98 protein-coding genes and 1 pseudogene (2 of these 99 cut by a window edge) are annotated in these 112,991 nt (G+C 70.6%); 46 read left to right on the forward strand and 53 right to left on the reverse strand.

Annotation, left to right across the window (positions count from 1 at the left end; translation table 11 throughout):
• Together BUB97_RS10075 and BUB97_RS10080 are read left to right on the forward strand one after the other, a co-directional pair.
• Positions 1 to 766 carry the 3' portion of a class II aldolase/adducin family protein gene (locus BUB97_RS10075; protein ID WP_245818264.1) on the forward strand. It extends 14 nt beyond the left edge of the window, so 766 of the gene's 780 nt are visible here — the last part of the coding sequence; its start codon lies off the left edge, out of view; it ends in the stop codon at positions 764 to 766.
• A 61-nt stretch (positions 767 to 827) separates the two neighbouring features.
• Positions 828 to 1,799 (forward strand): Bug family tripartite tricarboxylate transporter substrate binding protein, encoded by a 972-nt coding sequence (locus BUB97_RS10080; RefSeq protein WP_073134247.1) that lies wholly within the window; start codon positions 828 to 830, stop codon positions 1,797 to 1,799.
• A 1-nt stretch (position 1,800) separates the two neighbouring features.
• On the opposite strand, the gene BUB97_RS10085 is transcribed toward BUB97_RS10080, so the two are convergent.
• A complete protein-coding gene (locus tag BUB97_RS10085) occupies positions 1,801 to 2,742 on the reverse strand; it encodes a LysR family transcriptional regulator (RefSeq protein ID WP_073134249.1) in 942 nt (313 codons plus the stop codon).
• Positions 2,743 to 2,870: 128 nt separating this feature from the next.
• Here BUB97_RS10085 and BUB97_RS10090 point away from each other — a divergent pair, with 128 nt between their 5' ends.
• From BUB97_RS10090 to BUB97_RS10100, 3 genes are read left to right on the forward strand one after another with little or no spacing between them, the layout of a single operon-like run.
• Entirely contained in the window at positions 2,871 to 4,637 is a 1,767-nt protein-coding gene (locus tag BUB97_RS10090) for a thiamine pyrophosphate-binding protein (RefSeq protein WP_073134252.1), read from the forward strand.
• A gap of 2 nt (positions 4,638 to 4,639) precedes the next feature.
• Positions 4,640 to 6,109 carry an aldehyde dehydrogenase family protein gene (locus BUB97_RS10095; RefSeq protein WP_073134256.1) on the forward strand — a complete coding sequence of 490 codons (1,470 nt, stop codon included), beginning with the start codon at positions 4,640 to 4,642 and terminating at the stop codon, positions 6,107 to 6,109.
• Between the two features lie 4 nt (positions 6,110 to 6,113).
• Complete coding sequence (locus tag BUB97_RS10100; protein WP_073134258.1) at positions 6,114 to 7,085, forward strand: Bug family tripartite tricarboxylate transporter substrate binding protein; 972 nt, start codon at positions 6,114 to 6,116, stop codon at positions 7,083 to 7,085.
• A 123-nt stretch (positions 7,086 to 7,208) separates the two neighbouring features.
• Here the strand turns inward: BUB97_RS10100 and BUB97_RS10105 are convergent, their stop codons facing one another.
• The 3 genes from BUB97_RS10105 to BUB97_RS10115 form a co-directional block, all read right to left on the reverse strand.
• A complete protein-coding gene (locus tag BUB97_RS10105) occupies positions 7,209 to 9,164 on the reverse strand; it encodes an FAD-binding monooxygenase (RefSeq protein ID WP_073134260.1) in 1,956 nt (651 codons plus the stop codon).
• Between the two features lie 684 nt (positions 9,165 to 9,848).
• On the reverse strand, positions 9,849 to 10,310 hold the full coding sequence (locus BUB97_RS10110; protein WP_073134262.1) for a MarR family winged helix-turn-helix transcriptional regulator: 462 nt from the start codon (positions 10,308 to 10,310) through the stop codon (positions 9,849 to 9,851).
• 43 nt (positions 10,311 to 10,353) lie between these two features.
• Complete coding sequence (locus tag BUB97_RS10115; protein ID WP_073134264.1) at positions 10,354 to 11,694, reverse strand: Rieske 2Fe-2S domain-containing protein; 1,341 nt, start codon at positions 11,692 to 11,694, stop codon at positions 10,354 to 10,356.
• 263 nt (positions 11,695 to 11,957) lie between these two features.
• Between BUB97_RS10115 and BUB97_RS10120 the strand changes: the two genes are divergently transcribed.
• The 8 genes and pseudogenes from BUB97_RS10120 to BUB97_RS27445 all read left to right on the forward strand — a co-directional run.
• Positions 11,958 to 12,920 carry a PDR/VanB family oxidoreductase gene (locus tag BUB97_RS10120; RefSeq protein WP_086062079.1) on the forward strand — a complete coding sequence of 321 codons (963 nt, stop codon included), beginning with the start codon at positions 11,958 to 11,960 and terminating at the stop codon, positions 12,918 to 12,920.
• 2 nt (positions 12,921 to 12,922) lie between these two features.
• Complete coding sequence (locus tag BUB97_RS10125; protein ID WP_073134267.1) at positions 12,923 to 14,116, forward strand: Gfo/Idh/MocA family oxidoreductase; 1,194 nt, start codon at positions 12,923 to 12,925, stop codon at positions 14,114 to 14,116.
• 20 nt (positions 14,117 to 14,136) lie between these two features.
• Entirely contained in the window at positions 14,137 to 15,117 is a 981-nt protein-coding gene (locus tag BUB97_RS10130; protein ID WP_073134270.1) for a Bug family tripartite tricarboxylate transporter substrate binding protein, read from the forward strand.
• Between the two features lie 10 nt (positions 15,118 to 15,127).
• Positions 15,128 to 15,310, forward strand: coding sequence for a hypothetical protein (locus BUB97_RS10135; RefSeq protein WP_073134272.1), 183 nt, complete (start codon positions 15,128 to 15,130; stop codon positions 15,308 to 15,310).
• A gap of 9 nt (positions 15,311 to 15,319) precedes the next feature.
• Positions 15,320 to 16,309 carry an ABC transporter substrate-binding protein gene (locus BUB97_RS10140; RefSeq protein WP_073134275.1) on the forward strand — a complete coding sequence of 330 codons (990 nt, stop codon included), beginning with the start codon at positions 15,320 to 15,322 and terminating at the stop codon, positions 16,307 to 16,309.
• Positions 16,310 to 16,329: 20 nt separating this feature from the next.
• On the forward strand, positions 16,330 to 17,517 hold the full coding sequence (locus BUB97_RS10145; RefSeq protein ID WP_086062081.1) for a hypothetical protein: 1,188 nt from the start codon (positions 16,330 to 16,332) through the stop codon (positions 17,515 to 17,517).
• Positions 17,518 to 17,543: 26 nt separating this feature from the next.
• Positions 17,544 to 18,530: a Bug family tripartite tricarboxylate transporter substrate binding protein gene (locus BUB97_RS10150; RefSeq protein ID WP_086062082.1), complete on the forward strand. Its 987-nt coding sequence runs from the start codon at positions 17,544 to 17,546 to the stop codon at positions 18,528 to 18,530.
• Positions 18,531 to 18,768: 238 nt separating this feature from the next.
• Positions 18,769 to 18,912, forward strand: a pseudogene (locus BUB97_RS27445) (DUF3489 domain-containing protein); the annotation flags it as partial.
• On the opposite strand, the gene BUB97_RS10160 reads toward BUB97_RS27445, so the two are convergent.
• From BUB97_RS10160 to BUB97_RS10170, 3 genes are all read right to left on the reverse strand, one after another.
• Positions 18,887 to 19,282, reverse strand: a complete 396-nt coding sequence (locus BUB97_RS10160; RefSeq protein ID WP_073134277.1) for a response regulator — start codon at positions 19,280 to 19,282, stop codon at positions 18,887 to 18,889. The pseudogene BUB97_RS27445 and the gene BUB97_RS10160 overlap by 26 nt on opposite strands.
• Before the next feature lie 76 nt (positions 19,283 to 19,358).
• Positions 19,359 to 19,622: a DUF3126 family protein gene (locus BUB97_RS10165; protein ID WP_408906129.1), complete on the reverse strand. Its 264-nt coding sequence runs from the start codon at positions 19,620 to 19,622 to the stop codon at positions 19,359 to 19,361.
• A gap of 512 nt (positions 19,623 to 20,134) precedes the next feature.
• Entirely contained in the window at positions 20,135 to 20,761 is a 627-nt protein-coding gene (locus BUB97_RS10170) for a calcium-binding protein (protein WP_073134281.1), read from the reverse strand.
• A 198-nt stretch (positions 20,762 to 20,959) separates the two neighbouring features.
• Here BUB97_RS10170 and BUB97_RS10175 point away from each other — a divergent pair, with 198 nt between their 5' ends.
• The 4 genes from BUB97_RS10175 to BUB97_RS10190 all read left to right on the forward strand — a co-directional run bounded on the left by BUB97_RS10175 (position 20,960) and on the right by BUB97_RS10190 (position 28,220).
• The gene (locus BUB97_RS10175; protein ID WP_073134283.1) at positions 20,960 to 22,249 is read left to right on the forward strand and encodes an NHLP bacteriocin system secretion protein; all 1,290 of its coding nucleotides are present in this window, start codon (positions 20,960 to 20,962) and stop codon (positions 22,247 to 22,249) included.
• Positions 22,249 to 24,399 (forward strand): NHLP family bacteriocin export ABC transporter peptidase/permease/ATPase subunit, encoded by a 2,151-nt coding sequence (locus BUB97_RS10180; RefSeq protein WP_073134286.1) that lies wholly within the window; start codon positions 22,249 to 22,251, stop codon positions 24,397 to 24,399. Before BUB97_RS10175 ends, BUB97_RS10180 begins: the two co-directional genes overlap by 1 nt.
• A gap of 26 nt (positions 24,400 to 24,425) precedes the next feature.
• Positions 24,426 to 27,365, forward strand: coding sequence for an ATP-binding cassette domain-containing protein (locus BUB97_RS10185; protein ID WP_073134288.1), 2,940 nt, complete (start codon positions 24,426 to 24,428; stop codon positions 27,363 to 27,365).
• A 342-nt stretch (positions 27,366 to 27,707) separates the two neighbouring features.
• Positions 27,708 to 28,220 carry a hypothetical protein gene (locus BUB97_RS10190; RefSeq protein WP_139281325.1) on the forward strand — a complete coding sequence of 171 codons (513 nt, stop codon included), beginning with the start codon at positions 27,708 to 27,710 and terminating at the stop codon, positions 28,218 to 28,220.
• A gap of 687 nt (positions 28,221 to 28,907) precedes the next feature.
• Here BUB97_RS10190 and BUB97_RS25815 read toward each other — a convergent pair.
• The 8 genes from BUB97_RS25815 to BUB97_RS10225 all read right to left on the reverse strand — a co-directional run bounded on the left by BUB97_RS25815 (position 28,908) and on the right by BUB97_RS10225 (position 35,854).
• Positions 28,908 to 29,180 carry a hypothetical protein gene (locus BUB97_RS25815; RefSeq protein WP_073134293.1) on the reverse strand — a complete coding sequence of 91 codons (273 nt, stop codon included), beginning with the start codon at positions 29,178 to 29,180 and terminating at the stop codon, positions 28,908 to 28,910.
• 672 nt (positions 29,181 to 29,852) lie between these two features.
• Positions 29,853 to 30,122, reverse strand: coding sequence for a winged helix-turn-helix domain-containing protein (locus tag BUB97_RS27385; RefSeq protein WP_338141777.1), 270 nt, complete (start codon positions 30,120 to 30,122; stop codon positions 29,853 to 29,855).
• Positions 30,123 to 30,146: 24 nt separating this feature from the next.
• Positions 30,147 to 30,569, reverse strand: coding sequence for a response regulator (locus BUB97_RS27390; RefSeq protein ID WP_338141778.1), 423 nt, complete (start codon positions 30,567 to 30,569; stop codon positions 30,147 to 30,149).
• Between the two features lie 121 nt (positions 30,570 to 30,690).
• Complete coding sequence (locus BUB97_RS10205) at positions 30,691 to 31,500, reverse strand: NAD-dependent protein deacetylase (RefSeq protein WP_217659616.1); 810 nt, start codon at positions 31,498 to 31,500, stop codon at positions 30,691 to 30,693.
• A gap of 105 nt (positions 31,501 to 31,605) precedes the next feature.
• A complete protein-coding gene (locus BUB97_RS10210) occupies positions 31,606 to 32,334 on the reverse strand; it encodes a DUF2270 domain-containing protein (RefSeq protein WP_086062096.1) in 729 nt (242 codons plus the stop codon).
• A 369-nt stretch (positions 32,335 to 32,703) separates the two neighbouring features.
• The gene (locus tag BUB97_RS10215; RefSeq protein WP_073134298.1) at positions 32,704 to 33,684 is read right to left on the reverse strand and encodes a Bug family tripartite tricarboxylate transporter substrate binding protein; all 981 of its coding nucleotides are present in this window, start codon (positions 33,682 to 33,684) and stop codon (positions 32,704 to 32,706) included.
• 24 nt (positions 33,685 to 33,708) lie between these two features.
• Positions 33,709 to 35,265 carry a rhodanese-like domain-containing protein gene (locus BUB97_RS10220; RefSeq protein ID WP_073134300.1) on the reverse strand — a complete coding sequence of 519 codons (1,557 nt, stop codon included), beginning with the start codon at positions 35,263 to 35,265 and terminating at the stop codon, positions 33,709 to 33,711.
• A gap of 1 nt (position 35,266) precedes the next feature.
• Positions 35,267 to 35,854 (reverse strand): cysteine dioxygenase family protein, encoded by a 588-nt coding sequence (locus BUB97_RS10225; RefSeq protein ID WP_073134303.1) that lies wholly within the window; start codon positions 35,852 to 35,854, stop codon positions 35,267 to 35,269.
• A 302-nt stretch (positions 35,855 to 36,156) separates the two neighbouring features.
• Between BUB97_RS10225 and BUB97_RS10230 the strand changes: the two genes are divergently transcribed.
• Positions 36,157 to 37,143: a Bug family tripartite tricarboxylate transporter substrate binding protein gene (locus BUB97_RS10230; RefSeq protein ID WP_073134306.1), complete on the forward strand. Its 987-nt coding sequence runs from the start codon at positions 36,157 to 36,159 to the stop codon at positions 37,141 to 37,143.
• A gap of 13 nt (positions 37,144 to 37,156) precedes the next feature.
• Here BUB97_RS10230 and BUB97_RS10235 read toward each other — a convergent pair whose 3' ends face one another.
• Positions 37,157 to 38,002: a LysR substrate-binding domain-containing protein gene (locus BUB97_RS10235; protein ID WP_073134308.1), complete on the reverse strand. Its 846-nt coding sequence runs from the start codon at positions 38,000 to 38,002 to the stop codon at positions 37,157 to 37,159.
• A 178-nt stretch (positions 38,003 to 38,180) separates the two neighbouring features.
• On the opposite strand from BUB97_RS10235, the gene BUB97_RS10240 reads away from it, so the two are divergent.
• The 5 genes from BUB97_RS10240 (at position 38,181) to BUB97_RS10260 (ending at position 43,303) form a co-directional block, all read left to right on the forward strand.
• The gene (locus BUB97_RS10240; protein ID WP_073134311.1) at positions 38,181 to 39,194 is read left to right on the forward strand and encodes a M14 family metallopeptidase; all 1,014 of its coding nucleotides are present in this window, start codon (positions 38,181 to 38,183) and stop codon (positions 39,192 to 39,194) included.
• A 107-nt stretch (positions 39,195 to 39,301) separates the two neighbouring features.
• On the forward strand, positions 39,302 to 40,288 hold the full coding sequence (locus BUB97_RS10245) for a Bug family tripartite tricarboxylate transporter substrate binding protein (protein WP_073134313.1): 987 nt from the start codon (positions 39,302 to 39,304) through the stop codon (positions 40,286 to 40,288).
• Positions 40,289 to 40,683: 395 nt separating this feature from the next.
• The gene (locus BUB97_RS10250) at positions 40,684 to 41,595 is read left to right on the forward strand and encodes a cupin domain-containing protein (RefSeq protein WP_073134316.1); all 912 of its coding nucleotides are present in this window, start codon (positions 40,684 to 40,686) and stop codon (positions 41,593 to 41,595) included.
• Positions 41,596 to 41,609: 14 nt separating this feature from the next.
• On the forward strand, positions 41,610 to 42,536 hold the full coding sequence (locus BUB97_RS10255) for a DUF6282 family protein (protein ID WP_073134318.1): 927 nt from the start codon (positions 41,610 to 41,612) through the stop codon (positions 42,534 to 42,536).
• 11 nt (positions 42,537 to 42,547) lie between these two features.
• Positions 42,548 to 43,303, forward strand: a complete 756-nt coding sequence (locus BUB97_RS10260; RefSeq protein ID WP_073134320.1) for an HpcH/HpaI aldolase family protein — start codon at positions 42,548 to 42,550, stop codon at positions 43,301 to 43,303.
• Between the two features lie 29 nt (positions 43,304 to 43,332).
• Here the strand turns inward: BUB97_RS10260 and BUB97_RS10265 are convergent, their stop codons facing one another.
• The 3 genes from BUB97_RS10265 to BUB97_RS10275 all read right to left on the reverse strand — a co-directional run bounded on the left by BUB97_RS10265 (position 43,333) and on the right by BUB97_RS10275 (position 46,243).
• Complete coding sequence (locus BUB97_RS10265; protein ID WP_073134323.1) at positions 43,333 to 44,121, reverse strand: IclR family transcriptional regulator domain-containing protein; 789 nt, start codon at positions 44,119 to 44,121, stop codon at positions 43,333 to 43,335.
• Positions 44,118 to 45,134, reverse strand: a complete 1,017-nt coding sequence (locus BUB97_RS10270) for an NAD(P)H-quinone oxidoreductase (protein WP_073134326.1) — start codon at positions 45,132 to 45,134, stop codon at positions 44,118 to 44,120. Before BUB97_RS10270 ends, BUB97_RS10265 begins: the two co-directional genes overlap by 4 nt.
• A 131-nt stretch (positions 45,135 to 45,265) precedes the next feature.
• Positions 45,266 to 46,243 (reverse strand): Bug family tripartite tricarboxylate transporter substrate binding protein, encoded by a 978-nt coding sequence (locus tag BUB97_RS10275; RefSeq protein ID WP_073134328.1) that lies wholly within the window; start codon positions 46,241 to 46,243, stop codon positions 45,266 to 45,268.
• 191 nt (positions 46,244 to 46,434) lie between these two features.
• On the opposite strand from BUB97_RS10275, the gene BUB97_RS10280 reads away from it, so the two are divergent.
• The 3 genes from BUB97_RS10280 to BUB97_RS10290 are packed head-to-tail and all read left to right on the forward strand — an operon-like array spanning position 46,435 to position 49,592.
• Positions 46,435 to 47,223: an SDR family NAD(P)-dependent oxidoreductase gene (locus tag BUB97_RS10280; protein ID WP_217659618.1), complete on the forward strand. Its 789-nt coding sequence runs from the start codon at positions 46,435 to 46,437 to the stop codon at positions 47,221 to 47,223.
• Positions 47,224 to 47,235: 12 nt separating this feature from the next.
• Complete coding sequence (locus BUB97_RS10285) at positions 47,236 to 48,660, forward strand: aldehyde dehydrogenase family protein (RefSeq protein ID WP_073134331.1); 1,425 nt, start codon at positions 47,236 to 47,238, stop codon at positions 48,658 to 48,660.
• Positions 48,661 to 48,713: 53 nt separating this feature from the next.
• Entirely contained in the window at positions 48,714 to 49,592 is an 879-nt protein-coding gene (locus tag BUB97_RS10290) for a beta-keto acid cleavage family enzyme (RefSeq protein ID WP_073134333.1), read from the forward strand.
• A gap of 77 nt (positions 49,593 to 49,669) precedes the next feature.
• Here BUB97_RS10290 and kdpC read toward each other — a convergent pair whose 3' ends face one another.
• The 4 genes from kdpC to kdpF all read right to left on the reverse strand — a co-directional run bounded on the left by kdpC (position 49,670) and on the right by kdpF (position 54,125).
• Positions 49,670 to 50,260, reverse strand: a complete 591-nt coding sequence (gene kdpC / locus BUB97_RS10295) for a potassium-transporting ATPase subunit KdpC (RefSeq protein ID WP_338141780.1) — start codon at positions 50,258 to 50,260, stop codon at positions 49,670 to 49,672.
• A gap of 3 nt (positions 50,261 to 50,263) precedes the next feature.
• The gene (kdpB, locus tag BUB97_RS10300; protein ID WP_073134522.1) at positions 50,264 to 52,273 is read right to left on the reverse strand and encodes a potassium-transporting ATPase subunit KdpB; all 2,010 of its coding nucleotides are present in this window, start codon (positions 52,271 to 52,273) and stop codon (positions 50,264 to 50,266) included.
• A 63-nt stretch (positions 52,274 to 52,336) separates the two neighbouring features.
• Positions 52,337 to 54,034 (reverse strand): potassium-transporting ATPase subunit KdpA, encoded by a 1,698-nt coding sequence (kdpA, locus tag BUB97_RS10305; protein WP_073134339.1) that lies wholly within the window; start codon positions 54,032 to 54,034, stop codon positions 52,337 to 52,339.
• Between the two features lie 4 nt (positions 54,035 to 54,038).
• On the reverse strand, positions 54,039 to 54,125 hold the full coding sequence (kdpF, locus tag BUB97_RS27450; RefSeq protein ID WP_073134341.1) for a K(+)-transporting ATPase subunit F: 87 nt from the start codon (positions 54,123 to 54,125) through the stop codon (positions 54,039 to 54,041).
• Between the two features lie 390 nt (positions 54,126 to 54,515).
• Between kdpF and BUB97_RS10315 the strand changes: the two genes are divergently transcribed.
• A complete protein-coding gene (locus BUB97_RS10315) occupies positions 54,516 to 57,233 on the forward strand; it encodes a sensor histidine kinase (protein WP_245818265.1) in 2,718 nt (905 codons plus the stop codon).
• Complete coding sequence (locus tag BUB97_RS10320; protein ID WP_073134344.1) at positions 57,230 to 57,943, forward strand: response regulator; 714 nt, start codon at positions 57,230 to 57,232, stop codon at positions 57,941 to 57,943. The genes BUB97_RS10315 and BUB97_RS10320 overlap by 4 nt, the downstream gene beginning before the upstream one ends.
• Before the next feature lie 126 nt (positions 57,944 to 58,069).
• Here BUB97_RS10320 and BUB97_RS10325 read toward each other — a convergent pair whose 3' ends face one another.
• Complete coding sequence (locus BUB97_RS10325) at positions 58,070 to 58,315, reverse strand: ATP-binding protein (protein WP_086062097.1); 246 nt, start codon at positions 58,313 to 58,315, stop codon at positions 58,070 to 58,072.
• A gap of 123 nt (positions 58,316 to 58,438) precedes the next feature.
• Between BUB97_RS10325 and creD the strand changes: the two genes are divergently transcribed.
• A complete protein-coding gene (gene creD, locus BUB97_RS10330) occupies positions 58,439 to 59,797 on the forward strand; it encodes a cell envelope integrity protein CreD (RefSeq protein ID WP_073134349.1) in 1,359 nt (452 codons plus the stop codon).
• 99 nt (positions 59,798 to 59,896) lie between these two features.
• On the opposite strand, the gene BUB97_RS10335 is transcribed toward creD, so the two are convergent.
• From BUB97_RS10335 to BUB97_RS10350, 4 genes are all read right to left on the reverse strand, one after another.
• Positions 59,897 to 61,402 (reverse strand): DASS family sodium-coupled anion symporter, encoded by a 1,506-nt coding sequence (locus tag BUB97_RS10335; protein WP_073134352.1) that lies wholly within the window; start codon positions 61,400 to 61,402, stop codon positions 59,897 to 59,899.
• 116 nt (positions 61,403 to 61,518) lie between these two features.
• A complete protein-coding gene (locus tag BUB97_RS10340) occupies positions 61,519 to 62,763 on the reverse strand; it encodes an NADH-ubiquinone oxidoreductase-F iron-sulfur binding region domain-containing protein (RefSeq protein WP_073134354.1) in 1,245 nt (414 codons plus the stop codon).
• Positions 62,760 to 64,388, reverse strand: coding sequence for an FAD-binding protein (locus BUB97_RS10345; RefSeq protein ID WP_217659619.1), 1,629 nt, complete (start codon positions 64,386 to 64,388; stop codon positions 62,760 to 62,762). The genes BUB97_RS10340 and BUB97_RS10345 overlap by 4 nt, the downstream gene beginning before the upstream one ends.
• Entirely contained in the window at positions 64,385 to 65,056 is a 672-nt protein-coding gene (locus BUB97_RS10350) for a 4Fe-4S dicluster domain-containing protein (protein ID WP_073134358.1), read from the reverse strand. The genes BUB97_RS10345 and BUB97_RS10350 overlap by 4 nt, the downstream gene beginning before the upstream one ends.
• Positions 65,057 to 65,229: 173 nt before the next feature.
• On the opposite strand from BUB97_RS10350, the gene BUB97_RS10355 reads away from it, so the two are divergent.
• Positions 65,230 to 66,726 carry an acetyl-CoA hydrolase/transferase family protein gene (locus BUB97_RS10355; protein ID WP_073134361.1) on the forward strand — a complete coding sequence of 499 codons (1,497 nt, stop codon included), beginning with the start codon at positions 65,230 to 65,232 and terminating at the stop codon, positions 66,724 to 66,726.
• A 181-nt stretch (positions 66,727 to 66,907) separates the two neighbouring features.
• Entirely contained in the window at positions 66,908 to 68,395 is a 1,488-nt protein-coding gene (locus tag BUB97_RS10360; RefSeq protein WP_073134527.1) for a pyruvate kinase, read from the forward strand.
• A 116-nt stretch (positions 68,396 to 68,511) separates the two neighbouring features.
• Here the strand turns inward: BUB97_RS10360 and BUB97_RS10365 are convergent, their stop codons facing one another.
• Positions 68,512 to 69,243: a GntR family transcriptional regulator gene (locus BUB97_RS10365; protein ID WP_086062088.1), complete on the reverse strand. Its 732-nt coding sequence runs from the start codon at positions 69,241 to 69,243 to the stop codon at positions 68,512 to 68,514.
• A 174-nt stretch (positions 69,244 to 69,417) separates the two neighbouring features.
• Between BUB97_RS10365 and BUB97_RS10370 the strand changes: the two genes are divergently transcribed.
• Both BUB97_RS10370 and BUB97_RS10375 read left to right on the forward strand, forming a co-directional pair.
• The gene (locus BUB97_RS10370) at positions 69,418 to 70,320 is read left to right on the forward strand and encodes a dihydrodipicolinate synthase family protein (protein WP_073134365.1); all 903 of its coding nucleotides are present in this window, start codon (positions 69,418 to 69,420) and stop codon (positions 70,318 to 70,320) included.
• A 112-nt stretch (positions 70,321 to 70,432) separates the two neighbouring features.
• A complete protein-coding gene (locus BUB97_RS10375) occupies positions 70,433 to 71,413 on the forward strand; it encodes a Bug family tripartite tricarboxylate transporter substrate binding protein (RefSeq protein ID WP_073134369.1) in 981 nt (326 codons plus the stop codon).
• A 52-nt stretch (positions 71,414 to 71,465) separates the two neighbouring features.
• On the opposite strand, the gene BUB97_RS10380 is transcribed toward BUB97_RS10375, so the two are convergent.
• From BUB97_RS10380 to BUB97_RS10405, 6 genes are all read right to left on the reverse strand, one after another.
• Entirely contained in the window at positions 71,466 to 72,230 is a 765-nt protein-coding gene (locus BUB97_RS10380; protein WP_245818266.1) for an ABC transporter ATP-binding protein, read from the reverse strand.
• Positions 72,227 to 73,288 (reverse strand): dihydrodipicolinate synthase family protein, encoded by a 1,062-nt coding sequence (locus BUB97_RS10385; protein ID WP_086062089.1) that lies wholly within the window; start codon positions 73,286 to 73,288, stop codon positions 72,227 to 72,229. Before BUB97_RS10385 ends, BUB97_RS10380 begins: the two co-directional genes overlap by 4 nt.
• Before the next feature lie 13 nt (positions 73,289 to 73,301).
• Positions 73,302 to 74,141 (reverse strand): GNAT family N-acetyltransferase, encoded by an 840-nt coding sequence (locus tag BUB97_RS10390; protein WP_073134377.1) that lies wholly within the window; start codon positions 74,139 to 74,141, stop codon positions 73,302 to 73,304.
• Positions 74,128 to 75,198 (reverse strand): NAD-dependent epimerase/dehydratase family protein, encoded by a 1,071-nt coding sequence (locus BUB97_RS10395; RefSeq protein WP_073134381.1) that lies wholly within the window; start codon positions 75,196 to 75,198, stop codon positions 74,128 to 74,130. Before BUB97_RS10395 ends, BUB97_RS10390 begins: the two co-directional genes overlap by 14 nt.
• Before the next feature lie 4 nt (positions 75,199 to 75,202).
• Complete coding sequence (locus BUB97_RS10400; RefSeq protein ID WP_245818267.1) at positions 75,203 to 76,027, reverse strand: ABC transporter permease; 825 nt, start codon at positions 76,025 to 76,027, stop codon at positions 75,203 to 75,205.
• Positions 76,028 to 76,128: 101 nt separating this feature from the next.
• Positions 76,129 to 76,791, reverse strand: a complete 663-nt coding sequence (locus BUB97_RS10405) for a TetR/AcrR family transcriptional regulator (RefSeq protein ID WP_073134383.1) — start codon at positions 76,789 to 76,791, stop codon at positions 76,129 to 76,131.
• 125 nt (positions 76,792 to 76,916) lie between these two features.
• Between BUB97_RS10405 and BUB97_RS10410 the strand changes: the two genes are divergently transcribed.
• Positions 76,917 to 77,933 carry an ABC transporter substrate-binding protein gene (locus BUB97_RS10410; RefSeq protein WP_073134385.1) on the forward strand — a complete coding sequence of 339 codons (1,017 nt, stop codon included), beginning with the start codon at positions 76,917 to 76,919 and terminating at the stop codon, positions 77,931 to 77,933.
• A gap of 17 nt (positions 77,934 to 77,950) precedes the next feature.
• Here the strand turns inward: BUB97_RS10410 and BUB97_RS10415 are convergent, their stop codons facing one another.
• The 13 genes from BUB97_RS10415 to BUB97_RS10475 form a co-directional block, all read right to left on the reverse strand.
• On the reverse strand, positions 77,951 to 78,964 hold the full coding sequence (locus BUB97_RS10415; RefSeq protein ID WP_086062090.1) for an alpha/beta hydrolase fold domain-containing protein: 1,014 nt from the start codon (positions 78,962 to 78,964) through the stop codon (positions 77,951 to 77,953).
• A 6-nt stretch (positions 78,965 to 78,970) separates the two neighbouring features.
• A complete protein-coding gene (locus BUB97_RS10420) occupies positions 78,971 to 79,726 on the reverse strand; it encodes a sulfite exporter TauE/SafE family protein (RefSeq protein ID WP_175562606.1) in 756 nt (251 codons plus the stop codon).
• Between the two features lie 27 nt (positions 79,727 to 79,753).
• On the reverse strand, positions 79,754 to 80,758 hold the full coding sequence (locus tag BUB97_RS10425) for a Bug family tripartite tricarboxylate transporter substrate binding protein (RefSeq protein WP_073134390.1): 1,005 nt from the start codon (positions 80,756 to 80,758) through the stop codon (positions 79,754 to 79,756).
• The gene (locus BUB97_RS10430; protein WP_073134392.1) at positions 80,755 to 82,596 is read right to left on the reverse strand and encodes a CocE/NonD family hydrolase; all 1,842 of its coding nucleotides are present in this window, start codon (positions 82,594 to 82,596) and stop codon (positions 80,755 to 80,757) included. The genes BUB97_RS10425 and BUB97_RS10430 overlap by 4 nt, the downstream gene beginning before the upstream one ends.
• Positions 82,597 to 82,730: 134 nt before the next feature.
• Positions 82,731 to 83,711 (reverse strand): CobW family GTP-binding protein, encoded by a 981-nt coding sequence (locus BUB97_RS10435; protein WP_073134394.1) that lies wholly within the window; start codon positions 83,709 to 83,711, stop codon positions 82,731 to 82,733.
• Entirely contained in the window at positions 83,708 to 85,324 is a 1,617-nt protein-coding gene (locus tag BUB97_RS10440) for an amidohydrolase family protein (RefSeq protein WP_073134397.1), read from the reverse strand. Before BUB97_RS10440 ends, BUB97_RS10435 begins: the two co-directional genes overlap by 4 nt.
• On the reverse strand, positions 85,321 to 86,169 hold the full coding sequence (locus BUB97_RS10445; protein WP_073134399.1) for an ABC transporter permease: 849 nt from the start codon (positions 86,167 to 86,169) through the stop codon (positions 85,321 to 85,323). The genes BUB97_RS10440 and BUB97_RS10445 overlap by 4 nt, the downstream gene beginning before the upstream one ends.
• A 3-nt stretch (positions 86,170 to 86,172) precedes the next feature.
• On the reverse strand, positions 86,173 to 87,210 hold the full coding sequence (locus BUB97_RS10450; RefSeq protein ID WP_073134402.1) for an ABC transporter substrate-binding protein: 1,038 nt from the start codon (positions 87,208 to 87,210) through the stop codon (positions 86,173 to 86,175).
• 4 nt (positions 87,211 to 87,214) lie between these two features.
• Complete coding sequence (locus tag BUB97_RS10455) at positions 87,215 to 88,285, reverse strand: ABC transporter ATP-binding protein (protein WP_073134405.1); 1,071 nt, start codon at positions 88,283 to 88,285, stop codon at positions 87,215 to 87,217.
• A gap of 28 nt (positions 88,286 to 88,313) precedes the next feature.
• The gene (locus BUB97_RS10460) at positions 88,314 to 89,123 is read right to left on the reverse strand and encodes an ABC transporter permease (protein ID WP_245818268.1); all 810 of its coding nucleotides are present in this window, start codon (positions 89,121 to 89,123) and stop codon (positions 88,314 to 88,316) included.
• Positions 89,124 to 89,227: 104 nt separating this feature from the next.
• Positions 89,228 to 89,845 (reverse strand): helix-turn-helix domain-containing protein, encoded by a 618-nt coding sequence (locus tag BUB97_RS10465; protein ID WP_086062091.1) that lies wholly within the window; start codon positions 89,843 to 89,845, stop codon positions 89,228 to 89,230.
• Positions 89,842 to 90,780, reverse strand: a complete 939-nt coding sequence (locus BUB97_RS10470) for a PDR/VanB family oxidoreductase (RefSeq protein ID WP_073134410.1) — start codon at positions 90,778 to 90,780, stop codon at positions 89,842 to 89,844. Before BUB97_RS10470 ends, BUB97_RS10465 begins: the two co-directional genes overlap by 4 nt.
• Positions 90,781 to 90,787: 7 nt before the next feature.
• Entirely contained in the window at positions 90,788 to 91,273 is a 486-nt protein-coding gene (locus tag BUB97_RS10475) for an MOSC domain-containing protein (protein ID WP_086062092.1), read from the reverse strand.
• A 165-nt stretch (positions 91,274 to 91,438) separates the two neighbouring features.
• On the opposite strand from BUB97_RS10475, the gene BUB97_RS10480 reads away from it, so the two are divergent.
• A complete protein-coding gene (locus tag BUB97_RS10480) occupies positions 91,439 to 92,536 on the forward strand; it encodes a TRAP transporter substrate-binding protein (protein ID WP_073134413.1) in 1,098 nt (365 codons plus the stop codon).
• Positions 92,533 to 93,501, forward strand: a complete 969-nt coding sequence (locus BUB97_RS10485) for a Bug family tripartite tricarboxylate transporter substrate binding protein (protein ID WP_073134416.1) — start codon at positions 92,533 to 92,535, stop codon at positions 93,499 to 93,501. The genes BUB97_RS10480 and BUB97_RS10485 overlap by 4 nt, the downstream gene beginning before the upstream one ends.
• A 10-nt stretch (positions 93,502 to 93,511) precedes the next feature.
• Here BUB97_RS10485 and BUB97_RS10490 read toward each other — a convergent pair whose 3' ends face one another.
• On the reverse strand, positions 93,512 to 94,873 hold the full coding sequence (locus BUB97_RS10490) for an MmgE/PrpD family protein (protein WP_073134418.1): 1,362 nt from the start codon (positions 94,871 to 94,873) through the stop codon (positions 93,512 to 93,514).
• Between the two features lie 247 nt (positions 94,874 to 95,120).
• On the opposite strand from BUB97_RS10490, the gene BUB97_RS10495 reads away from it, so the two are divergent.
• Positions 95,121 to 95,318 carry a hypothetical protein gene (locus tag BUB97_RS10495; RefSeq protein ID WP_073134420.1) on the forward strand — a complete coding sequence of 66 codons (198 nt, stop codon included), beginning with the start codon at positions 95,121 to 95,123 and terminating at the stop codon, positions 95,316 to 95,318.
• 87 nt (positions 95,319 to 95,405) lie between these two features.
• Here BUB97_RS10495 and BUB97_RS10500 read toward each other — a convergent pair whose 3' ends face one another.
• The 3 genes from BUB97_RS10500 to BUB97_RS10510 all read right to left on the reverse strand — a co-directional run bounded on the left by BUB97_RS10500 (position 95,406) and on the right by BUB97_RS10510 (position 100,751).
• Positions 95,406 to 96,311, reverse strand: coding sequence for a LysR family transcriptional regulator (locus BUB97_RS10500; RefSeq protein WP_073134422.1), 906 nt, complete (start codon positions 96,309 to 96,311; stop codon positions 95,406 to 95,408).
• An 81-nt stretch (positions 96,312 to 96,392) separates the two neighbouring features.
• The gene (locus BUB97_RS10505; RefSeq protein ID WP_073134424.1) at positions 96,393 to 99,587 is read right to left on the reverse strand and encodes an efflux RND transporter permease subunit; all 3,195 of its coding nucleotides are present in this window, start codon (positions 99,585 to 99,587) and stop codon (positions 96,393 to 96,395) included.
• A gap of 12 nt (positions 99,588 to 99,599) precedes the next feature.
• Entirely contained in the window at positions 99,600 to 100,751 is a 1,152-nt protein-coding gene (locus tag BUB97_RS10510) for an efflux RND transporter periplasmic adaptor subunit (RefSeq protein ID WP_073134427.1), read from the reverse strand.
• A gap of 119 nt (positions 100,752 to 100,870) precedes the next feature.
• Between BUB97_RS10510 and BUB97_RS10515 the strand changes: the two genes are divergently transcribed.
• The 4 genes from BUB97_RS10515 (at position 100,871) to BUB97_RS10530 (ending at position 105,256) form a co-directional block, all read left to right on the forward strand.
• Positions 100,871 to 101,470, forward strand: a complete 600-nt coding sequence (locus tag BUB97_RS10515) for a TetR/AcrR family transcriptional regulator (protein WP_073134430.1) — start codon at positions 100,871 to 100,873, stop codon at positions 101,468 to 101,470.
• Positions 101,471 to 101,537: 67 nt separating this feature from the next.
• Positions 101,538 to 102,695: a 2-methylaconitate cis-trans isomerase PrpF family protein gene (locus BUB97_RS10520; protein WP_073134432.1), complete on the forward strand. Its 1,158-nt coding sequence runs from the start codon at positions 101,538 to 101,540 to the stop codon at positions 102,693 to 102,695.
• A gap of 37 nt (positions 102,696 to 102,732) precedes the next feature.
• Positions 102,733 to 104,799, forward strand: a complete 2,067-nt coding sequence (locus BUB97_RS10525) for a M3 family metallopeptidase (protein ID WP_175562607.1) — start codon at positions 102,733 to 102,735, stop codon at positions 104,797 to 104,799.
• A gap of 46 nt (positions 104,800 to 104,845) precedes the next feature.
• Entirely contained in the window at positions 104,846 to 105,256 is a 411-nt protein-coding gene (locus BUB97_RS10530; RefSeq protein WP_217659620.1) for a VOC family protein, read from the forward strand.
• A 198-nt stretch (positions 105,257 to 105,454) separates the two neighbouring features.
• Here the strand turns inward: BUB97_RS10530 and BUB97_RS10535 are convergent, their stop codons facing one another.
• Positions 105,455 to 106,783: an omega-aminotransferase AptA gene (locus BUB97_RS10535; protein WP_073134438.1), complete on the reverse strand. Its 1,329-nt coding sequence runs from the start codon at positions 106,781 to 106,783 to the stop codon at positions 105,455 to 105,457.
• Between the two features lie 330 nt (positions 106,784 to 107,113).
• On the opposite strand from BUB97_RS10535, the gene BUB97_RS10540 reads away from it, so the two are divergent.
• The 5 genes in view from BUB97_RS10540 to BUB97_RS10560 are tightly spaced (at most 24 nt apart) and all read left to right on the forward strand, a layout consistent with a single transcriptional unit that may run on beyond the window.
• A complete protein-coding gene (locus BUB97_RS10540) occupies positions 107,114 to 108,235 on the forward strand; it encodes a C45 family autoproteolytic acyltransferase/hydrolase (RefSeq protein ID WP_086062094.1) in 1,122 nt (373 codons plus the stop codon).
• A complete protein-coding gene (locus BUB97_RS10545) occupies positions 108,232 to 109,782 on the forward strand; it encodes an ABC transporter substrate-binding protein (RefSeq protein WP_073134443.1) in 1,551 nt (516 codons plus the stop codon). Before BUB97_RS10540 ends, BUB97_RS10545 begins: the two co-directional genes overlap by 4 nt.
• A 24-nt stretch (positions 109,783 to 109,806) precedes the next feature.
• Positions 109,807 to 110,754 carry an ABC transporter permease gene (locus BUB97_RS10550; protein ID WP_073134445.1) on the forward strand — a complete coding sequence of 316 codons (948 nt, stop codon included), beginning with the start codon at positions 109,807 to 109,809 and terminating at the stop codon, positions 110,752 to 110,754.
• Between the two features lie 8 nt (positions 110,755 to 110,762).
• Positions 110,763 to 111,575: an ABC transporter permease gene (locus BUB97_RS10555; RefSeq protein WP_073134447.1), complete on the forward strand. Its 813-nt coding sequence runs from the start codon at positions 110,763 to 110,765 to the stop codon at positions 111,573 to 111,575.
• Positions 111,572 to 112,991, forward strand: partial view of an ABC transporter ATP-binding protein gene (locus BUB97_RS10560; RefSeq protein ID WP_073134450.1) — the 5' portion only. It continues 206 nt past the right edge of the window; the window shows 1,420 of its 1,626 coding nt (coding positions 1-1,420); it begins with the start codon at positions 111,572 to 111,574; its stop codon lies beyond the right edge, outside the window. Before BUB97_RS10555 ends, BUB97_RS10560 begins: the two co-directional genes overlap by 4 nt.

Consider the following 112,991-nt stretch of genomic DNA (forward strand, 5'->3'; position numbering starts at 1 on the left):
AGTCGGCTGGACCTGCTACAACAAGAATGGGGAGGCGGCGATCGGCATGAGCCAGGACCTGCACGCATTGCTGGGCGACCTCGTCGTCGCCAACCGCATCCTCGCGCATGAGGGCGTCCTCGACGACTTCGGGCACGTCGCCGTCCGGCATCCCGGCCGCCCCGATCGCTTCTTCATCTCCCGATCCCGCTCGCCGGAGCTCGTCACGCGCGACGACCTGCTGGAATTCACGCTGGACGGCACCCCCGTCGACCCTAAGGGGCTGCGCCCCTATCTGGAGAGCGTGCTGCACGCCCGAATCTTCGCGGCGCGCCCGGATGTGAACGCCACCGTCCACCACCACGCCCCGGCGGTGATGCCCTACACGATCGTGGACGTGCCCCTGCGCCCGATCATGCACATGGCCTCCGTCCTCGGCGGCGCGGTGCCGGTCTGGGACAGTCGCGACGAGTTCGGCGACACGAACATGCTGATCGACGACGCCCCGCGCGCCGACAGCCTCGCCAAGGCTCTCGGCGCGGGCACCTGCGTGCTTCTGAAGAACCACGGCGCCGCCGTCGCCGCGCATTCCCTCCCTGCGGCCGTCTTCGTCAGCGTCCGCATGAAGGACAATGCGGAGCTCCAGGCCCGTGCCACCGCCATGGGCACCCCGCGCTTCCTCACGGAAGGCGAGATCCGGCTCACCGCCGAGATGCTGATGGGCGAGCGCCCGCTGGACCGCGCCTGGTCCTACTACCGCGCCCGGGCGGGCTTCGGCGGGATCTGAACGCGTCGGCGCGAGAGGCCGGAAAGGCTCCGCACCCACACTCCATCACGGAGAACGTCCTATGCGCATTCCCCGCCGCACCCTTGCCGGTGCCGCCCTGCTCCCCTTTCTGCCGGGCATCGCGCGCGCCCAGCGCCGCACCGTGCGCCTCGTCGTTCCCGCCGCCCCTGGCGGCGCCATCGACGTGATCGGCCGGATCTATGCCACCCGCCTCGGCGAGGCGCTGGACCAGACCTGGGTGGTGGAGAACCGCTCCGGCGCCAACAACACACTCGGCGCCGCGGAGGTCGCCCGCTCCGCGCCCGACGGCACCACCTTCCTCGTCAATGCCGACATCCATCTCATGGCCCGCCGCGTCATGCGCGCCGTGCCCTATGATCCGGTCGCGGACTTCACGCCCATCGCCCGGCTGGCCACGGCCCCCATGGTGCTCGTCGGCAATCCGCGCGCCACGCCGGACGGCGGCCTCGCCGCCCTAGTCGCCCTAGTCGCCGCCATGAAGGCGAAGCCGGAGGCCTTCCCCTTCGCCAACTCCGCCCTGGGCGCCATGGGCCACCTCGCGACCGAGAGCTTCAAGCGGCAGGCCGGTGCCGATGCCCTCGTCGTCTCCTACCGCGGCACCGCGCCGGCGTTGACGGACGTGCTCTCCGGCAACGCCGCCCTCATGGTCGCGCCGCTCGGTTCCGCTCTGCCCCATATCGAGGCTGGCCGCCTGCGCGCCTTCGCGATCATGGGGCCCCGCCGTTCGGACCGCGCGCCGTCCATCCCCACGGTCGGCGAGGGCGGCATGCCCGGCCTGGACTTCACCCTCTGGTACGCCCTCTGGGGCCCCAAGGGTCTCGCCGCGGCCGAGGCGGACCGCCTCAACGCCGCCGTCCGGATCCTCTCTGGCGACCCGGATATCCGAGCCCGCATGGCCGACCAGGGCGCAGAACCCGTGGCCGAGGATCGCGCGGGCTTCACGCGCTTCATCGAGATGGAATCCGAGCGCACGGCGCGCATCGCGCAGGTGGCAGGCATTCAGCCCGAGTAGCCTAGAGGGCTTCCCGACCGGGCGGCGCCTGCCAGCCATCGCCGTCCGGTGCCGCGATGAGCTGCAGGAGGGCGCTGCGCAGGGCCAGTTCCGCGCGGTTCAGCGGGCGCCGGTCCGAGTGGACGAGGCACAGGCGCCGTTCCACGACCGGCCTCACCAGCCGCGCCGCCACGAGCCGTCCCGCGTGGATGTCGTCGATCAGCGCGCCATAGGGCAGGATGGCGCCCAGGCCGGGGTCGGAGAGCAGGGCGCGGGTCAGCCCCATCGACTGCACCTCATGCGCGACGATCACGTCCAGCCCCGCCGCGCGCGCGGACTCCTCGATCTTCCGCCGCAGCACCTCGTTGCCCAGGGCGGACATCACGAGCGGGACCGCCGCCGCCTCGGCGAAGGGGATCTCCGCCCGGCCGGCGATGCGGCCCGCCTCGCGGGCTTCCACGAAGACCAGCCAGTCCTGGGCGAGGGTCTCGCCACGCACGCCGCGCCGGTCGGACGGCATGTCGTAGCAGACGGCCAGATCGACTGTCCCTTCCGCGACGCGGTCGATCAGCGCGGTGGAGAGGGCCTCGACGAAGGAGAGCGTCACGCCCGGCAGGTCCCGCGTGGTGGCGCGTAGCAGCGGGGCGGCCAGCAAATTTCCGGTGGAGGGCGTGACCCCCACCACCACCCGCCCGCGCGGCGCGTTGCCGAGGTCCCGGATGCGGGCGGCCAGGGCGTCCAGCCCTTCCAGCAGCGGCTGGGCCCCGTCCCGCAGCGCGCGCCCCGCTTCCGTGGGCGTGATGCCGCGGGAGTGGCGGTGGAAGAGGGGAACGCCCAGTTCTTCCTCCAGGTGCCTGAGCTGGGCGCCGAGGGCGGGCTGGGCGACGCCGAGCCGCTCCGCCGCCCGGCTGAGCGAGCCGTGCTCCATGACCGCCAGCACGGTGCGCAGACGCCTGAGATCCAACTGTTTCCTCCGCGGCCAGGATGCGGGCGGGCGCGGCGCGGAGTCCAGCCGGCTATAGCGGCGCGCTTCAGCAGCCGAAGCGATCTGCTTCTGGCTGCTACCCGGCCGGGCTGGCTACCAGCCATGGGATGGACAGCACCGCTCCGCACCTTCCCGAGACGCCGGTCGGCCTCTCCAACGCCCCGGCCGGCTACGGCTCCGACGTGGTCGCGGAGACGATCCGCTCGCTCGGCCTGCCATACCTCGCGCTGAACCCCGGGGCCTCCTTCCGTGGCCTGCATGACAGCCTGGTGAACCACACGGGCAATCGCGACCCGCGCATGCTGCTCTGCCTGCACGAGGAACACGCGGTTGCGATCGCCCATGGCTGGGCGAAGGTGACGGGCACGCCGATGGGGGCCGTAGTGCATTCCAATGTCGGGCTGATGCACGCGACCATGGCGGTGTTCAACGCCTGGTGCGACCGCGTGCCGCTGGTGCTGCTGGGGGCGACCGGCCCGGTGGACGCGGCGAAGCGCCGCCCCTGGATCGACTGGATCCACACCTCGCGGGACCAGGGCGCGCTGATCCGCAACTACGTGAAATGGGACGACCAGCCCGCCTCGGTCGCCGCGGCGCAGGAGGCGCTGGTGCGCGCGCGGCAGGTGGCCTGCACCATGCCCTGCGGCCCTGTCTACGTGAACCTCGACGCCGCCATGCAGGAGGAGGCGTTGTCCGCGCCCTTGCCGGCCCTGCCCGTGGCCCGCTACCCCGCGCCGGAGGTGCCCTGGCCCGCCCCCGCCGCCCTGGCCGCCGCCGCACAGGCCCTGCGCGGCGCGAAGCGGGGCGTGATGATGGTCGGCCGCGTCTCGCGCGATCCGGTGGACTGGGCGGCGCGCGTGGCGCTGGCCGAGACGCTGTCGCTGCGCGTCATCTCCGACATGCGCGTGGGCGCGGGCTTTCCCACCGACCACCCGCTGCACGCGGGCGCCCCGGGCATCTTTCCCGGTGCGGAGGCCCTGGCGGCGCTGCGCGAGGCGGATCTGGTGCTGGACCTGGACGGGGTGGACCCGGCCGGCGCCTTCAAGGCGGCGGGCGTGGTGCCGCCCCTCGTCATCCGTGCCTCTATGGACCACGCGATGCATAATGGCTGGTCGCACGACCACCAGGCCCTGGCGCCCGCCGACCATTTGCTGGTCACGGCGCCGGACGTGGCCGTGCGGGCCATGCTCGAGGCGCTGAGCGTGCCCGCCAGGCCCGCCCCGCAGCCCGCGCCGGCCGCGCCGGTGGTGCCCGAGGGGCCGCTGACCACGGACGGGCTCTCGGCCGTGCTGCGGCAGGAGACCGCGGGGCGCGAGGTGACGCTGATCCGCCTGCCCCTGGGCTGGAACGGGGGCAGCTGGCCGCTGCGGCACCCGTTGGACTATCTCGGCTACGATGGCGGCGGCGGCATCGGCTCCGGACCCGGCATGGCGGTGGGGGCGGCGCTGGCCCTGCGCGACAGCGGTTCCGCGCGCCTGCCGGTGGCCGTGCTCGGCGATGGCGACACGCTGATGGGGCTGACCGCGCTGTGGACCGCCGCGCGCTACCGCATCCCGGTGCTCGTCATCATCTCCAACAACCAGTCCTTCTTCAACGACGAGGTTCACCAGGAGAAGGTGGCCCGCCAGCGCGGCCGCCCCGTGGAGAACAAGTGGATCGGCCAGGCGATCCGCGATCCCGACCCGGACTTCCCCACCCTTGCCCGCGGCCTCGGCCTGGCCGGCTTCGGGCCCGCCTCCGATCCCGCCTCCCTCGCGGCGGCGCTGCGCGAGGCGATCGCGGTGGTGGAATCCGGCCTGCCCGCCGTCGTCGAGGCGCGTGTGGTCGCGGGCTACACCCCGGCCATGGCCTCCGCCCTCACTCGGGAGTCCTGATCATGGACCTGCATGTTTCCGCCCCCGTGCTGCCGGTCGAGCGGGGCCTGTTCTACGGCGGCGCCTTCCACGCGGCCCGCTCCGGCCGCCGCATGGCGGTCCTGGCGCCCGCGACCGGAGAGGCGCTGGGCGAGGTGGATGTGGCGGGGCCCGAGGACGTGGACGCGGCCGTGGCTGCCGCCCGCGCGGCCTTTCCCGCCTGGGCCGCGCTGCGCCCGGCGGAGCGGGCCGACCTGCTGCGCGGCTTCGCGGCGCTGCTGCGCCGGCACGCGCAGGAGCTGGCGATGGTGGACGCCGTGGATGGCGGCAACCCCGTCTCCGAGCTGATCAAGGACGTCGGCATCGCCGCGGGCGGCTTCGACTTCTTCGCGGGGCTGGCGACCGAGGCCAAGGGCGAAACGATCCCCATGGGCGAGCGGCGGTTGAACTACACGCTGCGCCAGCCCTGGGGCGTGGTGGCGAAGATCATTGCCTACAACCACCCCCTGATGTTCGCGACCTGGCGCGCCGCCGCGCCGCTGGCCGCCGGCAACTGCGTGGTGGTGAAGACGCCGGACCAGGCGCCGCTCTCGGCCCTTCGCCTGATGGAGCTGGCCGGCACGCATTTCCCGCCCGGCGTCTTCAGCATCCTCTCCGGCGACCGCGAGACGGGCGCGGCGCTCGTCGCCCATCCCGGCGTGGACAAGATCGGGCTGGTGGGCTCCGTGCCGGCCGGCAAGGCGGTGCTGCGCGCGGCCGCGGACCGCGTGGTGCCCTGCCTGCTGGAGCTGGGCGGCAAGAACGCGCTGATCGCCTATCCCGATGCCGATCCGGCCCGGGTTGCGGCGGGGATGGTGAAGGGGATGAACTTCGCCTGGTGCGGGCAGTCCTGCGGCTCCACCTCCCGCGCCTTCCTGCACGCCTCCATCCACGATGCGGTGCTGGAGGAGGTGCGGCGCCTGCTGGCCCCCATCCGCCCGGGACTGCCGACGGACCCCGCCACGCGCATGGGCAGCCTCGTCAGCGCGGCGCAGCTGGACAAGGTGCTGGGCTACATCGAATCCGCGAAGAGCGAGGGCGCGCGGCTGGTCTCCGGCGGCGGTCGCCCGCAGGAGCCGGAGCTGGCACACGGCTTCTACGTGGAGCCGACCGTCTTCGCCGACGTCACCCCCTCTATGCGCATCGCGCGGGAGGAGATCTTCGGCCCCGTCCTCTCCGTGCTGAAGTGGGAGGAGGAGGCGGAGATGATGCAGGCGGTGAACGCGGTGGAGTACGGGCTCACCGCCTCCGTCTTCACGCGGAACGTCGTCACCGCGCATCGCGCCGCGGCGCGGCTGCAGGCCGGCTTCATCTGGGTGAACGACACCTCCGAGCACTTCCTCGGCGCGCCCTTCGGGGGCTTCAAGCAGTCCGGGCTGGGCCGGGAGGAGAGCCTGGACGAGCTGCTCGCCTATACGCAGGTCAAGAACGTCAACATCCTGCTGGAGGAATAGGCCCATGATCGCCCGCCGCGCCCTGCTCGCGAGCGCGCTCGCCGCACCCCGCATCGCCAGCGCGCAGGGCGCCTCATGGCCGGGCGATCGGCAGGTGAAGGTCATCGTGCCCCTCGCCCCCGGCGGCACGGCCGACGTCTTCGCGCGCCTGATCTCCTCCCGCATGTCGGAGCGGAGCGGCGGGCGCGGCTCGATGGTGGTGGAGAACCGCACCGGCGGTGGCAATGCGGTCGGGTGGCAGGCCGCGGCCCGCGCGGCGCCGGACGGCAACACGCTGCTGATGACGGACAACTCCCTGGCCATGTCCGCGCCGCTGCGACGCGACCTCGGCTTCGATCCGCAGGCGGACCTCGTGCCCGTCTGCCGCGTCGCGGACCTGGCGCCGGTCATCTGCGTGCCGGACCGGTCGCCGATCCGGACGGTGCAGGACCTTGTTGCCGCCGCGCAGCGCCGGCCGGGGGAGATGTTCTACGGCTCTGGCGGCAATGGCAGCGCGCCGCATCTGGCCTCGGAGCTGCTGCAGGACGTCGCGGGCATCCGCATGAACCATGTCAGCTATCGCGGCATGGCCCAGGCCAGCCAGGACCTGGCGGCAGGGCGGCTGGACATGGCCATCGCCGCCCTGCCGACGGTGGCCGGGCTGCTGCGCGATGGCGGGCAGATCCGGGTGATCGCGGTGGGGGCAGGGGAGCGGGCGCCCGCCTTGCCGGATGTCCCGACGGTGCGCGAGTCCGGCCTGGACTACGCGCTGGCCTTCTGGTTCGGCCTCTTCGCGCCGAAGGGGACGAGTGCCGAAGCCGCCGCGGCCATGAGCCAGGCCATGGTGCAGGTCATCCGGGAGCCCTATGTCACCGGGCGGCTGGAGGAGCTGGGCGCCGTGGTCGTGGCGAGCGATCCGGACAGCTTCCGCGCTGCCATACGGTCGGAGGTGGCGCTCTGGGAGCGCATCGTCCGCGAACGGAAGATCGTGCTCTGACGCGGGGGCCGGCGCCGCATCTCGGGGGATGTGGCGCGGGCATGGCGAAGCTGGAGCGAAGCCACGGGCTTGATGCTGGCGGCCATCGTGGCGCCCGCATCCCGCAAACGGAGCGCCGCCGTGCTAGACGGAGCCCGGCTGGCCCTGATCCAGCATGAAGCGCCCGAAGAATGCCGCGATTTCCGCATGGGCGTTGAGCGGCAGGATCTGCGCGACGTACTGGTCGGGCCGCACGAGGACGGCGCATCCCTCCGGGCTGATCGCCCTGGCCGTGAAGATGTCATCCCCGCTCGGGAGGGGTGCGCAGAACGCCTTCTCGTAGTCGATCAGGTTGTAGCGTCCCTTCCGGGGCAGCAGGAAGGCGGGCAGGTCGGCCGGGCCGGCTTCCCGATGTCCCTGTTGCAGGATGGCGCGGACGTCGATGACCGCATCGATGTCCTCGCCTGCTGGCGTGAAGCGCCGGACCGGGGAGGACGGTGATTCCGCGAGGAACTGGCAGAGCAGGCGCAGGGCCGAGGACGGGCTGGAAGGATCCGCCCGATCCGAGAAGATGAACATGCGCCAGCGGCCATCCGCCCGGAGCACGTGGCCCAGATGCACGGGCTTGGCATCCGCCAGCCGGATGACCGGCGCCGAGTGGAAGCGCATGCCGACCGGCAGGCCCTCCGCGAGGTGCTGGTGCGCCGGAGGCGCCGAGATCAGCGAGGGCTGGTACCGGGTGGCGGTTCCCGCCGTGAACCGGCCCTGCTTCACGAAGTACCGCTGGAACTCGGCCGGGTCGACACCCTCGCTTTCCGGGTTGCTCGGGTCCTTGGGCGGGGCGCTGAACATTGCCGCGAAGGCGCGGTCGAATTCGATCAGCTCCTGCGCGACCGCGCGGCGCTCGTCCGAGTAGGTCCGCAGCATCTCCGGCTTGGCCTGGCCCCTGATGACGGAGGCAAGCTTCCAGCCGAGATTGAAGCTGTCCTGCATGGACACGTTCATGCCCTGGCCGGCCTTGGGGCTGTGCGTATGGCAGGCATCCCCGGCGATGAAGACGTTCGGGATCGCGCGGGCCGTGCCTTCTGCTCCGTTGTCGAAGCGGTCGCAGAGGCGTTGCCCGATCTCGTAGACCGACCACCAGGCAACCTCCTTCACCTCCAGCGTGTAGGGGTGCAGGATTCGCTGCGCGGCAGCGATGAGCGCCTCCACGGTGGTGTTGCGGCTGGAGACCCGCTCGTCCTTCCCCAGCTTGTCCAACTCGATGTAGAAGCGGACGAGATAGCCACCCTCCCGCGGGATGATCAGGATGCTCCCGCTCTCCGCCGAGTGGATCGTGGCCTTCAGGCGGATGTCCGGGAAATCCGTCACGGCGAGCACGTCCATGACGCCCCAGGCCTGATTCGCCGAATCCCCGTGCAGGGCGAGGCCCAGCGCCCGTCGCACGCTGCTCCTCGCGCCGTCGCAGCCGACGACGAAGCGCGCCTTCACGGTCTCGGACCGCTCGGCGCCGTCGGGGGACCGGTGGGTGAGGGTGACAGTGACCGGATGGTCCGAGCCCGGGCCGGCGCGATCCTCCCCGGCGACGTGCAACGCCGTCAGGCGCCGGGAGTAATCGGGCCTGAGACGCCGCGCCGACTTCGCCATGACGTCCAGGTAGAAGTCGTGGACGCGCGCCTGATTGAGGATGACATGCGGGAACTCGGAAAGCCCGTCCTCGGTGTCCTGGATCCGCCCGTGTCGTGCGATCCTGTTCCTCTGCTGGTCATCCGGCTTCCAGAAGGTGGTTTCGTTGACCCAGTAGGCCTCCTTCAGGACCTTTTCGCTGAAGCCGAACGCCTCGAACATCTCGATGGTCCGGCAGGCGATGCCATCGGCCTGCCCGAGGGTGAGAGGCCCCGCCTTCTCCTCGACGATCCGCGTCCTGATGTCGGGAAAGGCGGCAAGCTGAGCCGCCAGCGTCAGGCCAGCCGGGCCGCACCCCACGATCAGCACGTCGACTTGGTCGGGGAGTGGGTCGGATCCGGCCGGCATCTCGCCGGCCACGGCCTCGGCGATGCTGGGATCTCCGGTCCTGAAGCCGTTCAGGTGGAATTGCACGCCGATCCTCCTCCCCATCAACAGCTTCTGCGCACACCGGCATGACGGTTCAGCCAGGCAGGGCCGCCCTGTCGTGGCGCTCCGGGCGCCATGCGCCTCTTGGTCTGGCTAGGTCTGGGTGATTGGCACAGTACTGATAGTATGTATACGGTCTTTGGAGGGCGGTGGATGCCTTTGCGGCTGTTGGGCCAGCGCTGGTGCCGAAGCTCCTCCATCGGCCAGGAGGCTGCTGGAGCTGCCTGGGGTGGGCATGTCGGCCGGCGGAGGTATCCAGGGGTCTTGCAGAGGACAACTGCTGGAGGCGGCAGTTGAGGCAGTGGCGGGTGGTCTTGCCGCAGGAGACCGGAATGCGACAGACACCACAGGGATCAGCCAAGGCCGCCTCGGAGTGGATGCCCTCGGGGTGTTGCCGACGAGTACCAGCTTGGACGCGCGCGGCGCTTAGCGGGCCGGATCAGCAGTGCGATTTGCGCCGATCGAGGGGCTGTCAGATCACTGGGTCAGCGCAGGCCCTGCCGATCAGGCGCGACGGTGTTCCGGCTTCCACATGCAGCACCTTGAGATCCAGGCGCCAACTATCGAGTCGAAACCAAATCCTTCGATTCAAGATCTTTCCGGAAGGGCTGCAACCGGCGGTCAGCCGAATATGGCTGCCACCACACACCAGGGTCGCGGCCGCCCACCTCAATCAGCCGGCGGGAACCCCCGCCGGGCACGCCGCAGAAGAGCGCGGAACATCTGCACCTCGTCCGGTGAAAGCTGCCGAGCCGCCATGTCGTTCACGGCATGGGCCTCGGGCAGCAGCGTCTGCCGCAAGGCCCTGCCCTCCGGTGTCAGGAAGATATGCACCTTCCGCCGGTCGGTCCCGGAACGCTCGCGGTGGATCCAGCCCTGCGCCTCGATGCCACGCAGCGCGATCACGGCGGTCGGCTCCATCATGCCTACGCGCCGCGCCAGGTCGCTCTGGGTGATCCCGTCCTCCTCCCACAGCACGCGCAGGAAGTACCAGGCACCCGGCGCCACGCCATGGGCCTGCAACCGCGCCTGAAGGTGGCGCTGGATGGCCCGGTTCAGATCCCGGACGAGAAAGCCGATGCTCTCGTCGAACGGAAGCGGCTCGGCGCGGGCTTCGGCTTCGGTCGTCATGCCCCGAGCCTAGCCGGAAAGGCCCCGCGCCGGAATCCGCCCCTCAGGCCAGGGCCGCCTGCGACATGGCGCGCTCGTCCTCCTCCTCCTCGATCCCGCCGAGGGCCGCCGCCTCCTCCTCCGAAGCGCCGAGGACCCGCCAGTTCGCCGTCTTCGGCACCACCCCCTGGTAGGACCGCAGCTTCGCCATCGGCAAATGCGGCGCCGCCAGCCCGATTGGCTCCGCCCCCGCCTCATGCCGCGCCACCGCGTCCAGCATGATGCGGCGGAACTGGATCACGGCGATGTCGCTCGCCCCCAGCCGCTCGCTGGTGCGGTCGGCGATCGGCCCCATGCTCTCCCACATCGCGATATCCTGGTTCGGGATGCCGGGAATCCCCGTGAAGCTGTCGCCGGACTTCATCCATTCGCGGTCCTGCAGGTAGTCGTTCCAGGCATGGCGCTTCATGGGGCGGAAATCCGCATCCACGTCCACGCCAACCTCGGCCACGCAGAACTTCCGCCAGGCCTCGGTCGTGATCGCCTCCCGGCTCTCATGCCAGGCGATGAAGTGGAAGTAGCTGTTCGTGTCGTCCTTGGGCACGATCACGCTCGCCACGTTGTAGGTGGCATTGGGCGGAATCAGCGCGATGAAGGGCGCGACCAGGGTAGTGATCCGCACGTAGTCCTGCGTCGCCGCGTTCATGATCGGGCGGCGGATCGCGGCGTAGCGCATGCCGTAATTCGTCACCTGCACCTGGATGCGCGGGTTCTTGTCGGTGGAGGGCCGCACCCAGTGCGTATCCTTCGCCGCCGCCTCCCCACGCGCGGGTCGCATGTCGGAGGAGTGGAGCGAGGAGGAATGGGCGCTGTCGATCTGGCCTTCCATGATCTGCGCCCAGTTGCAGGGCAGGTCGATGCGCACGATGGCCGCGTGCGCCTCCGGCGTCGGCGCCCAGGGCGGCGGCTCGAACTCCGGCATCCGCGCGGGCTCGCCCATATAGATCCAGACGAAGCCGCCCGCCTCCCGCGCCGGATACGCCTTGTGCTGGATGCGCTCGGCGAAGCCGCTCTCCTTCGGCTCCGACGGCATGTCCACCACGCGCCCTTCGACGTCGATCTTCCAGCCGTGATAAAGGCAGCGCAGCCCGCAATTCTCGTTGCGCCCGAAGGCGAGGGACGCCTTGCGGTGCGGGCACATCTCGCCCAGCACCCCCACGCGCCCTTCCGTATCGCGATAGGCGACCAGCTTCTCGCCGAGGATCGTGATCCGCACGGGCTTGCCATCCCGCTCTGCCACCTGCTCGGAGAGCAGTACGGGGATCCAGTGGCGGCGCATCAGGCGCCCCATCGGCGCCTCGCCCTCCACGCGGCAGAGGGTTTCGTTCTCCTGGGCGGTGAGCATGATGCGTGTCCTCCCGGCGGCCGGACGCATGGCACCCGGGCGCTGAATACTTAGCTCTCTAACTGTATGCCGGCCGCGCATTCCGTCAAGCGCCGTCTCCACCACCCGCGGCCTCGCATTACCCCGTTGCGAATTCTCGCATTTGCGTGAACGCGCCACCGCATCTCTCGGCAGTCTTGCTAAGCCAAGGTTAGAAGCCTAACCATAATTCCGGCCGGTAGATCCCCCGCAAGAGGGAACACCCGGAGGAGTGGCCAAGAACGATGCTGGACATGCCCGCCCCGGATGCGGAGCTGATGACCCTACGTGTCGCGCGCGCGGAACCCGCGGCGGACGGCATTCAGCTTTTCGAGCTGCGCCACCCCGATGGCGCCCCGCTGCCGCGCTTCACGCCGGGCTCCCACCTCGCCCTGCGCGTGCCATCCGGCGCCATGCGGAACTACTCCCTCTGCAACGACCCGCGTGAGCGCGACCGATACGTCATCGCCGTGAAGCGGGAGGAGAAAGGGCGCGGCGGCAGCGTGGGCCTCATCGACGCCACGCGCCCGGGGGCCATGCTCGAGGTCTCCGCCCCGCGCAACCTCTTCGAGCTGGATACGCGCGCGCCGGAATACATCTTCGTCGCCGGCGGCATCGGCATCACGCCGATCCTCGCGATGATCCGCGCCGTGCAGGCCGAAGGAAAACCCTTCCGCCTCTTTTACCTGACGCGCAGCGTCGCCGGCACCGCCTTCCACGCCGAAATCGCGGCGCTCGGGGACCATGTCATCATCCACCATGACGAAGGCGTGCCGGACAACGCCTATGATCTCTGGCCCGTCTTCGAGGAACCCAGCAAGGCCCAGATCTACTGCTGCGGTCCCCGCCCGCTGATGGACGCGGTGCGCGACATGACCGGCCACTGGCCGGAGAACGCCGTCCATTTCGAGGATTTCGGCTCCGACCTCGTCCGCCCGCGCGCGGACGACCAGCCCTTCACCGTCCAGCCCGGCCCGGACGGCGCCCCGCTCGAAGTCCCCGTCGGCACCACCATCCTCGAAGTCCTCCGCGCCCATGGCCGCCCCCAGCCCTCCTCCTGCGAGAGCGGCACCTGCGGCACCTGCCGCACCCGCTACCTCACCGGCGAGGTGGACCACCGCGACATGGTGTTGACGGAGGCGGAGCGTCGGGACGCGGTGATGATCTGCGTCTCCCGCGCCAAGGGCACGCTGGTGCTGGACCTGTAGCCGTGGCGGCAGACCCCATCCGCCTGGGCGTCGCGGGCCTCGGCCGAGCCTTCATGCTGATGCTGCCCACCCTGGCGCGAGACCCGCGCCTGGCCGTCCTCGCCTGCGCCGACCCGCGTGCCGAGGCCCGCGCCCACTTCACCGAGGACTTTCCCGGCGCCCGGGCGCACGGAACCGTCGAAGCCCTCTGCGCCGATCCGGCGGTCGAGGCGATCTACATCGCCACCCCCCACGAGCTCCATGTCGCCCATGTCCGCGCCGCCGCAGCAGCCGGGAAGCACGTGCTGGTGGAAAAGCCCATGGCCCTGGCCCTGGCAGACTGCCAGGCCATGGTGGATGCCGCAGGGGAAGCCGGCATCCACCTGATCGTCGGCCACAGCCACTCCTTCGACGCGCCCTATCTCCGCGCGCGGGACATGATCCGGGGCGGCGAGCACGGCGCAGTCCGCATGATCACCGCCGTGAACTTCACGGACTACCTCTACCGCCCGCGCCGCCCGGAGGAGCTGGACACGTCGCAAGGCGGTGGCGCCATCTTCTCCCAGGCGCCGCATCAGATCGAAGTGGTCCGCCTCCTCGCCGGCCGCCCCGCCCGCAGCATCCGCGCCACCGCCTCCGTCTGGGATCGCGCCCGCGGCACGGAGGGCGCCTACAATGCCCTGATCGACTTCGGTGACGGCCTCTCCGCGACCCTCACCTATAACGGCCACGGCCATTTCGACACGGACGAGTTCCAGGACTGGACCGGCGAGATGGGGACCCCGCGCGACGCCGCCGCCTACGGCACCGCCCGCGCCGCCCTGCGCCACGTCACAACGCCCGAGGAGGAGGCCGCGCTGAAGGAGCGCCGCGCCTATGGCCGCGGCCCCGGCGCCATGGAGGCGCGCGCCGCCCCGCCCCCGCCCGCCTACAACCATTTCGGCCTCGTCCTCGCCTCCTGCGAACACGCCGACCTCCGCCCCACCCCGCGCGGCGTGATGGTCTATGCCGATGACGAACGCCGCTTCGACCCCCTGCCCGCGCCCATCATCCCACGAGCCGAGGTGATCGACGAGTTGCAAGCCGCCCTGCGCGACGGCACGCCCCCGCTGCACTCCGGCGAATGGGGCATGGCCACCACCGAAATCTGCCTCGCCCTGCTCGAATCCGCCCGCAGCGGCCGCGAAATCCAACTGCACCATCAAGGCGCCGCATGACGCGCCACGGGAGAGAAGCGATGACCACCCCTGCCCCGACGCGCCGCGCCGCGCTTCGCCTCGCGCTTCTCGGCGCCACCATGCCCGCCGTGGCGCGTGCCCAGCCCGGCCGCGGTCCCGTTCGGCTCATCGTTCCCTACGCCCCCGGCGGCACCAACGACGTCACCGCCCGCCTCCTCTCCGCCCGGCTTGGCGAGGGCCTGGGCGCCACCTGCGTGATCGAGAACCGCTCCGGCGCCAGCGGCGCCATCGGCGCGCAGGAGGTCGCGCGCTCCGCCCCCGATGGCCTCACCCTCCTCTACTCCAACGAGGTTCACCCCATCCTGAAGCTCGTCCAGCGCGGCGTCCCCTTCGACGCGCTGGCGGATTTCGCCCCGGTCATCCGCACCGTCAGCATCCCCTATGTCCTCGTCGGCGGCGCCCGCTCCGACCGGCCCACGGACCCGCGCGCCCTGATCGACGACGTGAAGCGAACGCCGTCGCGCTACACCTTCGCCTGCTCCTCCCTCGGCTCCGTCGGCCATCTCGGCGCCGCGGCGCTCGGCCAGAAGCTCGGGGTGGAGGCGACCACCGTCATATATCGCGGCACGGGCCCCGCGGTGAACGACGTCATCTCCGGGGCCGTGCCGCTGATGTTCGCCCCCCTGGGCGCCGTGCTGCCGATGATCCAGGGCGGCCAGCTGCGCGCCTATGCCGTCACCGCTCCGCAACGCCTCGCCAGCATGCCCGATACCCCCGCCATGCCGGAGATCGGCCAGCCCGAAATGCTCTTCGAGGGCTGGTGCGGCATCTGGGGCCCGCGCGGCCTGCCCGTGGAGCGCGTCTCGGCCATCCACGCCGCCGCCCTCGGCGCGCTGAGGGACGCGGAGGTCATCGCCCGCCTCGCCGCCATCGGCTGCGCGCCCATTGAGGAGAGCACGGCGGATTTCGCCACGCTCCTCGTGGCCGAGCAGGCGCGCGGCGCCGCCATCATCAAGGCCGCCGGCGTCACCCCGGAGTGAGGAGGCCACCATGGCCCTGATCCGCATCGAACCCGTGCGCGACGAGCGCAGCGGCCGCTACTTCCTCGAGATCTACAACCCGCACGACGCACCCGCGCCCTTCGTCACCACGCAGCCGCGCTATGCCTCCGCCTCGGCAGCCGAGAACGACCTCGTCGCCATCCTCGCCGCCGCCGCCAGCAGCGCACGCTAGGAGAATCGCTTGAACCCCCTTCGCCTCTCCCTGGCCATCGGCGACTACGACCGTATCCGCCCCATCGCCGACGGCACGGTGCGCATCGATGGCGTCGATCCCGTCATGTCCATCCTCGACCCCGAGGAGATCTTCTTCCGCGCCTTCAAATACGCGGATTTCGACATTTGCGAGCTGTCGCTGTCCTCCTACACCGTGAAGACCGCGAAGGGCGAAAGTCCCTATATCGCCGTGCCCGTCTTCCCCTCCCGCGCCTTCCGCCACACCTCCGTCTACATCCGCACCGATCGCGGCATCACCAAGCCGGAAGACCTCAGGGGCCGCCGCATCGGCGTGCCGGAATACCAGCTCACGGCGAATGTCTGGGTGCGCGTCATCCTCGAGGAATACGGCGTCCGCCCCTCCGACATCACCTGGGTCCGCGGCGGCTACGAGCATCCCGGGCGCGAGGAGAAGATCGCGCTCCAGCTTCCGCCCGATGTGCGGCTGGAAAGCCTGTCCCCCGGCGCCACCATCTCCTCCGCCCTCGCGGATGGCACCATCGACGCCGTGATCGGCCCTCGCGCCCCCTCCTGCTTCGAGCGCGGCGCCCCGAACATCGGCCGCCTCTGGTCCGACCCCGTCGCCGCCGCCTCCGAATGGTACGGGAAGCACCGGATCTTCCCGATCATGCATGTCCTCGGCATCCGCAAGGACATCGCGGAACAGCACCGCTATCTCCCCGGCGCGCTGGTGAAAGCCTTTGAGGAGGCGAAGTCCCTCGCCCTGGCCAAGCTCACCAACACCGCCGCCACCAAGGTCACGCTGCCCTTCGTGGAGGAGCGCCTGCAGCACGCCCGCGCCCTGATGGGCGAGGATTTCTGGTCCTATGGCCTCGAGCCGAACCGGCACGGCCTGGACGTGTTCCTGCAAGCCCACCACGCCCAGGGACTCTCTTCCCGCCGCCTGAAGCCGGAGGAGCTGTTCCACCCCGCCTCCCTCGAAGCCTTCCGCCTGTAACCCGCCAGAGAGGAACCGCCATGACCGCCTTCCAGAACCGGGTCGAGGACATCATGGCCTCCTCCACCCGGCGCGGCCTGCCCCGCAAGATCGAGCTCAAGCCCGCCAGCATCGCCGACACCATGCGCGGCTACGACAACTTCTGCCGCGTCATGGCCATCCGCCCCGGCGACCATGTGGTGATGCTGACCGATCCGCTGCTCGACCCGCGCGTGGTGCAGGCCGTGCAGGGCCTCGCCCGTGGCCGCGGCGCCACCTTCATCTCCTACATGGGCGAATCCACCCGCTACGTGACCGTGCCGGAGGAAGCCAAGGCGCTGCTGGAGCGCGCCACCTTCGTCGTCTCCACCTGGTTCGCCTCCGTGCTGGACCCCTATTGCATCGGCCTCCGCCGCAACAAGGGCCAGCGCTGGGTCAAGATCACCTTCTTCCGCGACCTGGACCTGCTGCACACGCCCCAGGCCCAGTTCCCCGTGGACCTGCTCGGCGAGATCGTCCGCGCCACCGGCCGCATGTTCCCGGAGGCCGGCGACTTCACCCTTCGCGTCACCGACCCGCGCGGCACCGATTTCCGCATCCCCTTCACCGAAGCGATGCTGAGGAAGATGCGCGCCCACAACCGCTGGCGCGGCCAGAACGTGGCGGACCAGGACGGCTGCTACGTCCACTACATCCCCACCCACGGCCCCAACCTCTTCGAGCCGAGCATGGTCGGCCTCCAGCCCGAGGACAGGATCGGCATCTCCGGCACCATCTGGCCGCAATGGGCCGTTGGCTTCGACGAACCCTTCCGCGAACCGCTCGGCGTCGAGTTCCGGAACGACGTGGTCACCGCCGTCCATGGCGAGAGCTGGGAGGCGCAGGTGATGCGGGACTACCTCATCGGCGGCACGCTGGAGGAGTTGGGCTGCGGCCACAACCCGAAGGCGCCGCGCTTCGACATCTACCCCGCCGGCCCCAACTCCCCCGGTGCGCTCCATTTCGGCATCAATGCCCTTAAGCCCTCCGAATACCTGCGCCGCGTCATGCCGAACTGGGAGGAGCCGCATATCCACATGGACCTCGTCACCTATGACAGCACGGTCATGGCGGGGAACCGCTGCATGGTGGAGGACGGCTACCTCCTCTCCCTGCGCGATCCGCAGGTCCGCGCCCTCGCCGAAACCTACGGCGATCCGGTCGAACTCCTCGAAGCCTACCCTGTGTAGCGCGCCCAGGCGGAGGAAACGTCCCGATGAAAAGCCAGAACGACATCGCCCGCCGCACGCTCCTCGGCGCCGGCGCCGGCGCCGCCCTCCTCGCCGCTCCGGCCCTCGCGCAGTCCTATCCGGACCGCCCGGTGCGCCTCATCGTCCCCTTCGCCCCCGGTGGCGGAGGGGACACGCTCGCTCGCCTCTCCGCCTCCGCCGCGCAGCCCCTCCTCGGCCAGCCCCTGGTAATCGAGAACCGCGCCGGCGCCGGCGGCAACATCGGCGCCGAACTCGCCGCCCGCGGCCCGGCCGATGGCTACACCCTGTTCTACGGCACCAACGGCACGCACGCGATCAACGAGGCCCTCTACCCCCGCCTGCCATTCCGCCCGGATGCCGACTTCACCCCTGTCGCCGCCCTCACCCGCATCGCGCTCGTCATCGTCGTCCGCAAGGACCTGCCGGTGGAAACCGGCCCCGAGCTCGTCGCCTGGCTGAAGGACCGGCCCGGCAAGGTCGCCTATGCCTCGGCCGGCAACGGCACCACCGGCCACATCGCCTCCGAGATGTTCCGCGTCGCCGCCGGGGTGGAGATCACCCACATCCCGTATCGCGGCAACGGCGCCGCCATGACGGACCTGGCGGCCGGCCGCGTGGACATGGCCATCGACCTCATCCCGGCCGCCGCCCCGCTGCTGGAAGCAGGCTCGGTCCGGGCACTGGCCGTGACCAGCGCCCAGCCCCTCCCCAGCCATCCCGGCCTGCCCACGGTCGCTTCCTTCCTGCCGGGCTTCGAGGTCGGGGCCTGGGACGGCATCTTCGCCCCGGCCGGCACGCCGCCCGCCGCCGTTCAGGCCCTCAACGCCGCCTTTCGCCGCGCCCTGCGCGACCCCGACACGCTTGCCCGCCTCAGCCGTCGCGGCGCCGATGTCGCACCCCTGGAAACCCCCGCCGACTTCGCCGCCTATGTCTCGGCGGAGCGTCCGAAATGGGCCAGTGCCGTGCGCGCAAGCGGGGCCAGGATGGACTGAGCGGCGCCAACGCGGCGGACCTCCCACGCGGTCCTCGGTGCTTGGCGTGGAGGCAGCAATCGGTGCTGACAAGGCGGTGCGCGGTGCCTCAGTCGCTGAGGCACAGGGCAACTCAGAAGGTCTGCAATCCACCGGGCCGGTACGACCTATGCTTCTGGCCATGCTCCTTTTGCACCCGGGCGGCCGTGCTGGCCCCTGATCACCTCCCGACGCCGCTGCTCCGCATCGTCGACGCCAAGGCACAAAGAACCAAGCCGAGCTCCCCCTCCTTCAATCGGAGGAGGGCGGCACAATCGCTCAGATCAGGGACGTAACCGGCAGGGCCCAGCACACGGTCCGGGGCTCCATGGCCGGGCTTAATCCGCCAAACGCCTCCGCATGATCCCGGCGAGGCAGGACACGACCTCCGCGGGGCCGTAAGGCTTTGTGATAACCAGAGCGTCCGTGTGCTGCCCCTTGTTCACCGCCGACGCTTCGTAACCGGTCGCGAACACGAACGGCACGCCCAGTGCGGCAAGGCGGTCAGCGACCGGGAGTGCCGACTGGCCATCGGCAAGGCTGTAGTCGATGACGGCAGCATCAATCCCACCCTCGGACATGGCCGTCGTGATGGCTGACAGCGCCTCCGCGACCCTCGCCGCCTGAACGACGGTCTGCGCGCCCGCGATCATCAACGCGTCTTCCAGCAAAAAGGTGATCAGCGGCTCGTCCTCCACCACGAGGATGCGCCGCCCCTGAAAATCCGAAGTCATGGTGAACTCCCTGGCCGAGAACGGCCGTATGGCTGGACCCTATATCGAAAGGCGCATCTCAGCGAAGCTGGGACCGTCAACGCTTTCGCTTCGCGGCGGCCGGCGTCGGCGCCAGCATCCGTTGGGCAGCCGGGGGCAGATCCTCTTCCAGGATGGTGAGGTGCAAAGCGTAGGACACCTCGCCATCCTCGGCATCGCGGTGGAGCGTGCCGATCACCTCGCCTCCCGCCTCGATCTCAACGCTCATCCCTGCTTGCTTCGGGGGTATGACGCTGATGCGCTCCGTCCCCAACAGGCGCCGCAGGTAGGCCTGCACGCGCTCGATCTCCGATTTAGTCACTCTCAACAAACTCCCACTGGGTCTGGCGGCGTCAAGGAATCCTCCGTCCGAAATGATCCACTCCGCGACGGAGCAGGCTGGGGGCTGTACGGGGAGCCGATGCACTCCCCTGTGATCCATGGGAGCGGAGGGATGTAGCGGAACGGGCAAGCGCACTGAAATGACATGCGCTGGACATGGAGCATTCCCACCCTGTCGCGCAAGGGCACCTACCCGCTAAACCAATCTGCTGGAGCCCTAAGGTAGGGGACTCATTCAGGCCATTCGCTGACGGTGGCCACGCGCTACGACCGGCTCGCCCGGAACTACCTCGCCAGCCTCGCTCTCGTCGCCACCGTCAGCGAGTGGCCTGAATGAGTCCCCTACCTAGAGCAGTTCTTGCGGTCTGGCGCCGCCGAGAGTCGCTCCGCTGTGGGCAGCGATCGGCGAGCGGATGAGAAGAGCCGCCAGGGATGCCTGGCGGCTCTTCCTTGCGCGCTTCGGCCCGGGGTCCGAGATGAACCGGCCTCGCCTCAGCCCAGCCGGATTTGCTCGACCTGGGAGAAGCGCATGCTCTCGCCGCCGTGGTTGATGACCCCGCCGAAGGTGGCCGGGTTGCCGGCTGCATCCGTAAAGGTGACCACGTTGTTGTTGACGTGCATCTGGAGACCGCTGGTCTCGCCCTCCAGCGTCAGCGAGCCCTGCAGATCCTGCAGGCTCATCCCCTGGATGTTCAGCGTGTCGTTCCCGGCGCCACCCTGGAACTGATCGTTGCCGTCGCCCGGCGCCCAGATGAAGCTGTCGTTGCCCGCGCCGCCGAAGGCCAGGTCGGCCGCCCCGTCGGCCGCGCCGCCGTCAAGGAAGTCGTTGCCATTCTCGCCGTGCAGCTGGTCCTGGCCGGAGCCGCCGTTCAGGGTGTCGCTGCCCTGCCCGCCATAGGCCAGGTCATTGCCCGAGCCGGTACTGATGAAGTCGTTCCCGCTCTCGCCAAAGGCCTGGTCGTTACCCGCTCCGGTGTTGACGTTGTCGTTGCCGCTGCCACTGAAGATGACGTCCGCCTGGGCGGTGCCGTGCATCGTGTCGCTGCCGGCCGAGCCTTGCTGGAAGGCGCCACCCGTTACCTTGTTCAGATCTTCGGTGCGCAGGGATTTCGGAGACATTCGAGAGCAACCTCTTCGTGTTCGGTTTCGGACGCGTATCATGTGCCCCGGGGCACGGCTACGGAGATCTGTCTATCGCGGCGATAGGGCGCGGCATGCGGGGAGGGGATGGTGCGGGTATTCCTTCCGGATCAGGGCCGATGCATAGTCGCAAGAAGCCGGCGCTGCCGGGTGTCCCCGCAAGGCTTCCGCCCCGGCATGTCGTCGCCTCCCCTCTTCCGCAGCCAGGCCGTCGCTGAGGCCTCGGCGCCTGACCGCTATGACGAGCCCTTGCGCGTCATGCGCCCCTGGACCTGGGTCGTGGGAGGAATGCTGCTGGCGCTGACGGTGATCGGCGTGGTCTGGTCGGCCTTCGTGGAGGTGCCGATCAAGGTGGCCGGCCGCGGAATCCTTCTTCCCTCCGGCGGCATCGTGGACATCGTGGCCGATACGGATGGCAGGATCGACCACCTTCTCGCGCGTCCGGGCGACCGGGTGCGGGCTGGCCAGGCCGTGGCCGTGGTGGATCAGTCCGAGATCCGCCTGCAGCTGGCCCTGGCTGAGGGCCAGGCCGCGGATGCGCTGCGCCACCGGCGCGAACTGGCTGCGTTTCATCAGCGCGAGGCGGCGGCGGGAGACGCCTTCCGTGCTGCGAGGGATACCTCCCTGGCGGGCAACTTACGGATGCTCGACGAGCGCCTGGGCATGATGACGCAGCGCGAGGATGTACTCCGAGGGCTGATGCAGCAGAACCTCATCAACCGTGATCGCGCGCTCTACGCCCGGGTCGAGGTCCTTCAGCTTCGCGAGCAGATGGCGGCCGCCCGGAACGAGCGGGAACAGCTCTCCCTGGACCAGGCGCTGAAGCGGACCCAGCAGGAGCGCGAGGCGCTGGAGGCCGAGCGGCGCGTGGACGAAACGAGCCGGCAGGTCGAGGCGCTCCGCACGCGGCTGGACCGGCTGGGCGAGGTGCTGTCCCCCTATTCCGGCACGGTGGTGGAGCAGAAGGCGAATGCGGGCCAGGTCGTCGCCCGTGGCGCGGCGCTGCTCACCATCGAACGTGACCCCGAGGGTGGGCGGGAGGCGCCGGTGGCCGTGATCTATGTCACCGCCCAGGACGGCAAGCGGCTTTTCCCGGGCCTTGCCGTCGAGGTTTCGCCCTCCTCCACGCGGCGGGAGGAGGATGGCTTCGTGCATGGGCGCGTCACCCGCGTCTCCCATGTCCCGGCCTCCTCCGCCGGGCTTTTGCGGACGCTGCAGAACGACCAGCTCGTGCGCAACTTCACCACGGAGCTGGGCGCCCCCTTCGAGGTGGAGGTGGCGCTCGACGCCGACCGCACGACCCGCAGCGGCCTGCGCTGGTCCACGGGCCGGGGCCCCGACTTCCCGGTTGAATCCGGCACGCTGGCCGAGGCGGAGGTGACCGTGCGTTCGGTCCGTCTGCTCGGCCTCGGCTTTCCCGCGCTCCGCGGCCTGCTCACGCGCCCCGCCGAGGCCGCCCGCTCCTGATGCCTGGCTGGACGAAGCGCCGGGCTCGCACGCCAACGGTTCTGCAGATGGAGGCGGCCGAGTGCGGGGCCGCCGCGCTGGGCATCGTTCTCGGCCATCACGGCCGCTGGGTCACGCTGGAGGAGTTGCGCACCGCCTGCGGCGTCTCCCGCGACGGCAGCCGCGCGAGCCACATCGCCGAGGCCGCTCGCGGCTACGGGCTGGCCGTCGAGGCCTTCCGCATCGAGCCGGCGGACCTCGCCGGCCTGCCCATGCCGCTCGTCGCCCATTGGGGCATGAACCACTTCGTCGTGGTGGAGGGGAGCGGGCACAGCGGCACCTGGATCAACGACCCCGCCAGCGGCCCCCGCCGCGTGTCGATGGAGGAGCTGGACCGGAACCTGAGCGGCGTGGTGCTGACGATGCGCCCCGGCGAGGCGTTCCGCCGCGGCGGCGAGCGCCCCCGGGTGCTGCGCGGGCTGCTGCACCGCCTGAAGGGCAGCGGCGCCGCCTTCGGTTTCCTCCTGGGCCTCAGTCTGCTGCTGACGGTCCCCGCCCTGCTGGTGCCGGCCTTCTCGCAGGTCTTCGTGGACGACATCCTGGTGGGCCAGTTCGATTCCTGGCTGCCGCCCCTGCTCTGGGGCATGGGGGGCACCGCGCTCGCGATGGGGCTCATCACCTGGCTCCAGCTCGACCTCCTGCTGCGGCTCGAGACGCGCCTCTCCATAGACGGTTCCGCTGCCTTCCTGCGGCGCCTGGTCCAGCTTCCCGTCTCGTTCTTCGCCCAGCGCCACCCCGGCGACATCGCCGGACGCGTGATGCTGAACGATCGCGTGGCGCGTCTTGTCTCGGGCGATGCGGGGCGCGGCCTGCTCGGGCTTGTCACCGCGCTGGCCTATGCCGCCGCCATGGCGGCCTATGCGCCGGGGCTTGCCGCCGTGGTGGTGGGGGCCGCGGCCGCGAACATCCTCGCCCTCATGCTGCTCGGCCGTTCCATGGCCGACGACAACCAGCGTCTGCTCTCGCGCACCCTTCGTTCGGAGGGGCTCGCGCGCGGCGGGTTGCGGATGATGGAAACCTATCGCGCGGCCGGTGCGGAGGACCAGCTCCTCGCCCAGGTGGCGGGAACCCGGGCGGGAGCGGCCAATATCGCCCAGCGCCTCGCCGTACGCCGCGCCCTGCTGGAGGGGCTGCCGGCCTTCTCCGCCGTACTGGCCGCCGCCGCCGTGCTGGTGCTTGGCGGGGGGCGCATCATGGATGGCACGATGAGCGTCGGGCAGCTCGTCGCCTTCCAGGCGCTCGCCATGGGGTTCATGGGGCCGGTGGCCCAGCTGGTCGGCGTGGCGGCCCAGATGCAGGACGCCCGCGCCAACCTCACCCTGCTGGAGGACACGCTGCTCCACCCCCGCGCGCCGGAGTTCGCGGCGGCGGCGGCGGTCCGCCTCGCGCCCCTTCCGGGCCATGTGGAGCTGCGTGACGTGACCTTCGGCCACAGCCGCCTCGCTCCGCCGCTGCTCGACGGGGTCTCGCTCCGCATCGAGCCAGGGCGGCGCCTCGGGATTGTCGGCGGCTCCGGCTCGGGCAAGTCCACCCTCGCCCTCCTGATCGCCGGCCTTTACCGCCCCTGGGCGGGCGAGGTCCGGATCGACGGCCTTGCCATATCGGATATCCCGCGCTCCACCCTGCGGCAGGAGGTTGCGGTGGTGGACCAGGCCGGCTTCCTCTTCGACGGCACGGTGCGCGACAACATCGCCCTTTGGGACCCCACCCTCGCGGACGAGCGCCTGGTGGAAAGCGCGCGCGATGCCGCGATCCATGACGAGATCCTCGCGCGCCGGGGTGGCTATGCCGGCGCCGTTGCGGAGGAGGGGCGGAACTGGTCGGGCGGGCAGCGGGCCCGGATGGAACTGGCCCGCGCCCTCGCGACTGAGCCGTCGATCCTGGTGCTGGACGAGGCCACCGCCGCGCTCGACAACCGTGCCGAGGCGCAGGTCATGGCCAATCTCCGGCGCCGCGGCTGTACCATGGTGGTGATCGCCCACCGCCTGGCCCTGGTGCGCGACTGCGACGAGGTGATCGTCATGGAGGCCGGCCGCATCGTTCAGCGCGGCCAGCCGGAGGCGCTGGCGGCCGAGGACGGGCCGTTCCGCGCCATGCTGGCGAGCGCCTAGCGGTGGCCGGAATTTCCGCGTCAGCAGTGCCGCCTGGGCCGGCGGGGAGGGATTCCAGCCCGCCCGAGCCCCGCACGACCGCCCCTGGGGACGGGTCCTTCGACCTGCCCGTCCACGCGCCGCTGCGGCTGGACGATCCCGGGGCGCGGTGGATCGTGGAGGCCGGGAGCGTCGCCCTCTTCGTCCTGCGGGCGGCCTCTGGCCCGGCGCAGGAGGGTGCGCGGCGCTATCTGGGCGCCATCCCGCAGGGGGGGCTGGTCTGCGGCCTGGGCGAGGACCTGGCGGGCAACACCGTGATAGCCGTCGGAAGCGCCGGCACGCGGATGCGCCCGCTTCTCCTCTCGTCTGGGCCGGCCGGGCCGGCCGCGGATGAGGTGGCGGTGCTGGGGGCCGCGATCGATATCTGGGCGCGGGCGCTGGCTGATGGGATCGGCCGCCCCCTTCAGCCTCGGCCGCGGGCGGATGTCGCTGCCCTTCCCGATGGCCGGCGTCTGCGCCTTTCCGCCGGCATGGTGGTGACGGCGGGTGCCGGTCCGCTCTGGCTGCGCCTCAATGCCGGCGAGTGGCTGCTTCTCGGGCTGGAGCGGCTGGACGGGCTCGTTCCTCTTCCGATGGGTGCCTGGCTCACCTGCGGCGGAGGCGTTTGCCGCCCCATGTCGGCCGCCGAGGCCGTCCGCGCCTCCGACTGGGAGGAGGGGCTGAGTGCGTTCAACGCCGCCCTGCTGGAGGCGCTTCCCGCCGTCCTCGCGCTGGAAGCGGCCGATGCGCTGAACCGGCGCCGGCTGCGGGAGGCCCGCGAGGCCGAGGCCTTGTCCCGCCAGGGCGATGCCTTCGGCGCCGTACTCGGCAATGCCCCGGCCCGGGCCGGCATCTCGGACGCTGACCCGCTCATGCCGGTGTTCGGCGCCGTCGCCGCTCATCTGGGGGTCGAGGCGCGCCGCCCCGTGCGTGTCCGCGCCATCGATGTCGACGCCACCTCCACGCTGGAGGAGCTCGCCCGCGCCTCCGGCCTGCGCCTGCGCCCCGTGCGGCTGGAGCCAGGCTGGTGGCGCGCGGATCATGGCCCGCTCTTCGTCCGGCGAGGGGACGGTGCCGTGGTCGGCCTCCTGCCCGAGCGGGGCGGCTACCGCCTCTGCTCCCCCGAGCATCCCTCCGGCGCGCGGCTGGATCCGGCGGCCGCCGCCTCCCTGAGCCCCACGGCCTGGGCACCCCTCGTCCCGCTGCCCCGCAAGAAGCTCGGCCTGTCCGACCTGCTCGGTGCCGGCATGCGCCATGCGGCGGGCGACGCGTCGGCCATCCTGGCCACGTTGCTGATCGGCGCCGCGCTGGGCCAGGCCGTGCCCATGGCGACGGGTCTTGCCTTCACCCTGCTCATCCCGGGCGGCCATCTCTCCGAACTCGCCCAGCTCGGCCTTGCCCTCGTGCTGGTCGCGGCTGTTTCCTGGGCAGTGGGCCTGGGCGGGGAGGTCGCGCGCCAGCGGATCGAGGCCCGCGCCGGCCCGGCTCTCCACGCCGCCATCTGGGACCGCGTGATCCGCCTTCCGCTCGCCGTGCTCAATCGCCAGACGGTGGGCGAGACCGCGGCGCGCGCCGGCGCGGCCATCTCGCTCGCCACGCAGATCCGGGCGCTTGGCTTCGCCGCTGTTTCCTCGGTGGCGGTGGTCCTTTCCTCGGCTGTCGTGATGCTCCTGTTCCAGCCGCTTGCGGCCTCGGTCGGCCTTGGCCTGCTGGTTCTGCAGATGGCGGCCGCCAACCTCGCCGGCTGGCTCCAGGGGCGCGCCTATGCTTCGGGCGAGGCCCTTTCCGGCCTGGCCGACGCCATGGTGCTGCAGATCATCTCCGGCCTCGTGAAGCTGCGCCTCGCTGGCGCCGAGGCCCGTGTGGAGGCGATCTGGGCCGAGCGCTTCGCCGGGATGCGCCGTCGTCTCGTCGCCGCGCGCCGCATCGGCAATGGCTACGACGCCTTCGCGACCGCCTATGGCGTCCTCTCCACCGCCGGCGCCTTCCTCATCATCGCTCTCCTGCAGCGCGTGGAGCCGGGCCGGGCGGCGCCCTCCCTGGCCTCGGTCATGACCTTCCTTTCCGCCTATGGCCTGATGATGGGTGCGGGAACGCAGCTTGCGAAAGCCGTCTTCTCCCTGTGGTTCCTCCTCCCGACGCGCCGCTTCGCGCAGCCCCTGCTCGACACGCTGCCGGAGCCCGAGACCGGGCGCGTCGATCCCGGCCGGCTCAGCGGGGCGCTCGCGCTATCCGGCATCACCTTCCGCTACGGCCCGTCGGAGCCCTGGATCTTCCAGGGCCTGGATCTGAAGGTGGAAGCCGGGGAGTTCGTCGCCATCACGGGCCGCTCCGGTGCGGGCAAGTCCACCCTGGTGCGGCTCCTTCTCGGCCTGGAGGAGCCTGTGGCCGGTGCCATCTACCTCGACGGCCATGACCTGAGGGGGTTGGAGACGGGGGCGGTGCGGCGCCAGGTCGGCACGGTGGTCCAGGCCGGCAGGCTCCCTCCGGGCAGCTTGCGCGACGCCGTGCGCGGGACCACCGGCACCGACGATGCCGCCGTCTGGGCCGCGCTTGAGCGCGCCGCGCTGGCCGGCGAGGTGCGGGCCATGCCGATGGGGCTGGAGACGATGCTGACCGACGCGGCCCGTGTCCTCTCCGGCGGCCAGGCGCAGCGCCTTCTCCTCGCCCGCGCTTTCCTTCAGAAGCCCGCTCTCCTGATCCTGGATGAGGCGACGAGCGCGCTCGACAACATCACGCAGGAGGCGACGATGCGGGCGATCAGGACCATGCCGGCGACGCGCCTGGTCATTGCCCACCGTCTTTCCACCATCCGCCATGCTGACCGCATCGTCGTGCTCGATAACGGGCGGATCGTGGAGAGCGGCCGCTTCCAGGACCTGATCGGGCGGCGGAACGGACTCTTCGCGCAGCAGTTCGCCGAGGAGGCGCGCTGGCGGCAGCCATGACGGACCCACTGCAGGGTTGGTCGACGGTTCGGGCTACCAAATTAGGGCGTTGTAACCGCAAGCCTTCTCCGGCCACCTCTCGCCCAGAGCTGGCGTTCCCGTCGCCCACCCGGTCCGGCCTTCAAGCGTCTCCTCGGCTCCGGGCTTCGCGTTTGGGCACGTGCCGCTTCGATGAGGAAGGGTAGGGCTACCCCGTGCCGCACGCTCTGAACTGTCGCGGCGGAACACGAAACGCGAGGGACAATCCCGTCCGCCTATCCAAACGGATGGGGCGGCGATCGTTCTCCTGTGGCTAATCCGGCTCGGACACGGCTCAGACCGTGCCGCCGAAGGACCCGCTCGATGCCCCGTCGCAGCCGCACGGCCGTCGCTCCCTCTGCTGCCAGGGCGGGCGCCACCCCGCCCCGCCTCCGACATGGGTGGCTGCGGAAGGTGCAGGGCCGCCTGCTCGCCACTTGGCGCCTCTGGTCCTACCGGCCTGAGCAGCACTATCTGCGCGGCCCATCGCGACGTGATCTCATGGTGCTGGTGCTTCTCGCGGGAGCGACGCAGGCCGTCCCGGCTCCTGCAGCCGCGGATGCAGCGTTGTGGCTTTCCGCCGTGACCGGGCGGCCGAGCCTGTCCCTGGTGCGGCGCGACGGGCCGAGCGCCCTGTCGGTACGGCCAGCCTTTGCCGACGCCTGTGACTTGGCTCTGGAACGTGGCGCCAGCCGGCGCGTGTTCCTGACCTCGGATCCTTCCGGGAATCCGATGCCGCACACGGCGACGATGGCCTGCCACGAGAGCCGCGGCGTCGGCCCTCGGCTGCTGCTCCACGAACCGCTCCAGCTACGCGGCCCGGTGTGGTTCCTGTGAGCCCCGGCCCCGTAAACCGCGGCGATGCCACGCGTGGCTCTCAGGACGAAGGGCTTTGGACCTCGCCACCGGCCACGATGGTGTGGCTTCCCACCCTCCCGCCCGGTATCCTCGTCCGGCATGGCGAAACACCGCCGGAGACGGATGACGCTGGAGAGGAATGAGAAGCTGCAGCATCGGCCGGCCGCCAGCGGAGGGTCATCGCGTTAGAGGAGCGGCAGCACCGTCCTCGATCGCGGCTCCCTCGGCGCCGAGCCCTGGTCGTAGAGATCAGGTGCGTGGAATGGCTCCTACCTTGCCGGCATCCGCCGGGGCTTCCCGGCCTCGCTAGCCTGGCGGCCGCCGACGCTAGGCATGTACAGCCTGGCCGAGACGGTCGGCGGCCTCCTTCAACGCCGGGAGGGCATGCCCGGAATGGCCGAGCACGAAGCCGTCCGGCCCTCCTGGCACGATCCGTGTTTCCGAGAGGAGTCGCCCCTCCACCCCGGCGGCGCCTCGTATCCTTTTCTGCTGCGTCCGGAGGCAGTTCCCGAGGCAGTGTGGCGACCAGATGCAGGCCCTGGTCGGGTACCCTTACTCCAAGCATCCCGGCGGATGCCCGCATGAGGCTCGCAGCCAGGAGGTCGCGGGCGGCGCGGTAGCGTGAGCGCATCCGGCGGACATGCTCGGCGAAGTCACCGCCTGTGATCAGCTGCGCCAGTGGCCCTTCCAGCACGCCCGGCGGGAATCGGTCGGCCATGGTCCGGGCGGCGACAGCCCGGGCGACGAGGGCAGGAGGCAGGAGGCAGGAGGCAGGAGGCAGGAGGCAGGAGGCAGGACCACGTAGCCGATCCGCAGGCCCGGGAAGAGCGTCCTGGAGAAGGCGCCGAAGTAGATCACGCGCCCCCGGCCATCGATGCCGGCGAGCGCCGTGAGCGGCGCTCCGGCGAGGCGGAACTCGCTGTTGTGGTCGTCCTCCAACACCCAGGATCCGGTCTCGTGCGCGGTGCCTGCGGTCGGTCCTGAAGCGGCGCGCGGCCGCGGCCAGGCGCTCTATCGGAAGGGCCAGGTTGCGCGCCGTGACCATGGCGAGCGCCAGGACGGAGGCGAATGCGAAGCAAAGCTCCAGCGCGCCGCGCACGCCGGAGTTGAGGCCCCAGGTCCATTCCGGGACGGTGAAGATCAGCCAGGAACGGTCGAGGAGCTGGATTCCCATGAAGTAGGTTTCCGCGTTGCGGCCCGGTTCGAAGCGGAAGCGGGCCTCGTCCATCTCCGGGCTGTCTGAGGCGAAGAAGATCACCGTGCGCGAGGGGCTGCCGAGAAGTGGCTGCAGGATCGAAAGCGCCTCGTCGAAATTTCCGCGCAGCCGCTCCGTGACCCGGAGCGGTGTCTCGCCCGGGTACCAGGTCAGCCGGTACTCCGCCGTTCCCGCCACGGCCGCGATGGCCGGCCGCTTCTCCGGGGGCAGGGCCTCGATGATCCGCACCGCGGTGGCGGCGCTGTTCAGCAGGCCGGACTCCAGCAGCGACGGCCGGACCCACACTCCGGCAAAGCTCACGAACAGCGTGTTCATCAGCAGCGTTGTGCCGAAGGCGAGCAGGATGGTCGAGACGAACCTCCGGGCGATGGTATCGCTCAGCCAGCGTTGCAGGCTCATGTGCGCCGCACCGGGGCTGTCAGGATGTAGCCTCCGTTGCGCACGGTCCGGATCAGTTCGGGGCTCTTCGGGTCCTCCTCCAGCTTGCCGCGAAGACGGCTGACCTGCACGTCGATGCTGCGGTCGAAGCTTGCGCTGGCTTCGCCGTGAAGGACGTCCAGCAGCATGTCACGCGTCAGCACGCGCTGCGGGCGCTCGGCGAAGGCCAGGAGCAGGTCGAACTCGCGGGCCGACAGGAAGACGAGGGTGTTGTCGTCCGAACGCAACCCCGGCCGCGTGACGTCGAGCCATCAGCGGCCGAAGCTGAGCATCGGCCGCTGGTCCTTGGGCTGTGCGGGCGTCTCGGAGCGGCGAAGCACCGCCTTGATCCGTGCGAGGAGCTCCCGCGCGTTGAAGGGCTTCGTGATGTAGTCGTCGGCGCCGATCTCCAGGCCGACAACCCGGTCGGTGTGCTCGCCCATCGCGGTGAGCATGATCACCGGGACGGAGGATGTGGCGCGGAGACGGCGGCACAGGTCGAAGCCATTCTCTCCCTGCAGCGTCACGTCAAGGATGACGACGCTCATAGCCTGGGTTTCCAGCAAGGAGAACATCTCCTCGCCCCGGCGCGCTACGGCGACCGTGCAGGCGTGGTTCTGCAGGAACTGCGTCAGCAGCGAGAGGATGTCCTCGTCGTCATCCACGATCAAACGTGCGGCATCGTCGTCATCCATGTCCTTCTACCGCGAGGGGGCGCACCGCGCTATCCAGCGTGGTGGGCGCGAAAAGGGTGTTCCGGTGCGCCAGCGCGCGGAGGCGCTGCAGGGGTGTGCTGGCCATGATGTCGGGGCCCGACTACAGCAGAAAGGCGAGAGCTTCGTCACAGGGCTGCTCCACCTTGAGCGTGAGCAGGTCATCGGCCCGGGTGCGGCCCAGGTTCACCGCGGCCACGGGCTTTCCGGCCCTGGCGGCCGCTTGCACGAAGCGGAAGCCCGAATAGACCATCAGCGAGGAGCCGATGACGAGGACCGCGTCGGCTTCGTCGAGCGCCCCGCGGGCAGCATCAATCCGCTCTCGCGGCACGCACTCACCGAAGAACACGACGTCGGGCTTCAGCACGCCGCCGCAGGATGGACAGGGTGGGACGGCGAATTCGGCGAAATCCGCGGCCTCAAGGTCGGCGTCACCATCCGGCGCCGCCGCGGCCCCCCGCTCCGCCCAGCCAGGGTTCAGCTGGATCAGCTCCGCCTGCATCCTCTCGCGAGGGATCGTCTCGCCGCAGCGGGTGCACCGGACCCGGTCCAGCCGGCCATGCAGGTCCACCACCCGGCTGCTGCCGGCGGCCTGGTGGAGGCGATCGACATTCTGGGTGAGCAGGAACTCGCTCTTGCCCTGGGCCTCAAGCCGGGCGAGGGCGAGGTGGGCCCGGTTCGGGCGCACCCGGCCGAAGCGGCGCCAGCCGACGAGGCTGCGCGCCCAGTACCGCTGCCGGGCCTCCGCACCCGCCATGAAGACCTGGAAGGTCATGGGCTGGGCCCGCTTCCACTGGCCGGCGGCGTCGCGGTAGTCGGGGATGCCGGCGCTGGTGCTGCAGCCGGCCCCGGTCAGCACGAAGATGCGCCGGTGGCGAGCGATGAAGTCCTGTAGAGGCGCTCTGTCGTCCATGGGGCGCATGTAGGATCGGGTGCGAGCAACGGCTACGGGGGCGGCTCCGGCATGCCGGTGGTCCGTCCGCCCGGGCTGCGCGGCGGCACGGACCCGGGGCGGGCGTCATACATGGACGTCCCCATGCGCCAGCTCGCCACCCGTCTCGCGTGGGCGGAACCTGGCGTAGGTCAGCCAGCCGTAGAAGACGAGGACCGCGAGGAGCACGGCCCAGCCCGGGACAGGGCCGAGCGCCACGTTCTCGATCAACCCCGGCACGGGCCTTTCCGGATCCACCGGAGCCGCGTCCAGCAGGAGCCAGGAGGAGCTGATCTTCAGGATCCAGGCGGCCAGCAGCACCAGGAACATCCAGAAGTAGTTCCGCCGCAGCCGGCGGGAGATGGCGGTTCGTTTCGAGATGAAGAAGCGCGGCTCGCGCAGGTCCTCCCCGATCAGCCGTGTCCAATCGCCGGTTTCCTCCGGACGGGGCGCGAAGAACTGCGCGTAGTAGTTCCGCTCCAGCCGCCGGACCCGGGTCCTGTAGACGTCGAAGAAGCGGTAGCGCCGCGCCTCGATCGAGAGCAGGAGCATCACCAACACCATGGCGAAGAGCAGCACGCCGTGATGCGCCGAGGGGGTCGAGAGCGAGACGGAGAGCATCCCGGCGACCACCGTGATGGCCCAGTTCGTCGTGCGGTCGATCCGGTCCCTCCAGCCCGTCATGCGCCCGATCTCGGCGCGGTGGAAATGCGCGAGCACCGTGATCGCCTCGCCCGGGCTCCTGGGAAGCGGAATGGCCGAGTGTCCGCCCGTCTCCTCGTCGCCCGCCCGACTGCCCTGCGGAGCGTTCGTCATGGCCACCTCTGGCATCTAGAATAGAAGCACATGGTCGCCTCCCCCATTTTCCGGCCCCTCGCCGAAGGTGGGGGCGGTGCCCCGATGCGGCCGGTCACGCCAGGGCGCTTGGCGGGAGCGCCCGACCAGGGCGGTCCTGTCCCAGCCGGTGGGCCGAGGCCGGCCCAGCATAGCAAGGCGCACCGCCTCCGATAGGCTGCGGGCCTGCAACCTGATCATTGGAATGGAGCGGTGGACCTCGGCGGTGCAGGCAGGCGGCGAGTGTCTCGGACAGCACGAAGGCGTCCGATCCCACGTAGCCTGCCTGCCTGCCTGCCTGCCTGCCTGCCTGCCGCGCCCCGCCCCGTTGGGGAACCCTGACGGCCCCTCTCAGTCGGCTCGGATCCCCGTCTCCCGGATGAGCCTGGCCCAGCGGCGTAGGTTGTTGTCGATCAGCTCCGCCAGCGCCTCCGGCGGGCCGCCGACCGGCTCGAAGCCCACCTCCTCCAGGCGCGCGCGCAGCGCAGGCTCCTCCAGCACGGCGTTGCAGGCGCGGTTCATCTCCGCCACCACCTCCGCGGCGGTGCCTGCGGGGAAGAGCACGCCCTCCCAGTTCGTCACCTCGAAATCCGGGTAGCCGAGCTCCGCCATGGTCGGCACCTCCGGCAGGGCCCGGGCCCTCTCGCGCGTGCTGACGGCGAGCGGGACTAGGGCGCTGCTGCGGATATGCGGCACCACGGGCGCGGCGGTGACCCAGAGGGCGTCCACATGACCGGCCAGCACGTCCGACACGGCGGGCCCGCCTCCCCGGTAGGGCACATGGGTCCAGCGCCGCCGCGTCATCACCTGCATCAGTGCCCCGGCGAGGTGACCACTGCTGGCATTGCCGGGGGAGGCGATGTTGAGCCGTCCGCCCCGCTGCTCCGCCTCGGCCAGGAGGCCGCCGAAATCCCTCACGCCCAGGGAAGGGTGTGCCACCAGCACCTGCGGCGCGCGGCAGAGCAGGACCGAGGGCACGAAGTTGCGCCGGGCATCCCAGGTGACGGTCTGGAGCGCCGGGTTCACCGTCAGCACGTCGGAGGCGACCAGGGCCGTGTAGCCGTCCGGCGCCGCGCGGGCGACGAGGTCGATCCCGATATTGCCCGCCGCGCCACCCCGGTTCTCCACCACGACAGGCGCGCCGAGGCGGGGCTGGAGCCGTTCCGCGACCTGCCGGGTGAGCAGGTCCACACTGCCGCCGGCCGCGAGCGGCACGATGAAACGGACCGGTCGGTCCGGCCAGGCGGCGAGGGCCGGGCGCGCGAGCGCCATGCCGGCACCAAGCCCGAGCACGCCCCGCCGGCCCCACGCCGTCACTTTTTTGCTTTGCATGGACGTCTCCTCCCTGCCGCCAGCTCAGCCTGGCGGCAGGAAGCGCCAGGCGGCGCGTTCCCGATCGTCGAGCTTGCCGATCAGCCCGAGCTCCCAGGCCAGGTACTGCCGCGCCGCCGCCTTGTTGCCGCTGTGCCGGTCATGCACGAAGAACAGGAAGTCGATGCAGGCGGCATCCGGCGGGTCCTGCGGTGTCGCCTCCACCGCGAGGCCGGCGGCCCGCCAAGCGGCCGGGTCCGCCCTGTGCCAATGGGTCGCGGCGATGCCGCGTTCCGCCAGATCCAGCGCGGCCAGTTGCGCCACGCCCTCCTCCGCCGCGATCAGGAGGAACGGCCCGGAAGGGGAGGGCACCCGGTCCAGCCGCGGGCGGATCGCCCAGTGCGCCCCGGCGAGGTGCCCGGCCCGGAAGGCCATGGAGGGACGCAGGTCGAGCAGCGTGGCGCCCGCCTCAGCCAGCCCCGGGGCATCGAGCGGCAGGAGGGCCGGGAGGTTCGGCCGCAGGGCGGGGGGCGGTGCGGGCAGGGTCGCGGCGAGCCCCTCGGACAGCACGAAGGCGTCCCACCCCATCTGGCGCAGCCAGGCCGCCATCATGGGCGCGCGCACGCCCTCGCCGTCGAACAGGACCAGCCGGGCGCCGCGCACCCCGACATATTGATCCGTCGCCTGCAGGAGCTGGCCGCCCGGCGTCGATTGCGCGCCGGGCAGGCTGCCGGCGGCAAACTCCTCCGGTGTCCGCACGTCGCAGAGGAAGGTGGTGCGGGTGGCATCGCGCATCCACGCCGCGAGCGTCGCGACGCTGACGCCTTCGGCACCGGCCCGCGCGGCATGGGAGGCTGCCCGGGCCTGCGCCGCGACCAAGTCCCCGGCCGGCGCCGGGTAGAGCCGGTCCGCGCCGTGGTCGAGGGGCAGGTCGGCGAGGTACCAGCCCTGGGTGCCGTTCTCCAGCGCCAGGACAGGGTTGGGCACGCCGAAATGCCGCAGCGTCTGCGCCCCGATGATGCTGCGCGTGCGTCCCGCGCAGTTCACCACGATCGTCGTCTCCGGATCGGGCGCCAGGGCCGCGATGCGAAGCGGCAGCTCCCCGTTCGGGCAGCAGATGCTGCCGGGGATGGTCATCTTCCGGTATTCGTCCACCGGACGGCCATCCAGCACGACGAGCTTCTCCCCACGCGCCTGCCGTGCCGCCAGTTCCGGCGCGCTGATATGCGGCGTGTGGTAGACGTGCTCCGCCATTTCGCCGAAGGACTTGCTCGGTACGTTCACGCCGGCGAAGAGCTCGTATCCCGCGGCCTTCCAGGCGGCGGCCCCGCCCTCCAGCGCGTGCACCGCGGCATAGCCCATCGCCTCCATCCGTGATGCGGAGCGGGTGGCCACGCCGTCCCCGGCGTCGAGGAGGACGACCCGCGTGGCCGGGCGCGGCACCAGCCGGCCGACCTCCAACTCCAGCCGGGAATAGGGAAGCGGGACGGCGTAGAAGGGATGGCCCTCGCCGTACTGGCCGTGCTCCCGCACATCGAGCAGCGCGATCTCCGCGCCGTCGTGCAGCCAGGCCTTGAGCGTTGGGGCGTCGACCAGCTGCATTTCAGCGCTTCGTCTGCACGCCGATCGGCATCGGCTTCACGGTCTTCGCCGCCACGTCATAGGTCACGCGCTCGCTCAGCGTCTCCAGGGCGCGGCCGTAGAGGTGCAGATGGCGGATGGGGCGGTCGCCCACGATGTCGACGGAGTGGATGTCGTCCGGCATCAGCGCAATGCCGCTGCCGGCCTTCACCACGATCAGCTCCTTCCTCTCCAGCTCGGCATGGCCGGGTTGGGTCCCGTCATCCAGCCGGTTCCAGACGGTGTTGTGCTCCTCGCCCTCCACGCCCGCGATGCAGGCCCAGGTGGTGTGGTCGTGCGGCGGGATCTTCCGGCCGGGCAGCATGGAGTTGAGATAGAGCGCGTAGGTCTGGTCCGGGTCTTCCGCGATGAGGTAGCGCGCCTGACGCGTGTCCTCGCCGGGGGAGGGAAACTCCTCGGCCGGCCAGAGCTCGGGCCGGGCGGCGAGGCCCTTCAGCACCTCCAGCACCTGGTTGAGCGTCGGCCGGTCCAGCGCGCGGCCCCCGATCAGATCCCTGACCTGACCGATGGCCCGGCCCACCGCCTCCTGGCGTTCCGCCTTGATCGACATTCCCGTTCTCCCGGCTTTCGGACCTTCTGGGTTGAGCATGTCCGGGGAGCCCGAACAAACGCATTCGCCAGCGAGGACACATCATGGGAGCTAATGTTGGGGCTCCCGGCAGGTGGCATGCGCCCGCGGGTCGGTTGGGCGCCGCGCGTTCGGTGTGGCTATCGCGAAGCCGTCTCCGGCGTCGATCGGCGGCCATATCAGCGGGGCTAATGGGTATCGCGTGCAGAATCCGTTTGTCCGCCGGATCGTCTCGCGCCACCAATCATGGCGGATGGACGGGTGTTTCCCCGACAGGAGGAACGATGGCTTACGAACACGGCCGCAGGGCCCTTCTCCTGGCCGCACCGGCGATCCTCATGGCGCGGCCCTCCTCCGCGCAGGGGGGCTGGGCGCCGTCCCGGCCGCTGCGCCTCATCGTCCCCTTCGCCCCGGGGGGGTCGACCGACGTCGCCGCGCGCATTCTCGCGGAGCGCATGGGGGAGAGGCTGGGCCAGCCCGTCATCGTCGAGAACCGCGCGGGCGCGGGTGGCGCGATCGGAACCGAGGCCGTGGCGCGGGCCGCGCCGGACGGCCACACGCTGCTGCTCGGCACCAATGGCGTGATGACCATCGCGCCGCATCTCGGCCTGATGCGGAGCGTGAACATCGGGCGGGACCTCGCGCCCGTCTCCCTTGCCTTCCGCACGGACATCCTCGTCGTGGTGCCCGCCAGCCTGCCGGCCCGCACCCTTCCCGAGTTCCTCGCGCTGGCCCGGGCGAAGCCGGGCGGGATATCCTACGGCTCCAGCGGGGTGGGCACGGCGACCCACATCTTCACCGAGGTCTTTGCCGGCGCCGCGGGGGTCCAGCTGACCCATGTGCCCTATCGCGGCAGCGGCCAGGCGATGAGCGACCTGATGGCGGGCACCATCCAGCTCCTCCTCGACCAGCCTGCCTCCTCCATCGCGCCGATCCGGGAGGGCAGCCTGCGCGCCCTCGCCTCCACCGGCCACAAGCGCAACCCGCTGCTGCCGGACGTGCCCACCGTGGCCGAGATGGGGCTGCAGGGGGCCGAGAGCACGTCCTGGGGTGCCATCATGGCACCGGCCGGCACCCCGGGGCCCGCCGCCGAGCGGATCAGCCTGGCCATCCGCGAGGCCGTGGCCCGGCCCGAAACCGCGCGCCGCCTCACCCAGGCCGGGCTGGACGGGGAGGTTTCCTCCCCCGCGGAGCTGGGGGCCTTCATCCGGGCCGAGACCGAGCGGCTGGGCGAGGTGATCCGGCAACGGAACATCCGCCTGGACGGATGATCGCTCCGCGCCGTCAGAACGCGACGTCGGACAGCCCGTCGAAGACCCGGCGCGCCGCCTCTCCGCTGCCTGTGCGCAGGAACAGGGAGAAGGTGACGTTGGGCAGGGGCGGCAGCCCGTCCGCCTCGCTCAGGACCCGCAGCTCCGGCGTCAGCATCTCGATGTTGCGCGCCGTGACCCCCAGCCCGGCCCGGACGGCCGCGCGGATGGCGCCGAGGTTGAGGCTGAGATAGGCGAGGTGCCAGGGGCAGCCGGCGCGGTCGAGCGCGTCGATCGCCAGGCCACGGAACAGGCTCGGTTCGTTGGACAGGACCAGGGGCAGCGGCGCGTCGCGCCGGTGCGCGAAGTCCGCGCTGCAGAACCACACGGTGGGGGAACGGCGGAGCACCAGGCGTGGAAAGCTGCGGTGGTCCCGCGTCGTGATGGCCAGGTCCAGCTCGCCGCGCTCCAGCTCCTCCATCAGGAAGGGGCTGCGGCCCGTGCGGATCTCCAGCAGGATGTTGCGGTGGCCCCGGGCGATGCGGCCGAGCAGGGCCGGGAGCATGCTGTCCACGACGTCGTTGTTCGCGCCGAGGCGCACCACCTCGGTCGGGCCTCCCGGGCCAAGGGCGGCGTTGGCCTCGTCGTTGAGGGCGACCAGGCGGCGCGCATAGGTCAGCAGGCGGAGCCCGTCCTCGGTCAGGCGCTTGTGGCGGCCGTCCCGTCCGAAAAGGGCGCGGCCCGTCACCGCCTCCAGCCGCTGCATCTGCTGGCTGACGGCGGATTGGGTGCGGTGGACCCTGCTGGCCGCGCCGGCGAAGCTGCCGGCATCCGCCACGGCCACGAAGCTTCGGAGCAGGTCGAGGTCGAGGTTGCGCATCACGGCGTTATCATCAGTTCCTCTAATGTGTATCGGGTCCAGAATGCGCTTGTCACCCGTCCCGGCCCGTAAAATCATAAGCTGGACGAGGTGATGAGTGCGGCAATGGGGCTGAACGCCATATGGGCGGAGCCGCGGCCGCGCCTGTCCCGCAAGCCCGAGTGAAGCTGGAGAGACGATGCAGGACTTCCCGACGGCCTTCGCCAAGCTCACGCCGGGCCGCCACAAGGCACGGATTCCCCTGGGGACGGGTGCGAGTGGGACGGAGCTGGGCATCCCGGTCGCCATCCTGCGTGGGGCGAAGCCGGGACCGTGCCTCTGGATCAACGGACAGGTGCATGGTGACGAGCTGAACGGTTTGCTCGCCGCCTTCGACCTGCTGGATTCGATCGACCCGGCCGCGCTCTCCGGCAGCATCGTGCTGAGTACGACGGCCAATCCCTTCGCGCTGGATGCGCGGCGCAAGCGCACGCCGGCGGATGAGGAGGACCTGGACCAGTCCTATCCCGGCCGCGCGGACGGATTGCCGACGCAGCGTCTCGCGGCCGCGCTCTTTTCGCATGTGGCGGAGCATGCCGACGTCACCGTCTGCATGCACACGGTCGGCACGCCCTACGATGGCCGCCCCTATGCCGTCTACAAGCTTCACCCGGAGAGCGGCGTGAGCGAGGCCGAGCTTCTGCGGCTGACGGCGCATTTCTCGCCCGCCATTTCGTGCCGGATGTCGGTGGCGGCGGGCGGGGCGGAGCTGCCCGGCAACATCGCCGGCGCGCTCGACTACCAGCTCCTCGCCCGCGGGCGCAAAGCCTTCATGCTGGAGGTCGGCGGCGGCGGCCGGGCGGAAGCGCCCTTCATCGCCGCAGCGACCGCCGGGCTGCGTGGGCTGGCCACCTCGATGGGGATGCTCGGCCGCGACGCGCCCGCCCTGCCGCGCACCATCCTGCGCGCGACGCGGCGCGGGCACCTCACCTGCAGCCATGGCGGCTTCGCGCAGACCACGGTGACGCCCGGCAGCGTGGTGAAGGCCGGCGAGCCGATCCTGCGGATCCGGAACGCCTGGGGCGAGTTGGTGGAAACCGTGACCCAGGACAGGGATGTCTTCGTGATCGCGCTTCGCCGCGATCCCGTGATGCAGTCGGGCGACCGTGCGGCCTTCGTCGCCTGGGAATGGGACGAAGTGACCATCGGTTGACGGGAAGAAGGATCCGGCCCGTGCCGCACCTCAGGGGGCCGCGGCATGAAGGCGGGACAGACTGCGCCAGAAACAACGGCATCCGATTGAACGAGGATGTTTCAGCCATGCAGCCCATTCGTCACCCCATCACGCGCCGCTCCCTCGGTGCGCTCGCCGGCGCGGCGCTGGCGCGCCCGGCGCTGGCGCAGGAGCCATGGCCCAGCCGGCCCATCAGCCTTGTCGTGACCTATGCCCCGGGCGGCTCGGCGGACGTGCTCGCGCGGCTGATCGCGCCCGGGATGGGCAAGGCACTGGGTACCACCGTCGTGGTGGAGAACCGGGCGGGCGGCGGCGGCATTGTCGGCTCCGACTACGTCGCCCGCGCGGCGCCGGATGGCCATGTGATCCAGATCGGCGCGGTGAGCTCTCATGCCATCGCGAAGCAGCTCTTCGGCGCGCGGCTGCCTTATGACCCGCAGCGCAGCTTCACGCCGGTCTCGATGATCCTCAGCCAGCCCAACGTGCTGCTGATCGGCAACCACGTCCCGGCCCGCAATGCGGAGGAGTTCGTGCGTTGGGGCAAGGCCCAGCGACCCGTGCTGTTCGGCACGGCGGGCGTCGGCTCCTCCAACCATCTCAGCGGCGCGATGATCGGCGACGCCTTCGGGATCCGGATGGAGCACGTGCCCTATCGCAGCGGCGGCCAGGCGCTGTCGGACCTGATGGCGGGGAACGTGCACGGGGTGGTGGACAACATCGTGACCGCCGCGCCGCTGGTGAAGGACGGGCGGGCGCGGGCGATCGGCGTGACCTCCGCTGGCCGGTCCGGCCTGTTACCCGACGTGCCGAGCTTCCGCGAGGCGGGCGCGCCGGATTTCGACCTTGTCTCCTGGCAGGCCCTTTACGGGCCGGCGGGCATCCCGGCGGAGCGGACGGCGCGGCTGAACGTGGCGCTTCGTGAGGCGCTGGCGGACCCGACCGTGCGCACCCGGCTGACGGAGGCCGGCGCGGCCATCTCGCCGGGCTCGCCCGAGGAGCTGGCGCGGTTCATGGAGGCGGAGATCCCGAAGTGGAGCCGCCTTGTCGTGCTCTCCGGTGCCACGCCGGACTGACCAATGGGGCTTGCCCCCGGGCACTGGCAGGCTCATCGCCCAGTTCCTCGGGCCTGCCCACGGGCTCCCGCGACGGAGGCCCTGACGAGGGCCGGTCAGGGTCTTTGCCGGCAGGATGACGCCCCCGCGCCGTTGTGCTTCCTCGACGGCAATTCCGCATCCCGGAAAGCGAGCAGATTCGGGACGATGTTCTGAGGGACAGGGGTAAGCTGCCCCCCGTCAACCACGCAACGGCGCCTTGGCAAACAGGGCGCCGCCATGGACGGGGGCCGCGAGCTGCAAGCGCCAGTTCGCGCCGCTCAAGCCGGGAAGGCCGCCCATAGCCGCCTCGAACGATGCGCGCTTGCGCAGACGCGCGGCGCAGCCGGTCGGCGTGAACGAGAGGATGCTTGACCATGTACGATCAATCCGACCCGCGCGCCGCCCTGCCGACGTCGGGGACGGGTCCCGCCTTGCCGTCCGGCGGCTATGCGCCTCCGAGCTATGTGAAGTTCTATGAAAGGCCGCCCGAGGACGAGGACGCCCAGGGGCAGAGCTGGTACGCGCGTGGCCAGAACTTCGTGGTCGTCTACACCCTCGCCCGCGATGGCGCGCGCTTCGAGCGCAGCGGCCAGAAGGATGAGTATGTCCTGATCCTGCCCGATTCCGGCACCGCCGCGCGGGTCACCGCGAATGGCGAGGAGCAGGATTGCGCGGGCGAGGCGGTCGTCTTCGTGCCGCCGGGCGACAGCAGCATCGAAATCCGGGGCGGGGGACGAATTGTGCGTCTTTTCACCGCGCTCTCCGAAGACCTTGTCGCGCGCTGCCCGAACAATGGCGCCTATGCGGCCCCGAACCCTCTGATCCCGCCGTTCAAGCCTTGGCCCGCGCCGCCAGGCGGGTATCGCATCCGGCGCTACGGGCTGGATGTGCAGGTGGAGCCCGGGCGCTTCGGGCGGATCTTTCGCGGCTCCACCTTCATGGTGAACTATCTCGACCCCCGGCACGAGCCGCGCGACATCACGAAGCTCTCGCCGCATCACCACGACGATTTCGAGCAGTGCTCGCTCGCCCTCGATGGCGAGTTCATCCACGACCTGCGCTGGCCCTGGACGCCCAACATGAACCACTGGCGGGAGGACGAGCACGAATTCTGTGCTTCCCCCTCGGTCGCCGTGATCCCGCCGCCCTCCATCCACACCACCCGCGCCCAGCTCCACGGGCTGAACCAGCTGGTGGACATCTTCTGCCCGCCCCGGATGGACTTCTCCAGGAAGCCGGGCTGGGTGCTGAACGCTGACGACTATCCGATGCCCGACGGGGCCTGAGCAGGACAAGAACGATGAGCGAAACCGTCGAAGAGAACCTGGCCCGGGACGCGGAGGCGGCGGAGCTTCTCGTCGGCGCCGTTGACCTGCACTGCCACAGCGGCCCGGCCGCCATGCCGCGGATCCTCGATCACCACGAGGCGCTGCTGGATTGTGCCGCGGCGAAGTTCCGCGCGCTGCTCTACAAGGACCATTTCTACCTGGGCACCGCGCATGCGATCCTGCTCGAGAAGCTGTTTCCCGAGCTTGGCGTGCAGCTCTTCTCCGGCATCGCGCTGAACAATGCCTCCGGCGGCATCAATCCTCACGCGGTGGACCATGCGGCGAAGCTCGGGGCGAAGATCGTCTGGATGCCGACCCTCTCGGCCGCGAACCATATCGAGCAGGTCCATGGGCAGGGCAAGACCTTCCCGAAGACGTCGAAGAAGATGCTTGACCCGCTGCCCCTGCGGGCGACCGACGCCAATGGCGAATTGCTGGACGACACCAAGCGTGTGCTCGACGTCATCGCCGAGGCGGACATCATTCTCGCCGGAGGGCACCTGGATGCCGCGGAGATGATCAAGGTGTTCGAGGAGGCGAAGCGCCGGGGCGTGAACCGCCTTCTTGTCAACCACCCGACCTACATGATCGGCTGCACCGACGACGACATCCGTGAGCTCGTCTCGATCGGCGCCCATATCGAGCACTCCATCTGCATGTGGGTCGAGGGGAAGTCGAAGAAGTTCACGCCGGAGGAGCTCTTGCACCTGATCGAGGTAGCGGGAGTGGACCGTACGATCCTCTCCTCCGATCTCGGGCTGGTGGGCTCGCCCCGGCCCGTGGAGGGCTTCCGTCAGGTCGTCCGGCTGCTGCTCGACCAGCAGGTGCCGAAGGCCGATATCCGCAAGTTGGTCTCGTCGAACGCGGCGCGCCTGCTCGGCCTCGACGCCGCGGCCTGAGGGGGATCACGATGCCCGACAGCTTCAAGGACCGGATGCGCCGGGGCGACCGCCTGCTGGGCTTCTTCATCGGCACCCCCTCGGCCGCGACGGTGGAGATGGTGGGGCTCTGCGGCTACGACTTCGTCATCATCGACACCGAGCACGGCCCGGCGGACATCGAGGCGATCGAGAACATGCTGCGCGCGGCCGCCATGCACGGGATGGCCGGGCTGGTGCGGGTGCCCGACGGATCGGTGGCGAGCATCCAGCGGGTGCTGGACGCCGGCGCGGACGGGATCCTCGTGCCACACGTCTCCAGCGCCGCCATCGCGCGGGAGGTGGTCGAGCGCGCCCTGTATGCGCCGGAAGGCAAGCGCGGCGTGGCGCTGTCGCGCTCCTCCGCCTATGGGACGGGCGACAGCAAGGCGTATTACGCGACGCGGAACCGGCACACCATGGTGATCATCATGGTGGAGGACGCGGAGGCACTTCCCGTGGTGGACGAGATCGTCTCGGTGCCCGGGATCGATGCGGTGTTCATCGGCCCCGGCGACCTCGGGGCTTCGCTCGGCCATGCGGGGGATATCAGGCACCCTGTGGTGCAGGAGGCGGTGTCCCGCATCGCGGAAGCGGCGAAGCGGGCCGGGGTGGCGCGGGCGACGGTCGGGCGCACCGCCGAGGACGTTCTCCGGCTGGAGGCGGCGGGCATGGGCATGGTGTGCTTCAACAGCACGGCGATGCTGGTGGCGGCGATGCAGGCCCTGAAGGCCGAGCTGGCACGATAGGGGGGCGGCTGGTCGCCTTGGCGGGAGCTTCAGGGCGGCTCGGCGCCGCGTTGGAGCCGTTCCATCGAGACGACGATCTCCCGGCTCGCCTCCTTCAGCGCCGGCACGAGTTCCTCGGTGAGGACGCGGTGGTTCACTGCGGAGCGGAAGTAGCTGAGGCCGATCGTGCCGGCGACCGATCCGCCGAGGGAGATCGGCACCGCCACGGTGTCGGAGGAGCGCGGCTCCACCTTCGGGTCGCGTTGCGCATAGCCCTGCTGGCGCGCGATGGCGACGATGCCGCGGATGACGCGCTCCAGGTTCGGCGGCGTGTCCTCCGGGTCGGCGGAGGCCGCGAGCATCCGGAGGAGGATGCGCCGTTCCGCATCCGGGCACCAGGCGAGGTAGGCGCGGCCAAGGGCACGGGTGACGAGGCTGAGATGCGACCCGACCGTGCTGTGGAAGGGCGACACCGCGCTATCCGCGATGGTGCTGACGCTGATGGCCATGCGCGCACCGTCCAGCACGGCGATGGCGGCGGGCCAGCGCAGGCGCCGCGTCAGGTCCGCGGCCCAGGGGCGCCCGGCCTCCGCCACCAGGGGGCCGCCATGATAGCCGGCGCTGAGGGAGAGGACGTCGGAGGTGACCTGGTAGCCGAGGCCGCGGCTTGCCTTCGTCGCCAGCCCGGCGACGGTCAGCGTGTTGAGGAGGCGCATGATTGTCGGCTTGGGCAGGCCGGTGGCGCGGTACAGCTCCTCCACGGTGGTGCTGCGCTGCCGGTTTAGCTCCTTCAGGATCGAAAGGGCGCGGAGGACGGACTGGACAGGCGGGTCGCTCAGGGAGAGGGCTCCGGCACGGTCGCGGCGAGGGGGGAGACGGTCAGCACCAGTTTGCCGATCTGCGCGTTCGCGTCGAGCACGGACTGCGCGGCGGCGGCCTCCTCCAGCGGGTGGGTGCCGCAGATATGGCTGCGGATGCGGCCCTCCTCCAGCAGCGGCCAGACCTGCTCCACCAGCTCGTGCGCGATCCGGCCTTTATAGGCGGGCGGGCGGCCGCGCAGGGTGGAGCCGGTCAGGGTCAGGCGACGGATGTAGATGTCGCGCGTGCTGATCTCCGCGCGTGGGGCGCGGTGGCTGGCGATGAGGGCGAGGCGGCCATCGGTGGCGAGGAGCCCCAACTCGACCGGAACATAGTCGCCGCCCTGGCCGTCAAGGATCACGTCCATGCCGCGGCCCTGCGTCAGCGCGCGCAGCTGCTCGGGCCAGTCGGCCTCACGGTAGTCCACCACATAATGGGCGCCGTATTCGAGGCAGACGGCGCGCTTCCCGGCGGAGCTGCTCGTCGCGAGGACGGTGGCGCCGCGCAGGTGCCGCGCCATCTGGATCGCGGCGAGCCCGACGCCGCTGGTGCCGCCCTGGACGAGAAGCGTCTCCCCCTCGGCCAGCCGGCCGAGCCAGAAGACGTTGTTCCAGGCGGTGAAGAACACCTCTGGCAGCGTCGCCGCCTGGGCGAAGGAGAGGCCGCGCGGAACCGGCATGCATTGGGGGGCGGGAACGGCGCAGAACTCGGCATAGCCGCCGCCGGCGACGAGGGCACAAACGGCGTCCCCGGGCCGCGGCCAGGCAATCCCGGGCGCGGCACTCTCCACGATGCCGGCGACGTCCAGGCCGGGGATGTCGGTGACGCCGGGCGGCGGCGGGTAGAGGCCCTTGCGCTGCTGCACGTCCGGCCGATTCACGCCGGCGGCGGCGACGCGGACCAGCACCTCGCCCGGGCCGCATTCCGGCACCGGCCTCTCCGTCAGCGCCAGCACCTCCGGTCCGCCATGCCCCCGGATCTCGATCGCCCGCATCCGCCATCCTTCGCGTCAACGCTCTTCGGGGAGGGTGGAGGCTAGGACGGGCCGGCCGGGCGTGCTGCGCGCAGGCCGCTGCGCGCGGCAGGTGCCACCCTCCCCGGGAGCCGCCGCGGCTGCCCGGCGCCTCACATCGCGATATCGGCTTCCCGCACCACCGGTCCCCACTTCCGAAGCTCGGAGGAGATGAAGGTCCTCAGCTCCGCGGGAGAGCCGCCGACGGCCTGCATGCTCAGCCTGGCCAGCGCGTCCTGCCCTCTCGGGCTCGCGAGGAAGGCGTTGCTGGCCGCGTTCAGCCTGCCGATGATCTCGCTCGGTGTTCCCGTGGGCACGGCCAGGGCATACCAGGCGGAGGCCTCGAAGCCCTGGAACCCGGCTTCCTGCACGGTCTCGACCTCCGGCAGGTCCACCGAGCGCTGGGATGTGGTCACTGCGAGGGCGCGGATCTTTCCCTCCCGCGCGAGCGGCACATAGGAGGGCAGGAAGTCCATCGCGAGGTCGATCTGCCCGCCGAGCAGATCCTTCACCACATCCGCGGTGCCGCGATACGGCACGCTGGTCAGGCTGATCCCGAGTTCGCGCTCCAGCAGCAGGGCGGTGATGTGCCCCAGGGTTCCGTTGCCGGGAACACCGACGGTGAGCTTGCCGGGATGGGCCTTGGCCTGGGCCGTGAGCTCCTGAACGTTTCTCACGGGCAGGGCCGCCTTCGCCGCGACGACGAGCGGCGACTTGGCGATCAGCACGACCGGCGCGAAGGCCTGCTCGGGGTCGAAGGCCAGGTTCCGGTAGATCAGCTTGTTGTTCGCCAGCGGCCCGGGCGTGCCGAACAGGATCGTGTAGCCATCGGGCGCGGCCCTGGCGACGACAGCGGCGCCGATATTGCCGCCCGCGCCGCTGCGGTTGTCCACGATCACCTGCTGGCCCAGCGTCTCGCCCAGGTGTTGCGCGAGGGCGCGCGCGAGAAGGTCGGTTCCCCCGCCGGCGGAGAAGGGGAGGACCAGGGTGACAGGGCGCGATGGCCAGGCCTGGGCGCGGGCCGGCCGCGACGCCCAGGGTGCGGCCATCGCGATGGTGAGCGCGGCCCTTCGAGTCACGCGCGGTGCCATGGTGTCCTCCCGTGATACGCCGAGGCTGTGCTGCCTGTTGCACGCAATCTAGCCGCCCCTGCCGTCGGCGCGGCGCCTTTGTCGTCGAATTCCGGGATCCGGAATTCCGGGACGCGCCGGTCGACGCCCTCCCCGCATCGGCTAGCTTCCTCGCCAGGCATGGCGAGAGGAGCCGGCATGAGCGAGGCGAGATGGCGCGGCGCCCCGGGGCGGCAGCGATGACGGGCATCGGGATTCCCGCGCTCCCGGTCCCGAATGTCGCGCTGGTGACGGGAGCCAGCGGCGGGATCGGCAGGGCGACGGCGGCGCGGCTCGCCGCCTTAGGCACGGCGGTCATCCTTGGCTACAACAGCCGCCGTGCGGAGGCGGAGGAGGTGGCCGGCGGCCTGGAGGGATCCGGGCACCTGGCCCTGCGCCTCGCGATCGACGATCCGGCCTCCATCGCGGAGGCCGTGGCGACCGTGGAGCGTCGCTTCGGACGGCTGGATGCGCTGGTCAACAGCGGGGGCGCGACCACCCCGGTTCCCGCCGGCGATCTCGCTGGCCTGACCGACGAGATCTTCGACCGGACCGTCGCCCTCAATCTCCGCGGGCCTTTCGCCGTAATCCGTGCTTTCCGCCCGCTGCTGGAAAGCGGCGAGGGCGCGGCGATCGTGAGTATCTCTTCCATCGCGGCCCGCACGGGCCTTGGCAGCAGCCTGGCCTATCTCGCCGCGAAGGCTGGACTCGACGCGCTCACCCTCGCGCTCGCCAAGGTTCTCGCGCCGCGGATCCGCGTCTTCTCCGTCTCGCCGGCCGGCGTCGATACCGGCTTCGTGCCCGGCCGGACGCGCGAGCAGCTGCGGCAGACCGCCGAGCGGCTCCCGCTCGCCCATGTCACGACGCCCGACGACGTGGCGCGGGCGGTGGTCGCCTGCATCATCCACCTGACCAGCTCGACGGGCATCGTGGTGCCTGTGGACGAGGGCCGGCATCTCTAGGGACAGGGCGCCATGGATCGGTTGAAGTTCTACATCGACGGCGCCTGGGTGGATCCGGTCGCGTCCTCCACCCTCGGGGTCCTGAATCCGGCCACGGAGGAGGTCTTTGCGCGGGTCAGCCTGGGCTCGGCGCAGGACGTGGACCGAGCCGTCGGTGCGGCGCGCCGGGCCTTCGCCACCTATTCGGAGACGAGTGTCGAGGAGCGCCTCGGCTATCTCGGGCGGATCACCGAGGGCTTCCGGGCACGCCTGCCGGAGCTGGCGCGGGCGATGACGCTCGAGATGGGCGCGCCCATCACCTTCTCGACCGAGCGGCAGGCGACGGTTGCGCTCTTCCACTTCGAGGAGGCGGCGCGCGTGCTGGCGCGCTACCCGTTCGAGGAGCGGATGGGGGAGGGGATCATCCGCCGCGAGCCGATCGGCGTCTGCGGCCTGATCACCCCGTGGAACTGGCCGCTGAACCAGGTGGCCTCCAAGGTGGCGCCGGCGCTCGCGACCGGATGCACCGTCGTGCTCAAGCCCAGCGAGATCGCGCCGCTCAGCGCGATGCTGTTCGCAGAGATCGTCCATGAGGCCGGCCTTCCGCCCGGCGTCTTCAACCTCGTGAACGGCGACGGCCCCACCGTGGGCGAGGCGGTCGCCGCCCATGCCGGAATCGACATGGTGTCCTTCACCGGATCGACGGCGGCCGGCGTGCGGGTCGCGAAGCTGGCGGCGGACACCGTCAAGCGTGTCGCGCAGGAGCTGGGCGGGAAATCCGCCAACATCATCCTGGACGATGCCGATCTGAGGGCGGCGGTGACCCAGGGCGTTCACGCCTGCTACACGAACGGCGGGCAGAACTGTCAATCGCCGACGCGCATGCTCGTGCCCCGTGCACGGCGAGAGGCGGCGTTCGAGGTGGCGCGTGAGGCGGCCGGCGCCATCCGGCTCGGCGATCCGCTTGATCCGGCCACCACCATGGGGCCCGTGGTCAGCCATGCGCAGTTCGAGAAGGTTCAGGCCTTCATCAACTCGGGCATCGAGGAGGGTGCGCGGCTGGTGGCCGGCGGGCCTGGGCGGCCGGCGGAGTTCAACCATGGATACTACGTCCGCCCGACCGTCTTCGGCGATGTGACGCCGGACATGCGGATCGCGCAGGAGGAGATCTTCGGCCCCGTGCTGTCGATCATGAGCTACGACACCGAGGAGGAGGCGATCGGAATTGCCAATGACACGCCCTTCGGACTGGCTGGCTTCGTCCAGTCCGGGGATCCCGGGCGCGCGCGCGCCATTGCCAATCGGATCCGGGCAGGGCGCGTCTATATCAACGGTGCCCCCTTCGACCGAAGCCTTCCCTTCGGCGGGTACAAGCAGTCCGGCAACGGGCGGGAGTTCGGGGCCTTCGGGCTCGAGGAATACCTGGAGGTGAAGGCGATCCTGGGGAGCCAGGGCTAGCGGCTTCTGGAGCGTCGGGGCGTGCGGCCGGGGAAGTATCGGAGAGAGTGGGCATGGCGAAGACGATCCTGACGGTGGCCGTCACCGGCAACATCACCACGGTGCAGCAGCATCCCGGCCTGCCCTGCACGCCGGAGCAGATCGCCAGGGCAGCGATTGAGGGCGCGAAGGCCGGAGCCGCCATCGCGCATATCCATGTCCGCCATCCCGATGGCCGCCCGAGCATGGAGCTGGAGCACTACCGCGAGGTGATGCAGCGCATCCGGGATTCCGGCACGGACATCATCATCAACCTGACCACCGGGCCCGGCCAGCGCTTCATCCCGAGCGCGGGCGACCCCAGCAAGGCCGCCCCCGGCACCACGCTGATGCATCCCCTGAAGCGTGTGGAGCACATCGTCGCGCTGAAGCCGGAGATCTGCACGCTCGACCTCAACACCATGTTCGCCGGCAGCTCGGTGGTGATCAACACGCCGGACAACGTGCGGATCATGGCGCAGGCGATGCGCGAGGCGGGCTCCAAGCCGGAGCTGGAGGTATTCGACAGCGGAGACATCCACCTGGCCCGGGCGTTGCTGGAGGATGGCACGCTGGACCAGCCGCCGCTGTTCCAGATCGTCCTGGGTATCCGCTACGGCTTCGACACCTCGCTGCCCACGCTGGCCTACGCGCATTCCCTGCTGCCAGGCAACGCGATCTGGGCCGCCTTCGGCATTGGCCGCTGGTCCTTTCCGGCCGTCGCGCAGAGCTGGGCACTGGGCGGGCATGTCCGCGTCGGGCTGGAGGACAACATCTACTACCGCCGGGGCGAGCTGGCGCGGGACAACGCCCAGCTCTGCGAACGCGCGGCGCGGATCGTGGACGACATGGGTGGGGAACTGGCCAGTGCGGCAGAGGCGCGGGCCATCCTCGGGCTGCGCGCGCGGGCATGAGCATGCGGCATGCCGTGCCGCACCTCTCCGCCGCCCTGCCCCCTGCTTTCACCCGGACGACGGGCGGGGCGATGAGGCTAGCGCATGGCGTCGAGCGACAGGTTGAGGCGCAACACGTTCACGCGTGGCACGCCGAAGAAGCCGAGGGCCGGCGCGGTGGTGCTCTCCGCCAGGAGCGCGCGCACCCGTTCCTCCGGGAGGCCACGGGCTTGGGCCACGCGTGCGACCTGCCGGCCCGCATTTTCCGGGCTGATATCGGGGTCTAGCCCCGAGCCCGAGGCCGTGACCGCATCGGCCGGGATCGGAGCCGAAACTGGGCCGGCCGCCATCACCCGCTGCCGCACCGTCTCCACCAGGGCCTGGCTCGACGGGCCGCGCTGCGAGGCGGCGCCGGCTGCGGCGTTGTAGGGCGCATCCACCGTCCTGCTGCTGTCCTTCGGATCCGTGGCGCTGGTGGCGGAGGGGCGGGGATGGAAGTAGCGGGCGTCGGTGAAGTCCTGGCCGATCAGCGCGGAGCCGATCACCCGGCCGTCGCGCTCGACCAGGGAGCCCCCTGATCGGGCCGGCAGCACGAGGCCCGCGACCTGCGTGAAGGCGGCAGGCACGGCGATGCCGAGGAGAAGGGTGAAGCCGACGACCAGGGTCGCGGCGGGGCGGATGAAGGACATGATTCAGGCGATCCCCAGGATCTGGAGGAGGATGTCGATGAGCTTGATGCCGATGAAGGGGGCGACGATCCCGCCCAGCCCGTAGATGAGCAGGTTTCGCCGCAGCAGCGCGGCCGCGCCCGCCGGCCTGTAGCGCACCCCGCGCAGCGCCAGCGGCACCAGGGCCACGATGATGAGCGCGTTGAAGATGACGGCCGAGAGGATGGCGCTTTCCGGGCTGGCCAGGCGCATGAGGTTCAGTGCCTGGAGATCCGGGTATTGCGCGACAAAGATGGCCGGCAGGATGGCGAAGTACTTTGCCACGTCATTGGTGATGGAGAAGGTGGTCAGCGCGCCACGGGTGATGAGCAGCTGCTTACCAATCTCGACGACCTCGATGAGCTTCGTGGGGTCGCTGTCCAGATCCACCATGTTGCCGGCCTCGCGCGCGGCCTGGGTGCCGGTCTGCATCGCCAGCCCGACATCGGCCTGCGCCAGGGCGGGCGCGTCATTCGTGCCGTCCCCCGCCATGGCGACCAGGCGCCCCTCGCCCTGCGCGTCGCGGATGTAGCGCAGCTTGTCCTCCGGCGTGGCCTCCGCGATGAAGTCATCCACCCCCGCCTCGGTCGCGATTGCCGCGGCGGTCAGGCGGTTGTCGCCTGTCACCATCACCGTGCGGATGCCCATCTGGCGCAGCTGGGCGAAGCGTTCGCGGATGCCGGGCTTGACGATGTCCTTCAGCTCGATGGCGCCAAGCAGATGGCGGTCCTTCGCCACGATCAGCGGCGTGCCGCCCGCCCGGGCAATCCGCTCCACCACCTGGCGCAGCGCCGCCGGAGCCTCGGTCCCGATGGCACGGACGAGGCTGTCGGCCGCACCCTTCCGGTAGCTTCCCGTCGGCAGGTCCAGCCCGGAGATGCGGGTCTGCGCCGCGAAGGGAACCACCGTCGCCCCGGGCGGCAGGGCAGGGGGGGCCATGCCGTGCCGTTCCTTGACGAAGGCGAGGATGGAGCGCCCCTCTGGCGTCTCGTCGGCGATGGAGGAGAGGATGGCAGCCTCCGCCAGCGCGCGCGCATCCACCCCTGGGGCGGGATGAAGCGCGGCGGCCTGGCGGTTGCCCAGCGTGATCGTTCCCGTCTTGTCCAGCAGCAGGACATCCACGTCGCCCGCGGCCTCCACCGCCCGGCCGCTGGTCGCCATCACGTTGAAGCGCACCAGGCGGTCCATGCCCGCGATGCCGATGGCGGAGAGCAGCCCGCCGATCGTCGTTGGGATCAGCGTGACCAGCAGCGCCGCCAGGACGGGGACGGAGGGTGGGGCGCCATTCCAGGAGGCCAGGCCGACGACGCTCGCCACCGCGATCAGGAAGATGATCGTCATGCCCGCGAGGAGGATGTCGAGCGCGATCTCGTTCGGCGTCTTCTGCCGTGAGGCACCCTCCACGAGGGAGATCATGCGGTCGATGAAGGTAGAGCCGGGCGCGGCGGTGATGCGCATCACGATCCAGTCGGAGACGACCAGGGTTCCGCCCGTGACCGCGCTGCGGTCGCCGCCGCTCTCGCGGATCACCGGGGCACTCTCGCCCGTCACGGCCGCCTCGTTCACGCTGGCGATGCCCTGTACCACCTCGCCGTCGGAGGGGACGATATCGCCCGCTTCCACCAGCACCAGGTCGCCGACCCGCAGATCGGTGGCATCCCGCGGCTGCCAGATCGTGCGGTCGTCAGGCCGAAGCAGGAGCTTGGCCCGGGCCTCCGTCCGGGCCTTGCGCAGGCTCTCCGCCCGCGCGCGGCCGCGTCCTTCTGCCACGGCCTCGGCGAAGGTGGCGAAGAGCACGGTGAACCAGAGCCAGAGGGCGATCCATGCCTGGAAGGCCCAGGGCTCACCGAGAAAGGCGGAGCGGGCGGAGAGCAGGGTGACGAGGATCGAGACAACCTCGGTCACGAAGATCACGGGGTTCCGCAGCAAGGCCAGGGGGTTCAGCTTCCGAAAGGCGTCCCGGGCGGCGCGCGGCAGCAGGGCCGGCTCCAGCATCGGGGGCCGCGCGCCTGCGGTCGCGCCCGCGCCTGTGGTGGTGTCGAGCATCGGGATCGGGCCTCAGAAGGTCTTGCCAGCGAGCAGGGCGAAGTGCTCGGCGATGGGACCGAGGGAGAGGGAGGGCAGGAATTGCAGCCCGCCCAGGATGAGGATCACGCCTGCCAGCAGGCCGACGAAGAGCGGGCCGTGGGTGGGGAAGGTGCCCGCGCCTTCCGGCGCGCGCGGCTTGGCGGCCAGCGATCCGGCAATGGCCATGACCGGCACCACATAGCCGAAGCGGCCGAGCAGCATCGCGATGCCGAGCGTGGCGTTCATCCAGGGCGTGTCGGCGGCCAGCCCGCCAAAGGCCGAGCCGTTGTTCCCGGCGGCGGAGGTGTAGGCGTAGAGCATCTCCGTCAGGCCGTGCGGCCCGGCGTCCTGGATGGAGGAGGCCGCCTGGGGCAGCACCACGGAAATGGCGGTGAAGCCGAGGATGGTGGCGGGCAGGACCAGCACGGCGAGCATGGCCAGCTTGATCTCCCGGGCCTGCACCTTCTTGCCCAGGTATTCCGGCGTCCGCCCCACCATCAGCCCGGCGACGAAGACGGCGAGCAGGGCGAAGACGAGCATGCCATAGAGGCCGGAGCCCACGCCGCCCGGCAACACCTCGCCGAGCTGGATGAGGAAGAGGGGCACCATGCCGCCGAGGGGCGTGAAGCTGTCGAGCATCGCGTTCACCGCGCCGCAGGAGGCGCCCGTGGTCGTGGCGGTGAAAAGCGCGACGAGCGGCAGGCCGAAGCGGATGTCCTTGCCCTCCATGTTGCCCATGGCGGGGTCGACGCCCAGGGCAGCGAAGGCGGGGTTGCCCGCGGCCTCGGCGGCATAGATGGCGGCGGTAGCGGCAACCACGAAGCCCAGCATCACCGCCTGCAGGGCGCGGCCCTGGCGGCGGTCGCCGACGATGCGGGCGAAGGTGAGGCAGAGCGCGAAGGGAATGACGGCCTGCGCCCAGATCTGCAGCGCGGTCACCAGGGCGTCCGGCCCTTCGAAGGGATGCAGCGAGTTCACGCCGAAGAAGCCGCCGCCATTCGTGCCGAGGTGCTTGATCGCCACCTGGAAGGCCGCGGGACCGAGCGGGATGAGCTGCTCCGCTCCCTCCAGCGTCGTCGCGGTGACAGGGCCCGCGAAGGTCTGGGGGATGCCGAGCGCCACGAAGGCGGCCCCCAGGACGAGCGCGAGGGGCAGCAGGATGTAGAGCGTCACGCGGGTGAGGTCGGCCCAGAAGCTGCCCAGTTCCCGCAGGCCACCGCGCGCGAAGGCGCGGGAGACGGCGAGCGCCAGCGCGATGCCGGTGGCGGCCGAGAGGAAGTTCTGCACGGCCAGCCCGGCCATCTGGGCGAGGTAAGACGCCGCGACCTCGCCCGAATAGGCCTGCCAATTCGTATTCGTCACGAAGCTGACGGCCGTATTGAAGGCGAGCCAGGAGGACATGCCGGGAACGCCCTGCGGGTTGAGCGGCAGCACGCCCTGCAGGCGGAGAATGGCGAAGAGGAGAAGGAAGCCCGCCGCATTCGCCGTCAGCATGGCGAGCGCGTAGCCCTTCCAGTCCTGTCCGCGGCTGGGGTCGATCCCGCCGAGGCGATAGAGCAGCGTCTCCATGGGGCGCAGCCAGGCCACGCGGCCATCCGCGACCGCCGCGATATAGCGCCCGAGCGGCATGGCGGCCGCGAGCACGAGCGTGAGCACGAGGGCGATCTGCGCCCAGCCGATGAGGGTCATGGAATCACAGCCCCTCGGGACGCAGCAGCGCCCATAGAAGATAGGCCAGTAGGCCGGCGGCCACGGCGCCGCCCAGGATCAGTTCCAGCATGGCGCGTCAGACCCGGTCGCAGCCGGCGACGTAGGTGGCCAGCAGCGCGAAGGCGCCGAGGCCGATACCGAGGACGAGAAGGTCCATCATCGTGAGTCCTCCTGCCGGGAACTGCCGGCGGTCCGGACTTCAATGAAAAGACGCGCGTAAAGAGGCTATTCCGGATTTGGGAGGCGCCCGTAAAAAGCGCATAAAGGCGGCACCGGTCCGCCCTGCGGAGCGCCGTTTTTATGTGGTTTTTACAGGGCTGCGGTGAATGGATGATCGCGTTTTTACACGGACGCGGGCAGCATCACGCCTCCGGGCTGGCCGTCACGCCGGGCCGCTCGTCGGCATCGAGGTTGGAAGAGTGACAATCGGCGTGACGATATCGCGCGGTATTCCGTTCCCGTGAGAGCACGCCGGCAACTGGAACATGGCGGAGCCGCCCGCCCCGACCCCGATGCGCTGCTGGCCCGGGCGAAGCAGGAAGGGCAGGGACGCCTGAAGGTGTTCCTCGGTGCCGCCCCCGGCGTCGGCAAGACCTACGAGATGCTGACGGAGGCGCGCCGCCGCGCATTGGGCGGCGCCGATGTCGTGATCGGGCTGGTGGAGACCCATGGCCGCGCCGAGACCGCCGTCCAGGTCGCGGGGCTGGAGGTGCTGCCGCGCGCGCGCATCGCCTATCGCGCGCAGGTGCTGGAGGAGTTCGACCTGGACGGCGCCCTGGCTCGCCGCCCCGCCATCCTCGTGCTGGACGAGCTGCCCCACAGCAACGCGCCAGGCAGCCGCCACCCCAAGCGCTGGCAGGACGTGGAGGAGCTGCGTGCCGCCGGCATCGAGATATGGACGGCGATGAACGTGCAGCACCTGGAGAGCCTCTCCGAGGCGGTGGCGCGCATCACCGGCGTGCGCGTGGCCGAGACCGTGCCCGACCACGTGCTGGCCGGGGCGGACGCCGTCGAGCTGATCGACATTCCGCCGGCCGAGTTGTTGGAGCGGCTGCGCCAGGGCAGGGTCTACCGCCCCGACCAGGCGGCGCGGGCCCTGAAGGGCTTCTTCCGCGAGGGCAACCTGGCCGCCTTGCGCGAGATGGCGCTGCGCCGGATGGCGGAGCGGGTGGACGCCGACGTCACGGGGTACATGCGGGCCAATGCCATCGCGGGACCCTGGCCGGCGGGCGACCGGGTGATGGTGCTGGTGGGGGCGGAAGCCTCGGCCGAAGGCGTCGTGCGGCATGCGCGCCGCATCGCGGACGCGCTCCGCGCGCCGCTGGTGGCGCTGCATGTGGAGCAGCCGGGAGAACCGGATGCCGGGCCGGCCGCCGCGCCAACCGCCGCGCTCCGGGCCGCGGAGACGCTGGGCGCCGAGACGGAAACGGTGGTGGACACCGACCTGCCGCGCGCGATCCTGGCCGCGGCGCGGGCCAGGAATGCCACGCATCTCGTCATGGGCCGCGGCCGTCCACCGCTCTGGCGACGCCTGACCGGGCGCACCCTCTCGGCCGTGCTGCTGCGCCGGGCCGCGGACTTCACGCTGCATCTGGTGCCGAGCCCCACCGCCGTGGGGCGCGCGCCGGCGGCGCCGGAGCGGCGCGCATTCCCGACCTGGGTCGGCTGGGCGAGCGCCTCCACCTTCGTGCTGGGCGCGACGGCGATCGGCCTCGCGCTGGATGAGCGGGTGACCGAGGGGTCGCTCGGCATGATCTATCTGGCTGCGACGGTGGCATCGGCTGTCGGCTTCGGTCCCGTTCATGGCCTCGCCACGGCGGTCCTGTCCTTCCTGCTCTGGAACTACCTGTTCATCGAGCCGCGCTACACCCTGACCATCGACGGCCCGCAGGAGGTGGTGGGTGCCCTCGTCTTCGGGCTGGTGGCCCTGCTGCTCGCAGGCACCGCGGGGCGGCTGGGCCGCAAGGCGCGCACCGCCCAGGCGCGAGTCTTCGGGCTGCGGCGGCTGGTGGAGTTCAGCCGGCGCCTTGGCGCGCCGATGGACCGCGCTGCCTTGCTGGCCCTCATCGCCGAGGAAGCCGAGCGGGTCGCCGGATGTCCCTGCTGCGTCCTCATGCCGCTTTCGGGCGAGGATCTGCCGGGCCTCGGCCTGCCGCGAGAGCGCCAGCCGGACGACACCGACCTGATCATCCGTGCCGCCGCCCCGCCCTCGGCCGAGCCGGACGACGCCTCCATGGCCGCCGCACGCTGGGCCTATGCCAAGGGGCGCGTGACCGGGTGGGGCACGGATACCCTGCCCACCGTCTCATGGCGGTTCCAGCCGCTGCCCACGGCGCAGGGCGTCGCGGGCCTGATCGGCTTCCGTTTCGCCGACCGCCCGGAGCATCTGGACCCGGAGCGCCAGCGCACGCTGGACGCCCTGCTCGACCAGGCGGCCATTGCGCTGGAAAGGGCGGAACTGATGGAGGAGCGCGCGCGCGGCGCGGTCCGGGCGGAGGCGGACGCCTTGCGGACCACCCTCCTCACCTCGCTCGGCCATGACCTCCGCACGCCGCTGACCGGCATCCGCGGGTCGCTGGAGACGCTGCGGACCATGGGCGACGCGCTCTCGCCGGAGGCCCGGGCGGACCTGATCCTCGCGGCCGAGGAGGAGACGGTGCGCCTCACCCGCTTCGCTTCCAACGTTCTCGACATGGTGCGACTCGAGAGCGGGCAGGTTGCCCTGCGGCGCGAGCCGGTGGACCTGCCCTCGGCCCTGGAGGCGGCCGTAGAGCGGGTGGAGCATGCGACAGGGCGGCAGGTGGATTGCCGCATCGCCGGTCCGCTGCCGGCCCCCTTGCTGGACCCGGTGCTGTTCGGCCAGATCCTTGCCAACCTGCTCGATAACGCCCTGAAGTTCTCGGGCGCTCAGGGCAAGGTCGCCATCCTGGCCCGGCGAGACGGCGCGAGCGTCCTGGTCTCTGTCGAGGATGACGGGCCGGGTATTCCGCGCGAAGATCTCGCCCGCATCTTCGATCCCTTCTTCCGCGCTTCTCGCACCGACCGGATCGCGGCGGGCACCGGCCTCGGCCTTGCCATCGCGCGCGGCCTTGCGGTCGCAATGGGGGGGCAGATCACGGCCGAGAGCCCCATCCGGGAGGGGCGCGGGACGCGCGTGACCCTTCGGTTCGCCTCATGACCAGCACCCCTTCCAACCTCGCTCCTCCGCGCATCCTGGTGATTGATGACGAGCCGCAGATCCACCGCTTCCTGAGCCCCGCGCTGACCGCTTCGGGCTACGAGCCGCTGCGGGCGGAGAACGCCATGGCGGGCCTGAACCTCGCCGCGACGCATGCGCCTTCCGCCGTGCTGCTGGATCTTGGGCTGCCCGACCTGGACGGGCAGGAGGTCATCCCTCGTCTGCGTGCCTTCACCGCGGCGCCGATCATCGTGCTCTCCGCCCGCGACGGGGAAGCGGCCAAGGTGGCGGCGCTGGACGGCGGAGCGGATGACTTCGTGCAAAAGCCCTTCGCCCTCGCCGAACTGCTCGCGCGCCTCAGGGCATCCCTGCGGCGCGCGGCGGCTGCCGCGGGGCAGGACGCGCCGGCGGTGCAGATTCGGCTGGGTGAGCTGGAAATCGACCTCGCCGCGCGGGCGGCCAGGCTGGGCGGGACGCCGCTCAAGCTGACGCCGCGCGAGTGGGGCCTGCTCGCCGCGCTGGCCCGGGCCGGGGCTGGGCGCGTGGTCACCCAGCGCCAGCTTCTCTCGGCCGTATGGGGGCCAGGCCATGCCGAGAGTTCGCAATATCTGCGTGTCTATATCGGGCATCTTCGCCAGAAGCTCGGGGAGGCGGCCACGCTGATCCGGACCGAGCCGGGGGTTGGCTACAGGCTCGGCCCCCCCGATTAGAGCCACCCTGCTCGACCACCCCGCGCCGAGGGGCGCCCGCTCAGCGGGCCCCGGCCCGCCGATGCCGGCGAGAAGGGCGGTCCGTTCGGAGCAACCTCGCCGCGTCGGTTGCCCGGCCGGCGAGCCCTATGTCGCCCGTGGCAGGACGATCCGAAACGTCGCGCCCGTCGCGGAAGGGAGGAGCGCGATGCTGCCACCCGCCCCCTCCACCAGGGCGCGCGAGATTGCGAGCCCCAGCCCGGTACCGCCGCGGTCCCGCGCCGTGGTGAAGAAGGGGTCGAACGCACGCGCGGCATTGGCGGGGGAGAGACCCGGTCCGTGCACCACCTCCCTGATCGCTGGGTCGTCATCCACGATCAGGATGCGCGGCATGGACCTCTCCCCGGCCGTCTGCACCGGATTTGCACGGCTCCGGCACAGGCTTTCCCTGCCGGCGCCATCCGTCCGGCACGGCCCGCTGGGAGGATGGCGGCCTTACCCGATAAGGCCAAGCCCATGAGCGATATCCCGCATTCGCCCCTCTCCTCACCCAAGCCCATGCCGGCCCGTCCTTTCCTCCGGCTCGGGCGGGCGGGCAAGCTCGCCCTTGTCGGCGGCCTGCTGCTCCTGCTGCTCGTGCCGCATCTGATGATCGAGGCGGTGATCGAGGAGCGGGAGTCCTACCAGGAGCAGGTGCGCGACGGCATCGCGCGGAGCTGGGGCCCCGCGCAATCCGTGCTGGGTCCCGTCCTGGTCGTGCCGACCCGCAGCCCGGCGCCGCGCGCACCCCATGAGACGGGCCCGCTCCGGTGGGAGCGGGGTGCCGTCGCGGTCCTGCCCACGCAGATGAAGGCCGAGGCGGCGCTTTCGCCGGAGCGGCGCCGGCGCGGGCTGTTCGAGGCCGTGATCTACGAGGCCGAGGTGGCACTTTCCGCCAGCATCGTCGTGCCGGCGGTGACCGCCGACCCCGGAGCCGAGCTGCTATGGCGCGAGGCCTTCCTGGCGACCGGTGCCACCGACCTGCGCTCCGCCGCGGCGGCTGCCCGCCTCTCGGTCGAGGGCCGGGAGTTGGTGGCGCGGGACGCGTCGGAGAACGGCTGCATCGGGACCGAATTGATCCGCTGGGACCTGGGGCTGGATGGCCCGCCTGAGCCTGGCCTGTCCCTGAGCGTCGCCGGCGCCCTGTCCCTGCGCGGCACCGGCCGTTTCGGCCTCCTGCCGCTCGCCCGCCGGGCCGAGCTGTCCGTCGTCGCGCCCTGGGTGACCCCAAGCTTCAGCGGCGCCGGCCTGCCCGTGCGCGCCGAGGTGCGGGATGCCGGCTTCAGCGCGGAGTGGCGGGAAGGCGCCGGCCAGCTTCTGGTCCGGAACCTCGGTCCGGGCTGGTGCGGGACGCTGATGGCCGGGGAGACGCAGGTGGGCGTGGATCTGCTGGAGGCGGTGCCCACCTACCGCATGGTGACCCGCGCCTCGAAATACGCGGTGGTGTTCTTCGTGCTCGCCTTCCTGACCTATGTGCTGTTCGAGCTGGTGGCAGGGGTGCGCATCCATATCGTGCAGTATGGGCTGCTCGGCCTCTCGCTCGTGCTGTTTCCCCTGCTGCTGCTGCTGGCTTTCGGCGGGCCGCTGGGTTTCGCAGCGGCTTATGCGATCAGCACCGCGGCCGTCGTGGTCCAGGCTTCGGTCTATACCGGGGCGGTGACGCGGCGGGCGGGGCTGACTGGGCTCTTCGCCTGCGTGCTCGCCGGGCTGTTCGGCTTTCTCTATGTCGTGCTGAGCCTGGAGGCCTATGCGCTACTCGCCGGCGCCACGGCCCTGTTCCTCGCGCTCTCGGTGGTGATGGCGGTCACCCGCCGTGTGGATTGGGCGAGCGAATAGCGGGACGGCCCCACCCGGCGATCTCGCCGGAGGGGTCTCCCACCTGCGCTGGCCGGCCCGGACCACGGAGGCAGAGCCGCGATGGCCGCTTTCCCGGACCTACCAGTAGCCCAGCAGCTTCCACCAGATCCCTCCAAGGACCGCGAAGATGGCCAGCTCGCCGACGCACATCAGGAAGCCCACGCGCCACCAGTTGCCCAGGGTCACGTAACCGCTGCCGAAGATGATCGGCGAGGTGCCGGTCGCGTAATGGGTGAGCGTCATCATGATGGTCGAGCCGGCGGTCATCATCAGCAGGAAGGGAACGTGGTACTCGGGCGGCACCAGCTGCACGCCCACGGTGAGGAAGGCGAGCATCATCGCGCTGACATGCGCCGTGGTGCTGGCGAACAGGTAGTGCGAGAACACGAACAGCAGCACCAGCAGCGCGGCGGCAGCCTCCCAACCCATGCCCGCCGCGATGATCCCGTTCTTCAACCCATTGGAGAACCAGCCGATCACGCCGACCTTGTTCAGCTGCTCCGCCATCATGACCAGCGCGCCGAACCAGACCAGCGTGTCCCATGCGCTCTTCTCGGAGAGCACGTCGTCCCAGTCGATGGTGCCGGTGATGATGAGGGTGAACAGCCCCACGAAGGCGACCGCGGTCGGATCCAGGGTGAAGGCCGGGCCGAGCAGCATCGCCGGGACATTGGCCCAGAGGACCAGCAGAAGCACGAAGGTGCCGATCATCACCTTCTCCTTCCCGCTCAGGGGGCCCATGCGCTTGAGCTCCTCGCGCGCGTAGTCGACCGCGCCCGGGGTGGCCTTCACCTCGGGCGGGGAAAGCAGGCCGATCGCGAGCGGCATCAGCAGCAGGCAGGCGAGGCCGGGCAGGAGCATGCACAAGGCCCAGGTCGTCCAGGACAGGTGGAAGCTGCCATTGGTCACCCGCGCCACGTAGTCCACGACCAACGGGTTGGGCGCGGTCGCGGTGACGAACATCCCGGAGGTGATCGTGTTGGCATGTATGTTCACGAGCGCCAGATAGGTGCCGATCTTGCGCTCGGTGCCGTTGGCAGGGTCCGAGCCGAAGGCCGTGGCGATGGACTTCATGATCGGATGCACGATGCCGCCGCCGCGCGCGGTGTTGCTGGGCGTGAACGGCGCCAGCACCAGCTCGCATACCGCGAGGCCATAGCCGATGCCGGTGGTCCGGCGGCCAAGCAGTGAGATGAAGACCAGGCCGATCCGGCTGCCGAGCCCTGTCTTCTTCAGGCCGCGCGAGATCAGGATCGCCACGACGATCAGCCAGATCAGCGGGTTGGAGAAGCTGGCCAGCGCATCGGCGACGGCGCCTTTGGACGAGGTGGAGGTGACCTGCGACAGCGCGATGATCACGATCGCCATCATCGCCATCACGCCGATCGGCATGACCTTGAGGATGATGGCCACGATGGTTGTCAGGAAGATCGCCACCAGCCCCCATGCCTTGGGTGTCAGCCCATCAGGCGTCGGCACCATCAGCAGTGCGAAGAGTACGAGGGTGGTGATGATGGCCGGCTTCAGCCGGAATGGAACGACGCTGTTGAAGTACAGGAACATCGCTCGAAGACGCTCGTACATCGCGGGTCCTTGTCGATCTGTGCCGGGGCCAGGTTGGTCGCATACGGGGCAGGCGCGTGGCAGGGGCGGAGGTTTGGGTGTGGGCGATCCGTGGAGGGGGCGCGGCGCCTTGCGGCTCAGCCGTGTCTCAGCGCCCGCTCATACTCGCCGCGGAAGGTCTTGATGGAGCTGGCCAGCACGGTGGCCGCCCCATCCACCAGGCCGCAGCGGCCGCTGCCCGGCAGCAGTTGCGTCAGGTTCTCCAGCGCCTCCAGATCGCCGGGCCGTCCGGCCCCTGCCTCGATCCTGCCGAGGATACGGGACACCTGGTGCGTCCCGACCTTGCAGGGGGGGCACTGGCCGCAGGAATTGGCTGCGAAGAAGGCTACATACTCCGCCGTCTTGCGGAGGATGCTGGTTCCCTCTCCCACCACGATCATGGCGCCCGTGCCGAGGCGGGATCCGCGGTCGCGAAGGCTGTCGAAGTCGAGCGCGACGTCGAGATACGCGTCGGTCAGCAGCGTGTTAGAGGGGCCGCCGGTGAAGACGGCCTTGAAGCCCCGATCCGCCAGCATCCCGCCGCCGCAGCCGAAGACCAGTTCCCGCAGCGAGGTTCCCATCGGCAACTCGTGCAGGCCGGGGCGCAGCACGTCGCCGGAGAGGGAGAAGAGCTTCGTCCCCGCCGCGCCGCCGCGTCCCAGTCCACGGTACCATTCCGGCCCATGGCGCAGGATGTGCGGCACATGGGCGAAGGTCTCGACATTATTCAGCAGTGTCGGCGCGCCGTTCACGCCGGCCTCCGCCGGGAAGGGCGGCTTCAGCGAGGGAAACGGGAAGCGACCCATGACGCTGGCGACCGCGGCGGTCTCCTCCCCACCGACATAGAGGCCCGATCCCTCGAAGACCCCGATCCGCAGGGGCTCGCCCAGCGCTTCGGAGAGCCGGGACAGGAGATCGTGACCTGTCCAGGCCGCCACCGCCGCGCGGGTCGCTTCCACCGAGGCCGCCTCGCGTGGATTGACGTAGAGGGCGACATTCGTGGCGCCGACGGCCAGCGCACCGATCAGCGCGCCCTCGATCACCTGGTGCGGCGTGCGGGAGAGCAGGAAGCGGTCCTTGAAGGTGCCGGGCTCGTCCTCATTGCCGTTGCAGATCACCCACTTGCCCTCGCCTGCAAGGCGGGGCTGGGCCGCGACGGCGGACCATTTCCGGTGCGTTGGGAAGCCGGCGCCGCCCAGGCCGCGCAGCCCGGCGGCCTCGATCGTCGGGATGATGGCGGCGGGGTCGTCGAGCGCCTGGGAGAGGCCCTCCCCACCCCCGGCCTTCAGCCAGGCATCGAGGTCGGGGCCGACGCGGATCGCCTCAGCGGTGAGTACGGTCATGCTGCCTTTCCTCGCGCCGTGGCGGCATCGAAGTTGCCGTAGGGGGGGAAGATCATCGGTGCCTTGCGGCTCAGCGACAGGCCCTGGATGAGCAGGGCGCGCCGCCAGTCCGCCAAGTGGGTCAGCCCGACATTGCGGGGGCGCTCCCCTCGTGCATCCGCGGCGGCGGCGGCGCCGGCACGGCGGCCGAAGGCCACCAGCTCCAGCAGCGCATTGCCCATCATCCGGTTCCGGCCGTGCAGGCCACCCACCACCTCGCCGGCGCAGAGCAGGCCGGGCACGTCCGTGCGCCCTGACGGATCGATCGCGACGCCGCCATTCTGGTAGTGCAGCGTCGGGCGGATCAGGAAGGGCTCGGCCGCCGCGTCGAAGCCGGCGCGATGCGCCAGATGGGTGAGGGTGACGAGGCTCCTGCCGAGGATACCGGGCTGCGCCCGCTCCAGCGAGGGCGTGTCGAGGAATACGCCCGTGCTGCCGTCCCGCTCCACTCCGCGCCCTTCGGCGATTTCGCGCAGAATGGCGGAGGCCACCACGTCGCGGGGGCGCAGCTCCTCCACGAAGCGCTGCCCCAGCCCGTTCACCAGGAAGGCGCCCGAGGAGCGCGCCGCCTCGCTCACCAGCGCCCCTTCGAGGTGGTGCGGCCAGGCGATGCCGGTGGGATGGTATTGGAAGCTGTCGATCTCCCGCAGCGGGGCGCCGAGCCGATACGCCAGCACCAGCCCATCGGCCGTGGCGCCGTAGTGGTTGGATGTGGGGAAGCCCGCGATGTGCAGCCGCCCGGACCCACCGGTGGCGAGCACCGTCGCCCCCGCGCGCACCAGCACCGTGCGTCCACGGGCGAGATCATGGAGCGCCGCCCCGGCACAGCGGCCGCGGTCGTCGGTCAGCAGCTCCATCGCGGGATGGCGGTCCATGATGACGATGCTGGGCTGCAGCAGGGTCGCTTCCCGCACCGCCCGCATCAGCTCCAGCCCTGTGAAATCGCGGTAGGAGAGCAGCCGCGCCGCGGTCGCGCCGCCCGGCGTCTTGCGCAGGAGCGTGCCGCCCATGCGCTGGCTGTTCTCCGTCAGGTCGAAGCTCATGCCTTCCTGGATGAGCCAGCGGACCGCATCCGGCCCGTCGGAGACGAGGGCGGAGACGAGCGCCTTGTCGGCTGCGAAATGGCCGGCCCGCAGCGTGTCCTCGAAATGGCGCTGGAGGCTGTCCTCCGCCCCCACGGCAGCCTGGATGCCGCCCTCGGCCATCACGGTGTTGCTGTCGCCGATCCGCAGCTTCGTGGCGAGCAGCACCCGGGCGCCGGCGCGCGCGGCCGTCAGGGCCGCGATACAGCCCGCACCGCCACCGCCGATCACCAGCACATCCGTGTCGAGCATCGGCGCGCCGGCGATGTCCACGTCCTCCACCAGCGAATCCGCCTGGAGGAGATCGGCCAGTTCCGCCGGGCAGGGCAAGCCGGCGCTGGGGCCGACGCGCAGCGTCTGCATCGCCCCGGGCCGGTGGTCCGGATGAAAGCCATGCAGCAGCTCGGGGACCGGCAGTTCGCAGGCCCGCGGAGCGGCTGGCGCCGCGCTTCGCCAGGCCTCAAGCGCGCGGGCATGGGGGACACTCACCGGGGCGACGCTCACGGAGCCACCGGCGGGTTCGCGCCGGGCGCGTCGGGGTCGATGACCTGGCGCCCATCCTCGATCTCGTGGAGGCGCATGATCAGGTCCGAGGGGCGCAGCGTCAGCGAGGCCGCCATGCGGCGCACGAACTGGCCGAGATGCGCCGGGTCGATATGCTCCGGGCAGGCGGCGACGCAGAGGTTGCACATGACGCAGTGATCGAAGAGCTCCGCCGCCGCGAAGGCCTGGCCCACCGCGGCGAGGTTCACCATGCGCTGCACCTCGATGCCTTTGGGGCAGGCGCGGTCGCAGCCGCTGCAATGGCGGCAGTTCTTGGCCTCGGGGAAGACCTTGTCGATCTCGTCGATCGCGGTCCAGCTGTCGGTCAGCGCGTGCAGGTCATAGGCATGGGGGCGGCGGGCGGGGAAGTGGTCGAGGAAGGACACCTGCATCCCCTCCTCCGGGAGGGTCTCGCAGGCCAGCGCGGTGCCGGCCAGCCGCTCCCCCTTGCGGCGCACCAGCACGCGGCAGGCGCCGCACACGCCCTGCCCCATGCAGCCGACATTCTCCGTCAGCGGCAGCCCCGCGGCGGCCCAGGCCTGTAACAGAGATGTCTTGGAGCTGGACTCGATCCGATGGCCATCGAAGACGAAATGCACGTGCTCCGTCACCGCTGCGTCATCCGCCATCCCTGCAAATCTCCCTCATGGTGCCGCGCGGACACAGGTAAGGCGGCGAGGACTGTCGGACCACCCCGGCGGGAATCATCCGTTGATCCTGGTTAACCCGGCGCTTATGCACCTTGCCTATCACGCCCTGCCTGCCACCCGCCGCCTTTATTGCTCCACCAGGTGCACGAGACATGTACAACCACCGCATCCGTCGCCCTTCCCTTCTCGACAAGGTCTGCACGCCGGAGCAGGCGGCCCGTCTCATCCAGGACGGCATGACCGTGGGCATGAGCGGCTTTACGCGGGCGGGTGAGGCGAAGGCGGTGCCGCTGGCCATGGCCGAGCGGGCGATGGTGGATCCCTTCCAGATCACGCTGATGACGGGCGCATCTCTCGGCAATGACATCGACCGGCGGCTGACGGAAGCCGGGATCCTGGCACGCCGCCTGCCCTTCCAGGTCGATCCCGTGCTCCGCGCCGCCATCAACCGGGGGGAGGTGATGTTCGTTGACCAGCATCTGTCCGAGACGGTGGAGCTGCTGCGGTCCCGCCAGATGGGCCCAATCGATGTCGCGATCGTGGAGGCCGCCGCGATCCGCGAGGATGGGGGCATTATCCCGACCACCTCGGTCGGCAATTCGGCGACCTTCGCCATTCTGGCCGAGAAGGTGATCGTGGAGATCAATCTCAGCCAGCCGATGGAGCTGGAGGGGCTGCACGACGTCTACATTCCCACGCGCCGCCCGCATCGCGAGCCGATCCCGGTGACATCGTGCGAGAGCCGCGTCGGGCTTCCCTATATTCCGATCGAGCCGACGAAGATCGCGGCCATCGTCTTCTCCGAGCGCAGTGACAGCCCCTCGGCCAACGAGCCGCCGGATGCGGAGACGGCGGCCATCGCGGGCCACCTTATCGAGTTCTTCCGCCATGAGGTGAAGCAGGGCCGCCTGGGCATGGGGCTTGCCCCGCTCCAGGCCGGCATCGGCACGATCGCCAATGCGGTGCTGCACGGGCTGATCGACAGCCCGTTCCGGGACCTGAGGATGTACAGCGAGGTTCTGCAGGACAGCACGATCGAGCTGTTCGACGCCGGTAAGCTCTCCTTCGCCTCCGGCTCCTCCATCACCCTCGGTCCCCGGATGACGGAGCGCTTCCTCTCTAACCTGGCGAGCTACAAGGACAGGATCGTCCTGCGGCCTCAGGAGATCAGCAACCATCCCGAGGTGATTCGCCGTCTCGGCATCATCGGCATCAACACGGCGCTGGAGTTCGACATCTACGGTAACGTCAACTCGACCCATGTGAACGGGACGCAGATGATGAACGGCATCGGCGGCTCCGGGGACTTCGCGCGCAACGCCTACATGTCCATCTTCGTGGCCCGCTCCACGGCCAAGAGTCATGCGATCTCCTCCGTGGTGCCGATGGTGACGCATGTGGACCATAACGAGCATGATGTGGACGTGCTGGTGACCGAGATGGGTCTGGCCGACCTCCGTGGGCTTGCCCCGCGCGAAAGGGCGCGGGTCATCATCGAGCGCTGCGTCCATCCGCTCTACCGGGACGCCGCCCTCGACTATGCCGCGCGCGCCGCGAGACTCGGCGGGCATACCCCGCATCTCCTGCAGGAGGCGTTCGACTGGCACCTGCGCCGGATGCGCACGGGAACCATGCTCGACCCGACGTGACGCGGCGGGCGCGGGAGACGGTTCTTCGGCCGCGAATCGGCGCGGGGCCGCGGCTTCACACCTTTTTCACACCACCGCCGCGACGCATGGGCTAGGGCAGCGGCCCTGTCGCGGATGGGGTTTTTCGATGAAGCAGTTGAAGCCGGCCGCTCGACTCCCCGTGAAGAAGCCGGCACGCGCCATGCGGCCATCGCCCAGGCCGGACATCGTCGCGCTGCACGGTGAGGTCGCCCGCCTTCGCCAGGCCGTGCGCGAGGAAGGGGAGGCCGCCGTCGCCGGCTGGGCCGAGTGCCTGCATCGGCCGGAGTTCGGCCCGAGCGCGAGAAACCTGGCCCACTACCTCGCCCTGCGGCACCGGGACCTTCGCGCGTTGCAGTCGCCGCTGATGGCGCTTGGCCTGTCCTCGCTGGGGCGGCTGGAGAGCCGCGTGCTTCCGGGGCTGGAGGCGGTCGAGGCCACGCTCGGGCGGCTAGCCGGGCAGGAAGGGGGCGATTGGCCCTCGGAGGCGGCCTTCTTTGCCGGCCAGGAACTGCTCGCGCGGCGGACGGAGGAGGTGCTCGGGCCGGTCTCGCCGGACCGGCAGGTCGGCCTTCTCGTGACCTGCCCCTCCGAGGCGGCCGATGGGCCCGGCTTCATGCTCGAGCTCGCGCGGTGCGGCGTGGAGGCCGTGCGGATCAACTGCGCCCATGACGACGCGACGATCTGGGCCCGCATGGTGGAGCATGTCCGGGCTGCGGAGAGCGAGACCGGCCGCCGCCTGCGGATTCTGATGGACCTGGCCGGCCCCAAGATCCGCACGGGCAAGGTCCGCCATCTGCGCGATGGAAAGCGCATCCTTGAGGGCGCGCGTCTCGCCATCGTGCCGCCCGGCGGCCTCCGCCGGCTGGACGAGGACGAGGCCGACTTCGCCGCGGAATGCACTCTGGCCGAGGTGTTCGGCATGGCCAGGGCAGGAGAGCGGGTCTTCCTGGATGACGGCAAAATCGGCGCCGTGATCGACCGTGCCGATGATGGGTGCCTCCTCACCCGCGTCACGCGGGCGGACGCCAAGGGCGTGAAGCTGAAGCGGGAAAAGGGGATCAACTTCCCCGATACGGATCTGCGCTGCGCTGCGTTGACCGCGAAGGACCTGGAGGACCTCGACTTCATCGTGCGTCATGCGGATGGGGTCGGCTACTCCTTCGTGCAGTCTGCGGCAGACATGAAGGATCTGCAGGATGCGCTCGCGGCGCGCCGGCCGGAGGACTGGCAGCGCCTCTCCGTGATCCTGAAGATCGAGACCCAGCGTGCCGTGAGGGCCCTGCCGGAGATCGTCGTTCGCGCCGCCGGACGGCAGCCCACCGCGATCATGATCGCCCGCGGGGATCTCGCGGTGGAGATCGGCTTCGCACGGGTGGCCGAGATGCAGGAGGAGATCCTTTGGATCGGCGAGGCGGCGCATGTTCCGGTGATCTGGGCCACTCAGGTCCTGGAGAACCTGGTGAAGAAGGGCATGCCTTCGCGCGGGGAGATGACGGACGCAGCCATGGCATCCCGTGCCGAATGCGTCATGCTCAACAAGGGCCCGCACGTGTTCGAGGCGGTTCGGGAGCTGGACACGCTGCTTCGGCGGATGGCCGAGCATCAGCATAAGAAGACCCCGCGGTTGCGGCGCCTCGCCAGCTGGTAGACGTGGCGGTGGCCGCGATCGCGGCGGTGAGGGATTCTGGGCACGCAGGCGGCGGAAGCTGGCGGGAAGGCGCCGGTCAGGGTTCGGGGATGGGCGCGATCATTCGGCCGGGCGGCCTAGCCAGGAAGGTGCCCGCCCGTCTGCGTCATGACCTCGATGACCCGGCGCTTGGAGCTCTCGATATGCGCCATCATATGGGCCAGCGCCTCATCGGGGCGTCCCTCAGCGAGGGATTGCAGGAAGGCGAGATGCTCGCGCATGGCGGGCACGACCTGCATCGGGCGAAGCGCTTCCGCATCGAAGCGAATCAGCCGGACATGCAGGCTATTCACGCGATAGATCTCAGACAGGATCTCGTTGCCGATCGCGTCCACCATCATGTCATGAAGGCCCCAGTCAACCGCCTGCGCGTCCTTCTCCAGGGATGCGTCGGATCGCGAGGCGAGGGCCCGCGTCAGGATCGCCTCATGCGCGGCAATCTGCTCGCGGACGATGGCAGGGGGCGTGGTCCGGGCGAAATGGAGCGTTGCCTCCCGCTCGACCATGGCGCGGACCTGCCAGGCATTGCGGATGAGCTTCATGTCGACGGGAGCGACCTGGAGGCCGCGCTTGGGGACGGCGCGGATCAGCCCGGCCGCCTCCAGCCGCGGTACCATCTCCCGCACCGCGGCGAGCGACATGCCGAGCAGGCCTACCAACTCCCGCTGGGAGACGAACTGCCCGGGCCGGATGCGGGCGTCGATGATCTGCTGCCGGAAGCCCTGGTAGGCCAGGCTGCGCTGGGTTGCTGGCGCGGCGCCAACCTCTCCCGCCTCCATGGTCGTTGCTGCCTCAGCCCTGGCCACCATCAGCACGCATGCTCCTTGTCTGGCCGACCGATTATCGCGCGTGCCCACGACGCCGGCCAGCTTTATTGAACGGTGGTTGACATGTCAGCATGGTGCCGGCCAGAGTTCTGACATGTTAGGGGGTAGCCAGGACCCGTACGGACCCGGCACGCCCACCGAAGAAGGGACAAGTCCATGAGCCTCGACCTGACCGGCGTTATCCCGCCCCTCGTCACGCCGTTCACGGCAGAGGGGGAGATTGACGAGACGGCCTTCCGCAACGTGATCCGCTTCAACCTGGCCAGGGGCGTCCACGGCGTGTGCCCTGGCGGCAGCAGCGGCGAGGGCCACACCCTCACGCTCGACGAGTTCCGCCGGATCATGGAGATCACCGCCGAGGAGGTGAACGGAGCTGTTCCGATCGTGGCTGGCATCATCTCGAACAGCACGCGCGACGCGATCAACCGTGCGAAGGCCATTGAGCACCTGCCTGTCGCGGCGCTGCAGGTCACGCCCGTGCACTACCTTTTCAAGCCGGACGAGGCCTCCACCTTCCGCCACTTCAAGGCGCTGACCGAAGCCGTGGGCACGCCGGTCATCATCTACAACGTGGTGCCCTGGAACTACTGCACCCCCGCCCAACTCATCCGCCTGATGAGCGAGCTGCCCGGCGTTCAGGGCGTCAAGCAGAGCCAGGGCGACCTGAAGCTGATGGCCGACCTGCTGCTCGGTGTGCCGAAGGGCTGCAAGATCTACTCGGCCATCGACGCACTGCTCTATTCCTCCTTTGCGCTCGGCGCGCATGGCACGATCGCGGCCACGCCCGCCGCCATCCCCGGTGTCTGCGTGGCGCTGTGGAAGGCTGCCCAGGCCGGGGACCACGCCAGGGCCTTCGAAATGCACAAGGCGATGCTCGCCTACTGGAACGCCATCGTGGCCGATAACCTCCCGGCGAACATAAAGACCTCCCTCACGCTCCAGGGCTGTGACGCAGGCCTGCCGCGCGCGCCCATGCCGCCCACCAGCGACGCTCAGCGCGCGCGCATCGAGGAGACGCTGAAGGCCGTGCTTCGCTACGAGGCACTGGAAACGGTGTGAGCCCGGGCGGGCAGGGGAGGGGGCGCTCCCTGCCCCGCGGGACTTTTGCTGCACGGCAAGAACCGGGGCCGTAAGGCGCGGAACCCGGACCAAGAAAGAACAGGAGGAAAGCATGCCACTTGATCGCCGCGGGCTTCTGACGCTCGGCGCTCTCACCGCCGCGGGCGGTGCCCTCCCCTTGGGGGTGAGGGCACAGAGCTTCCCGAGTAGGGCGCTCACCATTGTCGTGCCCTTCGCCCCAGGTGGAAACACCGATCTTGTGGGCCGGATCGTCGCGACCGCGCTCGGCAAGGTACTCGGGCAGTCCGTCGTCGTCGATAATCGTCCCGGCGCGGGAGGTTCCATCGGCGCGGGGCAGGTCGCCCGCACCGCGCCTGACGGGCACACGCTGCTCCTGGCCGGGGCCGGCGTGATCGTCACCGTTCCGGAGATGACGACCACGCCCTACACGCCGGCGGACTTCGCTCCGCTCAGCCTCGTCAATCGCAGCTCCATGGTGCTGCTCGCCCGCAGCAATGACGGGCGCTTCCGCAGCTTCTCCGACCTTGCCAGTTATGCCCGCTCCGGAGAGGGGAAGCTCAACGCAGCCCATTCCGGGCCAGGCACGCCGAACCACCTCGCGCTGATCCAGCTCGAGAACCTGCTCGGCGCCAAGTTCACCACCGTCAGCTATCGTGGGTCCGGACCGGCGCTGAGCGACCTGCTGGGCGGCCAGATCGATGTGCATTTCGACCAGGTGACGAGCGCTCTGTCCCATATCCGCTCCGGTGCGCTGCAAGCGCTGGCGGTGCTCGGGCCGGCGAATGATCCTGCCCTGCCGGATGTGAAGACGGTGTCGCAACTCGGCTTTGGAGAGATCGACGGAACGACCTATATCGGCCTCCTCGTCCCCGCTCGTACTCCGAAGGATTTGCGGGACCGCCTCGCGGCCGCCATCCAGCAAGCCGTTCGCGACCCGCAGATGGTCACGAGCGCGCGCGATCTCGGCAGCGAAGCCTATGCCGGGACTCCCGAGGAGTTCGCGCGCATCCTGGAGGCGGAGCACGCCCTGTCCAGCAAGGCCGCGCGCGATGGCCGGCTGAAGGCTGATTAGGAGAGGGCGTCGGGCGGCCGTCCGGCCCCTATGGACACCGCCCCGCGCGAAGTCAGCTCATCCCGAGCAGACCGTAGATTCGCTTCACATAGCTGCCGAAGGCCTCGGAGGTCTTGATCTCGAGCCCGCGCTCGGGCGGCAGCGTGATGTCGAAGTAGTCCGCCATGCGCGCCGGACCGGCGGTGAGCACCGCGCAGCGCGCGCCGAGGAAGACCGCTTCCTGGATGGAATGGGTGACGAAAAGGATGGTCTTCCCGCTTTCCCGCCAGATGCGGAGCATCTCCAGGTTCATCCGCTCGCGGGTCAGGGCGTCCAGCGCGCCAAAGGGCTCGTCCATGAGGATGAGCTTGGGGTCGTGCACCAGTGCACGCGCGATGGCGGCGCGCTGCTGCATGCCGCCGGAAAGCTGGTAGGGGTACTTCGCCTCGAACCCGCGAAGCCCGACCATGGCGAGCAGGTGGCGCGCCCTTTCCTGCGCCTCGCGCCGTGGCAGTCCGAGAATCTCGGCGGGAAGGGTGACGTTCTCCAGGATGGTGCGCCACTTCAGCAGGAGCGCCTGCTGGAACACCATGCCCACGTCACGGCCGGGCACGAAGCCCGATGTGGCATTACCGATCCGCACCGTGCCGCCATCGGCCTCATGCAGCCCGGCGAGGATCTTTAGCACCGTTGTCTTGCCGCAGCCGGAGGGGCCGACGAGCGAGACGAGGTCGCCCTCGTTCACCGTCATGCTGACATCGGAGACCGCGATGAAGTCCTGGCCGTCGCTGCGATAGGTCTTGCGGACCTTGTCGAGCTGGATGAGGGGCTCAGTCACGACAGCCAGCGCTCCAGGTTTCCCGCGACGAAGGCGTCGTCGGAGAATTCGGGATAGAGGCGGCAGATCCGGTCGATCGCCTCCGCCTGGCCTGGGCTGAGCCCCTCATCGGGGTTGAGGCACCAGGTTCCCTCCAGCAGCCCCTGCCGCCGCAGGATCTCGTGGCAGCCCGCGATGCAGCCGTGGAAATCATTCGCGACGTCGAAGAAGGCCGCGTTGCAGTCGGTGACGGCGGAGTCGAGAGCAAGGATCTCCGGCGGGATCGGCCCGGCGGCGACCGCCTCCTTCAGCCGTTGTAGCAGCCGCACGGCGCCCCGCGTCCAGACGGACCAATGGCCGAGCAGCCCGCCCTGGAAGCGCAGGGTGACCGGCTTCCCATCGCGCTTCACCGTGAAGGGGGTGACGAGGTCGAGCACGATGTGGTCGTCATTGCCGGTGTAGAGGGTCACGCGCTCTTCGGCCCGGGCCTCCACCAGGCCGCGGACCACATCGAGCGTGCGGTAGCGGTTGAAGGGGGCGACCTTCACGGCGACGACATTGTCGATGCTGCAGAACTCGCGCCAGAAATCCGGGCCGAGCGACACGCCGCCGACCGCGGGCTGGAGATAGAAGCCGACCAGCGGGATCTCCTCCGCCACGCGGCGGCAATGGGCGATGATTTCGCCGGGGGCGGCGCCCTTCATGGCCGCGAGGCTGAGCAGGCCGGCATGGTAGCCCAGGCCGGCGGCGGTCGTCGCCTCCTGCACCGCCTGTTCGGTGCGGCCAGCAAGGCCCGCGACCATCACCAGCAGCCGGTCGGTCCAGGCGCGGCTGTCCTCCATCGCGGCTTCCAGCACGGGTCGATAGAGGCCGACATCCCGAATCTCGAACTGGGTGGTGTGCACGCCGACGGCCAGCCCGCCCGCGCCGGCATCGACGTAGTAGCGGCTGAGAGCACGTTGGCGGCGCCGGTCGAAGCGGCGGCTGGAATCCAGGGCCAGGGGATGGGCGGGAATCGCCACGCCACGGCGCAGTAGCTCTAGGGTCTCGGGCGGGATCTCGGTGCGGTGCAGGGCCATGGATGCCTCTCTCTCAGCCCAGCTCCGGCCCTGCCACGAGGAAGACCCGTGAGGGGGTGCCGAAGGGCTCGGCCCGCTTCAGGGCCATGCGGTTGAAGGGGCGCTCGGGCGTGAAGCCGCGTTCGCGGAGATGGGCGGCGAAGCCGGGCCAGCGGTCGGCCAGGTCCATCAGCACCGGGCCGCGCGTGGCGGCGAGGGCAGCGTCGAGCAGGCGGATCGCCCCGGCCTCGTCCTCCGCCACCAAGGGGCCGATCTGCAGGGCCTGGCGCCCTGGGCGCGCCAGGACGAAGCCAGAGCCGCCCGCGGCGCCGAAGGCCTGGGCTGCCGCCCGGCCGAGCAGAGCCTCCAGCACGAAGCCTCGCGCAGCGCCGAAGCCCTTGGCATCCGTGTCCGTGAGGGCGGGCAGGTCGGCGGTGGAGAGCTGGCGCACGCCCTCCGGCGCCTCGCCCCCGCCCTGCCCGCGCCAGCGCGTGAGGCCGAGCTGGGGCTGGAAGCCGAGGGGCCGGTAGATCCGCTCGCCGGCCGGGGTGGCGTCCAGCACGGGGCGGAGGCCCTGCGCCTCCAGCGCCGCCATGCAGCGCCGCAGGATGGCCGTGCCCAGCCCCCTGCCGCGCTTCGTGCCGGCGACCAGCACCATGCTCACCCAGCCGAAGCCGCCGTCAGGAAAGGGGAGGATGGCGCCGGTGGCCAGGGGCGAGCCCGCCTCCAGCACTCCGAACACGCGGCCATGCCGGAAGAACAGGTCCCAGTCCTCGGCCGCCTGGTTCCAGCCCGCCTCGGCGCTGAGGGCGAGGCAGCCCGGCATCGCGCCCGGGGTCAGGGGCGCGATGAAATGGGCTTCAGTAGGCGCCATCCCGCACCTCGAAGTGCGTCGGCTTGCCCAGGCTCTTGCCGCCGCGTGCCACCCAGTCCGCGACCCAGTCGATCATGCGGGCGAGGGGGACCAGGGGATAACCGAAGAGGCGTGCGGCCTCTGCCGCATTGTTCAGCCAGGCGGTCGGCGCTTCCTCGCCTATCACGATGGCGGGCTTGCCGAGCCGCTCGCCGAAGGCCTTGGCCAGCCAGCGGACCGGGATGGTCTCGGGCCCGGTGACGTTCAGGGGTGCCGAGGGAACGGCGCAATGGCGCAGGCTGCGCAGTGCCTGGGCATTCGCATCGCCCTGCCAGATGACGTTCACATGGCCCATGGTGACATCGACGGCCTCTCCGTCCCGCACCTTGCATGCGACATCGAAGAGCACGCCGTAGCGCAGGTCGATCGCGTAGTTCAGGCGGAAGAGGCGGCCCGGCGTGCCGTGCACGGCGGAGAAATGCTGCAGCAGCCTTTCCCGCCCGATGCAGGAGTAGGCGTATTCCCCCGGCGGGTTGAGCGGGCTGTCCTCGGTGGAGCCCCCGCTTCCGATCGGCACGAAGGGATAGACGCAGCCGGTGGAGAAGGCGACGATGCGGGACGCCCGGAAGGCCTCGCCGACCAGGGCGGGAACATGGGTGTTCATCGCCCAGGTGAGCGCCTGGTCCCCCGAGGCGCCGAATTTGCGCCCGGCCATCAGGATCACGTTCTTCGCGCGCGGAAGCTTCTCCAGCGCGGTCCGGTCCAGCAGATCGCAGGCGATGGTCTCGACGCCGCGCTTCTCCAGCCCGTCACGCAGGCCGGCCTCGCTGAAGCGGGCGACGCCGAACACGCGCTTGTCCGGCGCGGCGTTGCGCGCCAGGCGGGCGAGGGTGGGGCCCATCTTTCCGCCCACGCCGAGCACCATGATGTCCCCCTCCAGCGCGGCGAGGTCCGCGGCCAGCGCGCGGCTCGGGCGGGAGAGGAAGGCATCGAGCGCCTCCGCGTCCTCGAAGCGGTCGGGAAGGGCGGCGGGGTCGAGCCAGCCGGGCTCGGCGGCCGGGTTCAGCGCGGCGGACATGGGACTATCCCTTCCTGGCGTCCCGCGGGACGAAGCGGTGCTCGAGCGCCAGCACGACGAGGTAGAGCGCGAGGCCGAGCAGGGTGAGGAGGATGACGGCCATGAACATCGCCGCCGTATCCAGCGAGGTCTGCACCTGGATCATTAGATAGGCGAGGCCGCGTTCGGAGGCGACGAACTCGCCGACGACCGCGCCCGCGACGGCGAGGATGGCGGCGACCTTCATGCCGGAGAAGATGTAGGGCAGCGCGCCCGGCAGCTGGATGTAGCGGAAGACTTGCCAGCGCGAACCCTTCAGCGAATGCACCAGGTCCAGCAGGTCCGGCTCCACCTCCTGCAGCCCGCGCACCGTGGTGAGCAGGATGGGGAAGAAGCAGAGGCTGAAGGTGATGAGCATGTTGGTGACGATGCCGTAGCTCATCCACACGATGACGATCGGGCCGAGCGCCACCTTCGGGATCATGTTGAGCGTCACCAGCAGGGGGAAGACGAGCAGGGTCAGCGCGCGTGACCAGCTGAAGAGGAGCGCGAGGCCCACGCCCAGCACCACCGCCAGCGCGTAACCCCCGCCGATCTCCGCTGCCGTCACCAGCGTGTTCGAAACCCAGGCGTGGGTGGAGACGGAGAGCGAGGCCAGCACGTCAGTCGGGGCGGGCAGGATGAACGCCGGCACGCGCGCGGCCCGCACCAGGACCTCCCACAGCAGCACGGCCGCCAGATGGACGAGGAAGATAATGCCCCAGCGGCGCCGCGCCGCACGGGCGGCAGCGGCCGCGCGTGGGTCGGCTTCCGTGTCGACGGGGATGTCCGTGCTGGCCTCCGCGATCAAGCCGCGCCCCTTCCTGCTCGCAGGCAGGGCCCGCGCCCGCCGAACGGAACGCTAACGGACCGCTCGATCTGCTGTCAACCAACCAACTGGTTGATAGACGGCTATGGGCGCAAGGCCGAGAGCACGAAGTCGATCACATGCCGCCGGCGTCTCGCGATCGCCGCCTTGGTGTCCAGCCGCGCGCCGAAGATGGCCGAGAGGGTGCGGTTGTTAGAGAAGTAGAAATACGCGATGCCGGCGATGGAGATGTAGACATCAACCGCATCCAGGTCTCCCCGGAACACGCCTTCCGCCGCGCCCCGGGCCAGCGTTTCATCTACCAGCCCGATCAGGGGGGAATGCATGGCCCGCAGCTGCCGGGACTGGCGGACATGCCGTGCGCCGTGCTGGTTCTCGTCATTCAGCAGGGCCACGAATTCCGGATGGCCGGCCAGGTAGTCGAAGGAGAAGCCGACGAGCCGGGCCATGGCGTCCAGCGGCGCAAGGTCGGCCAGGTGGAGCGCCTGCTCCTGCCGCCGGATCTCGGCATAGACCTCCTCGAGCGCGGCAGCGTAGAGGTCCTCCTTCGTGCCGAAGTAGTGGTACACGAGCTGCTTGTTCACGCCGGAGCGGGCGGCGATCTCATCCACCCGCGCCCCGGCCAGCCCCTTCGCGGCAAACTCGCCGATCGCCGCTTCCAGAAGGGCGCGGCGCGTGTTCTCCGGGTCCCGCCGGCCCGGGGCGCGCCGGGTCGGCTGGGGCGTCGTTGCGTCGGGGCGGCGCATGACGGTGCGGTCCTCTACCAACCGGTTGGTTGAATATTGTTGCGGTGCGAGTGGGGCGTGATAGGCTTTTTCGACGCACCCGGCCAAGGGCCTGGGCTGAACCTCGATAAGCGGAGAATTCTCGGATGCCTAGGGACCGTTCCGCCCTCTCCCGGCGCGGGGTTCTCCTCGCCGGCCTGGCCGCCCCCTTCATTGGGGCGCGGAGCGCGCAGGCGCGGGAGCGGGTCACCTTCGTCCTCAACTGGACGGCCGCGGCGGATCACTGCCCGTATTTCCTCGCCAAGGCGCAGGGCTGGTACGAGCAGGCCGGGCTGGATGTGACCATCGAGGCCGGGCGCGGCTCCGGCGCCTCCGCCCAGCGCATCGCGGCCGGCACCGCGCAACTCGGGATCGCCGACATGCCCACCGCGCTGCTGGCACGCAGCCGCGGCGGCAATCTCGCGGCGGTGATGACCGTCTATGCCAATTCCCCGCAGACCTTCTACTGGCTGCGCAGCAACGGCATCTCGGGCCCGCGGGACTTCCCTGGCCGTTCCATCGGCAACCCGCCCGGGGATGCGGCGCGGGTGATGTGGCCGGTATTCGCGCGGCGCGTGAGGATCGAGCCGAATTCCGTGCGCTTCGTGAACATCGCGCCGCCGGCCAAGATTCCGTCGCTGAAGAACAAGATCATCGACATCACGACGGACTTCTGGAACGAGCACGACCTGAAGCTGCGCGAGTTCGGCCCGGATCTCGGCTTCCAGCGCTGGAGCGAGATCGGGCTGAACACCTACGGCAACTCGATCATCGCCAATGGCGACGTTCTGGCGAAGCAGCCCGAGATGGTGAAGGCCTTCGTGCAGGTCTCGCAGCGCGCTTTCGCGGCGACCGTGGCGGATCCGGAGCCGGCCCTGCGCGCGCTTTTTGCCGCGGTTTCAGGGCTGGATGACTGGACCCAGCGGCGGCAGTGGGAGCGGGTGCAGGAGCTGATGCGCGACCCCACCACTACCTCCGTCGCCCTCGGTGCCTTCGACGCCACCCGGATGAAGGCGGATTACGACCTCATCCAGAGCCAGTTCGAGGGCGCGCAGCCCTTCGATCTCGAGAAGGCCTATACCAATGCCTTCCTCGATACCGGGATCAAGATGAAGACCGCCTGATCCGCAGCCAGGGGGGCTCAGCCCCCCTGCGTTGCGGCGCCGGATTTCGCCGCGCTGAGCACGGCCCGGAAGATGGGGCTCTCCGGCTCCATGTACTGGTCGATGATGTCGAAGTGGTTGTAGCCCGGCAGGACATGCACCTCCGGGTCCCCTCCATGCCGGCGTAGGGTGTGCGCGTATCGGAAGGTCAGGTCGATCCAGCGCCAGGGCTCCCGGCCCCCGACGAAAAGATGCACGGGGCATCCTGCGCTGGGGGCGCGGTGCTCCAGGTTGTGCCGCTCCGCGATCTCCGGCGTCAGCCGCAGGTCCTGGTTCACCGTGGTGCCGATGGCCCGGCCGGGATCAAAGATGCCACTGATCATCACCGCACCGCGCAGGAAGGCGGGATCCAGTCCCCGCGCGCTCCAATCTGCCGCCAGCACGGCGGCGCAGAGATGCGCCCCGGCAGAATGGCCTGATAGGCTGATGGCGAGAGGGTCGCCGCCATGGGTACCAATGTGGCGCCGCACCCATTCGACCGCGGCGACGGCGGACCCGACCGTACCGTCCAGGGTGGAGTCAGGGCAGAGCTCGTAATTCGCGACGACGGCGGTGATGCCATTCCGCACGAGTCTGTCGGCGACGAAGGCAAAGCTCTCCTTGTCGTTCGCCCGCCAGTAGCCGCCGTGAAAGAAGACATGCACCGGCGCGCCGGGCTGCGCGGCGGGATAGATGTCCAGCCGGTGCCGGGGATGATCGCCATAGGCGATATCCCCCAGCTTCCTCAGGCCTGCATGGGCGGCGTCATTGGCCGGCGCGCGCCGCAGACGGTAGCTGGCAAATTCGGGGAAGGCACGTTGCGGGTTGTAGTGCAGCTCGTACTCCGCCGGATCGATGGAGGATGTCGCGACTTCGCTCAGGGCACGGACTCCGCAAAGGGCCGCCAGCGCTTCTTCCGGCGGGGCGCGCGAGCCTGCACCGCGTCGCGCCGCTCGGGAAGAGGCGAGGTGGTTAGCCTGCTGCGGACTGCAGGGACGACAAGTGAAGGTGATCGCGGATCACCCCCAGGCACGCCAGAAGAACAGTGCCGTCATCGCCGTGCTGAACAGGATGACGAAGCCGCGCAGCACCGGCGCCGGCATGCGGCTGGCGAGGATGGCGCCGAGATAGCCGCCCACGATGGCGGCCACGAGCATAACGAGCGTCTCGGGCCAATGGATCGGCCCCGCCACGGCGAAGCAGATCACGGCGACGAGGTTGGCGGCGCTGACCAGCAGGGTCCGCAGCGCGCTCATCGCCTTGATGTCCAGATCCCCCAGAAGGCCCCAGACGGCCATCATCATGATGCCGACGCCGCCGCCGAAATAGCCGGCATAGATCGAGAGCAGCACCTGCGCGGCCAGCACGCTGCCCCGTCCGACGCGGACGCGTTCACGCAGCATGGCGCCGAGCGGGCGGCCGAAGGCGAAGGCCACCGTGCCGGTGAGAAGCAGCCAGGGCAGCAGGTGGTCGAAGGCACGCTGGCTGGTGGCCAGAAGCAGCACCGCCCCGGCCAACCCGCCCGCGAGGCTGATGGCGAGCAGGGTGGCCAGGGAGATGCCCTGGAGGGAGCGGTAGTCGTGCCGCCAGGCCCAGGCGCTGGCCAGCGTGCCGGGCAGGAGCGCCACGGTGCTGGAGGCGTTGGCCGCCACCGAGGGCAGGCCGACGAAGACCATGGCCGGGATGGTGACGAAGGAGCCACCCCCGGCGGCGGCGTTCATCGCCCCCGCCAGCAGGCCCGCCACCAGCATGAGGAGAGCCGAATCGAGGTCCATGGGCCCCGGGCCTGGCCGCGCGCCGCCCTATTCCACCCGCAGGTTCTTCGCGCGGATGAAGCCGCCCCACACCTCGCCGTCCCGTGCCACGCGGCGGCGGATGTCCTCGGCGGAGCCGGGGATGGGCACGATGTTCGAGCTGACCATGTTCTGCACCACGGCCGGGTCGGCCATCGCCTCGTGCACCGCGCCGTTCAGCAGCGTCACCACCGGCTCCGGCATGCCGGCCGGGCCGACCAGCGCCAGCCAGCCGGGCATGACCGGCGCATCCACCCCGGCTTCCGTCAGCGTCGGCAGGTCCGGCAGGTCGCGCGAGCGCGTGGCGGCCACGGTGGCGAGCGGCACGAGCGCGCGGTTGCGGATCTGCGGCAGCGCGTTGCCGAGCACGCTAATCATCGCATCCACCTCCCCCGTCATCACCGCCGTCAGCGCCTGGGTGGTGCCGGCATAGGGAACATGGGTAAGGCGGATGCCGGTGCGGTCGGCCAGCATCTCGGTGGCGAGATGGGTAGAATTGCCGATGCCCGCGCTGGAGAAGGTCAGGCGCCCGGGCTGGGCCTTGGCCCGTTCCACGAAGGCCGCGAGGGAGGTGATGCCGCTCTTCGGGCTCGCCACCAGCACGAAAGGCGTGTCCGTCACGGGCGCGATATAGGTGAAGTCCCGCGCGGGGTCATAGGGCAGGTTGCTGTAGAGATAGGGGTTGAAGGTCAGCAGCGAGACGCCGACGAGGGCGATGACGTGGCCGTCAGGCCGCTGCTGCTTGATGTAGGTCGTCGCGATCACGCCATTGGCGCCGGCGCGGTTCTCGACCACCACGGGCTGCCCCAGCTTGCGGGCCATGGGCTCGGCCATCAGCCGCGCCACGACATCCGTGTTCGAGCCGGCCGCCTGGGAGACGACGAGGCGGATGGGCTGGTTGGGGAAGCTGCCCTGGGCACGGGCGAGGCCGGCGGGCAGCGCCGCACCGGCTCCCGCAAGCAGGGCGGCGAGGCTGCGGCGTCCAACAGGGCGTCCGGCGGGGCGTATCGTCATGGCGTGTTTCCTTCAGTGGCGGGGAAGGGGCGGAGCGGAAGGTCCAGCGCCGAGGCATGCTCGCCGCCATGGAGGATGGCGAGGCGCGGCGGCCGCCCATGCGGCACCTGCGCGCAATGCTCGGCATCCGCGCCCGCGATGGAGAGGCGGATACGGCTGCCCGCCTTGAAGACCCAGGAGGTGGGCAGAAGCGGGATGCGGAGGCGCTCCGCATGGCCCGGCACCAGCGGGGCCGCATCCTCGCGCCGGAAGCTGCGGCTGGGCCAGCTCGTCCGGTAGCGGGCCGGTGCCGGTGCTTCCTTGCGGTGCAGGGCGCGCAGGACGCCTTCCGTCACGTAGCGCGCGGTGCCGTCCGCCTCCACCTCGGAGAGATAGGCGAAGAGCGCGGCATCAGGCTCGCTGCACTCGATCCAGAGATCGGCCACGCCATGGCCGGTGAGTTCCGTATCGCGCTCCAGCGGCGCGGAGGTCCAGGCGGGGAGGCGCGCGGCCCGCTCGCCCCAGTCGGCGTAGTAGGTGGTGGTGTCGATAGCGGCCAGGCGCTCGTAGCGCGTGTGCGTTCCGCTGCTGGCGGTGAAGTCCACCTGCACCGTCTCACGCTCCGTGGCTCCGGCCTTGGGCTTCAGCGCCCCGGGGCTGAGGTGCAGGCGCTCCATGCCGGTGACAGGGGGCCAGGACGCGGCCTCCTGCCAGCGCTCGCCGTGGATAGAGAAATAGTGCACCCGCGACTCCGCCTCGTAGCCGGTCGTGAGGCCCATGAGGTAGTGATCGAAGAAGCGCAGCAGCTCACCGAGAAGGGGGAAATGCGAGGCCGCCTCGGGCCGCCAGGGCGAGACATTGCTGCGGGCCCCATGGTCCCACGGCCCCAGCAGCAGATGCACCGGGTTCTCGCGCAGGGTGAGGAAGCGCGCGATCGCCGCGTTGCTGAAGCCGGCGCCGTCCATCCAGCCTGACGTGGCGAGCACCGCCACATCCGGCCGCACATGCTCGCTATAGGCATAGGGGCTGAAAGAGGCCGAGCTGAACCCGGCATCATAGGGGAGCGGGTCCTCGCGGAAGCGGAACTCCGTGATGAAGTCGGGCATGTGGAAGCTGCCGAGATGCTCGTGAATGGCATCGGCCAGCAGCGTGCCGTCCGCGTCCTCATCCACCGGCGCGGGGCCGCGCAGCTCGGGGTTGGCGTAGTAGGCGATGTTCTTCAGCAGGTCGCGCCGGTCATGATCCATGGCGATCATCAGATCGTCATAGGAACGCGACAGGCGGTTCAGGAAGACGCCGCCGGGATAGTAGTGGTCCTGCCAGGTGTCCCACATGGCGAAGAGCGGGGCGATGGCGCGCACGGCCGGGTGCCCCGTGCTGGCGAGGAAGTCGGAGGTCGCGCCGGGATAGGAGATGCCGGTCGCGCCGATGCGCCCATCCGACCAGGGCTGCGCCACCACCCAGTCCGCGATCTCGCGGCTGTCCTCGCGCTCCCTGGGAGAGCGGAAGCTATCCCGCGTACCGAAGCTGGCGCCCGTGCCGCGCACGTCCACCACCACCACCGCATAGCCGCGCGGCACGAGGAAGCGCACAAACTTGCCCGCATTGGGGATGGCATCGGCCTCGCTGCCCTCGGCCAGGGCGAAGCGCCGGTAATAGGGGGTGAGGATCAGCACCGCCGGCACGGGCCCGGTGGCCCCTTCCGGCAGCCAGGCATCGAGCGCGATGCGGCATCCGTCCCGCATCGTGACGTAGCGGGAGAGCGGGCGCGCGGGCATCGCATGCTCCGCCGGGCGGCCGGCCATGTAGTGCCCCGGCGTCACGCGCCATGCGGTGCTGCCCTGATCGCTGTCGCCCATGCCGCGCCTGCCCTCCCTGTTTGAGCGCGGGAGTGTTCACCAGGATGGCGGTGCTGCCTAGCGCGCCCGAGGCAAGTCGGCGCGATGGACGGCCTGACCTGTTTCCGATTGCGCGATGCGAGCGCGGCCGTCCTTCAGGCCGGCGAGCAGGCCAGGGGCGTATCGCGGAAGGAAGCCACATGCACCGGCGCGGATCCCAGCCCGGCGCGCAGCTCCGCGGCCGACAGATCGCGCGCGATCACCACCAGCCCCTCAGGCGCCTGCGCCGCGCCGCCCAGGGGCACGGGCGGGCTGAACAGCGTGCCCACCGCCTGCACCAGCAGCGGAACCTCTTCCCCGGGGCGGCGGATGAAGCCTTTCACGCGCAGAAGGCGGTCCCCGCAGAAGGCCGCCAGATCCTCCATCAGGTCCAGCCGGTCCTCCCAGGAGGCCGTCTCGGCGAAGGAGAGGCGCAGCACGCCCACCCGGGGGTGAGCGAGGGGAGGCTCCGGGAGGTCCAGCCTGGCCGCCGCCTCATCGGCGCCGGCCAGGAAGGCGCGGCGGGCGCGTTCCGCCCGGTCCGGCTCCACCAGTCGCGTGGCGAGCGGGTTGATGGAGGCGACGAGCGCCTCGGCCTCCACGACGTCGCGCAGGTCGAGCTTGGTGAAGACGACGGTGCCGGCGGCGGCAAGCTGGGCGGCCGCCTCGTCGAAATGCGCCGCGCGCTCCGCCGCCTGGGAGGCGTCGCAGGTCGCCACCACCCGCACGCGCAGGCCGAGCGGGGCCAGGGGTGCCAGGGAACGCAGGATGGGCCCGGGCCGCGAGAGACCGGAGCTTTCCAGCACCACGCGACGGAAGGGCGGCAGCCCCGAACGCCCGCGCTCCTCCAGCAGGGCACGGATGGTGAAGACCAGATCGCTGGTGAGCGAGCAGCAGACGCAGCCATTGGCCAGCATCGCCATAGGCACCCCGCCCGCCTCGGCGAGGATGGCGCCATCCACGTTGATCTCACCTGCTTCGTTCACGATCAGCGCCGTATCCGCCGCTTCCGGCAGACCGAGCCAGTCCCGCAGCAGCGAGGTCTTCCCGCTGCCGAGGAACCCGGTGAGGAGGATGAACTCGGGCGAGGGCGTCACGACGCCGCGGCCTCCGCCTCCTTCTGGGCGGCCACCATGGCGCGGATATCGGCCAGCAGCTCCTCCACGTCAAAGACAAGCCCGGCGCGGATGGTGTGCCGGAGGGCCCGGCGCCACTCGGCCTTGCCCGTCTCGTCGTTCAGCCGCAGCGCGCCCGTGCCGTAGAGCAGCTTCCAGTCGTCCAGCGGGTTCTCGTCCAGGATCAGCAGGTCGGCGAGCTTGCCCACCTCGATGCTGCCCGTCTCGCCGTCGATGCCCAGCAGCTCGGCGCCCTGGATGGTCGCGGAGCGCAGCACCTCCAGCGCGTTGAACCCGGCTTCCTGCAGCAGCTCCAGCTCCCGCACATAGCCATAGCCGAAGATCTGGAAGATGAAGCCGGAATCGCTGCCCGTGCAGACCCGGCCACCCCGGTTCTTGTAGGCCTTCAGGAACTCCATCCACAGGCGGTAATGCGCCTTCCACTCGATCTCGTTGGTGACGGACCAGCGGTACCAATAGGCGCCGTGGCCGCCGCGCGCGGGCTGGAAGTAGCGCCACATGCTGGGCCATGTGTACTCGTCATGCCAGTCGGCGCGGCGGAAGCGCATCAGGTCGCGGTTGGCGTCGTAGATCGTCATGGTCGGGACGAAGGTGAAGTCGAGCTCCAGGAACCGCTCGAGCACCTCGTTCCACTTCGCGCTGCCCGGTTCGGCGGCCTGCAGGAAGGTCTGGCCGGCGGCGGAGAAGCGGAAATACTCGTCGTTGTAGTTGTAGCCCGGCGGGTAGCTCTGCACGACGCGGTCGTCATAGAGCGCCTCCGGCAGGCCATAGTAGTGCTCGGCGCTGGTCAGGCCCCATTGCGCTGTCGTCAGCGCGTTCATGCGCGTGACCGCCTGCTGGGCATGGTGGCACCCCGTGCGAAGGCCGAGCTTGCGGCACTCCTCCAGCGCGGCACGCATGATGGCGGGCGGGGCGCCGAAGAACTTCACGCCATCCGCGCCGGCCTCCTTCGCCCGCCGCAGCCAGTCCCGCGCCTGGTCCGGCGTGTGGATGGTCTTCAGCATGTCGTTGACGGCGGGGAAGTAGGGATGCGCGCGGATGCGGGGCGCCGCGATCCGGTTCGCGGCCGAGGCCTCCCGCTGCTCCGCCACCCAGTCCAGCCCGCTGAAGCAGCCCATCTCGCGCACCGTGGTCACGCCATGGGCGAGCCAGAGCTTGTAGACGTAATCGGCCGGCGCCACCGTGCCGTGCAGGGCGTGGTAGGGCACGCCGATATGGGTGTGGCAGTCGATCAGCCCGGGAGTGACGAACTTGCCGTGGCAATCGATCTCGTGGTCGCCGCCCGCGGGGCGGCGGGCGGGGCTGATCGGCTTGTGCGGCGTGCCCACAGGCTGGATGGCGGCGATCCGGTCGCCCTCGATCACGATATCGGCCGGCCCCCAGGGCGGGCCGCCCGTGCCGTCGATCACCGTCGCGCCGCGCAGCACCAGCCGCTTGTACGGGCCCGTGCCCCGGTCGCGGGAGGTGGCGGCCGGCACGGGCGGCATGCCGAGCCGCCCGTTTTTGGCCGTGATCTCCTGGCCGACGGGCGCGGCATCCGGCGCGGGAAAGGTCGTTTGCGGGGCGACGCTCATGCCGCTTCCTCCAGTTTTCCACGACGATAGCGGCGCCCCAGCGCCGCGCTGCCCACCACGGTGAGGGTGAGCGTGATCCCGAGCAGGATGAAGGCGAGGGCGGCGCCGAAGGGCCAGTTGTTGCCGCGCACGAACTGGTCGTACACGGCCGGCGCCATCATCTTGAACTGCGGCCCGCCCAGCAGCACCGCGCTGGCATAGGTGTTCATGCAGAGCACGAAGACGAGTACGCTGCCGGCCGCGACCCCTGGCAGGGCCAGCGGCAGCACCACGCGGCGGAACACCGTCATCGGCCGCGCGCCGAGATTGGCGGCCGCCTCCTCCGCCTGGCGCGGGATGCTCTCGATCACCGCGGCGAGGGTGAGGATCATGTAGGGCAGCACCACCGCCACGATGCCGGCAACGACCGCGCCGGTGTTGTAGAGCAGCGGCAGCGGCGCCGCGATAACGCCCAGGCCGAGCAGGGCGGCGTTGATCGCGCCGCCATTGCCCAGCAGCGCCAGCCAGCCGGCGGCGCGCACCACATTGCCCACCAGAAGGGGGAACATCACCACGACGGTGGCGAAGCTCTTCCAACGGCTCTGCATCCGCGCCAGCCAATAGGCGGCGGGGAAGCCGAGGAGGAGGGCCAGCAGCGTACTGCCGGACGCCACCAGCAGCGTGGTGACCAGGACCTGCCGGTAATAGGGGTCGGCCACCGCGCGCAGGTAGTTCGCCGCGCTCGTCGCCTCCACCATCATCTCGGTCGGGCTGTAGAGGTTGAGCGAGATGCGGAAGAGCAGGAGCATCGGTGCCAGCAGCAGCAACGACACCAGCAGCCCTGCGGGAAGGACGAGCGCGGCCACCGATCAGGCCTTGAACTGCTTGTTCCAGAAATCAAGGATGTCGGTATGGGCGCGCAGGAGGTAGTCGTAATCCGGCGCCCGCAGCCGGGCCTGCTCCGCCTCAGTGAGGCTGATCTGCCGCGCGATCTCGGGAGGCAGGGAGGCGTCCGTCACCGTCGGCAGGTAGCCCATGCGGTCCGCGAAGGCGGTCTGCGCCTCCGGCTTCAGCATCGCGTCGAGATAGGCGTAGGCCTGGTCCTTGTTGCGGCTGTTCCGGGGAACCGCGGCCTCGAAGACGATGGCATAGGCGGCCTCGCTCGGCACCACATGGCGCAGCGGGATGCCCGCCTTCTGCCACATGAACCCGCGGGCGAGCCACATGGGCGCCATCCACACCTCCTCACCCTTCAGCGCGGCGGCGAGGGCCTCGTTGGAGGGATAGACCTTGGCGTCGAGCGAACGCAGCGCCATCAGCTTGTCCCGGGCGGGGCCATAATCGCTGAAGCTGCCGCCGCCCGCGACCGCGGCGGCGAAGGTATTGGTGGAGTAGAGGATGTCCGAGAACCCGACGCGGCCGCGATACTTCGGGTCCCACATGTCGGCGAAGGACTTCGGCGGGGTCGTCACCTTGTCCGGGTTATAGAGCAGCACCAGCGCCGAATAGATGTGCGGGATCGCATAAGGCTTGCGCAGCCCGGCCACGATGCTGCCCGAGCGGGAGAGGCGGCCCATGTCCAGCGTGTCCAGCGCGTTCTGCTGCGCCATCATGTGCATGTCGGTGTCCGACAGGCAGGCCACGTCCATGGTGCCGCGCCGCGCCTGGCGCTCGGCCAGCAGCTTGGTCTTGCGCGGATCGGCATTCGCCACATCCTGCAGCACCTCGATCCCCTGCGGGGCGATCAGCGGCATGTCGATGTTCTGGCGCAGCAGCTCGCCGTAATCGCCGCCCCAGGTGCCGACCACCACCTGCCGGCCCTGTGCCCGGGCCAGGCCCGGCAGGCCGGCGGCGGCGGAGGCCAGGGCGGCGCCGGCCGCCAGGGTTCCACGTCGCGAGAAGGTCATGGCGTCAGGCTCCTTGTCCGTCCGTTTGCGCCACCGGCAGCAGCCGGGCGGCGGAAGCATCCCACGAAACACTCACGGCGTCGCCGATCGCGAGGCGCCGGAGCGGCTCCTCCGCCCCGGGCGTCTGCCGGATGGCGAGAATCGGCGTGCCGCCGAGATCCACGTGGTACTCCGTCTGCGCGCCGAGATAGGTGACCGCCCGCAGCCGGGCCGGGCCATCGGCCGCGGGGGCGATCCGCACATGCTCGGGCCGCAGCGCCAGGATGGCACGCCCGGCCGGGGCGCCGGCGGTGAGACAGGGCAGGAGCGCACCGGAGGCGGCGCGGAAGCCGCCCGGCGTCTCCAACTCGCCCTCGACCAGGTTGCAGCGGCCGACGAAGCCCGCGACGAAGGGATCGGCCGGGCGCTCGTAAAGCTCCTCGGCGGTGCCGACCTGCCTCACCCGGCCACGCTCCATCACCACCAGCCGGTCGGCCATGGTCAGCGCCTCCTCCTGGTCATGGGTCACGATCAGCGTGGTGAGGCCGAGCCGCTGCTGCAGGGAGCGGATCTCCATGCGAACCTCGCCGCGCAGCTTCGCATCCAGGTTGCTCAGCGGCTCGTCCAGCAGGAAGACGGCGGGGTTCACCACCAGGGCGCGAGCGAGCGCCACGCGCTGCTGCTGGCCGCCCGAGAGCTGGCGGGGCAGCCGGTCCTCCAGCCTGTCCAGGCGGACGAGCTGCAACGCCTCCCGCACCCGGCGCTCGCGGTCCGCGCGGTTCACCCGACGCATCTCCAGGCCGAAGGCGACATTGTCGGCCACGGTCATGTGCGGGAACAGCGCATAGGACTGGAACACCATGCCCGTGTTGCGCGCATGGGGCGGCGCGCGGGTCACATCCGCCCCGCCGATCAGCACGCGCCCCGCGCTGGGCGGCACGAAGCCCGCCACCATGCGCAGCGTGGTGGTCTTGCCGCAGCCGGAGGGGCCGAGCAGCGCCACCATCTCCCCCTGCGGCACCTCGAGATCGACGCGCTCCACCGCGGTGGATGTGCCATAGCGCTTGGTCAGCGCCTCGAGCACGAGGCTTCCCATCAGGACAGCCCTTCCTGGAGGCGGTCGGTCATACGGTCCTCGCGATCGAGACGAAGCGGTCGGTGATGAGCATGAGCACGGCCACTAGGATGATCTGGACCGTGGCCACCGCGGCGAGGGTCGGGTCCATGCGGAATTCGAGGTAGTTGAGCATCGCCACGGGCAGGGTGGTTCGCCCGGGACCGACCAGGAGAAGGCTCAGCTCCAGGTTCTCGAAGCTCTGGATGAAGGAGAAGAGGCAGGCGGCGATGATGCCGGGCCGCATCGCGGGCAGGGTGACGCGGCGGAACACCGTGAAGGGCCGGGCCCCGAGATTCGCCGCCGCCTCCTCGGCCGCGCGGTCCAGCCCTTGCAGGCTGGCCGTCACCAGCCGCACGGTCCAGGGGATGGTCAGCAGCACATGCGCGGCCACCAGCCCTTCCAGCGTGGAGGTGATGTCCCGGTCCAGCCAGAACTCGGCCCTGAGATAGAACATGTAGAGGGCGGTGCCGGCGACCACGCCGGGCACCGCCAGCGGCCCCAGCAGCAGCGTTTGCATCGCCGCCCCGCCGCGCGGCCTGCCTCGCACCAGCGCGAAGGCCGCCGCCGTGCCCAGCGGCACGCCGATCAGCGTGGCCAGGGTCGCGATCTGCAGGCTCGAGACGAAGCCGCGCGCGAATTCCTGGCGCTGCCAGGCATTGACGTACCAGTCCAGGGTGAAGCCGGAGGGCGGGAAGGAGACGATCTCCTGCGCGAAGGTGCTGATCACCATCACCATCGCAACCGGGGCGAGCATGAGGGCGAAGGCCGCCGTGACCAGGCCGCCGAAGGCGATGCGTCCGGGGGAGGGCAACAGCAAGACGGAATCCCTTTCGCCGGCGGATGGTGGGGCGCGCACCATAGGGACGAGTCGCGCAGGAGGGAAACCGCCGGCCTCAGGCAAATTCCCCACGGCGCGCCGGATCAGCCCCCACCGCGCCCCCGGCGTTCCCGCGGCGGCCGGGCGACCGCCACCAGGGCCGAGGCGGGTTCCGCCCCCACGCGGCGGATCCGGTGCGGCAGGTGCCCGGGGAACTGGGCGCAGTCGCCCGGCTCCAGCACGAAGCCGCGGTCCGCGAAGCGCAGCTCCACCGTGCCCCGCAGGACGAAGAACAGCTCCTCCCCGGCATGCTCGGCATGGCCATCCGCGCTGAACTCGGCGGCGGGGTGCAGGACGAAGGCCTCCAGCGCCGCGCCGTCCCGGCTCAGCGCCTCGATCCCATGGGCACTGTCCCCGGCGGGGGAAAGCGAGAGCCGGTCCCGCGCGCGGGTCACGCGCACCGCATGTTCGGCCAGGCGTTCGCCGAACAGCTCCGCCACCGGCACCTCCAGCGCCTCGGAGATGCGCAGGACGGTGGCGATGGAGGGGTTCTTCATCCCCCGCTCCAGCCGGGAGAGATAGCCCTTGTCGAGCCCGGTGGCCTCGGCCAGCGCATCCAGCGTCATCTCGCGCGTCTGGCGCAGCACGCGCAGCCGCGCGCCCAGCTCGGCGGTGCGGGCGGCGTCCCGCTCCGCGGCAGGTTTCCGGGCGGCGGCGCTCATGCGTCGAGAACCAGCCTCTCCGAGGCGCAGCCGGCGACGCAGGCCATCAGATGCGTCTCGCGCTCCTGCGGCGTCAGCACGCGGTCCCGGTGGATGGGGGCGCCCTCCAGCCAGCGGATCTTACAGGCGCCGCAGATCCCGCCCTCGCAGGAGGCATCGACCTTGGCGCCCATGGCGCGCAGAGCCACCAGCATGCTGCCGCCGGCCGGCACCTCGGCGGAGGCGCCGCTGGAGGCAAGGCTGAGGGTATAGGCGCGCGCCGACGGGTCGGGCGGCAGGATGGGCGGGACGAAATGCTCCGCCCGGGCCGTGCCGGAGGGCCAGGCCGCCGTGGTGGCCTCGAACCCCTCGATCATCGCGACCGGGCCGCAGCAATAGGCCTGGAGGCCGGGGTGGTAGGCGCCCAGAAGGGCTTCGAGGGCGGGGCGGGGCGTCACCGCCGTGTCATGCGCGACAGCGCGGCCGGATTCAAGCCAGGGGGCCAGGTCCTCGGGGCAGGGCAGGGCGCCGCGATGCAGCACATGCAGCGTCCAGTCCGCCCCCGCCCGTTCCAGCACCGGCGCCATGGCCAGGAAGGGGGTGACGCCGATCCCCCCCGCGATCATCACATGCCGCACCGCCCCCTCGGCGAGGGGGAAGGTGCAGCGGGGCATGGAGGCGGCCACGGCATCGCCCGGCCGCAGCCCATGCACCCATGCGCTGCCGCCGCGCGATTCCGCCTCGCGCTTCACCGCCACGGTCCAGGCATCCTGCACGGCGGGGTCACCGCAGAGGCTGTAGGCGCGCGGGCCTAGCCCGGGCACGTGCAGGTCCAGATGCGCCCCCGGCCGCACGCGCGGCAGCGGCCAGCCATCCGGGTCGCGCAGCGTCACGCGCAGGATGCCGGGGCCCGCGGGGCGGGCCTCGGCCACGCACAGCTCGATGTGCCGGGCCATGGATAGCTTAGAGCGGTCGGATCGGGTCGCCCACGCGCAGCGTCCCGCCCTCCAGGATCTTGCAGTTCAGGCCGGAGCGATGGACCAGCGGGTCGAAGACCGGCTTGCCCAGGATTTCCTCGATATGGCGGCAGGGGATGGAAAGCCGCGTCGCCTCGACCACGCAGTTCCCGAGGCGGAAGCGCTGGCCCACCAGGTGGTTCAGCGGCACGCCTGAGGTGGTGACGTTGCGGCGATGCTCCTCCGGCAGGATCTCCATCTTGTAGTCGCGCAGGATCGCATCGAGCACCTCGGCCTCGAACAAGGTGACCTGCCGGCCCTCCTCCGGCTTCTCTGAATAGAAGCCCGTCTCCGTGCCGATGCGGTAGCGGTCCCCGACGATGCCCTCCCCGGCCACAAGCTCGATGGCTTCCTGCGGCTGCATGGGCAGGAAGGCACGGGGGGTGATGTGCAGGTGGGTCACCGTGCCGTGCCAGCCGATGGAGGCGCTCATCCGTTCTGCTCCAGTTTTGGGCAACTTGTTGCCCATTTCTCCCAAATCTGACCCAAAGCCGCGCTTCCGGCAAGGATCCCGCCCTGTTGCCCCGTAGATTTCTGGGCAACAAGACTGGCATCGCAGTTGCAAACCCTGTGCCCGGACCAGCCAGGAGACACCCCGATGCGTCGTCGCCACCTCATGGCCGCCGGGACCGCGGCCCCCGCGCTAGCCCTGCCCACGCTCGCCGCCCCGGCCCTCGCACAATCGGCGCCCGAGATCCGCTGGCGGATGACCAGCTCCTTCACCAAGGTTCTCGACGTCACCTATTCCACCGGCGAGTACTTCGCCCGCCTCGTCTCCGAGATGACGGATGGCCGCTTCCGCATCACGCCCTTCGCCGCCGGGGAAATCGTGCCGGGGCTGCAGGCGCTGGATGCGGTGACGCAGAACAGCGTGGAGATGGCGCATACGGGCGGGCTGTTCTTCACCGGCAAGGACCCGGCCTTCGCCTTCACCACCACCGTGCCCTTCATGCTGAACCCGCGCCAGCAGGCCGCCTGGATGTACCACGGCGGCGGCAATGACATGCTGAACAGGCTGCTGAAGGAGTACAACGTCTACGGGCTGCCGCTGGGCAACACCGGCAACCAGATGGGCGGCTGGTTCCGCAAGGAGATCCGCACGGTCGCCGACCTGAGCGGGCTCAAGTTCCGGGTTGCGGGGCTGGCCGGCAACGTCATGTCCAGGATGGGCGTGGTGCCCCAGCAGATCGCGCCCGGCGACATCTACCCGGCGCTGGAGCGCGGCACGATCGACGGCGTCGAGTATATCGGCCCCTATGACGACTCGAAGCTCGGCTTCGATAAGGTGGCCCGCTACTACTACTACCCCGGCTGGGGCGAAGGCGGCGCGGTTTTCCATGCCTTCGTGAACCTGGACCGCTGGAACGAGCTGCCGAAGGCCTACAAGGCGGCCCTGGAGGCGGCCTCCGGCGCCGCCACACAATGGATGCTGGCGCAATACGACTGGAAGAATGTCGAGGCGATGTACCGCCTCGTCGCCGGCGGCACCCAGCTGCGCGCCTTCCCGAACGAGGTGCTGGATGCCTTCTACCGCACCACGCAGGAGGTCTTCACGGAGCTTTCGGCCCAGTCCCCGCGCTTCAAGGAATTGCTGGAGAGCCAGGCGGCCTTCCGCGACCGCTCCTTCGGTTATCACCAGGTGGCGGACTACTCCTTCGACAGCATGATGCTCCGCATCCGGAGGGCCGCGCGGTGAGGCGCCGCGGCCTTCTCGCGGCGCCGCTGCTGGCGGCACTGCCCCGCGCCCAGGCTTCGGCGCAGTCCTTCCCCTCGCGCCCCGTGCGGATGATCGTGCCCTTCGGCGCGGGCGGAATCAGTGACCTCGTCGCGCGCATCGTGGCGGAGGCTGCGGGGCCGATCCTGGGCCAGCCGATCGTGGTGGAGAACCGCACGGGCGCCGGCGGCAACATTGCCGCGGAGGCAGCGGCGCGCGCCCAGCCGGACGGGCATACGGTGCTATTCTCCAGCATCGGGATGCTGGCGGTGAACCCCATCCTCTACCGCCGCCTTCCCTTCGACCCGGCGAAGGACTTCGCGACCGTCGCGCCGCTGGCGAACACGCCGCATGTGCTGGTGGTCCGCCCGAACCTGCTGCCGGAAGGGGCGGGGCTGCGCGAGTTCCTCGCCATGGCCCGGGCCGAGCCGGGCAAGTTGGGCTGGAGCACCGCGGGGGCGGGGAGCTCGCCGCACCAGACCCTGGCCCTGCTGCAGTCGCTGGGTGGGGTGGAGCTGATGGCGGTGCACTACCGCTCCGGCGCGGCCGGCGTGCAGGCCGTGCTGAGCGGCGAGGTGGCCGCGACCGCCGAGGCGACGCCTGTCGTGGTGGAGCATATCCGCGCCGGCACGCTGCGTGCCCTGGTGGCGGCCGCGCCGGAGCGCCTGGCGCTGCTGCCCACCCTGCCCAGCGCGGCCGAGGCCGGCATGCCCGGCCTGGTCAATGGCTCGGCCGCCGGGATCGTCGTGCCGCGCGCGACGCCGGAACCGGTCCGTGCCGCGCTGGACGCCGCTTTCACCCGCGCGATGGCCTTGCCGGAATTGCGGGCGAAGCTGGCGGCCCAGGGCACCGTTGCCATGCAGGGCGGGGCGGCGGGTTTCGATGCCATGGTGGTGGCCGAGGCCGCTCGCTGGCGCAAGGTGCTGGACGGGATGACGCTGGACTAGATCGCGCGCCTCAGGCCGCCTGCGCGTGCCCGAGCAGGGGAACAGGGCCGGGCAGCGCCTGGCCTCGCAGGAGGGCCTGTTCCAGCCGCGCGGCGGCCTCCGCGCCGATGGCGGGCCCGGCCAGCTCGTGGAACTTGGCGGAGAGTTCGGCATCGCTCAGCGGCGCGTCGGGGTCGCCCTTCCGCGTGGGCTGGAGGCGTTCCAGCACCGTGCCGTCGAGCAAGGTCACGCTGACCCGCGCGGCGCGGCGCCCGGGATAGGCGTCGGCCAGGTCCGGATCGATCGAGACGCTCACCTTGCCCATATCGGCACGGATGGCAGGGCTGGAGAGGCTTTCCGGCGCGAAGGCGGCCAGCCGCACGCCACCGAGATGAAGCAGGGCGGAAACGCAATACTGCACGGAGAAGCGTGCATCCGCCTCGGTGCGCGGCTCCGGCCGGTCGCACAGGGTCTTGGTCTGAGTATAACCCGCGACATGGATGCGGGCGACATCCGCCGCGGTGAAGCCATGCGCGTTCCGCAATTCGCCGACGGCATCGAGCGCGGCGAAGATGTGGCCGCAGCAGCCATGGTTCTTGAAGGTGATGGCGGTGATCACCGGCAGCCCGTCCAGCCCTTCCAGCGCCTTCTCCCACTTCCCCGTATCCTCGCTGGTGGCGGCGGCGAATCCGGCGGGGCCGTGCAGCACGTCGAGGGCTCCCGTCATGCCCTGGGCCGCCGCCATCGCGGCCAGGGCTCCGGCCTCGGCGGCATGGCCGGGGTGCAAGGGCTTGCTCATCCCCTCGCCCTGGATCGCGCCCTGCAGGCCGCTCGCCATGGTGGCGGCGGTGGCGAGCGCATGGGCGATGCGCGTGGCATCCTGCCCCATCAGCACCGCGACGGCCGTGGCGGCGCCGAAGGTGCCGACCGTGCCGGTGGTGTGCCAGTAGCGGTAGTGGCTGGGCTGCACCGCCATGCCGATGCGGCTGCCGACCTCATAGCCCGCGATGATGGCCCGCAGCAGCTCCGGCATCGAGGCGCCGAGGGACTGGGCGGCGGCGAGGGCCGCGCTGATAGTCGGGCACGCCGGGTGGTAGCCGGCATCCCGGTAGATGTCGTCGAACTCGACGACATGGCTGGCCGTGCCATTGATGAGCGCCGCGTGCCGCAGCGGGCCGCGCGAGCCGTCCACGTAGCAGATGGCCCGGCCCGCGCCGCGTTCGCCGGCCAGGGCCGCAGCAAGCAGGGTGGCGGGCGGGCGGGAGCAGCCCGGGAGAAGGGCGGCGAACCAGTCCAGCAGGGCGCGCCGGGCATGGTGTTCCAGCTCGGGCGTCAGCGGCCGGCCCCGCCAGCCGGCGGCGTGCCCGGCCAGGCGCAGAAGCGGGTTGCTCATGGTTTCCTCCGTCGGGCTGCACGTCGCCTCGGGCATGACGGCACCGGGCGCCCTGCTTGGCAAGCCAGGAAGCTGGCGGTGAGGGTCAGGGCGCTGCATCCTCCAGGATGCCTCAGGGGGCCGAATGCCCCGGGGGAATGGAGAGCATAGCCGCTCGGCATTGGAGGTTCGGGGCGGGAGGGATCAGTTTCTGGGTCACGGAAGCGGCGCCCCTGCCGCGGAACACAGAGCTGAAGGACACCTTCCCATGCGCAAGATCCTCGCCACGCTGAGCCTCGCCACCGCCCTGGTCGCGGGTGTGGCCGCCCCCTCCTTCGCCGAGGGCGACTATGTCTCCGGCCCGACCGCCTCGGGCGCCTGGACCCAGGCCGATGCCAGCCGTACCCCGCTGGCCGGCGCCAGCAGCCAGGGCGCCAACTTCGACATGTCCCGCCAGGGCGCCTGACGCCCGCTGAGACGACCAGCCGAGGCCCCCCGGCCTCGGCCATTCCGACGAACCCGGCCGCCCCAGGGGCTGCCGGGTTCGCTGCGTTCAGGACTCGGCCGTGACCTGCCCGGCTTCCCAGCGCACGGCGCGCACCAGCTTCACGAAGGCACTCACCGCGCGGTTCATCGGCCGCCCCGCCGCGGTGCTCAGCACCACCGGATGCGTCAGCTCCGGCTCGGCGAGCGGCCGCGCGACCACCCCCTTCGGCAGCACCGCGCCGACCGGCGCCAGGCCCAGCCCCATGCCGGCGGCGACGAGCAACCCCGCCTCGTCATGCCCATCCGCCGCATGCTGCGGCAGCGGATGAATTCCGTGCTCGCGCTCCAGCCGCGCCATGACCGCGGCCACCGGATGCGCCGCGTCCAGCACCACCACGCTCTGCCCATGCAGGGCGGAGGCAGGGATGCTGGCACGCGAGGCCAGCTCATGGTCCTCCGGCACCAGCACGACGATCCCCTCCGACCAGAGCGGCCAACGGTTCAGCCGCTCGGGCAGGGCGCCCACCTCGGGCAGCAGGGCGGCATCCAGCTCGCCGCCCAGCAGCGCCTCCGTCAGGGCCGGTGCCGCCCCCCGGCGCAGGGTGAGGCGCAACTCGGACACGCGGCCGGCCACCTCCCGCAGCACGCGCGGGAGACCGCTCGCATGCACGGCATCGGTGATGCCGATCCGCAGCGGGGCCTCGTCCACCCCGCGCCGGTGGTCGGCGGCGCGCGTCTTCACCGCCTCCGCCGCATCGGCCGTGGCCTGCAGCAGCGGCAGCATGGTCCGGCCCAGTTCCGTCAGCTGGGTCAGGGAGCGCTCACGCAGGATCAGGGGCCCGCCCAGCTCCTCCTCCAGGCTTTGGATGGCGCGGGTCAGGGCGGGCTGCGTCACGTTCGAGGCCTCGGCGGCGCGGGTGAAGTTCAGCTCCCGCGCCAGGGCCAGGAAGTAGCGGATCTGCGTCAGGTCCAATGGATGTGTCCACTCACTCGGCCGGAAGCGTAGCGCATCCGGCCCCCTTGGCACGACCCTGGTACGCCCCTGGCACGACGCTCACCCCTCCGTCGTCGCAAGGGGGGCGTGAACCGCCGCCGAGCCGTCGGCCCCTTCCCGCCGGGCCATGGCGCGGGCCACCACGTAGAACACCGGCGTGAAGATCAGGCCGAAGACCGTCACCCCCAGCATGCCGGCGAAGACGGCCGTGCCCAGGCTCTGCCGCATCTCCGCGCCCGCGCCGGTGGCGACGGCCAGCGGCAGCACGCCGAGGATGAAGGCGAGCGAGGTCATGAGGATGGGCCGCAGCCGGGTGCGGGCCGCGGCCTCGGCGGCCTGCCAGCGCGTCATCCCCTCGGCCTCGGCATGGCGGGCGAATTCCACGATCAGGATGGCGTTCTTCGCCGCGAGCCCGATCAGCACCACCAGCCCCACCTGCACCAGCACGTTGTTGTCGAGCCCACGCCACACCACCCCGGCCAGCGCGGCCAGGGCGGACATCGGCGCGATCAGCACCACGGCCAGCGGCAGCAGCCAGCTTTCATACAGTGCCGCCAGCAGCAGGATGACGAAGACCACGGCCAGGCCGAAGGCGATCGGGGCGGTGTTGCCCTGGGTCGTCTCCTGCAGCGCGATCTCCGTCCATTCGAAGCCGAAGCCGGGGGGAAGCTGCTCGCGAAGCAGGGCATCCATCGCGGCAATGGCCTGGCCGGTGGAGACGCCCGGCCGCGCCGCGCCCTGCACCTCGGCCGCGGGGAAGAGGTTGTAGCGGGGCACGCGATAGGCGGCGCTGTCCTCCTCCAGCGTGGCCAAGGCGCCCAGCGGCACCATCGCTCCGTCCTCGTTGCGCGTGCGCAGCAGGGCCACGTCGCGCGGCGTCAGGCGCTGCGTCTCCTCCGCCTGGGCCGTCACGCGGTAGGTGCGGCCAAGGATGTTGAAGTCGTTCACGAAGGTGGAGCCGAGATAGGTCGAGAGCGCCTCCGAGACGCGGGAGAGGGGAACCCCCAGCATTTCGGCCTTCGTCCGGTCCACCTCGGCCCGCAGCGTGGGGGTCTTGGTGTTGAACAGGGTGAAGGCCATGGCGATCTCGGGCCGCCCGTTCGCGGCGGCCACTACGCGGTTCGTCACCTCCTCCAGCGCCCGCGCGCCACGGTCGCCGCGGTCCTGGATATAGAGCTTGAAGCCGCCGCCCGTGCCGATGCCGGGCACGGAAGGGGGCGGGATGACCAGGGCCAGCGCGTCCCGCTGCTGCATCAGCCGGGCCTGCACGGCCTGGGTGATGCCGGCGAAGGTCAGGTGCGCCGCCGTGCGTTCCTCGAAGGATTTGAGGTTCACGAAGATCACGCCGGAATTGGGCGCGTTGGTGAAGGTCGCGCCGTCGAAGCCCGTGAAGGCGATGGAATTGGCCACGCCCGGCACCTCCAGCACGTCCCGCGTCGCCTGGCGGATCACCGCATCCGTGCGCGCCTGGGAGGCCCCGGGCGGCAGCTGGAAGGCGGCGATGAGATAGCCGCGGTCCAGCGGCGGGATGAGACCGGTGGGCGTGCTCATCACCGTCTGCCCCGTGAGGGCGAGCAACCCGGCGAAGAGGATGAGCAGCAGGGCGGAGAGTCGCACCAGCCGCCGCGTCAGCGCGCCATAGCCGACGGAGAGCGCATCGAAGAGGCGGTTGAAGCCACGGAAGAACAGGCCGAACGGCGCGCCCAGCCAGGCGCGCCAGCCCGTGGGCTTCGCATGCCCATGCCCATGCGGCCGCAGCAGCAGCGCCGCCAGGGCCGGAGAGAGGGTGAGGGACACCAGCGCCGAGAGCAGCGTCGCCACCGCGATCGTCACCGCGAACTGCCGGTAGAAGGCGCCCGACAGGCCCTCGATGAAGGCGGTGGGCACGAAGACCGCGCAGAGCACGAGCGCGATGGCGATGAGGGCGAAGCCCACCTCGTCCATGGTGCGCCGCGTGGCCGCCACGGGGTCCATCCCGTCCGCCATGTGGCGCTCCACATTCTCCACCACCACGATGGCGTCGTCCACCACGATGCCGATGGCCAGGATGAGGCCGAACATGGACAGGTTGTTCAGCGAGATGCCGAGCGCCGCCATGAAGGCCAGCGTGCCGATGATGGAGACCGGGATGGCCGCCAGCGGGATGATGGAGGCCCGCCAGGATTGCAGGAACAGGATCACCACCAGCACGACGAGGATGATGGCCTCGATGAAGGTGTGCACCACCGCCTCCATCGACTGCTCGATGAAGCGGGTGGTGTCATAGACCGCGTGATAGGCCAGGCCCGGCGGGAAGCTGCGCTTCAGCTCCTCCAGCGTGGCGCGCAGCGCGGCGGCGGTGGCCAGCGCGTTGGAGCCGGGGCGCTGGAACACCGGCATGGCCACCGCCTTGTCGGCATCCAGATAGGCGTTGAGCGTGTAGTCCTGGGCCCCTAGCTCCACCCGCGCCACGTCGCGCAGGCGCAGCGGCGCGCCGCCCTCGCCGGTGGCGACGACGATGTCGGAGAACTCCTCCACGCTGCGCAGCCGGCCGAGCGCCTGGATGTTCAGCTGGAAGGCGCCGTCGGAGGCGCTGGTGGGTGGGTGGTTCAGGCCGCCGGCGGCCACCTGCACATTGGCGCGGCGCAGCGCCTCCACCACCTGGCCGGGGGTCAGGCCGCGGGCGGCGATGCGGGCCGGGTCCAGCCAGATCCGCATGGCGTAGTCGCGCGCGCCGAAGACCTGGACGTCGCCCACGCCATCCAGCCGGGCGATCCGGTCCTTCACGTTCAGCATGACGTAGTTGGAGATGTACTGCTCGTCCCGCGAGCCGTCCGGGGAGGTGAAGTGGATCACCATCATGATGTCCGGCGAGGCCTTGCGGACCGTGATGCCCAGCCGCCGCACCTCCTCCGGCAGGCGGGCTTCCGCCACGGCCATGCGGTTCTGCACCAGCACCTGGGCTTGGTCCACGTCCACGCCCTGGCGGAAGACGACGTTCACGCTCAGCCGCCCGTCGCCGGTCGCCTGGGAGGAGATGTAGAGCATCCCCTCCACGCCGTTGATCTCCTGCTCGATGGGGGAGGCGACGGTCTCCGCGATGACGGCCGCGGAGGCGCCGGGATAGGTGGCGGCGATGGTGACGGTAGGCGGCGCGATCTCGGGGTATTCGCTGATCGGCAGCCGCAGGCCGGCGATGACGCCGATCAGCACGATGGCGATGGAAATGACCGAGGCGAAGACCGGCCGCGAGATGAAGAACTGGGCGAAGCGCATGGCGGCGGTTCCTCAGCGCGCATTCGCGAGGCGGGCGGGGGCGAGTGGCTTCACCTCCGCCGTCACCCGCGTGCCGGGGCGGGCGAGATGCAGCCCGGCGACGATCACCTGATCCTCGGGTGAAAGCCCGCCGCGCACGACGCGCAGGCCATCCACCACAGGGCCGAGGGCGACCGGCTTGGCCACCACCGTGCCGTCGGCCGTCACGGTCATCACCACGCGCGCGGCCTGGTCGGCGGCGATGGCGGCGTCCGGCACCATCAGCACCTCCCCTTCTCCGGCGCGCAGGCGCAGGCGGGCGAAGGTGCCGGGCGTTAGGAAAAGATCGGCGTTGGGCAGGGTGGCGCGGGCGCGGATGGTGCCGGAACGGGCGTCCAGCGCCGTGTCCAGGAAGTCCAGCCGTCCCTGGCGGTTCCATTCCGCCTCGTCGGCCAGGCGCAGGCGCACGGTATCCTCGCCCCCACGGGCCTCACTCCCAGGGCGGGAGCCGCCGCGGCGGGAGAGGCGGAGGAAGTCGGCCTCGCTCATGTCGAAACTGGCATAGATCGGGTCCAGGGCCAGGATGGTGGTCAGCAGCGTGGTGCTGGCCTGGACGAGGTTGCCGGCATCCACCCGCCGGTCGGAGACGCGGCCCGATTGCGGGGCGCGGACCTCGGTCCAGCTCCGCTCCAGCTCGGCCTGGCGCAGCTTCGCGCGGGCATCGGCCAGCCCGGCCTCAGCGTCCCGCTGGGCGGCGCGGCGGGTGTCGAGCTGGGCCTGGGGGGCGTAGCGGTCCCGCACGAGGGAGGAGGTGCGGTCGATCTCCTGGCGCGCCAGCTCGAGCCTCGCCTCGGCCCGCGTCACCTCGGCCCGGGCGCTTTCCACCGCGATGTCAAAGGGCTGGCGGTCGATGGTGAAGAGCAGGTCGCCGGCACGGACGACCTGCCCGTCGCGGAAATGCACCTTCTCCACCTGGCCGGAGACCCGGGGGCGAAGCTCCACGCGGGCCGAGGGCTCCAGCCGGGCGACATGCTCCTCCCACTCCGTGATGTTCCGGCGCAGCGGCTCGGCGACGGTGACGGTGGGAGGGGCGGGCTGCGCGGAGAGGGGGAGGGCGGGAAGGGTGAGGGCCAGGGTGCTGGCCATGGCGAGGGGAATAAGGCTCTTGCGGAAGGCGGGCGGCATGGCCAATCTCCGGGGGTCGGATGATACCGACCGGTTCGTACGGATTGATACGAACCGGTCAGTAACATTGCAAGAGCCCGCGGACGCTGCTTTACGTTCCGTGAAACAGGAGAGAGACCGTGACAGACGCCACCAAGACCCAGCCACGCCGATCCGCGGCGGAGCGACTGCGGGAGGTGGCGAGGGACCTGTTCTACAAACAGGGCATCCGTGCCACGGGGGTGGAGGAGCTGTGCCGGGTGGCAGGCACCACCAAGATCAGCCTGTACCGTGCCTTCCCCTCCAAGGACGAGTTGATCGCCGAGATCCTCCGCGATGACTGCCGGGAGGAGGATTGCTGGTACGAGAAGGCCATCGGCTCGGCCCTGCCGCCGCGTGAGCGCCCGGGCGCCTATCTCGCGGCCGCGGTCGGCGAGCTGCGCCAGCCGGGCTTCCGAGGCTGCGCGCTCGGCCTGGCCATCGCCGAATTCCCCGATCCCGAGCACCCCGCCCGCAAGGTGGCCGATTCCTACAAGCGGAAGATGCGGGACGATCTGCGCCGGATCTCGGCCGAGGCGGGGGCGGCGGACCCGGAGATGCTGGGCGATGCGTTGCTCATGCTCGTCGAGGGGGCCTTCGCCGCCGCCGCCTATCTCGGCCCGGAGGAGGCCGGGAATGCGCTGGAGCGCACCGGCGCCGCCCTGCTCGAAGCCACCTTGCCGCCCGCTCCGGCTGCCTGACGGAACCCTGATCGGCCCCCTGATCCGGGGCGCCCTCTTCCGCTAGGCTGGGCGGAGGAGGAAACCCATGCCCCAGCGCGCCCTGCCCGCCGTCTTCATGCGCGGCGGCACCAGCAAGGCCATCATGTTCCATGCGCGGGACCTTCCGGCCGACCGCGCGGCCTGGGACGCCATCTTCACCGCCGCCATGGGCTCGCCGGACCCGTTCGGGCGGCAGCTGGACGGCATGGGGGGCGGCGTCTCCTCCCTCTCCAAGGTCTGCGTGCTGGCGCCCTCCACGCGGGCGGATGCGGATGTGGACTACACCTTCGGCCAGGTCCTGATCCGCGAGGCGCGGGTGGATTACCGGGGCAATTGCGGGAACATGAGCTCCGCCGTCGGCCCCTTCGCCGTGGATGAGGGGCTGGCGCGCGCGGAGGGCGAGACGGCCACCATCCGCATCCACAACACCAACACCGGCAAGATCATCCACGGCACCTTTCCCCTGGAGGAGGGGCGGGCCCGGTATGACGGAGACCTCGCCATCCCCGGGGTGGCGGGCACCGGCGCGCCGGTGCGGCTGGACTTCCTCGCGCCCGGCGGCGCCACCACGGGGCGGCTGCTGCCCAGCGGAGCGGTGATCGACCGGCTGGAGGTGCCGGGCTTCGGCCCCATCGAGGCCTCGCTCGTGGATGCGGCGAATGCCGCCGCCTTCATCCGCGCCCGCGACATCGGCCTCAGCGGCACGGAACTGCCGGAGGCGCTGGAGGCGCGGCCGGACATCCTACGCCTGCTGGGCGAGATCCGGGTCCAGGCCTCCCTCCGGATGGGGATCGCGCCCGATGAGGAGACCGCGCGCCGGATCAGCAGCGTGCCCTACATCGCCCTCGTCAGCCCCGCCGCCGACGCGGCCACCCTCTCCGGCGAGCGGATCCAGGCCGGCGCCATGGACCTGGCGGCGCGCTTCATCTCCAACGGCCAGGCTCACCGCGCGCTGCCGCTCACCGGCTCGCTCTGCACCGCCATCGCCGCCCGCATCGCGGGCACGGTGGTGGCCGAGGCGCTGTCTCCCGCCGCCGGCGAGGGGCCGGTGCGGCTCGGCATGCCCTCGGGCGTGCTGACCGTGGGGGCGGAGGTGGTGCATGAGGACGGGGCCTGGGTGGCGCGCTCCGGCTCCTTCTACCGCACGGCCCGGCGGCTCTTCGACGGGCGGGTCTGGGTCCCCGCCGCGGCGGCCGGGGCGTGACTTGACCCCGCCCCGGCTTCGGCCGCGTATGGCCGGCATGACCGCGCCCAACCCTCTCCTGGTGCCCTGGACAACCCCCTTCGGCATCCCGCCCTTCGACCGGATCCTGCCGGAGCACTTCCCGCCGGCCTTCGAGGCCGCCATGGCGGAGCATCTGGAGGAGATCGCCGCCATCGGCGCCGATCCGGCGGAGCCGGGCTTCGCCAACACCATCGAGGCCCTGCAGCGCAGCGGCCGCGCGCTGAGCCGGGTGGTCAACCTCTTCTCCAACCTCGTTTTCAGCTTCGGCGGCACGGCGCTGGAGGAGCTGGACCGCGAGATGTCGCCCCGCCTCGCGCAGCATGGCATGCGGGTCTCCCTCGATCCGGCCGTCTTCGCGCGGGTGGATGCGCTGCATCGCCGGCGCGGCGGGCTCGGGCTCGCCGAGGACCAGTTGCGCGTGCTGGACCGCACCCATCTCGGCTTCATCCGCAGCGGTGCGGCGCTGGATGCCGTCGCCAAGGCGCGGATGACCGAGATCTCGGAACGGCTGGCCCTGCTGCACACGCGCTTCGGCCAGAATGTCGTGCATGACGAGAAGGTCTGGTCCATGGCGCTGGAGGCGGCCGACCTGGACGGCCTGCCGGGCTTCCTGCGGGAGGGGATGGAGGGGGCCGCGACGGAGCGCAGCATTCCGGGCTTCGTCGTCACCCTCTCCCGCTCGCTGATCGAGCCCTTCCTCACCTTCTCCAACCGGCGGGACCTGCGGGAGCGGGCCTATAAGGCCTGGATCGCCCGCGGCACCCATCCCGGCGAGCACGACAACCGCCCGCTGATCTCCGAGATCCTGGCCCTGCGCGCCGAGCGGGCGAAGCTGCTCGGCTACCCGTCCTTCGCCGTGTTCCGCCTGGCCGACACCATGGCCGGCACGCCCGAGGCCGCCGAGGAGCTGCTTTCCCAGGTCTGGGAGCCCGCCAAGCGCAAGGCCGCCGCCGAGCGCGACCGGCTGCTGGCCGTGGCGCGGCAGGAGGGCTTCGAGGGGCCGCTCGAGCCCTGGGACTGGCGCTACCTGGCGGAGAAGGTGCGGCGCGCCGATTACGACCTCGATGAAGCCGAGCTGAAGCCCTACTTCCTGCTGGAGAACATCCAGCAGGCCGCCTTTGACACCGCGACGCGGCTCTTCGGCCTCACCTTCACGCCGATCCCCGATGCGCCGGTCTATCACCCCGATGTCCGGGCCTATGAGGTGCGGGATGCCACGGGCCATGTCGGGATCTTCCTGGCCGATCCCTATGCCCGCGCCGACAAGCGCTCCGGCGCCTGGATGAGCAGCTACCGGGACCAGGAGAACCTCGACGCGCCCGTCTCGCCCATCATCGTGAACAACAACAACTTCGCGAAATCCGAGCCCACCCTGCTGAGCTTCGACGACGCGGAGACGCTGTTCCACGAATTCGGCCATGCGCTGCACGGGCTGCTGAGCCAGGTGCGCTATCCCAGCCAGTCCGGCACCTCCGTGCGGCGGGACTTCGTGGAGCTGCCCTCGCAAATCTACGAGCACTGGCTGGCCGTGCCGGAGACCCTTCGTCGCTATGCCCTTCACCACGAAACCGGCGAACCCGTGCCGGATGCGGTGATCGCGCGGCTGCTCGCCGCGCGCGGCTTCAATCAGGGCTTCGCCACGGTGGAATACACCGCCGCCGCGCTCATCGACATGGCCCTGCACAGCCACCCCGCACCCGGGACGATCGAGATCGACCGTTTCGAGGCGGAGTTCCTGCAGCGCATCGGCATGCCGCGCGAGATCGGCATCCGCCATCGTCCGGCGCATTTCCAGCACCTGTTCGCCGGCAGCGGCTACGCGGCGGGCTACTATTCCTATCTCTGGGCCGAGGTGCTGGACGCCGATGGCTACGACGCCTTCACCGAGGCGCAGGACCCCTTCGACCCGGCCACCGCCGCCCGCCTTCGCGCCCTGCTGAGCGCGGGGGACACGCGGGACCCGATGGAGCTCTATGTCGCCTTCCGCGGCCGCAAGCCCAGCATCGCGCCGCTGCTGCGGAGCCGGGAACTGCTGCCGGCCCAGGGTGAAAACCCAATCAGCAACAACCGCTCCCGACCGTAGCGGACCCGTTCGCTGGCTCCCCCGCGCCGAGTTCGATAGCTTTGCCATGCAAGTGAAGACGATGATGAGCCTCGGCGGCATCACCAACCTCGACTACACCGTGATCCTGTGCAGCAGGATGCGTGAGACCCGTGCGTTCTACGAGAACATCATGGGCTTCGCCGTGGCTGAGGACATCGAGAACTGGGTGAGCTTCCGGGTCGGCTCGGCGCTCCTGACACTGCGCCCGCGCGGGCCGTGGTCGGTCTGCGACGACGGACCGAGACCATCAGGGTCAGCAGCAGTTCAACTTGCCTTTCGCGTCCCGCTCGACGCCGTTGATCGGTGCTACGAGGAATTGGTCGCTAAGGGCGTTCCGATCTTACGCGAGCCCACCGACCTGCCGAAGTGGCGGCACCGAACGCTGTTCTTCCGGGACCCGGAGGACAACGTCATCGAGCTTTACGCCGAGTTCTGAGCGGGTCCGCAAACCACCTATCTCAGTCATACCTGATTGGTTTTCACCCTGGGAGACGGCAGCAGTTCCCCTGCGCCCCCGGATCCGATCATCTGGAGGTGTACCTGAGGTCGATGACCTCAGGCCGGGGGTATGCCGGCCCTCGCGGGCTTGAGTTCCAGGCCTGCGGCGCTGCCCTGGATCACTCGGGGCAAAGCCTCACCCAGCCCTGGCCGCCCAGCGGATCGTCTCCACGATTTCGTTGATCTGGTCCGTCGAGACGATGAGCGGCGGCGAGAGCACCAGCGAATCCCCCGCCGCGCGGATCAGCACGCCCTTGTCGAAGCAGCGCGCCGCGATGGCGCGGGCCGGAGAGGGCTTGTCCTCCTGCGGGCCGAACTCGATGGCGGCCAGGAGGCCGATGTTGCGGATGTCGGTCACGCCCGGTACGTCGTGCAGGCTGTGCACCGCATCCTCCCAGGTGCCGGCGATATCGGCGGCGCGCTGGAACAGCCCCTCCTCCTGATAGACCTGCAGCGTCGCCAGGGCGGCGGCGGCCGCGAGGGGGTGGCCGGAATAGGTGTAGCCGTGCATGAACTCGGCCATCCCTTCGGGTTGCGACATGAGCCCGGCTGCCACGCGGTCGTTCACCAGCACGCCGCCCATGGGAACCGCACCATTGGTCATCCCCTTGGCGCAGCAGATCAGGTCCGGCATCACGCCCAGCGCCTGGCTGCCGAAGGGGGCGCCGAGGCGCCCGAAGCCCGTCACCACCTCATCGAAGATCAGCAGCAGGTTGTGACGGTCGCAGACCTCGCGCAGCCGCTCCAGATACCCCACCGGCGGCACCAGCACGCCGGTGGAGCCCGCCACCGGCTCGACGATCACCGCGGCGATGGTGGAGGGATCCTGCGCCTGGATGATGCCCTCCAGCGCCTCGGCGAAGGCGATACCGCCATGCTCCGGCCGGCCGCGGCTGAAGGCGTTGCGCGCGGGGTCATGCGTGTGCGGCAGGTGGGAGGTGCCGGGCAGGAGCGGGCCGTAATGCTTCCGCTGCGCGCCGATGCCCGCGACTGAGAGCCCGCCGAAGCCGACGCCGTGATAGCTGCGCTGCCGCCCGATCAGCTTCACGCGCTGGCCTTCGCCGCGGATGGCGTGGTGGGCGAGGGCCAGCTTCAGCGCCGTATCCACCGCCTCGGAGCCCGAGCCGGCGAAGAAGACGCGGTTGAAGCCGTCCGGCGCCATCTCGGTCAGCCGGTTGGCGTATTCGAAGGCGGCCGGATGGCCGAGGCCGAAGGAGGAGGCGTAGTCGAGCTGCCCGGCCTGGTGGCGGATCGCCTCCACGATCCTGGGGTGGCAATGCCCGGCATTCACGCACCAGAGGCCGGCGATGGCATCCAGGATCTGCCGTCCGTCCGGCGTGACGTAATGCATGCCCTGCGCGCGGGAGACGAAGCGGGGATCGCGCTTCCAGGCCCGGTTGGGCGTGAAGGGCATCCAATAGGCTTCGAGCGAATTGGGCGTGGTGTCGAAGGCGAGGTCGTTCATGGTCCGGTGTTCCCGGTGAGAAGAAAGGAGAGAAGAAGGGGGATGGACTGAGGCGGCGCGCGGCGCTGCGGTGGTGCCTCGGCCGGGCCGCCCCGGGCCTGGACACGGTGGGGCAGGGGGCGCGCGGCCCGGCACCGGCCTGCGCGCGGCCCCATCATCCGCGCCGGCCCCCAAAATGCATGCTCCGCATCCTCGCAGCCCTTCCGGGGCCGGTGGCAGGTTTCCGCGCATGATATGGGCGGGGGCGCCATCATTCGCCTTGAGCTTTCCCTTGGGGCGATGCAGGATGCTTGCACTTTGGATCGCCAAAGTCCAGGCGGCAGGACAGAGATGACGGTTGAACCCTTTCCCCTTATCGAGTTGAGCGGCCCGGCCGAGCAGCGTGGCCGGCATTATGGCCGCCAGGCCGCCCGCCGGATTCGCCGCAGCATCGAGCACTACAGCGCCCAGCTCGCGGCCGACGGGCATGGCACGGCCACGGTCCATGGCTGGGTGCGGGACTTCCTGCCGCGTATCGAGGCCTTCGACGCCGACTACATCGCGGAAATGCGCGGCATCGCCGCCGGCGCCGAGGTGGCCTTCGAGGACATCGTCCTCATCAATGCCCGGACGGAGGTGCTGCAGCTCGGCAAGCGCCAGGCGGCCGCACGGAAGGACCCGGATGGCTGCACGGGCGTTGTGGTGATGCCGGAGGCCTCGGCCGATGGCTCCCTCATCCATGCGCAGAACTGGGACTGGAAGTCCGAATGCGCGGAAACAGGGGTGGTGCTGCGGATCCGCCGCGACGACGGGCCGGATATCCTCACCTTCGTGGAGGCGGGCGGCCTCGCCCGCGCCGGGCTGAACGCGGCCGGCATCGCCATCACCGCCAATTACCTGCAGAGCGACCGGGACTACCGCAGCCTCGGCGTGCCCCTCGCCCTTATCCGCCGCAAGGTGCTGGAGAAGGAGTTCGTCGCCCAGGCCTTCCAGGCGGTCTATGCCACGGTGAAGTCGGCCTCGAACAACGTCATCGTCAGCCAGGCCGGCGGCATCGCCATCAATTTCGAATGCGCGCCGGACGAGACCTTCCAGGTGCATGCCACCAACGGGCTGATCGTGCATGCGAACCACTTCATCAGCCCCGTCGCTCTCTCGAAGCTGAAGGATGCGGGCGTGGCCACCACGCCGGACAGCCTCTACCGCGACCTGCGCGTGCGCCAGCTGCTGGAGGCCCGGAAGGGCGGGCTGGACGTGCAGGCGGTGAAGGATGCGCTCTTCGACGACTACCAGTCGCCCTGGGCGGTCTGCCGCCCGCCGCGGCTGAACGCCGCCGGCAACCTCTCCGCCACCGTCGCCATGCTGGTCATGCAGCCGGCGAAGGGTGTGCTGGAGGTGGCGCCGCTGCCCGCGCTGAACCGCCAGTTCACGCGCTACGAGCTGTTCTCCAACGCCGAGGCCCGCGCTGCATGAAGACCCATTCCCTCCTGGCCGGCCTGGCGGCCGCCGCGCTGTCGATCCTGCCCGCGGCGGCGCAGACGCCCCTGCGCGCCTCGCTCAATTCGGACATCCGCAGCACCCAGCCGGGCGGGAACCGGGACTTCAACACCGATTCGGTGATGATGCATGTGGTGGAAGGGCTGGTCGCGCTGAACGAGCGCGCTGCGCCCGTGCCCATGCTGGCGGAGAAGGTGGATCTCTCGCCGGATGGCCTGACCTACACCTTCACGCTGCGCCAGGGCGTCACCTTCCACAACGGCGCGCCGCTCACCTCGGCCGAGGTGCTGTGGAGCCTGCGCCGCTACATGGACCCGGCGACGCAGTGGCGCTGCCTGCCGGACCTGAACGGCCGCTCGGGCCTGGCCAGGATCACCGACATGGCGGCGCCCGATGCGCGCACCGTGACGGTCACGCTGGAGAAGCCGGCCGCGCTCTTCCTGCCCACCATCGCGCGGCCGGATTGCGGCAGCACGGGCATCCTGCATCCCAGCTCCGTCGGCGCGGACGGCGCCTGGGTGAAGCCGGTCGGCACCGGCCCCTACAGCCTCGGCGAATGGCGCCGGGGGCAGTATGTGGAGCTGGAGCGCTTCGAGGGCTATGCCGCCCTGCCTGGCGAGCGTGACGGCTTCGCCGGCGGCAAGCGCGCCGTGATGCCGCGCATCCGCTTCGTGGTGATCCCCGATTCCTCCGCCGCCAAGGCCGCGCTGCTGGCGGGGAACCTGGACGTGCTGACCGACGTCCCCTCGCCGGAGCTGCCGGACCTGCGGGCGCGGCGTGACGTGACCGTCGCGGCGGCGCCGAGCATGGGCGTGACCGCGCTCCTGCTGCAGACCCGCGATCCGCTGCTGAAGGACGAGCGCATCCGCCGCGCCCTTGCCCTGTCCATCGACGTGCCGGAGCTTGTCACGGGGATCCTGGGGCAGGACACGCAGCCCAACGCCTCGCCCTTGCCGACGGCCAGTGCCTTCCGCAGCCAGGCTCAGGCAAGCCGCCCCGCGCGCGATGTGGCGGCCGCGCGGCGCCTTCTGGCTGAGGCCGGGTACCGCGGCCAGACCATCCGCATGATCACGAACCGGCGCTACCCCAATGTCTATGATTCGGCCGTGACGGCGCAGGCCATGGCGGCGGATGCGGGGATCAAGATCGAGCTGGAGGTGATGGACTGGGCCACCCAGCTGGATCGCTATACCCGCGGCGACTACCAGATGATGTCCTTCATCTACTCTCCGCGCCTGGATCCCTCCCTGTCCTATGAGATGATCTCGGGCCCGAAGGACACGCAGCCGCGCAAGGTGTGGGAGGACTCGCAGGCCCTGGCCCTCATCCAGCGCTCCATGACCGTGACGGACGGGGCCGAGCGGCAGGCGGTCTTCGACGAGCTCTACAGGCTCTTCATGGCCCAGGTGCCGATGATCATCCTCTACAACCAGCCGGACTATGTGGCCTTCCGCCAGGGCGTGCGCGGCGTGCAGCCCTGGGCCTCCGGCCAGACGCGCCTCTGGGGCGTCTCGCGGGACTGATGGCGGCCGGGAGGAGGGGTCCGCATGACCGCGACCTATGCGCTGAAGCGGCTGGGCATGGCGCTGCCCACCCTCCTTCTCGTCGCCATCGCCGTCTTCGCCCTGCTGCGGCTGGTGCCCGGCGACCCGGCGCAGCTGATGCTGGGCGATGCGGCGGATGCCGCGCAGCTGGAGGCTCTGCGCGAGAGTATGGGACTGAGCCATTCGCTGCCCGTGCAGTTCGCCCGGTGGCTCGGCGCCGCGCTCCAGGGTGATCTCGGGCGCTCGCTCGCCAATGAGCAGGCGGTGCTGCCGCTCATCGTCGAGCGCTTCCAGGTCACCGCCTCCATCGTGCTGCTGGCGGTGGCGCTGGCAGCGGTGATTGCGGTGCCGTTGGGCACCATCGCCGCCTGGAAGCAGAACAGCGGGCTGGACCTGGCCGTGGTCGGCGGCGCCACGCTGCTGCTCTCCATTCCCAGCTTCTGGCTGGGCCTGCTCATGCTGCTCTTCTTCGGGCTGAAGCTCGGCTGGGTGCCGGTGGTGGGCTATGTCGGCTTCGGGGAGGACCCCTGGCAGGCGCTGCTCTACATCGCCCTGCCCGTGGTCACGCTGACGCTGATCGAGACCGGCGTGCTGACCCGCATGGCCCGCAGCGCCGCGATCGACGTGCTGCGGCTGGAATACGTGGCCCATGCCCGCTCCAAGGGGTTGCGGGAATCCACGGTGCTGCGGCGGCATGTGCTGCCCAATGCCTTCGCGCCCACCCTCACCCTGCTCGGCATCGTGCTGGGCAACCTGCTGGGCGGCATCGCCGTGATCGAGACGGTCTTCACCATCCCCGGTCTCGGGCGGCTGATGGTCGATGGCATCTATGCCCGGGACTATCCCGTCGTGCAGGGCACCATGCTTTTCGTCGCCGCCATCTATGTGCTGGTGAACCTTCTGGTGGACCTCCTCTACCCCTTCTTCGACCCCCGCGTGGCCGCGGAATAGGACCGAGCATGCGCCTGCGGCTGAATGCCCTGATCGGCGGAACCCTGATGGCGCTGGTAGTCGGCACTGCCGTGACCTCTGCCTTCTGGACGCCCCAGAACCCCCTGCGCATCGCCATGCGGGCCCGCCTCAACGCCCCTTCCGCCGCCCATTGGCTCGGCACCGACGAGGTGGGGCGCGATGTGGTGAGCCGGCTGATGGCCGGGGCCGGCACCTCCTGCCTCGTCGCCGCGCTGACCGTCCTGGCGGCGGTGGTGCTGGGCAGCCTCATCGGGCTGGTGGCCGGTTTCGCGCGCGGCTGGGTGGACCGCGTGCTGATGCTGGTGAACGACGCGCTGCTCGCCTTCCCCGGTATCCTGCTCGCCCTCGGCCTGCTGGCCGTGATGGGGCCGAGCCAATGGGGCATCGTGACGGCGCTGGGCCTCGCCTATACGCCGACCGTCGCGCGCATCGTGCGCGGCGCGGTGCTGTCGATCCGCGAGAGGGAGTTCGTCGAGGCCTCCCGCTCCATCGGCAATTCCGATGCCTACACCATGTGGCGCCACGTCCTGCCGGGCACCGTCTCGCCGCTCATCGTGCTGGCCACCAGCCTGTTCGGCTGGGCCATCCTGGCGGAAAGCGCGCTGAGCTTCCTCGGCCTCGGCGTGCCGCCGCCCGCGCCCACTTGGGGCAACATGCTCTCCGCCGCCCGGCCCTATCTCGAGACCGCCGTCTGGCTCAGCCTCGCGCCCGGTGCCTGCATCGCCCTCACCCTTCTCGGCGTGAACCTGCTGGGCGATGCGCTGCGCGACCACCTGGACCCCCGGAGCAGCCCGCAATGAGCCTGGCCCTGGAAAGCGCCATCGCCGTGCCGGTGCCAGGTGCCGCGCCGCTTCTCTCGGTGGAGGGGCTGCGGGTGGAGTCGGGCGGCATTCCCGTGGTGCAGGATGTCTCCTTCCGCATCGCCGCCGGCGAGATGTTAGCGCTGGTTGGTGAATCCGGCAGCGGCAAGACCGCGACGGGCCGGGCCATCCTCGGCCTGCTGCCGCCCGGCCTCACCTGCGCGGCGGGTGCCATCCGCCTCGGGGAGGAGGATCTCGCCCGCGTGGCCCCGGCGCGGCTGAGGGAACTGCGCGGCGGCGCGATCGGCATGGTCTTCCAGGAGCCGATGGTCTCCCTCAACCCCGCCATGACCATCGGCGCCCAGCTGGGCGAGGCGCTGGCCCTGCACAGCCGCCTGAGCCCCGAGGCGCAGCGTGCGGCCTGCCTCGCCATGCTCCGCCGCGTGCAGATCGCCGATCCCGAGGGCTGCCTGCGCGCCTATCCGCATGAGTTCTCCGGGGGGATGCGCCAGCGGATCATGCTGGCGGCGGTGATGCTCCCCCGGCCCCGCCTGCTGATCGCGGACGAACCGACCACCGCCCTCGACAACCTCGCCCAGGCCGAGGTGCTGGACCTGATGGTGGAGCTGGCGCGGGAGAACGGCACGGCGGTGCTGCTCGTCACCCATAATCTCGGCCTCGTCTCCCGCTACGCCGACCGGGCGCTGGTGATGCAGCGCGGCCGGGTGGTGGAGGAGGGGCCCGCGCGGCGCCTGCTTTCCGCCCCTCGGGAGGACTATACCCGCCTCCTCGTCTCGGCCATGCCGCAGCGCCTCCCGCGCCCGCCCCGCCTCCCCTCGGAGGTACTGCTGGAGGCGCGTGGCCTGACCGTGGACTACCCCGGCCGCGCCCGGCTCTTCCGGCGCCTGCCGGGCAAGCGGGCCGTGAAGGGCGTGGACCTCGCTATCCAGCGCGGCGAGACGGTGGCGCTGGTGGGCGGCAGCGGGTCGGGCAAGACCACGCTGGGCCGCGCCATGCTGCGCCTCGTCCAGCCCAGCGGCGGCCAGCTCCTCTTCCGCGGGCGGGACGTGACCACCGGATCGGGCGAGGCCGTCCGGGATTTCCGCCTGGCCTGCCAGATCGTCTTCCAGGATCCCTATTCCTCCCTCGACCCCCGCCAGCGCGTCGGGGAGATCGTGGCGGAGCCGCTGCGCCATGAGCCCGGCCTGACCGCCGCGGCACGCGCCGCGCGTGTGGCCGAGACCTTCGAGGCGGTGGGCCTGCCCGGCATGGACCGGCGCTTCCCCCACCAGCTCTCCGGCGGGCAGCGGCAGCGCGTGGCCATTGCCCGCGCCATCGTGCGCCGGCCCGCCCTGGTGGTGGCCGACGAGCCCGTCAGCGCGCTCGACATGACGGTGCAGAAGCAGATCCTCACCC

The sequence above is a fragment of the Muricoccus roseus genome (genome assembly GCF_900141905.1).
GTDB classification, from domain to species: Bacteria; Pseudomonadota; Alphaproteobacteria; order Acetobacterales; family Acetobacteraceae; genus Roseomonas; species Roseomonas rosea.

Coding starts and splice junctions, on each gene's coding strand:
- BUB97_RS10080 (WP_073134247.1), top strand. CDS start 828: ATGCGCATTCCCCGCCGCACCCTTGCCGGTGCCGCCCTGCTCCCCTTT.
- BUB97_RS10090 (WP_073134252.1), top strand. CDS start 2,871: ATGGACAGCACCGCTCCGCACCTTCCCGAGACGCCGGTCGGCCTCTCC.
- BUB97_RS10095 (WP_073134256.1), top strand. CDS start 4,640: ATGGACCTGCATGTTTCCGCCCCCGTGCTGCCGGTCGAGCGGGGCCTG.
- BUB97_RS10100 (WP_073134258.1), top strand. CDS start 6,114: ATGATCGCCCGCCGCGCCCTGCTCGCGAGCGCGCTCGCCGCACCCCGC.
- BUB97_RS10110 (WP_073134262.1), bottom strand. CDS start 10,310: ATGACGACCGAAGCCGAAGCCCGCGCCGAGCCGCTTCCGTTCGACGAG.
- BUB97_RS10115 (WP_073134264.1), bottom strand. CDS start 11,694: ATGCTCACCGCCCAGGAGAACGAAACCCTCTGCCGCGTGGAGGGCGAG.
- BUB97_RS10120 (WP_086062079.1), top strand. CDS start 11,958: ATGCTGGACATGCCCGCCCCGGATGCGGAGCTGATGACCCTACGTGTC.
- BUB97_RS10130 (WP_073134270.1), top strand. CDS start 14,137: ATGACCACCCCTGCCCCGACGCGCCGCGCCGCGCTTCGCCTCGCGCTT.
- BUB97_RS10135 (WP_073134272.1), top strand. CDS start 15,128: ATGGCCCTGATCCGCATCGAACCCGTGCGCGACGAGCGCAGCGGCCGC.
- BUB97_RS10145 (WP_086062081.1), top strand. CDS start 16,330: ATGACCGCCTTCCAGAACCGGGTCGAGGACATCATGGCCTCCTCCACC.
- BUB97_RS10150 (WP_086062082.1), top strand. CDS start 17,544: ATGAAAAGCCAGAACGACATCGCCCGCCGCACGCTCCTCGGCGCCGGC.
- BUB97_RS10160 (WP_073134277.1), bottom strand. CDS start 19,282: ATGACTTCGGATTTTCAGGGGCGGCGCATCCTCGTGGTGGAGGACGAG.
- BUB97_RS10170 (WP_073134281.1), bottom strand. CDS start 20,761: ATGTCTCCGAAATCCCTGCGCACCGAAGATCTGAACAAGGTAACGGGT.
- BUB97_RS10175 (WP_073134283.1), top strand. CDS start 20,960: ATGTCGTCGCCTCCCCTCTTCCGCAGCCAGGCCGTCGCTGAGGCCTCG.
- BUB97_RS10180 (WP_073134286.1), top strand. CDS start 22,249: ATGCCTGGCTGGACGAAGCGCCGGGCTCGCACGCCAACGGTTCTGCAG.
- BUB97_RS10190 (WP_139281325.1), top strand. CDS start 27,708: ATGCCCCGTCGCAGCCGCACGGCCGTCGCTCCCTCTGCTGCCAGGGCG.
- BUB97_RS27390 (WP_338141778.1), bottom strand. CDS start 30,569: ATGGATGACGACGATGCCGCACGTTTGATCGTGGATGACGACGAGGAC.
- BUB97_RS10205 (WP_217659616.1), bottom strand. CDS start 31,500: ATGGACGACAGAGCGCCTCTACAGGACTTCATCGCTCGCCACCGGCGC.
- BUB97_RS10210 (WP_086062096.1), bottom strand. CDS start 32,334: ATGACGAACGCTCCGCAGGGCAGTCGGGCGGGCGACGAGGAGACGGGC.
- BUB97_RS10215 (WP_073134298.1), bottom strand. CDS start 33,684: ATGCAAAGCAAAAAAGTGACGGCGTGGGGCCGGCGGGGCGTGCTCGGG.
- BUB97_RS10220 (WP_073134300.1), bottom strand. CDS start 35,265: ATGCAGCTGGTCGACGCCCCAACGCTCAAGGCCTGGCTGCACGACGGC.
- BUB97_RS10225 (WP_073134303.1), bottom strand. CDS start 35,854: ATGTCGATCAAGGCGGAACGCCAGGAGGCGGTGGGCCGGGCCATCGGT.
- BUB97_RS10230 (WP_073134306.1), top strand. CDS start 36,157: ATGGCTTACGAACACGGCCGCAGGGCCCTTCTCCTGGCCGCACCGGCG.
- BUB97_RS10235 (WP_073134308.1), bottom strand. CDS start 38,002: ATGCGCAACCTCGACCTCGACCTGCTCCGAAGCTTCGTGGCCGTGGCG.
- BUB97_RS10240 (WP_073134311.1), top strand. CDS start 38,181: ATGCAGGACTTCCCGACGGCCTTCGCCAAGCTCACGCCGGGCCGCCAC.
- BUB97_RS10245 (WP_073134313.1), top strand. CDS start 39,302: ATGCAGCCCATTCGTCACCCCATCACGCGCCGCTCCCTCGGTGCGCTC.
- BUB97_RS10250 (WP_073134316.1), top strand. CDS start 40,684: ATGTACGATCAATCCGACCCGCGCGCCGCCCTGCCGACGTCGGGGACG.
- BUB97_RS10255 (WP_073134318.1), top strand. CDS start 41,610: ATGAGCGAAACCGTCGAAGAGAACCTGGCCCGGGACGCGGAGGCGGCG.
- BUB97_RS10260 (WP_073134320.1), top strand. CDS start 42,548: ATGCCCGACAGCTTCAAGGACCGGATGCGCCGGGGCGACCGCCTGCTG.
- BUB97_RS10270 (WP_073134326.1), bottom strand. CDS start 45,134: ATGCGGGCGATCGAGATCCGGGGGCATGGCGGACCGGAGGTGCTGGCG.
- BUB97_RS10275 (WP_073134328.1), bottom strand. CDS start 46,243: ATGGCACCGCGCGTGACTCGAAGGGCCGCGCTCACCATCGCGATGGCC.
- BUB97_RS10280 (WP_217659618.1), top strand. CDS start 46,435: ATGGCGCGGCGCCCCGGGGCGGCAGCGATGACGGGCATCGGGATTCCC.
- BUB97_RS10285 (WP_073134331.1), top strand. CDS start 47,236: ATGGATCGGTTGAAGTTCTACATCGACGGCGCCTGGGTGGATCCGGTC.
- BUB97_RS10290 (WP_073134333.1), top strand. CDS start 48,714: ATGGCGAAGACGATCCTGACGGTGGCCGTCACCGGCAACATCACCACG.
- kdpC (WP_338141780.1), bottom strand. CDS start 50,260: ATGTCCTTCATCCGCCCCGCCGCGACCCTGGTCGTCGGCTTCACCCTT.
- kdpB (WP_073134522.1), bottom strand. CDS start 52,273: ATGCTGGAGCCGGCCCTGCTGCCGCGCGCCGCCCGGGACGCCTTTCGG.
- kdpA (WP_073134339.1), bottom strand. CDS start 54,034: ATGACCCTCATCGGCTGGGCGCAGATCGCCCTCGTGCTCACGCTCGTG.
- kdpF (WP_073134341.1), bottom strand. CDS start 54,125: ATGCTGGAACTGATCCTGGGCGGCGCCGTGGCCGCCGGCCTACTGGCC.
- BUB97_RS10320 (WP_073134344.1), top strand. CDS start 57,230: ATGACCAGCACCCCTTCCAACCTCGCTCCTCCGCGCATCCTGGTGATT.
- BUB97_RS10325 (WP_086062097.1), bottom strand. CDS start 58,315: ATGCCGCGCATCCTGATCGTGGATGACGACCCAGCGATCAGGGAGGTG.
- creD (WP_073134349.1), top strand. CDS start 58,439: ATGAGCGATATCCCGCATTCGCCCCTCTCCTCACCCAAGCCCATGCCG.
- BUB97_RS10335 (WP_073134352.1), bottom strand. CDS start 61,402: ATGTACGAGCGTCTTCGAGCGATGTTCCTGTACTTCAACAGCGTCGTT.
- BUB97_RS10340 (WP_073134354.1), bottom strand. CDS start 62,763: ATGACCGTACTCACCGCTGAGGCGATCCGCGTCGGCCCCGACCTCGAT.
- BUB97_RS10350 (WP_073134358.1), bottom strand. CDS start 65,056: ATGGCGGATGACGCAGCGGTGACGGAGCACGTGCATTTCGTCTTCGAT.
- BUB97_RS10355 (WP_073134361.1), top strand. CDS start 65,230: ATGTACAACCACCGCATCCGTCGCCCTTCCCTTCTCGACAAGGTCTGC.
- BUB97_RS10360 (WP_073134527.1), top strand. CDS start 66,908: ATGCGGCCATCGCCCAGGCCGGACATCGTCGCGCTGCACGGTGAGGTC.
- BUB97_RS10365 (WP_086062088.1), bottom strand. CDS start 69,243: ATGGTGGCCAGGGCTGAGGCAGCAACGACCATGGAGGCGGGAGAGGTT.
- BUB97_RS10370 (WP_073134365.1), top strand. CDS start 69,418: ATGAGCCTCGACCTGACCGGCGTTATCCCGCCCCTCGTCACGCCGTTC.
- BUB97_RS10375 (WP_073134369.1), top strand. CDS start 70,433: ATGCCACTTGATCGCCGCGGGCTTCTGACGCTCGGCGCTCTCACCGCC.
- BUB97_RS10385 (WP_086062089.1), bottom strand. CDS start 73,288: ATGGCCCTGCACCGCACCGAGATCCCGCCCGAGACCCTAGAGCTACTG.
- BUB97_RS10390 (WP_073134377.1), bottom strand. CDS start 74,141: ATGGCGCCTACTGAAGCCCATTTCATCGCGCCCCTGACCCCGGGCGCG.
- BUB97_RS10395 (WP_073134381.1), bottom strand. CDS start 75,198: ATGTCCGCCGCGCTGAACCCGGCCGCCGAGCCCGGCTGGCTCGACCCC.
- BUB97_RS10405 (WP_073134383.1), bottom strand. CDS start 76,791: ATGCGCCGCCCCGACGCAACGACGCCCCAGCCGACCCGGCGCGCCCCG.
- BUB97_RS10410 (WP_073134385.1), top strand. CDS start 76,917: ATGCCTAGGGACCGTTCCGCCCTCTCCCGGCGCGGGGTTCTCCTCGCC.
- BUB97_RS10420 (WP_175562606.1), bottom strand. CDS start 79,726: ATGGACCTCGATTCGGCTCTCCTCATGCTGGTGGCGGGCCTGCTGGCG.
- BUB97_RS10425 (WP_073134390.1), bottom strand. CDS start 80,758: ATGACGATACGCCCCGCCGGACGCCCTGTTGGACGCCGCAGCCTCGCC.
- BUB97_RS10430 (WP_073134392.1), bottom strand. CDS start 82,596: ATGGGCGACAGCGATCAGGGCAGCACCGCATGGCGCGTGACGCCGGGG.
- BUB97_RS10440 (WP_073134397.1), bottom strand. CDS start 85,324: ATGAGCGTCGCCCCGCAAACGACCTTTCCCGCGCCGGATGCCGCGCCC.
- BUB97_RS10450 (WP_073134402.1), bottom strand. CDS start 87,210: ATGACCTTCTCGCGACGTGGAACCCTGGCGGCCGGCGCCGCCCTGGCC.
- BUB97_RS10455 (WP_073134405.1), bottom strand. CDS start 88,285: ATGGGAAGCCTCGTGCTCGAGGCGCTGACCAAGCGCTATGGCACATCC.
- BUB97_RS10465 (WP_086062091.1), bottom strand. CDS start 89,845: ATGAGCGCCGCCGCCCGGAAACCTGCCGCGGAGCGGGACGCCGCCCGC.
- BUB97_RS10470 (WP_073134410.1), bottom strand. CDS start 90,780: ATGGCCCGGCACATCGAGCTGTGCGTGGCCGAGGCCCGCCCCGCGGGC.
- BUB97_RS10475 (WP_086062092.1), bottom strand. CDS start 91,273: ATGAGCGCCTCCATCGGCTGGCACGGCACGGTGACCCACCTGCACATC.
- BUB97_RS10480 (WP_073134413.1), top strand. CDS start 91,439: ATGCGTCGTCGCCACCTCATGGCCGCCGGGACCGCGGCCCCCGCGCTA.
- BUB97_RS10490 (WP_073134418.1), bottom strand. CDS start 94,873: ATGAGCAACCCGCTTCTGCGCCTGGCCGGGCACGCCGCCGGCTGGCGG.
- BUB97_RS10495 (WP_073134420.1), top strand. CDS start 95,121: ATGCGCAAGATCCTCGCCACGCTGAGCCTCGCCACCGCCCTGGTCGCG.
- BUB97_RS10505 (WP_073134424.1), bottom strand. CDS start 99,587: ATGCGCTTCGCCCAGTTCTTCATCTCGCGGCCGGTCTTCGCCTCGGTC.
- BUB97_RS10510 (WP_073134427.1), bottom strand. CDS start 100,751: ATGCCGCCCGCCTTCCGCAAGAGCCTTATTCCCCTCGCCATGGCCAGC.
- BUB97_RS10520 (WP_073134432.1), top strand. CDS start 101,538: ATGCCCCAGCGCGCCCTGCCCGCCGTCTTCATGCGCGGCGGCACCAGC.
- BUB97_RS10525 (WP_175562607.1), top strand. CDS start 102,733: ATGACCGCGCCCAACCCTCTCCTGGTGCCCTGGACAACCCCCTTCGGC.
- BUB97_RS10530 (WP_217659620.1), top strand. CDS start 104,846: ATGCAAGTGAAGACGATGATGAGCCTCGGCGGCATCACCAACCTCGAC.
- BUB97_RS10535 (WP_073134438.1), bottom strand. CDS start 106,783: ATGAACGACCTCGCCTTCGACACCACGCCCAATTCGCTCGAAGCCTAT.
- BUB97_RS10540 (WP_086062094.1), top strand. CDS start 107,114: ATGACGGTTGAACCCTTTCCCCTTATCGAGTTGAGCGGCCCGGCCGAG.
- BUB97_RS10545 (WP_073134443.1), top strand. CDS start 108,232: ATGAAGACCCATTCCCTCCTGGCCGGCCTGGCGGCCGCCGCGCTGTCG.
- BUB97_RS10550 (WP_073134445.1), top strand. CDS start 109,807: ATGACCGCGACCTATGCGCTGAAGCGGCTGGGCATGGCGCTGCCCACC.
- BUB97_RS10555 (WP_073134447.1), top strand. CDS start 110,763: ATGCGCCTGCGGCTGAATGCCCTGATCGGCGGAACCCTGATGGCGCTG.